General features: G+C 70.3%; 102 protein-coding genes (1 of these 102 cut by a window edge). 39 read left to right on the forward strand and 63 right to left on the reverse strand.

Translation table 11 applies throughout. From position 1 onward, the window contains the following. A partial coding sequence (locus tag C4T78_RS31935) for an Hsp70 family protein (protein WP_177247807.1) occupies positions 1-542 on the reverse strand: 542 nt, incomplete at its 3' end. A 142-nt stretch (positions 543-684) separates the two neighbouring features. Then, positions 685-1,254, reverse strand: coding sequence for a helix-turn-helix domain-containing protein (locus tag C4T78_RS31940; RefSeq protein ID WP_093358069.1), 570 nt, complete (start codon positions 1,252-1,254; stop codon positions 685-687). 87 nt (positions 1,255-1,341) lie between these two features. Between C4T78_RS31940 and C4T78_RS31945 the strand changes: the two genes are divergently transcribed. Continuing rightward, a complete protein-coding gene (locus tag C4T78_RS31945) occupies positions 1,342-2,172 on the forward strand; it encodes a class I SAM-dependent methyltransferase (protein ID WP_093358068.1) in 831 nt (276 codons plus the stop codon). A gap of 84 nt (positions 2,173-2,256) precedes the next feature. Here C4T78_RS31945 and C4T78_RS31950 read toward each other — a convergent pair whose 3' ends face one another. Beyond that, the gene (locus C4T78_RS31950; RefSeq protein ID WP_143186053.1) at positions 2,257-2,802 is read right to left on the reverse strand and encodes a DUF3060 domain-containing protein; all 546 of its coding nucleotides are present in this window, start codon (positions 2,800-2,802) and stop codon (positions 2,257-2,259) included. Positions 2,803-3,093: 291 nt separating this feature from the next. Here C4T78_RS31950 and C4T78_RS31955 point away from each other — a divergent pair, with 291 nt between their 5' ends. Together C4T78_RS31955 and C4T78_RS31960 are read left to right on the forward strand one after the other, a co-directional pair. After that, positions 3,094-3,510: a hypothetical protein gene (locus C4T78_RS31955; RefSeq protein ID WP_093358066.1), complete on the forward strand. Its 417-nt coding sequence runs from the start codon at positions 3,094-3,096 to the stop codon at positions 3,508-3,510. Next, a complete protein-coding gene (locus tag C4T78_RS31960; RefSeq protein WP_093358065.1) occupies positions 3,507-7,286 on the forward strand; it encodes an nSTAND1 domain-containing NTPase in 3,780 nt (1,259 codons plus the stop codon). Before C4T78_RS31955 ends, C4T78_RS31960 begins: the two co-directional genes overlap by 4 nt. On the opposite strand, the gene C4T78_RS31965 is transcribed toward C4T78_RS31960, so the two are convergent. The 11 genes from C4T78_RS31965 to C4T78_RS32015 all read right to left on the reverse strand — a co-directional run bounded on the left by C4T78_RS31965 (position 7,276) and on the right by C4T78_RS32015 (position 19,307). Next, positions 7,276-8,421, reverse strand: a complete 1,146-nt coding sequence (locus C4T78_RS31965) for an MCE family protein (protein WP_093358064.1) — start codon at positions 8,419-8,421, stop codon at positions 7,276-7,278. The genes C4T78_RS31960 and C4T78_RS31965 overlap by 11 nt on opposite strands. After that, the gene (locus C4T78_RS31970) at positions 8,421-9,569 is read right to left on the reverse strand and encodes an MCE family protein (RefSeq protein ID WP_093358063.1); all 1,149 of its coding nucleotides are present in this window, start codon (positions 9,567-9,569) and stop codon (positions 8,421-8,423) included. Before C4T78_RS31970 ends, C4T78_RS31965 begins: the two co-directional genes overlap by 1 nt. A 163-nt stretch (positions 9,570-9,732) precedes the next feature. Continuing rightward, entirely contained in the window at positions 9,733-10,932 is a 1,200-nt protein-coding gene (locus tag C4T78_RS31975) for an MCE family protein (protein WP_093358062.1), read from the reverse strand. Continuing rightward, positions 10,932-11,948, reverse strand: a complete 1,017-nt coding sequence (locus C4T78_RS31980) for an MCE family protein (protein WP_093358061.1) — start codon at positions 11,946-11,948, stop codon at positions 10,932-10,934. Before C4T78_RS31980 ends, C4T78_RS31975 begins: the two co-directional genes overlap by 1 nt. Next, a complete protein-coding gene (locus tag C4T78_RS31985; protein WP_093358060.1) occupies positions 11,945-12,979 on the reverse strand; it encodes an MCE family protein in 1,035 nt (344 codons plus the stop codon). The genes C4T78_RS31980 and C4T78_RS31985 overlap by 4 nt, the downstream gene beginning before the upstream one ends. After that, a complete protein-coding gene (locus tag C4T78_RS31990; RefSeq protein WP_093358059.1) occupies positions 12,976-14,298 on the reverse strand; it encodes an MCE family protein in 1,323 nt (440 codons plus the stop codon). The genes C4T78_RS31985 and C4T78_RS31990 overlap by 4 nt, the downstream gene beginning before the upstream one ends. Then, positions 14,295-15,149: an MlaE family ABC transporter permease gene (locus tag C4T78_RS31995; protein WP_093358058.1), complete on the reverse strand. Its 855-nt coding sequence runs from the start codon at positions 15,147-15,149 to the stop codon at positions 14,295-14,297. Before C4T78_RS31995 ends, C4T78_RS31990 begins: the two co-directional genes overlap by 4 nt. A 4-nt stretch (positions 15,150-15,153) precedes the next feature. Next, on the reverse strand, positions 15,154-15,933 hold the full coding sequence (locus C4T78_RS32000) for an MlaE family ABC transporter permease (protein ID WP_093358057.1): 780 nt from the start codon (positions 15,931-15,933) through the stop codon (positions 15,154-15,156). A 168-nt stretch (positions 15,934-16,101) separates the two neighbouring features. Further along, on the reverse strand, positions 16,102-16,848 hold the full coding sequence (locus C4T78_RS32005; RefSeq protein WP_093358056.1) for a glucose 1-dehydrogenase: 747 nt from the start codon (positions 16,846-16,848) through the stop codon (positions 16,102-16,104). A 1-nt stretch (position 16,849) separates the two neighbouring features. After that, positions 16,850-18,358, reverse strand: coding sequence for an aldehyde dehydrogenase family protein (locus C4T78_RS32010; protein ID WP_093358055.1), 1,509 nt, complete (start codon positions 18,356-18,358; stop codon positions 16,850-16,852). A gap of 61 nt (positions 18,359-18,419) precedes the next feature. Beyond that, positions 18,420-19,307, reverse strand: a complete 888-nt coding sequence (locus C4T78_RS32015) for a 3-oxoacyl-ACP reductase (protein WP_218161748.1) — start codon at positions 19,305-19,307, stop codon at positions 18,420-18,422. A gap of 449 nt (positions 19,308-19,756) precedes the next feature. On the opposite strand from C4T78_RS32015, the gene C4T78_RS32020 reads away from it, so the two are divergent. The 3 genes from C4T78_RS32020 to C4T78_RS32030 all read left to right on the forward strand — a co-directional run bounded on the left by C4T78_RS32020 (position 19,757) and on the right by C4T78_RS32030 (position 23,699). Next, positions 19,757-20,935, forward strand: a complete 1,179-nt coding sequence (locus tag C4T78_RS32020; RefSeq protein ID WP_093358054.1) for an acyl-CoA dehydrogenase family protein — start codon at positions 19,757-19,759, stop codon at positions 20,933-20,935. A gap of 109 nt (positions 20,936-21,044) precedes the next feature. Next, positions 21,045-22,139 carry an acyl-CoA dehydrogenase family protein gene (locus C4T78_RS32025; RefSeq protein ID WP_093358053.1) on the forward strand — a complete coding sequence of 365 codons (1,095 nt, stop codon included), beginning with the start codon at positions 21,045-21,047 and terminating at the stop codon, positions 22,137-22,139. A 3-nt stretch (positions 22,140-22,142) separates the two neighbouring features. Next, the gene (locus C4T78_RS32030; RefSeq protein ID WP_093358052.1) at positions 22,143-23,699 is read left to right on the forward strand and encodes a long-chain-fatty-acid--CoA ligase; all 1,557 of its coding nucleotides are present in this window, start codon (positions 22,143-22,145) and stop codon (positions 23,697-23,699) included. 348 nt (positions 23,700-24,047) lie between these two features. Here C4T78_RS32030 and C4T78_RS32035 read toward each other — a convergent pair whose 3' ends face one another. Both C4T78_RS32035 and C4T78_RS32040 read right to left on the reverse strand, forming a co-directional pair. Further along, complete coding sequence (locus C4T78_RS32035) at positions 24,048-25,151, reverse strand: NAD(P)H-dependent flavin oxidoreductase (RefSeq protein ID WP_093358051.1); 1,104 nt, start codon at positions 25,149-25,151, stop codon at positions 24,048-24,050. Positions 25,152-25,243: 92 nt separating this feature from the next. Continuing rightward, a complete protein-coding gene (locus tag C4T78_RS32040; RefSeq protein WP_093358050.1) occupies positions 25,244-26,863 on the reverse strand; it encodes an acyl-CoA synthetase in 1,620 nt (539 codons plus the stop codon). A 145-nt stretch (positions 26,864-27,008) separates the two neighbouring features. On the opposite strand from C4T78_RS32040, the gene C4T78_RS32045 reads away from it, so the two are divergent. Then, positions 27,009-27,803: a crotonase/enoyl-CoA hydratase family protein gene (locus tag C4T78_RS32045; RefSeq protein ID WP_093358049.1), complete on the forward strand. Its 795-nt coding sequence runs from the start codon at positions 27,009-27,011 to the stop codon at positions 27,801-27,803. Between the two features lie 47 nt (positions 27,804-27,850). Here the strand turns inward: C4T78_RS32045 and C4T78_RS32050 are convergent, their stop codons facing one another. Continuing rightward, a complete protein-coding gene (locus tag C4T78_RS32050; RefSeq protein ID WP_093358048.1) occupies positions 27,851-29,401 on the reverse strand; it encodes an acyl-CoA synthetase in 1,551 nt (516 codons plus the stop codon). A gap of 284 nt (positions 29,402-29,685) precedes the next feature. Beyond that, on the reverse strand, positions 29,686-30,732 hold the full coding sequence (locus C4T78_RS32055) for an LLM class F420-dependent oxidoreductase (RefSeq protein ID WP_093358047.1): 1,047 nt from the start codon (positions 30,730-30,732) through the stop codon (positions 29,686-29,688). Positions 30,733-30,781: 49 nt separating this feature from the next. Here C4T78_RS32055 and C4T78_RS32060 point away from each other — a divergent pair, with 49 nt between their 5' ends. The 5 genes from C4T78_RS32060 to C4T78_RS32080 all read left to right on the forward strand — a co-directional run bounded on the left by C4T78_RS32060 (position 30,782) and on the right by C4T78_RS32080 (position 35,471). Then, entirely contained in the window at positions 30,782-31,777 is a 996-nt protein-coding gene (locus tag C4T78_RS32060) for a Zn-ribbon domain-containing OB-fold protein (protein WP_093358046.1), read from the forward strand. 95 nt (positions 31,778-31,872) lie between these two features. Next, positions 31,873-32,922, forward strand: coding sequence for a thiolase family protein (locus C4T78_RS32065; RefSeq protein WP_093358045.1), 1,050 nt, complete (start codon positions 31,873-31,875; stop codon positions 32,920-32,922). Further along, positions 32,922-34,082 (forward strand): thiolase family protein, encoded by a 1,161-nt coding sequence (locus C4T78_RS32070; RefSeq protein WP_093358044.1) that lies wholly within the window; start codon positions 32,922-32,924, stop codon positions 34,080-34,082. Before C4T78_RS32065 ends, C4T78_RS32070 begins: the two co-directional genes overlap by 1 nt. Continuing rightward, positions 34,079-34,948: a TIGR03619 family F420-dependent LLM class oxidoreductase gene (locus C4T78_RS32075; protein WP_093358043.1), complete on the forward strand. Its 870-nt coding sequence runs from the start codon at positions 34,079-34,081 to the stop codon at positions 34,946-34,948. The genes C4T78_RS32070 and C4T78_RS32075 overlap by 4 nt, the downstream gene beginning before the upstream one ends. Positions 34,949-35,027: 79 nt before the next feature. Continuing rightward, entirely contained in the window at positions 35,028-35,471 is a 444-nt protein-coding gene (locus C4T78_RS32080; RefSeq protein WP_093358082.1) for a nuclear transport factor 2 family protein, read from the forward strand. Between the two features lie 177 nt (positions 35,472-35,648). Here C4T78_RS32080 and C4T78_RS32085 read toward each other — a convergent pair whose 3' ends face one another. After that, positions 35,649-36,875, reverse strand: coding sequence for a cytochrome P450 (locus C4T78_RS32085; protein ID WP_093358042.1), 1,227 nt, complete (start codon positions 36,873-36,875; stop codon positions 35,649-35,651). Between the two features lie 207 nt (positions 36,876-37,082). Between C4T78_RS32085 and C4T78_RS32090 the strand changes: the two genes are divergently transcribed. Further along, entirely contained in the window at positions 37,083-38,219 is a 1,137-nt protein-coding gene (locus C4T78_RS32090; RefSeq protein ID WP_093358081.1) for a steroid 3-ketoacyl-CoA thiolase, read from the forward strand. Between the two features lie 42 nt (positions 38,220-38,261). Here C4T78_RS32090 and C4T78_RS32095 read toward each other — a convergent pair whose 3' ends face one another. From C4T78_RS32095 to C4T78_RS32105, 3 genes are read right to left on the reverse strand one after another with little or no spacing between them, the layout of a single operon-like run. Further along, complete coding sequence (locus tag C4T78_RS32095) at positions 38,262-38,909, reverse strand: formylglycine-generating enzyme family protein (RefSeq protein ID WP_093358041.1); 648 nt, start codon at positions 38,907-38,909, stop codon at positions 38,262-38,264. Further along, on the reverse strand, positions 38,906-39,265 hold the full coding sequence (locus C4T78_RS32100; RefSeq protein WP_093358040.1) for a DUF4180 domain-containing protein: 360 nt from the start codon (positions 39,263-39,265) through the stop codon (positions 38,906-38,908). The genes C4T78_RS32095 and C4T78_RS32100 overlap by 4 nt, the downstream gene beginning before the upstream one ends. Continuing rightward, entirely contained in the window at positions 39,258-39,704 is a 447-nt protein-coding gene (locus C4T78_RS32105) for a helix-turn-helix domain-containing protein (RefSeq protein ID WP_235863864.1), read from the reverse strand. Before C4T78_RS32105 ends, C4T78_RS32100 begins: the two co-directional genes overlap by 8 nt. Before the next feature lie 186 nt (positions 39,705-39,890). Between C4T78_RS32105 and C4T78_RS36210 the strand changes: the two genes are divergently transcribed. Beyond that, on the forward strand, positions 39,891-41,948 hold the full coding sequence (locus C4T78_RS36210; protein ID WP_177247806.1) for an NACHT domain-containing protein: 2,058 nt from the start codon (positions 39,891-39,893) through the stop codon (positions 41,946-41,948). A gap of 96 nt (positions 41,949-42,044) precedes the next feature. Here C4T78_RS36210 and hsaB read toward each other — a convergent pair whose 3' ends face one another. The 8 genes from hsaB to C4T78_RS32150 form a co-directional block, all read right to left on the reverse strand. Then, positions 42,045-42,602 (reverse strand): 3-hydroxy-9,10-secoandrosta-1,3,5(10)-triene-9,17-dione monooxygenase reductase subunit, encoded by a 558-nt coding sequence (hsaB, locus tag C4T78_RS32115; protein WP_093358037.1) that lies wholly within the window; start codon positions 42,600-42,602, stop codon positions 42,045-42,047. Continuing rightward, entirely contained in the window at positions 42,599-43,498 is a 900-nt protein-coding gene (hsaC, locus tag C4T78_RS32120; protein WP_093358036.1) for an iron-dependent extradiol dioxygenase HsaC, read from the reverse strand. Before hsaC ends, hsaB begins: the two co-directional genes overlap by 4 nt. Positions 43,499-43,525: 27 nt before the next feature. Continuing rightward, entirely contained in the window at positions 43,526-44,383 is an 858-nt protein-coding gene (hsaD, locus tag C4T78_RS32125) for a 4,5:9,10-diseco-3-hydroxy-5,9,17-trioxoandrosta-1(10),2-diene-4-oate hydrolase (protein ID WP_093358035.1), read from the reverse strand. After that, positions 44,380-45,552, reverse strand: coding sequence for a 3-hydroxy-9,10-secoandrosta-1,3,5(10)-triene-9,17-dione monooxygenase oxygenase subunit (gene hsaA, locus C4T78_RS32130; protein ID WP_093358034.1), 1,173 nt, complete (start codon positions 45,550-45,552; stop codon positions 44,380-44,382). Before hsaA ends, hsaD begins: the two co-directional genes overlap by 4 nt. 143 nt (positions 45,553-45,695) lie before the next feature. Then, positions 45,696-46,724, reverse strand: coding sequence for a 4-hydroxy-2-oxovalerate aldolase (dmpG, locus tag C4T78_RS32135; RefSeq protein WP_093358033.1), 1,029 nt, complete (start codon positions 46,722-46,724; stop codon positions 45,696-45,698). Next, positions 46,721-47,614, reverse strand: coding sequence for an acetaldehyde dehydrogenase (acetylating) (locus C4T78_RS32140; protein ID WP_093358032.1), 894 nt, complete (start codon positions 47,612-47,614; stop codon positions 46,721-46,723). The genes dmpG and C4T78_RS32140 overlap by 4 nt, the downstream gene beginning before the upstream one ends. Before the next feature lie 140 nt (positions 47,615-47,754). After that, positions 47,755-48,543, reverse strand: a complete 789-nt coding sequence (locus tag C4T78_RS32145; RefSeq protein WP_093358080.1) for a 2-keto-4-pentenoate hydratase — start codon at positions 48,541-48,543, stop codon at positions 47,755-47,757. Beyond that, on the reverse strand, positions 48,530-50,125 hold the full coding sequence (locus C4T78_RS32150) for an FAD-binding protein (RefSeq protein ID WP_093358031.1): 1,596 nt from the start codon (positions 50,123-50,125) through the stop codon (positions 48,530-48,532). The genes C4T78_RS32145 and C4T78_RS32150 overlap by 14 nt, the downstream gene beginning before the upstream one ends. A 144-nt stretch (positions 50,126-50,269) precedes the next feature. Here C4T78_RS32150 and kstD point away from each other — a divergent pair, with 144 nt between their 5' ends. From kstD to C4T78_RS32170, 4 genes are all read left to right on the forward strand, one after another. Next, positions 50,270-51,946, forward strand: a complete 1,677-nt coding sequence (gene kstD, locus C4T78_RS32155; protein WP_093358030.1) for a 3-oxosteroid 1-dehydrogenase — start codon at positions 50,270-50,272, stop codon at positions 51,944-51,946. Next, the gene (locus C4T78_RS32160) at positions 51,943-53,079 is read left to right on the forward strand and encodes a 3-ketosteroid-9-alpha-monooxygenase, oxygenase component (protein ID WP_093358029.1); all 1,137 of its coding nucleotides are present in this window, start codon (positions 51,943-51,945) and stop codon (positions 53,077-53,079) included. Before kstD ends, C4T78_RS32160 begins: the two co-directional genes overlap by 4 nt. After that, entirely contained in the window at positions 53,079-53,393 is a 315-nt protein-coding gene (locus C4T78_RS32165; RefSeq protein ID WP_093358028.1) for a hypothetical protein, read from the forward strand. Before C4T78_RS32160 ends, C4T78_RS32165 begins: the two co-directional genes overlap by 1 nt. A 93-nt stretch (positions 53,394-53,486) precedes the next feature. Further along, complete coding sequence (locus tag C4T78_RS32170; RefSeq protein WP_093358027.1) at positions 53,487-54,515, forward strand: ferredoxin--NADP reductase; 1,029 nt, start codon at positions 53,487-53,489, stop codon at positions 54,513-54,515. A gap of 68 nt (positions 54,516-54,583) precedes the next feature. On the opposite strand, the gene C4T78_RS32175 is transcribed toward C4T78_RS32170, so the two are convergent. After that, entirely contained in the window at positions 54,584-55,927 is a 1,344-nt protein-coding gene (locus C4T78_RS32175; RefSeq protein ID WP_093358026.1) for an FAD-binding oxidoreductase, read from the reverse strand. Positions 55,928-56,032: 105 nt separating this feature from the next. Between C4T78_RS32175 and C4T78_RS32180 the strand changes: the two genes are divergently transcribed. Next, entirely contained in the window at positions 56,033-57,070 is a 1,038-nt protein-coding gene (locus C4T78_RS32180; protein WP_093358025.1) for a helix-turn-helix transcriptional regulator, read from the forward strand. A 549-nt stretch (positions 57,071-57,619) separates the two neighbouring features. On the opposite strand, the gene C4T78_RS32185 is transcribed toward C4T78_RS32180, so the two are convergent. The 5 genes from C4T78_RS32185 to C4T78_RS32205 form a co-directional block, all read right to left on the reverse strand. After that, on the reverse strand, positions 57,620-58,792 hold the full coding sequence (locus C4T78_RS32185; RefSeq protein ID WP_093358024.1) for a lipid-transfer protein: 1,173 nt from the start codon (positions 58,790-58,792) through the stop codon (positions 57,620-57,622). A gap of 139 nt (positions 58,793-58,931) precedes the next feature. After that, positions 58,932-59,357, reverse strand: coding sequence for a MaoC family dehydratase (locus C4T78_RS32190; protein ID WP_235863863.1), 426 nt, complete (start codon positions 59,355-59,357; stop codon positions 58,932-58,934). Continuing rightward, positions 59,354-60,301, reverse strand: a complete 948-nt coding sequence (locus C4T78_RS32195) for a bifunctional MaoC family dehydratase N-terminal/OB-fold nucleic acid binding domain-containing protein (protein WP_093358023.1) — start codon at positions 60,299-60,301, stop codon at positions 59,354-59,356. The genes C4T78_RS32190 and C4T78_RS32195 overlap by 4 nt, the downstream gene beginning before the upstream one ends. 12 nt (positions 60,302-60,313) lie before the next feature. Beyond that, on the reverse strand, positions 60,314-61,486 hold the full coding sequence (locus C4T78_RS32200) for an acyl-CoA dehydrogenase family protein (RefSeq protein WP_093358022.1): 1,173 nt from the start codon (positions 61,484-61,486) through the stop codon (positions 60,314-60,316). Positions 61,487-61,670: 184 nt separating this feature from the next. After that, positions 61,671-62,705, reverse strand: coding sequence for an acyl-CoA dehydrogenase family protein (locus tag C4T78_RS32205; protein WP_093358021.1), 1,035 nt, complete (start codon positions 62,703-62,705; stop codon positions 61,671-61,673). A gap of 287 nt (positions 62,706-62,992) precedes the next feature. On the opposite strand from C4T78_RS32205, the gene C4T78_RS32210 reads away from it, so the two are divergent. After that, positions 62,993-63,676 (forward strand): class I SAM-dependent methyltransferase, encoded by a 684-nt coding sequence (locus tag C4T78_RS32210; RefSeq protein ID WP_218161747.1) that lies wholly within the window; start codon positions 62,993-62,995, stop codon positions 63,674-63,676. A gap of 238 nt (positions 63,677-63,914) precedes the next feature. Here C4T78_RS32210 and C4T78_RS32215 read toward each other — a convergent pair whose 3' ends face one another. The 3 genes from C4T78_RS32215 to C4T78_RS32225 are packed head-to-tail and all read right to left on the reverse strand — an operon-like array spanning position 63,915 to position 66,950. Beyond that, positions 63,915-64,982: a glucosidase family protein gene (locus C4T78_RS32215; protein WP_093358020.1), complete on the reverse strand. Its 1,068-nt coding sequence runs from the start codon at positions 64,980-64,982 to the stop codon at positions 63,915-63,917. Continuing rightward, positions 64,969-65,691 (reverse strand): class I SAM-dependent methyltransferase, encoded by a 723-nt coding sequence (locus tag C4T78_RS32220; protein ID WP_235863866.1) that lies wholly within the window; start codon positions 65,689-65,691, stop codon positions 64,969-64,971. Before C4T78_RS32220 ends, C4T78_RS32215 begins: the two co-directional genes overlap by 14 nt. A 2-nt stretch (positions 65,692-65,693) precedes the next feature. Beyond that, on the reverse strand, positions 65,694-66,950 hold the full coding sequence (locus C4T78_RS32225) for a glycosyltransferase family 4 protein (protein ID WP_093158655.1): 1,257 nt from the start codon (positions 66,948-66,950) through the stop codon (positions 65,694-65,696). Between the two features lie 161 nt (positions 66,951-67,111). On the opposite strand from C4T78_RS32225, the gene kstR reads away from it, so the two are divergent. Continuing rightward, positions 67,112-67,720, forward strand: a complete 609-nt coding sequence (kstR, locus tag C4T78_RS32230; protein WP_093158657.1) for a cholesterol catabolism transcriptional regulator KstR — start codon at positions 67,112-67,114, stop codon at positions 67,718-67,720. Positions 67,721-67,775: 55 nt separating this feature from the next. Here the strand turns inward: kstR and C4T78_RS32235 are convergent, their stop codons facing one another. Beyond that, the gene (locus tag C4T78_RS32235) at positions 67,776-68,813 is read right to left on the reverse strand and encodes an MBL fold metallo-hydrolase (protein WP_093358019.1); all 1,038 of its coding nucleotides are present in this window, start codon (positions 68,811-68,813) and stop codon (positions 67,776-67,778) included. Positions 68,814-69,047: 234 nt separating this feature from the next. Continuing rightward, a complete protein-coding gene (locus C4T78_RS32240; protein WP_235863862.1) occupies positions 69,048-69,965 on the reverse strand; it encodes an SDR family oxidoreductase in 918 nt (305 codons plus the stop codon). A gap of 106 nt (positions 69,966-70,071) precedes the next feature. On the opposite strand from C4T78_RS32240, the gene C4T78_RS32245 reads away from it, so the two are divergent. The 4 genes from C4T78_RS32245 to C4T78_RS32260 all read left to right on the forward strand — a co-directional run bounded on the left by C4T78_RS32245 (position 70,072) and on the right by C4T78_RS32260 (position 73,684). Further along, positions 70,072-70,830 carry an enoyl-CoA hydratase family protein gene (locus C4T78_RS32245; protein ID WP_093358018.1) on the forward strand — a complete coding sequence of 253 codons (759 nt, stop codon included), beginning with the start codon at positions 70,072-70,074 and terminating at the stop codon, positions 70,828-70,830. Beyond that, positions 70,830-71,699, forward strand: coding sequence for a CoA transferase subunit A (locus C4T78_RS32250; protein ID WP_093358017.1), 870 nt, complete (start codon positions 70,830-70,832; stop codon positions 71,697-71,699). The genes C4T78_RS32245 and C4T78_RS32250 overlap by 1 nt, the downstream gene beginning before the upstream one ends. Positions 71,700-71,885: 186 nt before the next feature. Next, on the forward strand, positions 71,886-72,626 hold the full coding sequence (locus tag C4T78_RS32255; RefSeq protein WP_093358016.1) for a CoA-transferase subunit beta: 741 nt from the start codon (positions 71,886-71,888) through the stop codon (positions 72,624-72,626). An 11-nt stretch (positions 72,627-72,637) separates the two neighbouring features. Next, the gene (locus C4T78_RS32260; protein WP_218161749.1) at positions 72,638-73,684 is read left to right on the forward strand and encodes an NAD(P)H-dependent flavin oxidoreductase; all 1,047 of its coding nucleotides are present in this window, start codon (positions 72,638-72,640) and stop codon (positions 73,682-73,684) included. A 185-nt stretch (positions 73,685-73,869) separates the two neighbouring features. On the opposite strand, the gene C4T78_RS32265 is transcribed toward C4T78_RS32260, so the two are convergent. The 3 genes from C4T78_RS32265 to C4T78_RS32275 all read right to left on the reverse strand — a co-directional run bounded on the left by C4T78_RS32265 (position 73,870) and on the right by C4T78_RS32275 (position 76,759). Continuing rightward, complete coding sequence (locus tag C4T78_RS32265) at positions 73,870-74,505, reverse strand: TetR/AcrR family transcriptional regulator (protein ID WP_235863861.1); 636 nt, start codon at positions 74,503-74,505, stop codon at positions 73,870-73,872. A 144-nt stretch (positions 74,506-74,649) separates the two neighbouring features. Further along, on the reverse strand, positions 74,650-75,423 hold the full coding sequence (locus tag C4T78_RS32270) for an SDR family oxidoreductase (RefSeq protein ID WP_093158672.1): 774 nt from the start codon (positions 75,421-75,423) through the stop codon (positions 74,650-74,652). Between the two features lie 160 nt (positions 75,424-75,583). Beyond that, positions 75,584-76,759, reverse strand: a complete 1,176-nt coding sequence (locus C4T78_RS32275) for an acyl-CoA dehydrogenase family protein (RefSeq protein ID WP_093358015.1) — start codon at positions 76,757-76,759, stop codon at positions 75,584-75,586. A gap of 241 nt (positions 76,760-77,000) precedes the next feature. Here C4T78_RS32275 and C4T78_RS32280 point away from each other — a divergent pair, with 241 nt between their 5' ends. The 4 genes from C4T78_RS32280 (at position 77,001) to C4T78_RS32295 (ending at position 81,094) form a co-directional block, all read left to right on the forward strand. Continuing rightward, on the forward strand, positions 77,001-77,855 hold the full coding sequence (locus C4T78_RS32280) for an enoyl-CoA hydratase (RefSeq protein ID WP_093358014.1): 855 nt from the start codon (positions 77,001-77,003) through the stop codon (positions 77,853-77,855). A 5-nt stretch (positions 77,856-77,860) separates the two neighbouring features. Then, the gene (locus tag C4T78_RS32285) at positions 77,861-78,976 is read left to right on the forward strand and encodes an acyl-CoA dehydrogenase family protein (RefSeq protein WP_093358013.1); all 1,116 of its coding nucleotides are present in this window, start codon (positions 77,861-77,863) and stop codon (positions 78,974-78,976) included. After that, the gene (locus C4T78_RS32290) at positions 78,973-79,956 is read left to right on the forward strand and encodes an acyl-CoA dehydrogenase family protein (protein ID WP_093358012.1); all 984 of its coding nucleotides are present in this window, start codon (positions 78,973-78,975) and stop codon (positions 79,954-79,956) included. Before C4T78_RS32285 ends, C4T78_RS32290 begins: the two co-directional genes overlap by 4 nt. Positions 79,957-80,020: 64 nt before the next feature. Next, complete coding sequence (locus C4T78_RS32295; protein ID WP_093358011.1) at positions 80,021-81,094, forward strand: acyl-CoA dehydrogenase family protein; 1,074 nt, start codon at positions 80,021-80,023, stop codon at positions 81,092-81,094. A 76-nt stretch (positions 81,095-81,170) separates the two neighbouring features. On the opposite strand, the gene C4T78_RS32300 is transcribed toward C4T78_RS32295, so the two are convergent. After that, entirely contained in the window at positions 81,171-84,035 is a 2,865-nt protein-coding gene (locus tag C4T78_RS32300) for an ATP-binding protein (RefSeq protein WP_235863860.1), read from the reverse strand. A 145-nt stretch (positions 84,036-84,180) separates the two neighbouring features. Here C4T78_RS32300 and C4T78_RS32305 point away from each other — a divergent pair, with 145 nt between their 5' ends. Next, positions 84,181-85,380, forward strand: a complete 1,200-nt coding sequence (locus tag C4T78_RS32305) for a S8 family peptidase (protein WP_093358010.1) — start codon at positions 84,181-84,183, stop codon at positions 85,378-85,380. A 116-nt stretch (positions 85,381-85,496) separates the two neighbouring features. Here the strand turns inward: C4T78_RS32305 and C4T78_RS32310 are convergent, their stop codons facing one another. The 4 genes from C4T78_RS32310 to C4T78_RS32325 all read right to left on the reverse strand — a co-directional run bounded on the left by C4T78_RS32310 (position 85,497) and on the right by C4T78_RS32325 (position 88,547). Next, a complete protein-coding gene (locus tag C4T78_RS32310; RefSeq protein ID WP_093358009.1) occupies positions 85,497-85,922 on the reverse strand; it encodes a MaoC family dehydratase in 426 nt (141 codons plus the stop codon). Positions 85,923-85,924: 2 nt separating this feature from the next. Continuing rightward, positions 85,925-86,389, reverse strand: a complete 465-nt coding sequence (locus C4T78_RS32315) for a MaoC family dehydratase N-terminal domain-containing protein (RefSeq protein WP_093358008.1) — start codon at positions 86,387-86,389, stop codon at positions 85,925-85,927. Positions 86,390-86,411: 22 nt separating this feature from the next. After that, positions 86,412-87,572: an acetyl-CoA C-acetyltransferase gene (locus tag C4T78_RS32320; RefSeq protein WP_093358007.1), complete on the reverse strand. Its 1,161-nt coding sequence runs from the start codon at positions 87,570-87,572 to the stop codon at positions 86,412-86,414. Positions 87,573-87,812: 240 nt separating this feature from the next. Then, the gene (locus tag C4T78_RS32325; protein ID WP_093358006.1) at positions 87,813-88,547 is read right to left on the reverse strand and encodes a hypothetical protein; all 735 of its coding nucleotides are present in this window, start codon (positions 88,545-88,547) and stop codon (positions 87,813-87,815) included. A 156-nt stretch (positions 88,548-88,703) separates the two neighbouring features. Here C4T78_RS32325 and C4T78_RS32330 point away from each other — a divergent pair, with 156 nt between their 5' ends. After that, positions 88,704-89,168 (forward strand): MarR family winged helix-turn-helix transcriptional regulator, encoded by a 465-nt coding sequence (locus tag C4T78_RS32330; RefSeq protein ID WP_177247805.1) that lies wholly within the window; start codon positions 88,704-88,706, stop codon positions 89,166-89,168. Between the two features lie 15 nt (positions 89,169-89,183). Here C4T78_RS32330 and C4T78_RS32335 read toward each other — a convergent pair whose 3' ends face one another. Beyond that, positions 89,184-90,020, reverse strand: coding sequence for an SAM-dependent methyltransferase (locus C4T78_RS32335; protein WP_093358004.1), 837 nt, complete (start codon positions 90,018-90,020; stop codon positions 89,184-89,186). A gap of 104 nt (positions 90,021-90,124) precedes the next feature. Between C4T78_RS32335 and C4T78_RS32340 the strand changes: the two genes are divergently transcribed. The 3 genes from C4T78_RS32340 (at position 90,125) to C4T78_RS32350 (ending at position 91,663) form a co-directional block, all read left to right on the forward strand. Then, positions 90,125-91,021, forward strand: coding sequence for a Sco1979 family transcriptional regulator (locus tag C4T78_RS32340; RefSeq protein WP_258958391.1), 897 nt, complete (start codon positions 90,125-90,127; stop codon positions 91,019-91,021). A 110-nt stretch (positions 91,022-91,131) separates the two neighbouring features. After that, on the forward strand, positions 91,132-91,365 hold the full coding sequence (locus tag C4T78_RS32345) for a DUF397 domain-containing protein (RefSeq protein WP_093358073.1): 234 nt from the start codon (positions 91,132-91,134) through the stop codon (positions 91,363-91,365). After that, positions 91,349-91,663: a hypothetical protein gene (locus C4T78_RS32350; protein ID WP_093358002.1), complete on the forward strand. Its 315-nt coding sequence runs from the start codon at positions 91,349-91,351 to the stop codon at positions 91,661-91,663. Before C4T78_RS32345 ends, C4T78_RS32350 begins: the two co-directional genes overlap by 17 nt. 2 nt (positions 91,664-91,665) lie before the next feature. Here the strand turns inward: C4T78_RS32350 and C4T78_RS32355 are convergent, their stop codons facing one another. Next, positions 91,666-96,675, reverse strand: a complete 5,010-nt coding sequence (locus C4T78_RS32355; protein ID WP_093358001.1) for a tetratricopeptide repeat protein — start codon at positions 96,673-96,675, stop codon at positions 91,666-91,668. Positions 96,676-96,996: 321 nt separating this feature from the next. Further along, positions 96,997-98,178, reverse strand: coding sequence for a GH25 family lysozyme (locus tag C4T78_RS32360; protein ID WP_093358000.1), 1,182 nt, complete (start codon positions 98,176-98,178; stop codon positions 96,997-96,999). 186 nt (positions 98,179-98,364) lie between these two features. Here C4T78_RS32360 and C4T78_RS36660 point away from each other — a divergent pair, with 186 nt between their 5' ends. The 3 genes from C4T78_RS36660 to C4T78_RS32375 all read left to right on the forward strand — a co-directional run bounded on the left by C4T78_RS36660 (position 98,365) and on the right by C4T78_RS32375 (position 101,599). After that, positions 98,365-98,781 carry a hypothetical protein gene (locus C4T78_RS36660; RefSeq protein WP_093357999.1) on the forward strand — a complete coding sequence of 139 codons (417 nt, stop codon included), beginning with the start codon at positions 98,365-98,367 and terminating at the stop codon, positions 98,779-98,781. After that, positions 98,778-99,062, forward strand: a complete 285-nt coding sequence (locus tag C4T78_RS32370) for a hypothetical protein (RefSeq protein ID WP_093357998.1) — start codon at positions 98,778-98,780, stop codon at positions 99,060-99,062. The genes C4T78_RS36660 and C4T78_RS32370 overlap by 4 nt, the downstream gene beginning before the upstream one ends. Positions 99,063-99,220: 158 nt before the next feature. Beyond that, on the forward strand, positions 99,221-101,599 hold the full coding sequence (locus C4T78_RS32375) for a Tex family protein (RefSeq protein ID WP_093357997.1): 2,379 nt from the start codon (positions 99,221-99,223) through the stop codon (positions 101,597-101,599). Positions 101,600-101,677: 78 nt separating this feature from the next. On the opposite strand, the gene C4T78_RS32380 is transcribed toward C4T78_RS32375, so the two are convergent. The 8 genes from C4T78_RS32380 to C4T78_RS32415 form a co-directional block, all read right to left on the reverse strand. Next, the gene (locus tag C4T78_RS32380; protein ID WP_093357996.1) at positions 101,678-102,007 is read right to left on the reverse strand and encodes a hypothetical protein; all 330 of its coding nucleotides are present in this window, start codon (positions 102,005-102,007) and stop codon (positions 101,678-101,680) included. A 6-nt stretch (positions 102,008-102,013) separates the two neighbouring features. Then, entirely contained in the window at positions 102,014-105,820 is a 3,807-nt protein-coding gene (locus tag C4T78_RS32385) for an RHS repeat-associated core domain-containing protein (RefSeq protein WP_093357995.1), read from the reverse strand. Between the two features lie 10 nt (positions 105,821-105,830). Further along, the gene (locus tag C4T78_RS32390) at positions 105,831-106,532 is read right to left on the reverse strand and encodes a WXG100 family type VII secretion target (RefSeq protein ID WP_093357994.1); all 702 of its coding nucleotides are present in this window, start codon (positions 106,530-106,532) and stop codon (positions 105,831-105,833) included. Then, positions 106,529-106,846: a type VII secretion target gene (locus tag C4T78_RS32395; protein ID WP_093357993.1), complete on the reverse strand. Its 318-nt coding sequence runs from the start codon at positions 106,844-106,846 to the stop codon at positions 106,529-106,531. The genes C4T78_RS32390 and C4T78_RS32395 overlap by 4 nt, the downstream gene beginning before the upstream one ends. Positions 106,847-106,848: 2 nt before the next feature. Beyond that, positions 106,849-107,298, reverse strand: coding sequence for a YbaB/EbfC family nucleoid-associated protein (locus C4T78_RS32400; protein WP_093357992.1), 450 nt, complete (start codon positions 107,296-107,298; stop codon positions 106,849-106,851). Between the two features lie 132 nt (positions 107,299-107,430). Continuing rightward, entirely contained in the window at positions 107,431-108,474 is a 1,044-nt protein-coding gene (locus C4T78_RS32405; RefSeq protein WP_143186051.1) for a hypothetical protein, read from the reverse strand. Between the two features lie 6 nt (positions 108,475-108,480). Beyond that, a complete protein-coding gene (locus C4T78_RS32410) occupies positions 108,481-108,675 on the reverse strand; it encodes a DUF397 domain-containing protein (protein ID WP_093357990.1) in 195 nt (64 codons plus the stop codon). Beyond that, the gene (locus tag C4T78_RS32415; protein ID WP_093357989.1) at positions 108,672-109,523 is read right to left on the reverse strand and encodes a helix-turn-helix domain-containing protein; all 852 of its coding nucleotides are present in this window, start codon (positions 109,521-109,523) and stop codon (positions 108,672-108,674) included. Before C4T78_RS32415 ends, C4T78_RS32410 begins: the two co-directional genes overlap by 4 nt. A 123-nt stretch (positions 109,524-109,646) precedes the next feature. Between C4T78_RS32415 and C4T78_RS32420 the strand changes: the two genes are divergently transcribed. Both C4T78_RS32420 and C4T78_RS32425 read left to right on the forward strand, forming a co-directional pair. After that, the gene (locus tag C4T78_RS32420; RefSeq protein ID WP_218161745.1) at positions 109,647-109,856 is read left to right on the forward strand and encodes an HC3 family zinc finger protein; all 210 of its coding nucleotides are present in this window, start codon (positions 109,647-109,649) and stop codon (positions 109,854-109,856) included. Positions 109,857-109,913: 57 nt separating this feature from the next. Next, positions 109,914-110,207: a hypothetical protein gene (locus C4T78_RS32425; RefSeq protein WP_093357987.1), complete on the forward strand. Its 294-nt coding sequence runs from the start codon at positions 109,914-109,916 to the stop codon at positions 110,205-110,207. A 142-nt stretch (positions 110,208-110,349) separates the two neighbouring features. On the opposite strand, the gene C4T78_RS32430 is transcribed toward C4T78_RS32425, so the two are convergent. The 3 genes from C4T78_RS32430 to ybiA all read right to left on the reverse strand — a co-directional run. After that, complete coding sequence (locus C4T78_RS32430; RefSeq protein WP_093357986.1) at positions 110,350-111,909, reverse strand: SMI1/KNR4 family protein; 1,560 nt, start codon at positions 111,907-111,909, stop codon at positions 110,350-110,352. 134 nt (positions 111,910-112,043) lie between these two features. Beyond that, on the reverse strand, positions 112,044-112,691 hold the full coding sequence (locus tag C4T78_RS32435; RefSeq protein WP_093357985.1) for a hypothetical protein: 648 nt from the start codon (positions 112,689-112,691) through the stop codon (positions 112,044-112,046). A gap of 45 nt (positions 112,692-112,736) precedes the next feature. After that, positions 112,737-113,080, reverse strand: the 3' portion of a protein-coding gene (ybiA, locus tag C4T78_RS32440) for a riboflavin biosynthesis intermediates N-glycosidase (RefSeq protein WP_218161744.1). 232 nt of this gene lie beyond the right edge of the window; 344 of the gene's 576 nt are visible here — the last part of the coding sequence; its start codon lies off the right edge, out of view — the gene reads right to left on this strand; it ends in the stop codon at positions 112,737-112,739.

Here is a 113,080-nt window from a genome sequence, read left to right on the forward strand (position 1 = left end):
AGCAGCGAGACGTCGAAGGTGCCGCCACCGAGGTCGAAGACCAGGATGGTCTGTTCCTTCTCGCCCTTCTCCAGGCCGTAGGCCAGCGCAGCCGCGGTCGGCTCGTTGATGATCCGCAGCACGTTCAGACCGGCGATCTGACCGGCTTCCTTCGTCGTCTGCCGCTGCGAGTCGTCGAAGTAGGCCGGGACGGTGATCACCGCGTCGGTGACCTCCTCGCCCAGGTACGACTCCGCGTCCCGCTTGAGCTTCATCAGCACGCGGGCGCTGATCTCCTGCGGCGTGTAGGCCTTGTCGTCGATCTGCACCGACCAGTCGGTGCCCATATGCCGCTTGACCGACCGAATGGTGCGGTCCACGTTGGTGACGGCCTGGTTCTTCGCCGGTTGCCCGGTGAGCAGATCGCCGTTCTTGGCGAAGGCCACCACCGAGGGCGTGGTCCGCGAGCCCTCGGAGTTGGCGATCACCGTCGCTTCACCGCCCTCCAGGACCGCCACCACGGAGTTCGTCGTCCCCAGATCAATGCCGACCGCACGCCCCATCACGCACCCCTCTCCGACTCGCTTCCGTCGAGCTCTTCGAGGTCGATGTCCTCAGTATGGGAATGCCCCACGAGCACGTCCACCTGGGCAAACGGTGCTGGAGCGACCGGAGGTGCGCACGTTGCGCATGTGCCGCCAGTGCTCAGGCGGACCGCGGCCTGGCGCGGACGTGCATCTTCTCCCCCTGCGGTCCGAAGAGGCTGAGAACCTCCACCGGCGCCTCGCCGGTGCTGCCGAACCAGTGCGGGACGCGGGTGTCGAACTCGGCCGCTTCGCCCACCTTGAGCACCACGTCGTGCTGGGCGAGCACGAGCCGCAGCTTGCCGCTGAGCACGTAGAGCCACTCGTAGCCCTCGTGGGTGCGCTGATCGGGTTCGCTGCGCTCCGGACCGATGATCATCTTGAACGCCTGCAGCCCGCCCGGCTGCTGGGTGAGCGGCACGATCGTGGTGGCGTCGCCCTGCTTGAAAGGCTTCATCCGCACCCGCGGGTCGCCGACCGGCGGCGCGCCGACCAGTTCGTCCAGCGGCACCTGGTGGGCCTGCGCGATCGGCAGCAGCAGTTCCAGGCTCGGCTTGCGCTGCCCCGACTCCAGGCGGGAGAGCGTGCTGACCGAGATCCCGGTCTTCTCCGACAGCGCGGCCAGCGTGCAGTGGCGCTGCTGGCGGATGCTCTTGAGGCGCGGCCCGACCGCGGCGAGCACTTCATCCATGCCCTTATTGCAGAAACGGCAACAGGATTTGTCAAGTCGGCGCGGCCGCGCGCATCGTGACCCCAGGACATCCGGATTGGAGTGCAGATGACCGACCTCGACTGGGCCGCGATGGCTGACGTGCTCGAACTCGAAGGTGAGGCGTACCAGCCCTACGTGCAGCTGGCGCTGGCCGAGCTGGCGCAGCTGGAGCCGCAGCGGATCACGGACGTGGGCAGCGGCCCGGGCGTGGCCGCCTGCCAGCTGGCCGCCGCGTTCCCGAAGGCCGAGGTGACCGCCGCCGACGGCACGCCGGAACTGCTGGCGCGCGCTGAGCAGCGGGCGAAGCGGCTCGGCGTCGAACTGCGCACCCGGGTCGCCGAGTTCCCGGCCGGGCTGGACGACCTCGGCACCGCGGACCTGATCTGGACGGCGCAGACGGTGCACCACGTCGGCGACCAGCAGGACGCGCTGAACCGGCTGGCGCGGCTGCTGACGCCGGGTGGCGTGCTGGCGGTCGTGGAGGGCGGGCTGCCGACCCGCTGGCTCCCGCACGACCTCGGCTTCGGCCGCCCCGGCCTGCAATCCCGCATCGACGCGGCGATGTCCGAGCGGTTCAACCAGATGCGCGCCGAACTTCCCGGGTCGGTCGCGACGGTGGAGACCTGGGCCGACATGCTGCGCACGGCAGGTCTCGAAGGGACCTGGAGCAAGACGTTCCTGGTCGACCGCCCGGCCCCGCTGGACGACGGCACCCGGCGGTGGCTGCGCGGAACGGTCGAGCGCTATCGCCACGGCCTCCAGGACCACCTCGACGCCGAGGACCTCGCGACGCTGGACCGCCTGCTGGACCCGGCCGAGCCGATGGGCCTCGACCAGCGCCCCGACCTCTTCCTGCTCACCGCGAAGACGGTCCACTTCGGACACAACCCCGCCTGAGCGATCGGTGCCGGTAGAGCCCGTGAGCGTTTTGGGGCGCTATGGCACCCCAAAACGCTCACGGGCCTTGGCCTGCGGATCCGGTCAGGGGGTTGCGGCGCCGCCCTGGGCGACGGTGCCACCCTTGTTGATCACGTGCGGCTGGCCGGAGGCGTAGTGCACCGCGCTGCCGGAGCCGATCGCGATGACCTTCTGCGCGGAGCCCACGTCGACGGTGGAGTTGCTGCCCTGGACCTTGACCAGCGAGCAGGCGCCGTTGAGGGTCAGGTGGGCGTCGTTGGCCAGCACGATGACCTTGCGGGCCGCGCAGTCCTCGGTCAGCGAGGTGCCGTTGGCCCGGACGATCAGCGGAGCCCCGCCACCGCTCTGGAAGTCGCCACCCTCGAAGTCGCCGGATCCGCCCTGCCCGGTGCTCTCGCCGGTGGCGCCGACGGACTCGTCCACGTCGTCCACGACCGGCAGCGGCGCGGCCTGCGCGTCCGAAGACGCCGAGACCTCACCGGGCTCGGACGCCGCCTGGCCGCCCGTGCCGCATCCCGCCACCAGCAGCGCGGTCAGCCCGGCACCGGCCAGGACCACCGCAGCGCGCCGAACCCCGGACAAGCCGTCTCTCAGAGGATCTACCTGCATGTTCAACAAAATATCAACCTTGAGGCCCGCATCGGCCGCCCGGCCGCGCACCTCGCCCGTGATCTCCATCTCCAGGCCCCAGCGGTGCGGTGAACATTCGGCCGAAAGAACCGGAAATCATTTCACATTCACGAGCCGACCAGGGCTCACCCATTCGTGGCATATTCCGCGAATTCCGGAATCCTTTCGAAACCGGCGTGAACATCTTTGATTCGTCTCCGCCCGGCCAACGCGGTGGTCTATGGTCACCGACCAAAGCTGAGCGGCAAATAACCCTTCACTGGGGGACGAATGGATCCCGAACTCGCGGCTTTGGCGTCATCCGCGGCGAACACGCTGGTGGAATCGCTGACGACCAGTGCGTGGCAGCAGGCGAAGAACGGCCTCGGAGCGCTGTGGCGCCGAGTGCACCCCGACCGGGCCGAAACCGTGGAAGCGGAGTTCGACGACGCACGCGAGGAAGCGCTGGCGGCCATCCGCACCGGCGATGAGGAGACCGGGCAGGCGCTCACCGCGGAATGGCGGTCACGGCTGCGCCGCTTGCTGAACGACGATCCCGAGATCGCCACCGAGCTGATCCGGTTGATCGAGGATCTGCGCGCCGCACCGCTGGAGGGCAACACCCAGGTGGGCACGATGTACGGCAGGGCCTCCGAGCACGGCAAGGTGTACCAGGCCGGCCGCGACATGCACTTCAACGAGCGGTGAAGCCCGACGAGAAGGCCGAAGCGCACCGCCTTTCGGCCACGGCCTCCGACTACGCGAAGATCTTCCAGGCCCTCCGGGACCAGCACTTCCACTTCTACGACGGCGACGGCAGCGGGACGCATCGCACGTTCCCGGCCGCGACCGACGGCGTCTGCCCGTACCCGACCGACATGGCGGCGTTCAGCTCGGCGGACAGGCACTGGTTCTTCGGCCGGGACGAGCTGGTCGCCGACCTCGTGCAGCGCCTCGACCAGCGGTGGCAGGACGGCGGCGGCCCGCTGGTCGTCGTCGCTCCCTCCGGAGCGGGGAAGTCGTCCCTGCTCCAGGCCGGGTTGCTCCCCATGCTCGAAACAGGTGCGCTGCCCGGCGAGAACTCGGCGCGTTGGCCGCGACTGCTGTTCACCCCCACCGACGACCCGGTCCGCGCCTTCGCAACCGAGCTCGTCGGTCTCATCGGTGACGACCCGGACGAGGTCCAGCAGCAGTTGACCGATCCCGTTCGGTTCGGCGAGCACCTGCGCGAGGCGCTGCAAGAGCGGGTGGGCGTCGGGGTGGAGTCGGGGGCACGCCTGGTGGTCATCGTCGACCAGCTCGAAGAGCTGTTCACGCTGTGCACCGACGCGGCGGAACGGCAGCGCTTCCTCGCGCTGCTCTCGCACCTCGCCGAACCGGGCCCGGACGGCGGAACACCGACCGCGCTGGTGGTCTACTCCCTGCGAGCGGACTTCTACGCGCAGTGCACCGATCACCCCCAGCTGCGCGATGCGCTGCAGAACGGTCAGGTCGTGGTCGGGCCGATGAGCCGGAAGGAACTGCGCCAAGCGATCATCTTCCCGGCGCGGCGGGCGAAGCTGCGAGTCGAGGACGGTCTGGTCGACCTCCTGCTGCGCGATCTCGGCATCCCCGATCCCGACGACGACACCGCGGCCGGGTACGAGGCCGGACGACTGCCGCTGCTGGCCCATGCGCTGCGGGTCACCTGGCAGGTGCGCGCCGGCGATCAGCTCACCGTCGCCGGATACCGCAGGACGGGCGGGATCCAGCACGCGGTGGCGACCACCGCCGACGGCGTGTACGACGCGCTCCTGTCCACCGAGCAGCAGGTCGCGCGGACTCTGCTCCTGCGGCTGGTCAAGATCGGCGACGGCACCGAGGACACCCGCAGGCGGACGTCCCGGCCCGAGCTGCTGGCCGATCTGCCCGATCAGCAGCTCGCGCGGGACGTGCTGGAGAAGTTCACCCGCGCCCGCCTGCTGACCCAGCAGCAGGACACCGTCGAGATCACCCACGAAGTCCTGCTCCGCGCCTGGCCCCGGCTGCGCCGCTGGATCGACGACGACCGGTCCGGCAACCTCATCCGCCAGGCGCTCGACGAGGACGCCGCCGCCTGGGACCGCGGCGGACGCAGCCCTGCCCTGCTGTACCGGGGAAAGCGGCTGGACGACGCCCGCGCGTGGGCCAAGGCGAACCGGGCCGAGTCGAACTCGCTGGCCTCGGCGTTCCTCTCCGCATCCGCCCGACGGAAGCGCTTGCTCACCGGTGCGGGCTACACCGCGGTCGCGCTGGTCGGCGTGCTCGCCCTGGTGGCGACGCTCGCGGCGGCGACCGCCATCGGGCAGCGCGACACCGCCATCTTCAACCAGGTCACCGCGCAGGCCGACCGCCTGCAGGACCTCGACATGTCCCTGTCGGCCAAGCTGAGCCTGGCTGCCAACCACATGCGCCCGGAGGACCGCGACGTCCGGACGGACCTCGTCGCCACCGAGAACACCCCGCTCTCGTCGCTGCTGACGGGCCACACCGGCCGGGTGGTCTCGGCAACGCCCAGCCCGGACGGGCGCACCCTGGCCAGCACCGGCGAGGACAAGACCGTGCGGCTGTGGAACTTCTCCGATCCCGCGCGCCCCGTGCCGCTCGGAGCACCTCTGACCGGGCACACCGATGTGTCGACGCAGACGGCGTTCAGTCCAGACGGCCGCGTCCTCGCCTCCGGGAGCAATGACGGCTCGGTCCGGTTGTGGAACGTCGCAGACCCGGTGCACCCCGTTCTTCTCGGCCAGCCCCTCGAGGACCAGATCGGCCAGATCGCGGACGTGGCGTACAGCCCGGACGGACGCATGCTGGCCACTGCCGGGGAGAACGGCACGGTGCGGTTGTGGAACGTCGCGGACCCGGCGCGGCCAGTGGCGTTGAACCGTCTCCTCAGCGGCTACTCCGGCGACATCTTCTCCGTCTCGTTCAGTCCCGACAGCCGTACGCTCGCCAGTTCCGGAAAAGACGGGCTGCTGTTGCTGTGGAACGTCGCCGACCCCGCCGATCCGGCGCCGCTGGGCACGAATCTCGACGGTCACAACGGCAACGTCCACTCCGCGGTGTTCAGCCCGGACGGTCGGCTCCTGGCCGCTTCCAGCGACGACGAGAAGATCCTGCTGTGGAACGTCACCGATCCCGCGCAGCCCGTGCTGCTGGACCGAGCCATGACAGGCCACACCGGTCCGGTGTTCTCGGTGGCGTTCAGCCCCGACGGGCGCTTGCTGGCCAGCGCTAGCGTCGACCGGACGATCCGGTTGTGGAACATCGCAGATCCCGCCTATCCAGTGGCCTTGGGCCGACCGCTGGCCGGACACAGCGACTACGTGCTCTCGGTGGCGTTCAGTCCCGACGGGGAGACTTTGACGAGCAGCAGCAATGACAGCACGATTCGGGTGTGGAACCTGCCGCGCACGATCGTGACCGGCCACACCCACGTCGTCAACGCCGTGGCGTTCAGCCCGGACGGACGCACGCTGGCCAGCGGCGGCGACGACCGGACCGTTCGGTTGTGGGACGCTTCCAGCCCCACCCGCCCGGTCCCGCTGGGTGAACCCCTCACCGGCCACGCGGACGCCGTGTTCTCGGTGGCGTTCAGCCCCGACGGGCGCACGCTGGCCAGCGCGGGCAGCGGTGGCACCCTGCGGTTGTGGGACGTTTCCGAGCCGGCGCAACCGGTGGCCCGTCAGACCTTGACCGGCGATCCCACTCCACTGTGGTCGGTCGAGTTCAGCCCGAGCGGTGAGTTCCTGGCCGCCGCGAGGGAGAACGGGACGATCCAGCTCTGGAACGTCTCCGACCCCGCTCGACCGGAGCAGCTGGGCAGCACCTTCTCCATCGGCACCGAAGGAGCGAGTTCGGTCGCGTTCAGCTCGGACAACCGCATCCTGGCCGTTGGAGGCACCAACGCGACCCGGCTCTTCGACATCACCGCCCCGGAACGGCCGGTCGCCATGCCGCTGATGACCGGCCACAACGGCACCGTGCGGTCGGTGGCCTTCGGTCCCACCGATGCTCTCCTGGCCACCGCCGGTTACGACCTGACGGTTCGCCTGTGGGATGTTTCCGATCCCGCGAAGCCGACACAGCTGGGAGAGCCCCTGACCGGCCACACGAACTTCGTGACGGCAGCGGTGTTCAGCCCGGACGGCCGCACCTTGGCGAGCTCTGACGACGACGGCTCAGTGCGGTTCTGGGACGTCTCCGACCCGGCTCGCCCAGGGCCGATCGGCCAACCCGTCACCGGCCACACCGATGCGGTGTGGGGCCTGGCCTTCAGCTCCAACACCACGCTCGCGACCGCCAGCCACGACCAGTCGATCCAGCTGTGGAACCTGGACCCGGGCTCCGCGGCGAAACGCATCTGCGCCACCACCAACGACAACGTCCTCACCGAGGATGAGTGGCGCGAGTACGTCTCCGACGAGCTCGCGTTCGACCCGCCCTGCCAGCACCTCACCGGTTGAACGGCGGCGGAGCCGGTACCGGGTCCGGGATCGGCTGGCGCGGGGCGTTCTGGGAACCCCGGACGCTGATCACGCTGCCCGGCGGTTCGGCGCAGCGCAGGTCCTCGTTGATCGGGCCGGGTGCCGTTTCGCTGCCCGGGCGGCGTGGCGTGCCCTCGTAGCCGCGGGTGCAGGCGATCGGGTTGAAGAAGTTCAGGACCAGGCCGAGGTGCCCGGTGCCGTCCGGGGACAGCGTGTGGGAGAACGCCGAGATCACCGGCAGGGCCACCAGCAGCTGCTCCATGCCCTCGGTGCGCACCTCGGTGATCTTCATCGTGGTCAGCATGTTCGCCGCGACCACGCCGAAGTCGGTGCCCGCGCTGTCGAGCAGCGCCTGCACCTCCTGGCCCGCCGCGGGCGCGTCGCGGATGATCCCGCGCAGGTCCGGGTCGGATTCCTTGAGCTGCCCGGAGATCTCGCGCAGGCCCTCGCTGAACGACACGATCTCCTCGGCCTGCTGCTGCTGGGTGCGCAGCACGACGTCGCTGTTGGCCAGCAACGACGTGGTCTGCGGGAGGTGCTGCTCGGCCGCGGCGGTCACCGAGCTCGTCGCGTCCAGCAGCCGCTGCAGGTGCGCGCCGGAGCCCTCGAACGCGGTGCCGACCTCGTCGACGACCGTGCGCAGGTCGTCGACCGGAACGCTGCCCACCAGCCGGTCGAGGTCGACCAGCAGCGATTCCGGCGGCAGCGGCACGGCGGTGCGGTCCTGGGCGACCACGGCACCGCTCGCCAGGTACGGCCCGCCGTCGTGCTCCGGACGCAGGTCCAGGTACTGCTCGCCGACCGCGGACCGGTTGGCCACCACCGCGCGGGTGTCGGCGGGGATCTGCGGGGCGGAGTCCTCGATGTGCAGTTCGGCTTCGAGGCCGGTCTCGGTGAGCCGCATCGCGGTCACCCGGCCGACCGCCACGCCCCGGTAAGTGACCTCGGAGTTGGTGAACAGCCCGCCGGAGTCGGCCAGCTGCACGGTGACCGAGTACCCGCTGCCGCCGAAGAGCCGGTCCAGCCCGGCGTAGCGGCCGCCGGTGTAGCCGATCCCGACCACGGCCAGGACCAGGAACAGCGCCAGGTGCACCTTGGTCTTGCGGCTGAACATCACTGGCCTCCCAGCAGCGGCGGGACGGAGGGCGTCGGCGCGGAGCCGGGCACCGGCAGCGGGAGCGGTGGCAGCGGCGGGGCCGGTGGTGGCGGCCGCAGGCCCGACTGGCCGGCGTCGCTGAGGCCGGGGATCGGGATCAGCGGGCCGGAGGAGCGCGAGAGGTTCTCCACGATGCTGCTCAGGTCCAGGTCGAAGCGCACGTCGGCGTTGACGAAGTCGCCCTTGAGCGGCTTCATCGCGTACTCCGGGAACGGGTAGGTGGCCAGGAAGCCGATCGCGTCCGGCAGCGCGTCACCGGTGTCGGCGAGCTTCTGCAGCGTGGGCGCGAGCGCGTGCAGGTCGGCGAGCATGTCGTCCCTGCTGCGGTTGACGGTGTCGACCGCGACACCGGAGAGCCGGTCCAGCGACTCCAGCATCGACACCAGCTGACCGCGCTGCTCGTTGAGCACCTGCAGCCCCGGCCCGATGTCGTCGAGCGCGGCCGAGACGGTGCCGGTCTGCTCGCGCAACGTCGTGGACAACCGGCCGAGTCCGTCGATGGCGCGGGTGATGTCCTCCCGCTGACCGTCCAACCTGGACACCGTCTCGTCCAGGTTCGCCAGCAGCGAGCGGATTTCCGCCTCGTTGCCGGTGAAGACCTTGTTCATCTCCCGCACGATGTCCTGCAGCTGCGCCACTCCGCCGCCGTTGAGCAGCATCGACAGCGCGCCGAGCACCTCCTCGATCTGCGGGTTGCGGTTGGTGCGCTCGATCGGGATCACCGCGCCGTCGGCGAGCTCGTCGGACGCGGGCTGCGCGGGGGCGGCCAGCTCGATGAACTTCTCCCCCAGCAGGCTGGACTGCCGCAGCCGGGCGTCGGCGTTGGCGGGCAGCCGGACGTCACCGTTGACCGACATCGACACCAGCGCCGTGGTGTTGTCCGGGCCGAGCTCGATGCGCTCGACCCGGCCGACCGGCACGTCGTTGACCTTCACGCTGGACTGCGGCACGAGGTCGAGCACGTCGGCGAACTGCGCGCTGACCCGGTAGGGCCGGTCGCCCAGCTCGGCGCCGCCGGGCAGCGGCGCGTTGTAGAGCCCGGTGAACCCGCCCGCCGAGCAGCCGGACACCAGCAGCAGGATCACCACCAACGCACACCGCTTCATCGGGAGCCCTTTTCGCATTGGTCGGCCGCGGCCGCGACGACCGACTGGCCGCGTCTCGGGAGAACATCGCATGCGTCGCAGGCGCATAGCCCGCCCTCGCAGCTCGCACCGCCGCTGAGGTTGCGCCACCCGCACCGCCACGCTGAACGAGCCTGGAAAATCCTCATTGGGAGCCCCCTTCGCGCGAGGCGTCGACGAGCGGCAGCGGCAAGGGCGGGAGTTCACCTTGCTGGAGGTAGTGCATGGCCTCGCCGATCGACGGCAGGCCGAGCTTGCCGTCGAGCACCGGGGCCAGCTCGTCGCAGGTCTTCTTCAGGTCCTCGGGCACCGGTTCCGGCAGGCTGTGCTGGATCAGCTTGCACACCATCAGCACCGGCGGGTGGGTGAGCTCGTTGAGGTGCCCGCGCACGGTCACGGTGCCGGAGGCCGCGTCGTAGGCGTTGATGAAGTTCGTCGCGCCCAGCGGCGCCACGTCGAGCACCTCGCCCAGCGCCTCGCGCTGGTCCACCAAGGCCTGCGTCACGCCGGTCAGGTTCTCCACGTTGGACGAGAACTGCTCGCGGTTGTCCCGGATGAACGCCGAGACATCGCCCAGCGCCGCCGCCAGCGAGCTCAGCGAGGCGCCCATCTGGTCCTGCTCGCTCGCCAGGAACCCGGCGACGTCGGCGAGCCTGCCGTTGAACTCCCGGATCTGCCCGTCGCTGGCGGCCAGCGCGGCGGTGAACTCGTTGAGGTTGTCCACCGTGGCGAACAGGTCGCCCTGGTTGTCCTGCAGGGTTCCGGCCAGGTCGCCGAGCCGCTTGATGGTCGCGTTGAGGTTCTCGCCCTTGCCGTCCAGCGCCGCGGCCGTGGTGTTGAGCACGTCGGTCAGCGCGCCGGTGCGGTTGGCGCCGTCCGGCCCGAGCGCCTCCGCCAGCGACTTGGCGCTGTTGTAGAGCTCGTCGAGCTCGGCCGGGGTGGCCGTGCGGTCCTTGTCCAGCACCGCTCCGGTGGCGAGCTCCGGGCCACCGGAGTAGGCCGGGGTGAGCTGCACGTACCGGTCGCTGACCAGGCTCGGCGCCACCACCACGGCCTTGACGTCGGCGGGGATCTGCACCTCCCGGTCGACGTGCAGGTCGACGCGGACCACCTCGCCCTGCGGCACCACCGCGTCGATGCGCCCCACCTCGACGCCGAGCACGCGCACGCTCGACCCGGCGTAGACGCCGACGGCCTTGTCGAAGTAGGCGGTCAGCTGCTTGCCCGGTTCGCTGAACGCCCACCACAGGCCGGCGCTGACCAGCAGCACCAGCGCGCTGCCGGTGCCGAGCAGCTTGATCAGCGGCGACTTCCGGCGCGGTTCTTCCTCGTCCGGTCTGGACATCAGTCACCTCCGACTGGTCGGCTCGGCACCGGGAGCTCGCAGGAGGTCGTGTTCGTCTGCAGCGGCCCGGCGTTGATCGGGGGCGGGAACAGCCCGCAGATGTAGCCGTCGAACCAGCGCCCGTTTCCGACGGTGTTGTTGAAACCGCGCACGTAAGGCGCCATCGCCTCGATGGTGCGGCCCAGGTTGTCCTGGTTGCGCTGCAGCATCTCGGTCAGCTGATTCAGCTGGTCCAGCGTCGGCCCCAGCTGTGCCTGGTTGTCGGCGACCAGGCCGCGCAGCTCGTCGGAGAGCTTCTGCGTGCCGCTCAGCAGCGAGGAGATCGCGCTGCGGCGCTGCTGCAGCTCGGTCAGCAGGAGGTTGCCGTCGGCGATCAGCCGCTGCACCTGCTCGTCGCGGTCGGCGACGATCCGGCTGACTCCGCTGGTGTTGCGCAGCAGTTCGCTGAGCTGCTGGTCGCGCGAGGAGATCGTCTGCGACAGCGCGGAGAGCCCGTCGACGGCCTCCCCGAAGTGCTCCGGCGCACCGCGGAAGGTGTCGGCCAGCACCCGGAAGCTCTGCGCGAGCTGCTCGCCGTCGACCTCCTCGGCGGTGCGGGTGAGCTGGTCGAGCGCGTCGGGGATGTCGAACGGCGCGGCGGTGCGCTCCACCGGGATCGGCTCGGACAGCTCCTGCTCGCCCTCCGGTTGCAGCGCCAGGAACTTCTCGCCGAGCAGCGTCTTGATCTCGATCCCGGCTCGGCTGCGATCGCCCACCTCGGCTTCGTCGACGCGGAAGGACACCAGCACCCGGTTGCCCTCCAGCGACACGTCGGTGACCTCGCCGCTGCGGATGCCCGCGATGCGCACGTCGTTCCCGGCGGCCAGCCCGGCCGATTCGGTGAAGTAGGCCTGGTAGGTGCTGCCGCCGAGCACCGGCAGGTCCTTGGCGAAGAACGCGCCGCTCGTGACGAGCACCAGCAGCACGATCGTCACCACCCCGACGACCGCCTGGTTCCGCTCCCGCAACGGTTTCACGACTGGCACCTCTCCGGCATCTCCGACGGCGGCGCGGGCAGGATCGGGATCTTGATGTTGAGGTCGGAGATCCCGACGGTGCCCGACATCCGGCACAGGTAGAAGTTGAACCAGCTCCCGTAGCTCACCGTCCGCGTCAGCGCGTTCAGCCGCTCGGGCACGGTCTGCAGGTCGTGCTCCAGCTTGGGCATCTCGGCGTTGAGCACGGTGGTGAACCGCTGGAGCTCGGCGATGTTGCGCTGCAGCGGTTCCCGGCCCTCGGCGAGCAGATCGCCGGTGGTGCCGGCCAGCTCGTCGAGCGCCGCGACCGCCTCGCCGACCGGCTTGCGCTGCTCGGCGAGCCCGCTGGTGAGCTGCTGCAGCGAGGTGATCAGCTCGCCCAGCTGCGGGCCGCGCGCGTTGACCGCGCCGACCGCGGTGTTGAGGTTGTCGATCACCTGGCCGATCACCTCGTCCTTGCGGGCGAGCGTGGTGGTCAGCGACGCGGTGTGCGCGAGCAGGCTGTCCACGGTGCCCGCTTCGCCCTGCAGCACCTGGACGAGTTCGCCGGAGAGCTGGTTGACGTCCTCCGGCGAGAGCGCTTGGAACAGCGGCTTGAAGCCGTTGAACAGCGCGGTGAGGTTCAGCGCCGGGTGGGTGCGCTCCAGCGGGATCTCGCCGCCCGGCGGCAGCACCTCGTCGCCCTCCCCGATGGGCGCGTCCAGCGCGAGGTAGCGCTGCCCGGCGAGGTTGCGGTACTTCACCGTCGCCGAGGCGTCCACCGGCAGCCGGCGGTGCGCGTCGACGTCGAAGCTCACCAGCGCGTGCTTGCCGTCGACGACCTCCAGCCCGGTGATCCGCCCGACCTTGACGCCGGCCATCCGCACGTCGTCACCGAGGTTGAGCCCGGAGGCGTCGGCGAACCGCGCGGTGTAGTCGCTGGACGTGCTGGACGTCGACGCCCCGATGGTCATCGCCAGCACGCCGGTCAGCACCACCGTGACCAGCGCGAACAGCGACAGCTTGAGCAGCGGCGCAGTGATCGACCTCATCTCACCTCCACCTCGGCCCCGCGGTAGACCGGCCCGACCAGCAGCCCGCTCCACCCCGGCACGTCCTCGCGGGCGACGCCGAGCTGCGGGGCGAGCAGCGTCGAGAGCAGCTCGCGCTCGGCCGGTGCGTTGGCCACCGACTGCGGTGCGGTCGACGCCGGGGCCGCCCACGGGAACACCTCATCGCGGTCGCGCGGCGGTTCCGGGAACGTCGAGCCGTCCTCCACCGGCCCGCCCGGCGGGTACTGCGGGAAGGTGTCCGGCGGTTCGACCCACGGGTAGCAGCGCGGCCCCCGCTGGTCCAGGTACTTCGGGTCGTCGACCCCGGGCAGGTACTTGCCGCGGCTGCCGGTGATCTCGATGGTGAACTTGGCGATCTCCGGGTTCTCGGTGCCCTTGCCGAAGGACGCCTCGGCCGTCGGGATGGAGTCGGCGAACTGCTTGAGCATGCACGGGTACTGCGGCGAGTACTCGGCCAGCAGCTCCAACGTGGACCGCGAGCTGCTGGTCAGGTTGATCAGGTTGTCCTTGTTCAGCGCCAGGAACCGGTCGAGGCTCTCGGCGCTGGTGGTGACGCTGCCGATCATGTGCTGCAGCTGGGTGCGCTGCTCGGCCAGCGTCCGGCTGGTGGTGGTCAGGTCGCCCAGCGCCTGCGCCAGATCCGGCACCGCCTCGTGGTAGGTGTCGGCCACGTCGTCGATGCGGGCGATGACCGACTCCAGCTTCGGCAGCGACGGGTTGAGCTGCTCCAGGTAGCTGTCCAGCTGCACCAGCGTGTCGCCCAGCTGCTCGCCGCGACCGTCCAGCGCCTGCGACACCGCGGTCAGCGTCGTGGACAGCTTCTCCGGCTGCACCGCCTGCAGCACCGGCATCAGCTCGTCGAGCACCTTCTCGACCTCGATGGCCGAGCTGCTGCGGTCCTGCGGGATCACATCGCCGTCGGCCAGCGCCTGCGAACCGCCGCCTGCCGGGATCTGCAGCGCGACGTAGCGCTCGCCGAACAGCGTCTTGGGCAGCAGCCGCGCCGAGGAGCCCGCCGGGATCAGCTCGGCCTGGTCGGGTTTCAGCGCCAGCTCCAGCACGGCGTGGTCGCCGACCGCGCGCACGTCGCGGACCTCGCCGACCACCACACCGCGCGCCTTGACGTCGGCGCCGACGCGCATCTGGTTGCCGATCCGGTCGGTCTCCAGGCTCACCGCCACCACCGGCGTGAACGCCTTGCGGTAGACCGCGATGGTGCCCGCGAAGAACATCCCGGCCGCGATCAGGAACGCCACTCCGAGCGCCTGGTAGCGGCGCCTCTTCTCGTCGCCCCTCATCCGGAGATCCGAACCGTCGTGGTGGAGCCCCAGATGGCCAGGCTGAGGAAGAAGTCCAGCACCGAGATCAGCACGATCGAGGTGCGCACCGCGCGGCCCACGGCCATCCCGACCCCGGCTGGCCCGCCGCGCGCGGTGTAGCCGTAGTAGCAGTGCGTCAGGATCACCGCGATGCTGAACACGATCACCTTCCCGAAGGACCACAGCACGTCCTCGGGCGGCAGGAACAGGTGGAAGTAGTGGTCGTAGGTGCCCGCGGACTGGCCGTAGAACCACACGGTGATCTGCCGGGAGGCGAAGTAGGAGCCCAGCAGCCCCACCACGTACAGCGGGATCACCGCGGTCACCCCGGCGATCACCCGGCTGGTCACCAGGTACGGCACGGTCCGCACGCCCATCACCTCCAGCGCGTCGATCTCGTCGGAGATCCGCATCGCGCCCAGCTGCGCGGTGAACCCGCAGCCCACGGTCGCCGACAGCGCCAGGCCCGCGGCCAGCGGCGCCACCTCGCGGGTGTCGAAGTAGGCGGCGATGAAGCCGGTCAGGGCCGAGGTGCCCAGCTGGTCCAGCGAGGAGTAGCCCTGCAGACCGACCACCGCGCCGGTGGCCACGGTCATGCCGATCATCACGCCGAGCGTGCCGCCGATGACGGCCAGCGCCCCGCTGCCGAACACCACCTCGGTCAGCAGCCGCGCGGTCTCCCGCGAGTAGCGGCGCAGCGTGACCGGGGCCAGCGCGAGGGCGCGCAGGTAGAACGAGAGCTGCCAGCCCAGGCCCGCGAGTGCGTCCCCGGGCCCGCGCAGGAACCGGTGGCGCGCCGGGGAGGCGGCGACCGGATCGACGACGGCCATCGGCTCACAACCCCTTCGGTGGCACGAGTTGCAGGTAGATCCCGGTGAGCACCAGGTTGATCAGGAACAGCAGCAGGAAGGTGATCACCACCGCCTGGTTGACCGCGTCGCCCACGCCCTTGGGACCGCCCGCCGGATTGAGCCCCCGGTAGGCGGCGACGACCCCGGCCACGAACCCGTACAGCAGCGCCTTGAACTCGCTGATCCACAGGTCCGGCAGCTGCGCGAGTGCGTTGAAGCTGGCCAGGTAGGCGCCCGGGGTGCCGCCCTGCAGGACCACGTTGAAGAAGTAGCCGCCCATCACGCCGACGACGCTGACCATCCCGTTGAGCAGCAGCGCGACCAGCATCGCGCCGACCACCCTGGGCACGATCAGCCGGTGGATCGGCGAGACGCCGAGCACCTGCATCGCGTCGATCTCCTCGCGGATGGTGCGGGCCCCGATGTCCGCGCACACCGCCGAGCCGCCGGCCCCGGCCACCAGCAGCGCGGTGATCAGCGGGCTGGCCTGCTGGAGGATGGCCAGCGCGCTGGCCGCGCCGGTGAACGACTGCGCCCCGATCTGCTGGGTCAGCGAGCCGAGCTGCATCGCGATGACCGCGCCGAACGGGATGGCCACCAGCGCGGTCGGCAGGATCGTCACGCTGGCGAAGAACCACGCCTGCTGGATGCACTCCCGGACCTGGAAGGGCCGCCGCGGCATGGCCCGCAGCACCTCCCATGCCAGCGTGGCCATCCGCCCGACCTGGACGAACGCGCCCGCGCCAGCGCTGCGCACCGCCATCTGGTCACCTCCCGATCCGCGTTGATCCGGGACCCGCACGCCGCCCCGGACCAGCTCCGGCGCGCTGTTCTCCGCAATTTCAATGGAAATCAGAGGTCTGATTTCCATTGAAATTGCGTCCGGAGATCACCCGGCCGGGCTCCCGGCGGGGTCACTCCCGTGCACCGCTCAGGCGAGCGAGTGCGTTGCCGTCGCACCGCCGTCGGCGACGAACTCCGCGCCGGTGCAGTAGGAACTCTCGTCGCTGGCCAGGAACACCACCAGGTCCGCGATCTCCGACGGTTGCCCGACCCGGCCGAGCGCGACCCGCTCGCCGACGTGCTCCATCGGCACCGGCCCGCCGACGGCGTCGGGGATCATCTGGGTGTCGATCGCGCCCGGGTGCACCGAGTTGACCCGGATCCCGCGCTTGCCCAGCTCCATCGCCGCCACCTTCGTCATGCCGCGGATGGCGAACTTGCTCGCCGAGTAGGCCACCAGCAGCGGCATCCCGCCCAGTCCCTCCACGGAGGACACGTTGATGATGGAGCCGCCGCCGTCGGACATCGCCGGGATCACCTCCCGCATGCCCAGGAAGGTGCCGATCTGGTTGACCCGGATCACCCGCTCGTAGTCGGCCAGGCTGGTGTCGGCCAGCTCGGAGAAGTGCAGCACCCCGGCGTTGTTGACCAGCACGTCGATCCGGCCCAGCTCGCCCGCCGCGCGCACCGCGTCGACCCAGTCGTCCTCGGAGCTGACGTCCAGGTGCTGGTAGGCGGCGTCCGGGCCGAGCTCGTCGGCCAGCGCCTTGCCCGCTTCGTCGGCCACATCGGCGATCAGCACCCGCGCGCCCTCTTCGACGAAGCGCCGCGCGGCGGCCGCGCCCTGCCCGCGTGCCGCGCCGGTGATGATCGCGACCTTTCCCGTCAACCGCATGTCACATCAACTCATCCGTCAGCGGCAGCAGCACTGTCTTGAGCTCGGTGAAGGACTCGTAGGCCGACCGGCCGCCCTCCCGGCCGAGCCCGGACTGCTTGTACCCGCCGAAGGGCAGGTGCGGCTCGACCTGGAAGCCGTTGATCCCGACCGTGCCCGCGCGGATCCGCTTGGCCACCCGGAACGCCCGCTGCACGTCCTTGGTGTACACCCCGGCGCCGAGGCCGTACTCGGTGTCGTTGGCCAGCCGCACCGCCTCGTCCTCGTCGTCGAAGGGCACCACGGTCAGCACCGGCCCGAAGATCTCCTGCTGCGCGACGGCCATCGAGTTGGCCGCGTCGGCGAAGATGGTCGGCTGCACGAAGTTCCCGGCGCTGAGCTCGCCGTCGCCGCGCCCGCCACCGGTGACCAGCCGCGCGCCCTCCTGCCGGCCCTGCTCGATGAAGCCGAGCACCCGCTCCAGCTGCCGCTGGTTGATCAGCGGGCTGGACAGCACGCCCGGGTCGAACGGGTCGCCGTAGGTCACCGAACCGGCGATCAGCTCGGCGGCGCCGATGAACTCGTCGTAGGCGTCGCGGTGCACCAGCGCCCGGGTCGTCGCCACGCAGGCCTGCCCGGACAGGCCGAGGGTGACCATGCCCATCGCGGTCATGCCGGCCAGACCGACGTCACCGTCCGGGAACACGATCGCCGGGCTCTTGCCGCCGAGCTCCAGCGACACCCGCTTCATGGTGCCCGCGGCGGCCTCGACGACGCGGCGGCCGACCTCGCGGCTGCCGGTGAAGCTGACCTTGTCCACCTGCGGGTGGGTGATCAGCGCTTCGCCGGTCGGATCGCCGGGGCCGGTGACGACGTTGAGCACGCCGTCCGGGATTCCGGCCTCCTGCAGCAGTTCCACCATCCGCAGCACGCTGAACGTGGCGTACTCGGAGGGTTTGAGGACGACGGTGCAACCGGCCGCCAGCGCGGGCGCGACCTTCTGCGCGAACAGCAGGAACGGCGCGTTCCACGGCAGCACGGCGGCCACCACGCCGACCGGTTCGCGCAGCGTCATCGCGAGGTGGTCACCGCCCTGGTACGGCGGGAACGTCTCGCCACCGGCCTTGTCGATCCACCCGGCGTGGTGGTCGAAGACGTCGGCGGCCACGTCGACCGAACCGGCGTAGACGGTGGCGAACGACAGCGGCACGCTGTTGTCCAGCGCCTGCCGCGCCCGCAGGTCGTCGGCGTTCTCCCGGAGCAGGTCGGAGCACCGGCGCAGCAGCCGGGAACGCTCGCCCACCCGCGTCGTCGGCCACGGGCCCTCGTCGAACGCGCGACGCGCGGCCCGCACCGCTTCATCGACGTCTTCGGCACCGGCGACGGCGATGTCGCCGATGACCTCACCGGTCGCCGGGTGGTGGTGGGTCCAGGTGCGGCCCGCGCGGGCCTGCCGCCACTGGCCGTCGACCAGCAGCAATCCGTCCTTGAGCCCAGCAGCGTCGCGGTGCTGCTGCACGGTCAGCGCCATTCGGAAGTCCTCCCTGCGCGGCGGTTTCAGCTGGTTTCGGGGAGCTCCTGGCTCCGTTCCCCTAGGGGAGGGAGAGAAGTTCGGCTGCGGAGAAGTTGCGCTCCGGGTCGCGGTCGGCGAAGTAGGCGCCGACGGTGCCCGCCAGCTCGTCCTCCGTCCACAGCGGACCGCTGGTGTCGAAGCGCTGCTCGACCACCGGCGCGGCCATGAGCGCGATCATCCCGCTGTGCACGACGAAGACCTGCCCGCTGATCCGCTCGGCGGCGGGCGAGGCGAGGTAGGCGACCAGCGGTGCGACGTGATCCGTCGACAGCGGGTCGACGCCGTCCTGCGGCGCCGGACCGAAGACCTCCTCGGTCATCGCCGTGCGGGCCCGCGGGCAGATCGCGTTGGCCCGCACGCCCATTCGCGCGAGTGCGCGCGCGGTGGACACGGTGAGCGCGGCGATCCCGGCTTTGGCCGCGGCGTAGTTCGGCTGCGCCGCGGCACCGAGCAGGAAGGCCTCCGAGGCGGTGTTGATCACGCTGCCGTAGGTGCTGCCGTCCTGCTTGTACTGGTCGCGCCAGAACGCGGCGGCGTTGCGGGACAGCAGGAAGTGGCCGCGCAAGTGGACGCGGATGACGTCGTCCCACTCCTGGTCGGCCATCTTGAACAGCATCCGGTCGCGCAGCACGCCGGCGTTGTTCACCACCACGTGCAGACCGCCGAAGCGCTGCACCGCGGTGGACACCAGCTCCTCCGCGGTCGCGCTGGACGAGACGTCCCCGAGCACCGCGACGGCCTTGCCGCCGGTCTCCTCGATCTCGGCCACCACGTCCGCGGCGCGCTCGGTGACGTCGTTGACCACCACCTCGGCACCGGCACCGGCCAGTGCGAGCGCTTCCGCCCGCCCCAGCCCGGCGCCCGCCCCGGTGACGACAGCGACCTTGCCCTCCAGACTCCGCACCACCACTCCTAGCTTCAGTCGAAGTTCACGATCCGGCGGACGCGCAGCTGCCGTGCCCGGCCTGCTCCAGAACCGCCGTGTTCACCGGTTGATCACCTCACCGAGGGAGCCGGGACTGTAACTCGCACCACACTAGAACGTGTTCTTTCACAGTGGCAAGACCAGCGGGAAAAACCTTGCTGATTTCCGATCGTTCCACGTCGTGGATCGTGCAACCAGTTCTATCCGATCCCGTTCGGGCGATCCACTCGGCTGCTCAACGAGCCGTTCGTGCGAACGTCACTGCTCCGTTCGGTGCGATCTCACCCCTCCGTCGCAGCTTAGAACTCGTTCCGCACCGCCAAGACGAACGCCGCCAGCCATCCCACTAGCGGCTTGTCGACCTGAGCACCCCGCCGGGCTTATGGTTGTTGAAACATGTTTCAGAACACTGCCGATCGCAGGAGGGGTGCATGCGCATCGCCTACACGTCCGAGCAGGAGGAGCTGCGCGAGGAGCTGCGGCGCTACTTCGACGAGCTCATGACGCCCGAGATCCGCGAGGAACTGGCCGCGCACGGCGACTACGGCGACGGCGAGGCCTACCGGCAGGTCGTGCGGCAGATGGGCGCCGACGGATGGCTCGCGCTGGGCTGGCCGACCGAGTACGGCGGGCAGAACCGCAGCACCCTCGACCAGCTGATCTTCACCGACGAGGCGGCCGTCGCGGGCGCCCCGGTGCCCTTCCTGACGCTCAACAGCATCGCGCCGACGATCATGCGCTACGGCACGCCGGAGCAGAAGGCCCACTACCTGCCCAAGATCGCCGCGGGCGAGATCCACTTCGCGATCGGCTACTCCGAACCGGAAGCGGGCACCGACCTGGCCTCGCTGCGCACCACCGCCGATCGCGACGGCGAGGACTACGTGATCAACGGGCAGAAGATGTGGACCAGCCTGATCCAGTACGCCGACTACGTCTGGCTGGCCTGCCGCACCGATCGCGAGGCCAAGAAGCACCGCGGGCTGAGCATCCTGATCGTGCCCACCGACTCCCCCGGCTTCTCCTGGACGCCGGTGCACACCGTCGCCGGGCCGACCACCAGCGCGACCTACTACCAGGACGTGCGGGTGCCCGCGTCGGCGCTGGTCGGCGCCGAGAACGAGGGCTGGCCGCTGATCACCAACCAGCTCAACCACGAACGCGTGGCGCTCACCTCGGCCGCCCCGCTGCGCTCCGCGCTGGACGAGGTCGTGGAGTGGGCGCGGGAAACGCGGCTCACCGACGGACGGCGCGTGATCGACCAGGAGTGGGTGCGCCACCACCTGGCCCGCGCGCACGCCGGGGCGGAATTCCTCAAGCTGGTCAACTGGAAGATCGCCACCACCATCGAGCGACACCCGGCGCCCGCCACGGCATCGGCCACGAAGGTGTTCGGCACCGAGTTCGCCACCGAGGCCTACCGGCTGCTGATGGAGGTCCTCGGCAGCGCGGCCCACATCCGCCGCGGCTCGCCCGGCGCGGCCCTGCGCGGCCGCATCGAACGCATGCACCGCTCCTCGCTGATCCTGACCTTCGGCGGCGGGACCAACGAGGTGCAGCGCGACATCGTGGCCGCGGTCGGCCTCGGTCTCCCCCCGGCCAAGCGCTGAATCACCCGGCACCGCCTGATTTCGCGAGAAATTGACGGCCACCCGGGCGAACGGTCGACTTCGCAGGAGGTCGACACCACGCCGGGTGACCGGACTTCGAAGGAGAGGCATGGACTTCACCCTGACCGAGGCGCAGGACGACCTCGCCGAGCTCACCCGCAAGATCCTCGACGACCAGGTGACCAACGAGCGGCTGCGCGAGGTGGAGCGCGGCGACGACCGGTTCGACCGAGCACTGTGGACGCAGCTGGCCACCGCCGACGTGCTCGGCGCCGGGCTGCCGGAGTCGGTTGGCGGCGGCGGTTTCGGGCTGCTGGAGCAGTGCAGCGTGCTCATCGAGCTCGGCCGCGCCGTCGCTCCGGTGCCGTACCTGAGCTCGATCACCACCGCTGCGGCCGCGATCGCCCGCTTCGGCACGGAGCAGCAGCAGCGCCGCTGGGCCGCACCAGCCGCTCGCGGCGAGCTGGTGCTCACCGCGGCGCTGACCGAGGAGCACAACCCGACCCCGGCGGTTCCGTCCTGCCAGGCCGAGCGCCAGGGCGGTGAATGGGTGCTCACCGGAAGCAAGACCGGCGTTCCAGCGGGCGCGATGGCCGACCTGGTGCTCATCCCGGCGTCCACGTCGGAGGGGCCGCGGGTGTTCGCGGTCGAGTCGGACCGGCTGACCGTGCAGCGCCAGCGCGTCGTCGATTCCGACAGCGAGGCCTGGCTGGACCTGGACGGCGTCCGGGTCGGCGACGACCGGGTGCTCGGCGGCGATCCGGTGCTCGGCTGGCTGCTGGCCCGCGCCACCGTCGGCAGCTGCGCGCACCAGGTCGGCGTGGTGTCCAGGGCCCTGGAGATGACCAGCGAGTACGCCCGCGAGCGGGTGCAGTTCGGACGGCCGATCGGCAGCTTCCAGGCGGTCGCCCAGCGGCTCGCCGATGCCTTCATCGACGTGGAGGCGGCGCGGCTGACGCTGTGGCAGGCCGCCTGGCGCCTCGACGAGGGCCTGCCCTGCGCGGCGGAGCTGGCGACCGCGAAGTTCTGGGCGGCCGAGGCCGGGCACCGCGTCGCGCACACGGCGGTCCACGTGCACGGCGGCGTCGGCATCGACCTCGACCACCCGCTGCACCGCTACTTCGTCGCGGCCAAGCGGAACGAGTTCAGCCTCGGTGCCGCGGCGGTGCAGCTGGGCCGGCTCGGCGACGCCCTGGCGGGCTGACGCATGACGCCCACCGTGACCGGACTCCTGCTCGCCCGCGCCGAGGACGAGCGCTGCGGCCTGCTCTTCGAAGACCGCTCGTGGTCGTGGGCGGAAGTGGTGCGCACCTGCTCGCAGTATGCGTCGCTGCTGCGTTCCCTGCGCCGCCCGGGCCCGTTCCACGTCGGCGTGCTGCTCGGCAACGTCCCGGAGTTCCTCTTCCTGCTCGGCGGCGCGGCGTTCTCCGGCGCGGTGCTGGTCGGGCTGAACCCGACGCGGCGCGGCGAAGCGCTGGCCCGCGACGTGCGGCTGACCGACTGCCAGCTGATCATCACCGACACCGCGCACGCCGACCTGCTCGCGGGCGTGGACGTCCCGATGCTGCTGGTCGACACGCCGCCGTGGCGGGCGCTGCTCGACGAGCACTCCGGTGCTGAACACGCCCCCGTCGAGGCAGACCCGGACGACCTGCTGGTGCTGGTGTTCACCTCCGGCACCGGCGGCGATCCGAAGGCGGTCCGCTGCACGCACGGCAAGATCGCGTTCCCCGGCCGGATGCTGGCCGATCGCTTCGGGCTCACCGGCGAGGACGTGGCCTACGTGTCGATGCCGCTGTTCCACTCCAACGCCCTGATGGCCGGGTGGGCGGTCGGCGCCGCCGCCGGTGCGGCCATCGCGCTGCGCCGCCGGTTTTCTGCCTCCGGTTTCCTGCCCGACGTGCGCCGGTTCGGCGTCACCTACGCCAACTACGTCGGCAAACCGCTCGCGCACGTGCTGGCCACCCCGCCGCGGCCCGACGACGCGGACAACCCGCTGCGGCTGGTGTACGGCAACGAGGCCAACGAGCGGGACGTGCTGCGCTTCGCCGAGCGGTTCGGCTGCCGGGTGGTCGACGGCTTCGGCTCCACCGAGGGCGGCATCGCCATCGCCCGCACCCCGGACACCCCGCCTGGCGCGCTCGGCAAGCTGCCCGAGGGCGTGGCCGTGCTGAACCCGGACACCGGAAAGCCCTGCGCCACCGCGCAGTTCTCGCCCGACGGCAGGCTGCTCAACCCGGAGGAGGCCATCGGCGAGCTGGTCAACACCACCGGTTCGGGCTGGTTCGCCGGCTACTACAACGCGCCGGAGGCCGATGCGGAGCGGATGCGCGACGGCATGTACTGGAGCGGCGACCTGGCCTACCTGGACGCCGAGGGCTTCTGCCGCTTCGCCGGCCGAACCGCCGACTGGCTGCGGGTCGACGGCGAGAACCTGGCGACGGCGCCGATCGAGCGAATCCTGCTGCGCCACCCGGACATCCGCGAAGCGGCGGTCTACGCGATCCCGGACCCGACCACCGGCGACCAGGTAATGGCCGCCCTCATCACCACGGCCGACTTCGCCCCGGAGACCCTCGCGGACTTCCTGACCGCTCAACCGGATCTGGGCCCGAAGCAGTGGCCCCGCTACATCCGCCTCACCACCGAACTGCCCCGCACGGCGACGCACAAGATCCTCAAACGCCACCTGATGTCCGAAGCCCTCGACACCGCAGACCCGATCTACCACCGATCAGACACCACCTACGCCCCCGCCCCGTAACCGGGACCCGCGCAATTTCAATGGAAATCGCACGTCCAATTTCCATTGAAATTGCGCGCAACCCGACGCACCACCGGCATGTCGGCACCCAACACGCCGACACCCCGCAAGTTCCATTGAAATCGCACGTCCAAATTCAATTGAAATTGCGGAGGTTCTGCGCAGGGCGGGCGCACGTCGGGTGTCCGAAGGCCCCGAGGAGCCGGGCACGGCCGGTCACTCGGGTCCTGGTGGTCTTCTCAGCTGAGGCCTGGTGGTGTACTCAGCCGGGCACTGGTGGCCTTCTCAGCCGGGTCCTGGTGCGCCTGGTGGTCTTCTCAGCCGGGCCCTGGCGCGCCTGGTGTCTTCTCAGCGGAGGCCGGTGAGCCGGTCGATCGTCTCGTCGAGTTCGGCCAGCAGGTCGGCCATCACGTCGGCGACCGGGCGGACCTGGTTCATCCGGCCCACGATCTGGCCCACCGGCATCGACACCACCGACGGGTCCGCGGCCCGCATGATGCGCTGGTGCGCCTCGCTGACCAGGATGTTCTGCAACGGCATCGGCAGCGGATCGGGCGCGCCGGGCACCGTCCACGCCTCGGTCCACCGGGTTTTGAGCAGCCGCGCGGGTTTTCCGGTGTAGATTCGCGAGCGGACCGTGTCGCTGGAACCGGCCGCCAGCAGCGCCTGCTGCGTCACGGCGTTGCCCGGCAGCTGCTGGTACTCGGTGGTGGCCAGCCAGTACGAGCCCATCCACGCGCCGCTGGCCCCGAGCGCGAGCGCCGCCGCGGCCTGCCGCCCGGATCCGATGCCGCCCGCGGCCAGCACCGGCGCCCGCGCGCCGACCGCGTCGACGACCTCCGGTACCAGCACCATGGTGGCGATCTCGCCGGTGTGCCCACCGGCTTCGTGGCCCTGCGCCACGACGATGTCCACCCCGTTGTCGACGTGCCGCACCGCGTGCTCCGCCTTGCCCGCCAGCGCCGCCACCAGGACGTCGTGCTCGTGCGCCTGCTCGATGACGTCCACCGGCGGCGAGCCCAGCGCGTTGGCGATCAACCGCACCGGGTGCCGTAGCGCGACGTCCACGTGCGACCGGGCCACCGAGTGCAGCCAGCCCAGCACGCCGTCGCGCTGCTCCTCCTCGGCGGGCAGCTTCGGCACGCCGAGCTCGTCGAGCGTGCGGTGGACGAAATCGCGGTGCTCCGGCGGGATGAGCTCGGCGAGGTCCACCGCGGCGCCCTCGGTGGGGATCTTCGCCGGCATCACCACGTCCACCCCGTAGGGCTTGCCGTCGGTGTTGGCGTCCATCCAGTCCAGCGCCGCGTCCAGGTCATCGGCGTCGTTGAACCGCACGCAGCCCAGCACTCCGAGCCCGCCCGCACGGCTGATCGCCGCCGCGACGTGCTCGGAGGGCGTGAACCCGACGATCGGGTGCTCGATGCCCAGGGTGTCGCACAGTGTCGTTCGCATCTGGTCCTCATCGGTCGTCTCGGAACGCCGGGCTCCCGAAACCCGCGGCTTCCGCCGAGAGCGGCGTGCGTTCCCGGTGGAAGCCGCGGGATCTACTGAGCCGCGCGCTTGGGCTCGCGCACCTCGGCGGGCGGGTGCGCTTCGGTGTGCTGCTTCGCCCAGGTGTAGTCGGGTTTTCCGCTGGGCGAGCGGGTGATCTCGTCGACCAGCCACAGGCTGCGCGGCACCTTGTAGCCGGCGATCGACTCCCGGACGTGCGCGTCGAGGTCGGCCAGCCCGGGCTTAGCACCGGGTCTCGCCTGCACCACGGCCGCGACCCGCTGGCCCAGCCGCTCGTCGGGCACTCCGACGACCAGCACGTCGAAGACGTCCGGGTGGGACTTCAGCGCCGCCTCCACCTCTTCCGGGAAGACCTTCTCCCCACCGGTGTTGATGGACACCGAGCCGCGGCCCAGCATGGTCACCGTGCCGTCGTCCTCGATCCGGGCGTAGTCGCCGGGCACCACGTAGCGCGTGCCGTCGATCTCGACGAACACCTTCCGCGACTTCTCCTCGTCCTTGTAGTAGCCGAGCGGCACGTGCCCGCGGCGCGCCAGCCACCCCACCTCACCGGGCTCGGCGAAGGTGTTGTCGTCGCGGATGACGGTGGTGGAGGCGTCGGCGTTGACCCGCGGGCCGCCGGACTGCCCGCTGTCGCGGGTGACCACGCCGATGCCGCTGAACCCGGTCTCGGAGGAGCCGATGGAATCGGTGATGACCACGTTCGGCAGCTCGTCGAGGTACTGGCGCTGCACCGCGGGCGAGAACAGCGCCGCGCTGCTGGAGATGGCCAGCAGCGAGGAGGCGTCGTAGCCGCCGTCGCGGTAGGCCTCGATGAGCGGCCGGGCCATCGCGTCGCCGACGATCGCCAGCACGTTGACCTTCTCCCGCTCGATGGCCCGCCACACCTCGTGGGCGTCGAACTGCGGCACGAACACCACGGAGCTGCACGCGAAGAGGTTGCCGAAGCTGGCCCACTGCGCGGCGCCGTGGATGAACGGAGCCGCCGGAAGCCTCGTGAGGCCACCGCTTTCGGCACCGGCGCGCGCCTGCTGCCACTCGTCGCGCATCGCTTCACCGGTCATGAAGTCGATGCCGCCGCCCAGCACCCGCCACACGTCCTCGTGCCGCCACATCACGCCTTTCGGCATGCCGGTGGTGCCGCCGGTGTAGAGCAGGTACAGGTCGTCGGAGCTGCGCGCCGGGAAGTCCCGCTCACCGGAATGGCCGGACAGCGCGGATTCGTACTCGGTCCCGCCGTGCTCGAGGTCCGTGCCGTCCTCGATCACCAGGACCTCGCGCAATCCCGGGAACTCCGGGCGGATCTGCGCGACGTTGTCGCTGTAGCGGCGCTCGTGCACCAGCGCCGCCAGGTCGGCGTTGTCGAAGATGTACCGCAGTTCCGCCGGCACGTAGCGGAAGTTGATGTTGATCGGTACGGCGCGGATCTTGTAGGCCGCCAGCATGGCCTCCAGCGCCTCGATCCCGTTGCGGGAGTAGATCCCGATGTGCGAGCCGCGCCCGAGTCCACGAGCGGTGTAGTGGTGCGCCAGCTGGTTGACCCGCCGGTCCAGCTGCCCGAAGGTGAGCCGTTGCTCGCCGCAGACCACGGCGGCGCGATCTGGCGTCAGATCGACGGCGTGCTCGAAAAGATCTGCGATGTTGTACGCCACCCTGAAGAAAGTAGAACGTGTTATCGTCCCGGGCAAGAACCCGTTCGAGCCCAACCGGATTTCGACTCCGATGCCGGGCTCCTTGGACGATCCAGAACCGCTTTCCCCTTGACAGCAAGGCCATCCGCCGAGTGGAGGGTTTCCCATGACGTCGAGCGCCGAAGCACCCCACTGCCTGGTCGAGCGCCGCGGGCCGGTGCTCGTGGTGACGATGAACCGGCCCGAAGCGCGAAATGCGCTGTCCGGCCCGATGTTGCAGATCATGCGAGAAGCGTGGGACGAAGTGGACCGCGACGACGAGATCCGCGCCTGCATCCTGACCGGCGCCGGAGGCGCGTTCTGCGCGGGCGCGGACCTCAAGGCGATGACGCAGTCCCACCCCGGCGACACCACGCGCGGCATGGACATGTCGGTGATCGAGCCGCTGCTCAAGGGCCGCAGGCTGACCAAACCGCTGATCGCGGCGGTGGAAGGCCCGGCGATCGCGGGCGGCACCGAGATCCTGCAGGCCACCGACATCCGGGTGGCCGGCGAGAGCGCCCGCTTCGGCGTCTCCGAAGCACGCTGGGGCCTGTTCCCGCTCGGCGGCTCGGCCGTCCGCCTGCCGCGCCAGATCCCGTACACCGTCGCCGCGGACATCCTGCTGACCGGCAGGCACATCCGCGCCGCGGAGGCCAAGGAGATCGGCTTGATCGGTCACGTCGTCCCCGACGGCCAAGCGCTCACCAAGGCCCTCGAACTGGCCGGGCTGATCGCCGCCAACGGCCCGCTGGCCGTGCAGGCGATCCTCCGCACCATGCGTGAAACGGAAGGCATGCCGGAGAACGACGCGTTCAAAGTGGACGCACGGCTCGGCATGGAGGTGTTCACCAGCGAGGACGCCAAAGAAGGCCCCAGGGCCTTCGCCGAGAAGCGCACCCCGAACTTCCGCGCTCGCTGAAACCCAGCGGTGAAGGGCACCTTCCAGCAAGGTGCCCTTCACCGCGTTCAGATCGCGCGTTCCCGATCGGCCCAGTACGGGGCGCGGAGCTTGCGCTTGTAGAGCTTGCCGTTGGGGTCCCTGGGGAGTTCATCGATGAAGTCGATGGTGCGGGGCGTCTTGAACTTCGCCAGTCGATCCCGGGCGTAGGCGAGGAGTTCGGCCGCCAGCTCGTCGCCGGGCGAGGTGCCTTCGGCGGGTTGCACGACGGCCTTGACCTCCTCGCCCCAGTCCTCGTTCGGGACGCCGAACACCGCCACGTCGGCGACCTTCGGGTGCACCGACAGGGCGTTCTCGATCTCCGCCGGGTAGATGTTCACGCCACCGGAGATGATCATGTCGCTCTTGCGGTCGCACAGGTACAGGTAGCCGTCGGAGTCGAGGTAGCCGACGTCACCGAGGGTGAACAGGTCGCCGACGCGCGCCTGCTCGGTCTTGCGCGAATCCCGGTGGTACTCGAAGGTCGAGGCGCCCATCCGCATGTACACCGTGCCGATCTCGTCCGGCGGCAGCTCCGCACCGTCGTCGCCGAGCACCTTGACGGTCGAGCCCGGCCACGGCTTGCCCACCGATCCCGGCTTCCGCAGCCACTCCTCGGCGCCGATCGCGGTGCCACCGCCCTCGGTCGCGGCGTAGTACTCGATCACCACCGGGCCCCACCACTCCAGCATCGCCCGCTTGACCTCCAGCGGGCACGGCGCGGCACCGTGGATCGCCGCGCGCATCGACGAGACGTCGTAGCGCTGCCGCACCTCCGGCGGCAGCGCCAGGAGCCGGTGGAACTGGGTGGGCACCATGTGCGTGTGCGTCACCCGGTGCCGCTCGATCAGCCGGAGCATCTCGGCCGGTTCCCAGCGGTCCATCAGCACCGCGGTGTGCCCCAGCTGGATGGAGTGGGTGACGAAGTTGAGCACCGCCGTGTGGTAGAGCGGCGAGCAGCACAGGTGCACGTGCCCGTCGAAGGGTTCGAGCCCGAAGATGCCGAAGAACCAGGTCGCGGCGGCGGGCACCACGTCGGGATCGGCACCGGTCAGCGGTCGCCGGACGCCCTTGGGGCGCCCGGTGGTGCCGGAGGTGTAGAGCATCGGCGAGCCCGCGGTGCGCACGTCCGGCCGCTTCGCCGGCTCCTGCGCGCCGAGCTGCGACAACTGCTGGAACCCGGGAACCTCGCCCACTGCGAAGCGCGCCGATGCGGGCAGCCCGCTGCGCGCGGCGGCGTCGGAGGCGGCTCCGGCGAATCGCTCGTGCGCGATGAACGCCTTCGCGCCGCTGTCCTCGATCAGGTAGGCGACCTCGGGGCCCACCAGGTGCCAGTTCACGGTCACCGCGTACAGGCCGCACTGCAGCGCGGCGAAGTAGGCGGCCAGCAGGTCCGGGCCGTTCGGCAGCATCAGCACCACGCTGTCGCCGACGTCGAGCCCCATGCCCTGCAACCCGCGGCCGTAGCGGTCCGCCGCGGCGGCGAGCTCTGCGTAGGAGACCGAACTGCCGTCGGGGGCGATCACGGCGGTGCGGTCCGGTTCTTGCTCTGCGATCTTCCACAGCCCGATGTCGGACACGGCGGACTCCTGTCAACGGCGGGAATCGGAAAGCTCCCGCGAATCTAGAACCTGTTCCACCACATCGGCAAGGCCCGGCCGCAATCACCGTTCAGTCCACTGAGGACTCCGAGTGCGGCGAAACCGGTCGGCGTCGGGGTGAAACCGCAGGCGTCGGAGCAGAACGGCTCCAGGCCACCGTCGAAGTCGAGCGGGCGGTGGTCGAACACCTCGGCCTGCAGTGCGCTGACAGCTTCGTCGGCGAACTCACCGCGCCACTCGCAGCTGATCGCGGTGCGAGGCCATCAGCCACCACCGAGGCCCAGCGCGGTCGACACGCGCCGGATGTGGTCGACGGAGCGGCAGCCGACCAGCAGCGTGTCCACCCCGGACTTCTCCCACTCCGCCACTCGCGCCCGCACGGTCTCCGCGTCGCCGATGACCGCCACGTCGTCGACCATCTCGTCCGGCACCGCGGCCACCGCCTCCTCGCGCCGGCCATCGCCGTACAGCCGCAGCACGTCGTCGACGACCTCGCCGTAGTCCATCCGGCGGAACAGCTCGGCGTGGAAGTTCATCCCGGGCGCGCCCATCCCGCCGATGTAGAGCGCGAGCGAGGGCTTCAGCTTCGCCCGCTCGGCGGCCGGATCGTCGGTGACGACCACCTGGCAGCTGGCGGCGACCTCGAAGTCCGCGCGACCGCGCCGCGCTCCCGGCCGGGCGAAGCCCTCCGCCAGCCAGTCCTCGTACATCCCGGCGACGCGCGGCGAGTAGTACACCGCGATCCACCCGTCGGCGATCTCGGCCGTCTGCGCCACGTTGCGCGGGCCTTCGGCGCCCAGCCAGATCGGCAGGTCGGCGCGCAGCGGGTGGGTGATCGGGCGCAGCGACTTGCCCAGCCCGATCGATCCCGGCCCGTCGTAGGGCAACCGGTAGTGCGCGCCCTCGTTGCGCACCGGCGCCTCGCGAGCCAGCACCTGCCGCACGATCGAGACGTATTCCCTGGTCCGCGCAAGGGGTTTCGCGAACGGCGTGCCGTACCAGCCCTCCACCACCTGCGGCCCGGACACGCCGAGCCCGAGCACGCAGCGGCCGCCCGAGAGGTGGTCCAGCGTCAGCGCGTGCATCGCGCACGACGCCGGGGTACGCGCGGCGACCTGCGCCACCGAAGTGCCCAGCCGCACGCGGCTGGTCCGCGAGCCCCACCAGGCCAGCGGGGTGAAGGCGTCCGATCCCCAGGATTCCGCGGCGAAGACCGAGTCGAACCCGGCACTCTCGGCACCGAGAACGAGTTCCTCCGCGTTCGGCGGCGGCGCCGCTCCCCAGTAGCCGAGCTGAAGTCCGATCCTCATCAGCGATCCTCCTCCTCGCGACGGAACCACCGGCGCCCATCCTGCCCGCATGTTGCCCCAAAATCGAGAACATGTTTCACTGCGAAACGTGACTGGGCTCTCCGAACCACTCAGCGCACCGCTCGAAGTCGGCTTCGACTACACCCGCTCCCTCGGACCGGTTCACCGCCGGTTCGCCACCGAACTGCGCGGCCGCCGCATCGTCGGCGTGCGCGGCAGCGACGGCCGGGTGCACGTGCCACCGGTCGAGTACGACCCGGACACCGCCGCCGCGCTCGACGAGTTCGTCCCGGTCGGCACCCGGGGCACCGTGCTCAGCTGGTCGTGGATGCCGCGCCCGCTGGAAGGCCAGCCGCTGGCGCACCCGTTCGCCTGGGCGCTGGTGCAGCTCGACGGCGCGGACACCCCGATGCTGCACGCGCTCGACGCCGGTTCGCCCGACGCCGTGCGCACCGGAATGCGGGTGCAGGTCCGGTGGGCTGCCGAGCTGGGCAACGGCATCCGCGACATCGCCTGCTTCGAGCCGGTCGGCCAATCCCCCGCCGCGCCGCTGGAGGATCCCGAACCGGTCTCCATGATCACCGCGCCGGTCCACCTGCACTACCAGCACTCGGCCTCCCCGGAGGAGAGCCGCTACCTGCGCGGGCTCGCCGAAGGACGGCTGCTCGGCCAGCGCTGCCCGCAGTGCCGGAAGGTCTACATCCCGCCGCGCGGCGCCTGCCCCACCGACGGCGTGCCCACCGAGGAGGAGGTGGAGCTGCCCGACACCGGCATCGTGACCACCTTCTGCATCGTCAACGTGCCGTTCCTGGGCCAGCGGATCCCGCCGCCGTACGTGTCGGCCTACGTCCTGCTCGACGGCGCCGACATCGCCTTCCTGCACCTGGTGCTGGGCTGCGACGCGGCGGACGTGCGGATGGGCATGCGGGTGCGCGCGGAGTGGAAGCCCCGCGAGGAGTGGGGCTACACGCTGCAGAACATCGACCACTTCCGCCCCACCGGCGAGCCCGACGCCTCCTTCGAGACCTACGCCCAACACCTCTAGGCCGACCATCACCCGGGTGAACGCCGGTTTCCCGCGAAATCGACGCCCCGCCCGGGTCGGCCCGCTGCGACAACCGAAACGCCGAGGAGTGCACCGTGGCAGACGTAGCGGTCGTCGGGTTCGCGCAGGCACCGAACGTGCGCGCCACCCACGGCACCACCAACGGGGTCGAGATGCTGGTCCCGATCTTCCGTGAAGTGCTCGACAGCACCCGGTTGCGCACCGAGGACATCGGCTTCTGGTGCTCGGGGTCGTCGGACTACCTGGCGGGGCGGGCGTTCTCGTTCATCGCCGCGGTGGACGCCATCGGCGCCTTCCCGCCGATCAACGAGTCGCACGTGGAGATGGACGCCGCGTGGGCGCTGTACGAGGCCTGGGTGAAGATCCGCACCGGCGAGGTCGACACCGCGCTGGTCTACGGCTTCGGCAAGTCCTCGGCCGGCGACCTGCGCCGCACCCTCGCCCTGCAGCTCGACCCGTACACCGCGGCCCCGCTGTGGCCGGACTCGGTGAGCATCGCCGGGCTCCAGGCCCGGCTCGGCCTGGACGCCGGCGAGTGGACCGAGCAGGACATGGCCGAGGTCGCCGCCCGCAGCCGCGCCGCCGCCGGGCCCGGCGCCCAGATCTCGGGCCAGGTGGCAGCGGCCGACCTGCTCGCCGAGCCCTACCTCGCCGACCCGCTGCGCAAGCACGACTGCGCGCCGATCACCGACGGCGCCGCCGTGGTCGTGCTCGCGAGCGCCGACCGGGCGCGCGAACTGCACGAACGTCCGGCGTGGATCACCGGCCTGGAGCACCGGATCGAATCCGGCAGCATCGGCGCCCGCGACCTGCTCCGGTCGCCGTCGACCACCGCCGCCGCCGAGGCCGCCGGGGCCGGCGACGTCGAGGTGGCCGAGCTGCACGCGCCGTTCACCCACCAGGAGATCGTGCTGCGCCGGGCGATCGGGCTCGGCGAGGACGTGGCGATCAACCCCTCGGGCGGCCCGCTGTGCGGCAACCCGATGTTCTCCGCCGGGCTCTCGCGCATCGGTGAAGCCGCTTCCCGCGTGATGTCCGGTGCGGCGCGGCGGGTGCTGGCGCACGCCACCAGCGGGCCCGCGCTGCAGCAGAACCTGGTCTGCGTGATGGAGGGAAGGTCCTGATGGGCAAGCGGTTGGCGGCGGTCATCGGGACCGGCCAGACGCACCACACCAGCAAGCGCCTCGACGTCTCGATCGCCGGGCTGTGCCGGGAAGCCGCCGAGCGCGCGCTGGCCGACGCCGGGCTGGACTGGCCGGACGTCGACGCCGTCGTGGTCGGCAAGGCGCCCGATCTGTTCGAAGGCGTCATGATGCCCGAGCTGCACCTGGCGGATGCCCTGGGCGCGACGGGAAAGCCGATGATCCGGGTGCACACCGCCGGATCGGTCGGCGGCTCCACGGCCAACGTCGCGGCGAGCCTGGTGCAGGGCGGCGTGCACCGGCGGGTGCTGGCGGTGGCCTTCGAGAAGCAGTCCGAGTCCAACGCGATGTGGGCGCTGTCGATCCTGCCGCCGTTCAGCATGCCGGTCGGCGCGGGCGCGGGCGGCTACTTCGCGCCGCACGTGCGCTCCTACATCCGCCGCTCCGGCGCGCCCGAGCACATCGGCGCGATGGTGGCGGTGAAGGACCGCCGCAACGGCGCGCGGAACCCGTACGCGCACCTCAAGCAGCCCGACATCACGCTGGAGTCGGTGCTGGCCTCGCAGGTGCTGTGGGACCCGATCCGCTACGACGAGACGTGCCCGTCCTCCGACGGCGCGTGCGCGGTGGTCATCGGCGACGAGAGCGCGGCGGGTGGTTCCGCGGCCTGGATCCACGCGACCGCGATGCGCACCGAGCCGACCACCTTCGCCGGGCGCGACCAGGTGAACCCGCAGGCCGGGCGGGACGCCGCGGCGGCGCTGTGGCGGGAGGCGGGCATCACCGATCCGCTGTCCGAAGTGGACGCCGCCGAGATCTACGTGCCGTTCTCCTGGTTCGAGCCGATGTGGCTGGAGAACCTCGGCTTCGCCGCCGAGGGCGAGGGCTGGAAGATCACCGAATCCGGTGACACCGCGCTCGGCGGGCGGCTGCCGGTGAACCCCTCCGGCGGCGTGCTGTCCTCCAACCCGATCGGCGCTTCCGGCATGCTGCGCTTCGCCGAGGCCGCGATGCAGGTCACCGGCAAGGCGGGCGAGCACCAGGTGGACGGTGCGCGCACCGCGCTGGGCCACGCCTACGGCGGCGGCTCCCAGTACTTCTCGATGTGGGTGGTCGGCACCCGGAAACCGGGGGAACGATGAAGTTCACGTTATCGGTGGCGATGAGCCCGCTGGACCAGCTCGCCGGGCTGGCCCGCACCGCGGAGGAGTGCGGCTTCGCCGCCATCGCGCTGCCCGATTCGCTGTTCTACTCCGAGCAGGTTTCCGCGGCCTACCCGTACACGCCGGACGGCTCGCGGATGTGGAACGCCGAAACGCCTTGGGCCGACCCGCTGATCGCCGCCGCGGCGATGGGCGCGGTCACCTCGAAGCTGCGCTTCTACACCTCGGTGCTCAAGCTCGGCCCGCGCAACCCGGTGCTGCTGGCTCGTCAGCTGGCGTCGGTCGCGGTGCTCACCGGCGATCGCTTCGGGCTCGGCATCGGGCTCGGCTGGGCGCCGGAGGAGTTCGAGTGGTGCGGCGCGCCCTACGCCAAGCGCGGCGCGCGCGTGGACGAGGCCATCGAAGTGCTGCGGCTGATCCTCGGCGGCGGGATGGTCGAGCACCACGGCGAGTTCTTCGACTTCGACCGCCTGCAGATGAGCCCGGCACCGGCCGCTCCGGTGCCGATCTACATCGGCGGGCACACCGAGCCCGCGCTGCGGCGAGCGGCCCGGGTCGGCGACGGCTGGGCCTCGGCGATGATGACGCTGGAGGAGCTGCGCACCACCATCGACCGGCTCGCCGAGCTGCGCGCCGAGCACGGCCGCTCCGAAGTGCCGTTCGAGATCCAGGCGGTGTGCGTGGACCGCTTCGGCGCGTCCGGCTACCGCGAGCAGGCCGAGGTCGGCGTGACGGACGCGATCGTGGTCCCGTGGCTGTTCGACGGGCACGGCTTCGACGCCGATCTGCGCGTCAAGCAGGACTCCATCCGCAAGTTCGCCGACGAGGTCATCGGGCAGTTCTGAGCGTCCACGAGGTCGCAGACCGCCGCGCGGCGGTCGTCCCATGAGCGTGAGAATCACCGCACCGGACTCGGAGGAAACCATGGTCGAGGGCGTGCACTGGTCCGCCAGCACGGAACCGCACCCGGCGCGCGACGCGGCGCTGAGGTCGATGAGCGCGGTGACCCGCGGCGAGAAGGACGAATGGGTGGCGCTGTTCGCCCCCGACGGCTTCGTCGAGGACCCGGTCGGGCCGTCGGTCTTCGACCCGGAGGGCCGCGGTCACCACGGCCACGAGGGCATCGCGGCGTTCTGGGACCTGGCCATCGCCCAGGCCGACCGGATCGAGTTCCACATCCAGGACTCGTTCGCGGCGGGCCGGGAGGTCGCCAACACCGGGCACATCACGACGTTCCTCCCGGACGGCAGCACGATGGACGCCGAGGGCGTCTTCGTCTACCACGTCGACGAATCGGGCCTGATCCGCTCGATGCGCGCCTTCTGGGAGTTCGACCGAGCGCTGAAGACCCTCCGCGCAGCGGAGTGATCCGAACCAGGAGAAGGGCGCCTCGACCAGGCCGTTGGTCGAGGCGCCCTTCACCCACCCGGTCGGGTGCACCGATGTGCAATTTCAATTGAAATCAGAGGGTAGATTTCCATTGAAATTGCGGAAGTGCACGACCGCCGGCGCGCCGGTTTCCCGGTACGCCGGCGGTTCAGCGGGTCAGCTGTACTGGACCTGGACCTCCTTGATGCCGTTGAGCCAGCCGGAGCGCAGGCGGCGGGGGTCGCCGACGCGCTTGATGTCCGGCATCTGATCGGCGATCGCGTTGAAGATCAGGTCGATCTCCAGGCGAGCCAGGTTGGCACCGAGGCAGAAGTGCGCGCCGGTACCGCCGAACCCGACGTGCGGGTTCGGGTCGCGGGTGATGTCGAAGCGCTCCGGCTCGTCGAAGACCTCCGGGTCGAAGTTCGCCGAGCTGTAGAACAGCCCCACCCGCTGGCCCTGCTTGATCGGCACCCCGCCGAGCTCGGTGTCGGCGAGGGCGGTGCGCTGGAACGACACCACCGGAGTCGCCCACCGGACGATCTCATCGGCCGTCGTCTTCGGCCGCTGCTCCTTGTACAGCTCCCACTGGTCGGGGTTGTCCAGGAAGGCCAGCATGCCGTGGGTGATCGCGTTGCGGGTGGTCTCGTTGCCCGCCACCGCCAGCAGGATCGCGAAGAAGCCGAACTCGTCGGAGGTCAGCGCGGTGCCGTCGATGTCGGCGTGCACGAGCTTGGTCACGATGTCGTCCATCGGGCAACCGCGCCGCTCTTCGGCCATGTTGCTGAAGTAGCCGAGGATCTCGGCCGCGGCGACGTCGGGCTGCACGCCGTACTCGGGGTCGTCGTAGCCGATCATCTGGTTGGACCAGTCGAAGATCTCCTTGCGGTGCTCCTGGGGCACGCCGAGCAGCTCGGCGATCGCCTGCAGCGGCAGTTCGCAGGCCACGTCCGTGACGAAGTCGCCGCTGCCGTTCTCGCGGGCCTCGGCGACGATGCGCTGCGCCCGTGCCTGCAGCGTCGCTTCCAGGGTCTTGATGGCGCGCGGCGTGAACCCGCGCTGCACGATCTGGCGCAGCTTGGTGTGCTGCGGCGGATCCATGTTGATCATGATGAACCGCTGCAGCTCGATCTGCTCGCGGGTCATGCTGTCGTTGAACCGGATGATCGCGGTGTTCTCCCTGGTCGAGAACACGTCGGAACGCCGGGAGACCTCCTTGACGTCGGCGTGCTTGCTGACCACCCAGAAACCACCGTCGTCGAAGCCACCGCACCGGTCGGGCTGTTCGTTCCACCACACCGGCGCGGTGCTGCGGAGCTCGGCGAACTCGGCCAGCGGTAGCCGTTCGGCGAGCAGATCGGGATCGGTGAAGTCGAAGCCCTCCGGAATGCGCGGCGCGACCACGGCTACCTCCTACGCGGGAATCCGATCAAGAAATGAAACGAGTTCTACGCTAGAGAGAAGCACATTCGGCGGGTTCAGTAAACCCCTGTAACTCGGCCCGAATCGAGCAAGGTTCAGGTTTTTCGAACAAGTCCACCCGGACGCCTTGTCGGCCAACAGGAACGTGTTCTAATTTTGATCGACGATGCCGTCCGAAGGGAGTACCTGGTGGGCAACCCGGTGATCGTGGACGCGGTCCGCACCCCGATCGGCAAGCGCCGCGGCCGGCTCTCCGGCCTGCACGCGGCCGAGATCCTCGGCGCGGCCCAACGCGGCCTGCTCGACCGCGCCGGTATCGACGCCGCCGAAGTCGACCAGGCGATCGGCGGCTGCGTGACCCAGGCGGGCGAGCAGTCGAACAACATCACCCGCACCGCCTGGCTGCACTCCGGCCTGCCGCACCAGGTCGGCTGCACCACCGTCGACGCCCAGTGCGGCTCGGCGCAGCAGGCCACGCACCTGATCGCCGGGCTGATCGCCACCGACGCCGTGCGCGTCGGGATCTCCTGCGGCGTCGAGGCGATGAGCCGGGTGCCGCTGCGCAGCAACCTCGGCACGGACGTCGGCACGCCGCGCCCGGACTCCTGGGACATCGACCTGCCGAACCAGTACCTGGCAGCGGACCGGATCGCGGCCAACCGCGGCCTGAGCCGCGAGGACATCGACGCCTTCGGCCTGCGCTCACAAGAGCGCGCCCAGACCGCGTGGCGGGAGGGCCGCTTCGACCGCGAGATCGTCCCGGTGCAGGTGCCCGACGGTGAACCGGTCACTCGCGACGAAGGCCTGCGCGAGACCAGCATGCAGGCCCTCGGCGGGCTGAAACCCGTTCTGGAGGACGGGTTGCACACGGCGGGCACGTCCTCGCAGATCTCCGACGGAGCGGCCGCGGTGCTGCTGGCCGACGCCGACCGCGCGGCCGAGCTGGGCCTGCGCCCCCGCGCCCGCATCGTCGCGCAGTGCCTGGTGGGCGGCGAGCCCTACTACCACCTGGACGGGCCGGTGCAGGCCACGCAGCGGGTGCTGGAGCTCAGCGGGATGAAGATCGGCGACATCGACCTTTTCGAGGTCAACGAGGCGTTCGCCTCGGTGGTGCTCTCGTGGGCGGCGGTGCACGAGCCGGACCTGGACCGGGTCAACGTCAACGGCGGCGCGATCGCGCTCGGCCACCCGGTCGGCAGCACCGGAGCGCGCCTGATCACCACGGCCCTGCACGAACTCGAACGCAGCGACGCCAGCACGGCCCTGATCACCATGTGCGCAGGCGGAGCACTCGCCACCGCGACCATCATCGAACGCCTCCGCTGAACCTCCGTGAGTGTTTTGGGGTGTCCTAGCGCCCCAAAACACTCACGGAAGCCGACGTGCCAGGCGGAACCCGAGGTCCTCGACGCGGAACGTCGGGTGGCTCTTGCGGCGGCAGGACGCCCGGCAAGCGCGCGGCGGGTCGAACGCGCCTCCACCGCGGAACACCCGGTACGGGCCGTAGCGGCGCGGGTCGTAGCGGTCCCAGCACCACTCCCAGACGTTGCCGATCATGTCGTGGAAGCCCCACGCATTCGGCGCCCTGGTCGCGACGTCGTGGACCCGCTCCCCCGAGTTCCCGCGATACCAGGCGATTTCGTCCAGCTCGCCGTAGCGGACGCCGGAGCTCCCGGCCCGGCACGCGTGCTCCCACTCCGCCTCGGACGGCAGGCGGAAGCCGTCGGCCGCCCAGTCGCAGAGCACGCCCACTCCGTCGGCATCGTCGCTGGTCGAGTAGCACGGTGCGAGGCCCGAGTCCCGCGAGAGCCGGTTGCAGAACTCGATCGCGTCGAGCCACGACACCTCGGTCATCGGTGTGCGCGGTGAATTCGTTTCTGCTGCGCGGAGAACAGCGTGGTAATCCGCGCGGGTCACCGGTTGCGGGGCCAGCTGGAAGGCCTCGACATCGACCTGCCAGCTGGTCTTCGCACCTTCGTCCCGCAGCGCGATCCGGCCCGCCGGGACGTCGATCACGCGTTCAGGCGGGCGTCGAGCGCGGGCAGGTCGGGCAGGAACCAGACGTGCTTGGCCCGGTTCGACTCGCGGACCAGCGCGCGCAGCGCCGAGCTGGACTCCAGGTGCTCCGAGATGTCGCCGATGATCGCCAGCTTCACGTGGTAGTTGACGAACTTCTGCATCACTTCACCGGCGAAACCGCTGCTCAGCTTGAAGAACCGCGCGTCGAGCCGGGAGACGGGCAGCGCGACCAGATCACCGCCGTAGGACGCGCCGATGAGGTCCAGCGCGTCCTGAACGGTCGCGACCTCCGGCCCGTCGGCGTCGCACACCAGCACCTGCACGCCGGCCCGTTCCTGCATCACGTCAGCCATTCCCACCCTCCCCTGAGTGCATTCCGCCCTCGATCACGGCCTCCAACAGCCGCAACACCTCGGCGGTGTCCCCGGCACTGCCGAGCACCACGACCTTCAACCGGTGCCGCTCCTCGTCGTAGACGGTCTGAACGCGCAACGGCCGCGACGCCTCGCGCGCGGAGTTGACCCCGGCCAGCACGAGAGTGCCCAGCCGGTCCGCCGACCTCCGGTCGACACCGTCGACCTGCACGATGCTCGACACCTCCACCGAGACAGCGGCCGTCGGAACCGGCGCCTGCTGCCCGGTGAACGCCTCCAGATCGGACCGCGAGATCCGGTACTGCTTCCCGATCCGAACAGCGTTGAGCCGCCCACCGCGGATGTATCCCCGCACCGTGCGCACATGCAGACCGAGCAGGTCAGCAACCTGCTCCACCGAGTACATTTCTTCCTCCATCGTTCCCTAAACGTACCTCATAAGGGGCCGATAGGGTACGTTAAGTGCTGTAAATCGTCGCGACGAGTGAGAGTGACCCGCAGGGGTGATCGATCTAGTCGGCTCGCGAGCCACCCAGGGCACGCCGCAGCGGACGAATCTCATGCAGTCGCACACCGCGCGGGCCACTACGGCACACTGTGCGGGGTGGCGGAAGGCGATGGGGTCCGTACAACGATCGACAAGTCCGTGATCAGGACCAACCTGCAAATCGGCACCATGCATGGCGACATCTCGATGTTGTCCGTTGCTGCCGGTGAGCTGGCGTCGACGGTCCGGCATCTTGCCGGTGAAGTGCGTGCGCTGAGCGCGAAGGAGCTGCGGAGCTGGGGAATTCGCGGCCAGGACGCGCTACCGGTGCGCTGGGATGCCGCTGCGCCGGAACTTGTCGACGACGGGGAGAGTGCGCAGGATGGCGCTGAGCCGGTGTCTCTGGCCGGGCAGTTCGGCTCCATCCTGACGACCTTCGAGGCTGTCGGATCGAGGCGGTTGATCATCCTGGGGCGGGCAGGTGCCGGCAAGACGGTGCTGGCCCATCGCTTGATCCTCGACTTGATCGAGGACAGCGGTGCGCCGCACACCGGCCCGGTACCGGTGCTGTTCAGCCTCAGCGACTGGGATCCCGAGACCGATCTGGCGAGCTGGTTGACCGGGCGCCTGGTCCGCGACTTCCCGTTCCTCGACACCAAGGATTCCACCACCGGAAAGCGGCTGGCCGAAGTGTTCGTCGACCGAGGCCTGGTGCTACCCGTGCTGGACGGCTTCGACGAACTCCCCGAAATGCGCTACCGGGATGCGGTCAAGCAGATCAGCGCACTCGACCTTCCATTGGTCGTCACCAGCCGGCCGGAGCAGTACGCCGAGGCTGCCCGCCGAGTCAGGCCCATCGGCGGCGCCGCGGCCGTTCAACTCGAAGACCTCACCCTCGACCAAGCCCAGCGCTACTTGCGCCAGAACACCAGCAAGCTCCGCGCTCCGGCGTGGGATGCGGTGTTCCGTCAGCTCCGGACCGCTCCCGAGGAACCCACGAGCCGGAGCGTGGCGTCGGTGTTGACCACGCCGTTGATGGTGATGCTGACTCGCACCGTCTACAACGACGACGGCCCGAACCGCGACCCTCGCGAACTCCTCGACATCGCGCGCTTTCCCACCACCACGGTTTTGCAGGACCACCTGCTGGATGCCTACTTGGCGAGCGTCTACACCCGCCAGGCTCCAGGGCCGCGCAACGGACGACGTCCAAACTGGACTCCTGATCAAGCCCGCCGCTGGCTCGGCCACCTCGCCACCCACCTTCAGAACCGCAAAACCCACGATCTCACCTGGTGGCAAGTACCCAGCACCCTGAACCGTCAGACCAGAATTCTCTTCACCACAGCCATCGTCACCAGCGCGGTCGGGTTCGTGACCGGGCTCGTGGCCGGGCTCCTGACCGGAATGGTGGACGGGATCGTGCACGGGTTTTGGGACGGACTCAGGGACGGGATCCTGACCGGGATCGCGCTCGGGCCCGCGACCGGGCTGGCAAGCGGACTCATTAACGAAAGACAATTTTCGCAATGGCATTCGCGACGTCAACCCGAACGACTCCACCTCAGAGCTCCCCGCCAGGATCGACGACCACGCTCTCGATCGGCACCTCTGAGAAAGTTGGCATCCGAGTTCAACAACGGACTGCTGTTCGGGCTCGCGCTCGGGCTCGTGTTCGGGTCGGTGTTCGGGCCCGGGTACGGGCTCGCGCTTGGCAGCGCGCTTGGGATCGTGCTTGGTACCGCGAACTTCGTCGTGTCAGCACTCGGAGACACCTATGATCCGCACGCCACTGACCCGTGGACGCTCTTGAATCTGGATCGGAAGATCACACTCATCCGAATGGCCATCGCGGTGATACTCATAGGCACTGTTTTCGCAGTCATGACCTTGTACAGATTCGGGCCCGAGCTCGAAAGGAACTTCGCCTTGTACGTGCCGGCTCTCCTGCCGTTCGCGCTACTCGCCGGAGTAGTTCGGTTGACGTTCTCGGCGTGGGGGACATGGGTGATGTTCGTGCGCCTGTGGCTGCCGCTGACGCGCCGATTGCCGTGGCGGCCGAAGCTCTTCATCGAGGACGCCCACGAGCGGGGCGTCCTGCGCACAGCAGGCTCGGCCTACCAGTTCCGCCACGCCCGGCTACGCGACCGTCTCGCTCAGTGGCACCGAAACTAGCTCGACGCACCGCCTCGCGGTCCAGCAGCCCAAAGCCCCCGTGAGTGCTTTGTGGGGTTATAGAACCACAAAGCACTCACGGGGCCTGGGCGGTCGTTACATCCAGTCGTCCGGGTGGAGGCCGGTCAGGAAGGCTTCGAGGTCTGGCGGCGGTGGCTGGGACGTCGGGCCGAGGCCTGCGTAGGCGCCCTTGTAGAACAGGAGCGGGCGTTCCGGGCTTGTCTCACCCAGTGTTTCGACTCGGCCGATCACGATGTAGTGGTCGCCCGCTTCGTGCACGGTCTCGATGGTGCAGTCGATCCAGGTCAGGGCGCCCGTCAGCACCGGCGCACCCGACGGGGCCGGGGTCCAGGACACCTCGGCGAACTTGTTCTCGCCGCTTCGGCCGAACACGGTGCTCACCGGCAGCTGGGATTCCGACAGCACGTTCGCGCAGAAGCGGCCCGCTCGCTCCAGCGCCGGCCAGGCCCGGGAGGTTCGGGCCGGGCAGAACAGGACCAGGGGCGGGTCCAGGGACAGCGCGGCGAAGGACTGGCAGGCGAAGCCCACCGGTCGGTCGCCGTCCATCCCGGTGATCACCGCGACTCCGGTGCCGAAGTGCCCGAGGACGCGCCGGAACGCCGCCTGGTCCACCGCCAGCTGTCCGACGCTCATCGGGAGCCGACGCTGAAGTCGTGGCCCCAGAGGCTGACCGCCGTGCTCTCGCGGGCGATCCAGTCCTCGTCGTCGACCTGGCGGCCTTCGCAGCCGAACTCCACGTCGAAGCCGCCGGGGGTCTTCATGTAGAACGACAGCATCAGGTCGTTGACGTGCCTGCCCAGCGTCGCCGCCAGCGGGACCTTCCGCCGCTGCGCGCGGTCCAGGGTCAGGCCCACGTCGTCGACGTCGGCCACCTCGACCATCAGGTGCACGATGCCGCTGGGCGTGGGCATCGGCAGGAACGCCAGGCTGTGGTGGCGCGGGTTGCAGCCGAAGAAGCGCAGCCAGGCCGGGTCGCCGTCGGCCGGGCGGCCGACCAGCTCCGGGGCCAAGCGCATCGAGTCGCGCAGCCGGAAGCCCAGCACGTCGCGGTAGAAGTGCAGCGCGGCCTCGTCGTCGTGCGTGGACAGCACCACGTGGCCGAGGCCCTGCTCCTCGGTGACGAACCGGTGCCCGTACGGGCTGACCACCCGGCGGTGCTGCAGCGCCACCCCGTGGAAGACCTCCAGGCCGTTGCCGGACGGGTCGGCGAAGCGGATCAGGCCGTTGACCCGGCGGTCCGCGAGCTCTTCGGCGGTGCCTTCCTTGTACGGGACGCCTGCCGATTCCAGTCGCTGCCTGACCTCGTCGAGTTCGGCCTCGGTGGCGACCTCCCAGCCGGAGGACTCCAGCCGGTCCTGCTCGCCCGGCAGGATCACCAGCCGGGCCGGGAAGTCGTCCATCCGCAGGTAGAGCGCGTCCGGGTTCGAGCCGCTGCCCTCGACCATGCCGAGCACTTTCAAGCCGTACACGCGCCACGCCTCGACGTCGGTTGCTTCGATGCGCAGGTAGCCGAGCGAACGAATGCCCACGGCGGTCCTCCTCCCACGGCCAAGGCTTCAGTCGAGCAGGAAGTCCTTGGCGATCCGGTTGAATTCGGCGAACTTCTCCAGCTGCGCCCAGTGCCCGCAGCGGCCGAACACGTGCAGCTGCGCGCGCGGGATCAGCTTCAGCGCGAGCAACGCGCCGTCCAGCGGGTTGACGCGGTCCTCGCGCCCCCAGACCAGCAGCACCCGCTGCCGCAGCCGGTGCACCTCGCGCCACAGCAAGCCTTCTTCGTAGGTGTCCGGCTGCATGAACGACGCGCCCATGGCGCGCATCGCGGCCAGCGACTCCGGCGAGGCCGCGGCGGCGTAGCGCTCCTCGATCAGCTCCTCGGTGATCAGCGACTGGTCGTAGACCATCGTGCGCAGGAACTCGGCGAGCTTCTCCTTGCTCGGCCCCGGCGGCGCGGCGAAAGCGCTGAGCTTGCGCACGCCTTCGGTGGGATCGGGCGCGAACACGTTCAGGCTCAGCCCACCCGGGCCCATCAGCACCAGCCGCCCGGCGCGATCGGGGTTGTTCAGCGCGAAGCGGACCGCGGTGCCGCCGCCGAGCGAGTTGCCGAGCAGGTGCGCCCGCTCCACTCCGAGCTCGTCGAGCAGTTCGAGCAGCGCCGAGGCGCTGTGGGTGAAGTACTGGCCGTGCTCGGTGGGCTTGTCGGAGCGGCCGAAACCGGGCTGGTCCACGGCGATGGCGCGGAACTCCTCGGCGAACACCGGGATGTTGCGCGCGAAGTTGCTCCACGACGAGGCCCCGGGCCCGCCGCCGTGCAGCATGACCACAGTGGACTGCTGCGGATCGCCCGCCTCGTGGTAGTGCAGCGTCAGCCCGGACGGCAGCTTCGCGGTCCGGCTCGTGCTCTCGAAGGTCGTCATACCATCATGTCCTTGACTGGCTGGCCGAATTCGCCGGAACCGAACATCAGGTAGGCGCGCTCCAGGTCGTTGGCCGCGTGCACGCGGCCGGCGTGGGCGTCGCGCCAGAAGCGCTGGATCGGCGTTCCCGACCACAGCGCGCGGCCACCGGAGTTCTCGAAGAGCCGGTCGACCGCCGAGATCGCCCGCGCCGTTCCGCGCACCTGGTCGCGGCGGGCGCGCAGCCGCAGCGAGAACGGGATCTCCTCACCGGCCTTGGCCAGCTCGTACTCCTCGGCCAGGTTGTTGGTGAGCTGCAGCCAGGCCGCGTCGATCTCGCTGGCCGCCTCGGCGATGCGCACCTTGGCGAACGGGTCCTCCTTGACCTTCTCCCCCGCGAACGCCGCGCGGACCCGCTTGACCTGGTGGTCGACGTGCGCGTCGTAGGCGCCCTGGGCCATGCCGATGATCGGCGCGGTGATCGTCGACGGGTGCACCGTGCCCCACGGCATGCGGTAGAGCGGCGCGGTGTTGATCTCGTGGCCGGGGCACTTGTTCTGCGACATCGCGATGAAGCTCAGCGCCCGGTGCTGCGGGATGAACGCGTTCTCCACCACCACGTCGTTGCTGCCGGTGCCGCGCAGGCCGACGGTGTCCCAGACGTCGTCGATCCGGTAGTCGCCGCGCGGCAGCAGGTAGGTGCAGAAGTCCACCGGCTTGCCGTCGGCGTCCTCGGCCGGGCCGCCGACGAACACCCACGAGGCGTGGTCGCTGCCCGAGGAGAAGCTCCAGCGCCCGTTGAGCAGGTAGCCGCCGTCGACGACCTTCGCCTTGCCCATCGGCGCGTAGGAGGAGGAGATGCGGGTGTTCGGGTCCTCGCCCCAGACGTCCTCCTGCGCCTGCTGCGGGAACAGCGCCAGGTGCCACGGGTGCACGCCGAGGATCGAGGCCACCCAGCCGGTCGACCCGCAGGCGCTGCCCAGGAGTTTGACCGCGGTGTAGAAGTCCAGCGGGTCGGCTTCGCAGCCGCCGTAGCGCTTCGGCTGCAGCAGGCCGAAGAAGCCGATCTCCTGCAGGTCGGCGATGGTCTCGTCCGGGATCCGGCGCAGGTCCTCGGCGCGCTGCGCCCGCTCCCGCAGGTCCGGCAGCAGTCCCCGCACCCGTTCCACGACTGCTCGACTGTCGTTCATCGGCGCTCCCGTTTCCGCACAGGCTAGAACATGTTCTCGTTGGTTGTCGATGGGTCCGTCTTGTTCTTTGTCTTGAAACGCCGGAGGCGTTCAGCCCGCCCTCGGCGCTTGCACCGCCACCGGCACCGCGCAGAACGAGTTCGTCAGACTTTTCTCCGCAGCTCCAGAGCGATGTCGATGAGCTGGTCCTCCTGGCCGCCCACGAGCTTCCGCTCGCCCGCCTTGACCAGCAGCTCCGCTTCGCTGACGCCGTAGCGCTCGGCTTGCCGGGCGGCGTGCTTGAGGAAGCTGGAGTACACCCCGGCGTAGCCCATCATCAGCGCCGAGCGGTCCAGCAGGCACTCCTCCGGCATCGCCGGGCGCACCACGTCCTCGGCGGCGTCGGCGATGGCGAAGAAGTCGATCCCGGTGCGGATGCCGAGCTTGTCGCACACCCCGACGAACGCCTCGACGGGCGTGTTGCCCGCACCGGCGCCGAAACGCCTCGCGCTGCCGTCGATCTGCACCGCACCGGCCCGTGCCGCGGCGACCGAGTTGGCCACCGCGACACCGAGGTTCTCGTGCCCGTGGAAGCCGATCTGCGCCTCGTCGCCCACTTCCGCGACCAGCGCCGCGACCCGGTCGGCGACCTGCTCCAGCACCAGCGCTCCCGCCGAATCCACGACGTAGACGCACTGGCAGCCGGCGTCGACCATGATCCGCGCCTGGGATGCCAGCACCTCCGGAGGCTGGGAGTGCGCCATCATCAGGAACCCGACGGTCTCCAGGCCGAGCTCGCGGGCCAGCCCGAAGTGCTGCTCGGAAACGTCGGCCTCGGTGCAGTGGGTGGCGATCCGGCACACCGAGGCGCCGTTGTCGCGGGCCACCGCGATGTCGTCCTTGACGCCGACGCCGGGCAGCATCAGCACCGCGATCTTGGCCCGTTGCGCGGTTTCCGCGGCGATGGTGATGAGTTCCTGCTCCGGTGTGCGGGAGAAGCCGTAGTTGAACGACGAACCACCGAGTCCGTCGCCGTGGGTCACCTCGATCACCGGCACGCCCGCGCCGTCCAGCGCGGTGACGATGTCGCGCACCTCGGTCGCGGTGAACTGGTGGCGCTTGTGGTGCGATCCGTCGCGCAGCGAGGTGTCGGTGATGCGCAGGTCCAGCGCGTCCGAGAAGGTCCTGTTCATCGCACTGCCTCCTGCTGCACGAGCTGCTCGCCGACCCGCACCGCGGCGGCGGTCATGATGTCGAGGTTCCCGGAGTACGGCGGCAGGAAGTCGCCCGCGCCCTCGACCTCCACGAAGATCGCCACCCGCGCCATGCCGCCGGTGGCCGTCGACGGCGGGTCGAACTGCGGCTCCACCAGCAGCCGGTAGCCGGGGACGTACTCGGCGATCTCGGCGGCCATCCTGGTGATGGAGTCGGCGATCGCGTCGGTGTCGGCATCGGCCGGGATCGCGCAGAAGATGGTGTCGCGCATGATCACCGGCGGGTCGGCCGGGTTGAGCACGATGATCGCCTTGCCGCGCCGCGCGCCGCCCAGCACCTCGATCCCGGCACTGGTGGTGCGGGTGAACTCGTCGATGTTCGCCCTGGTGCCGGGGCCTGCCGACACCGACGCCACCGAGGCGACGATCTCGGCGTACTCGACGGGCACCACCCGCGAAACGGCGTGCACCATCGGGATGGTGGCCTGCCCGCCGCAGGTGATCAGGTTCAGGTTGGGCGCGTCGAGGTGCTGGTCGAGGTTCACCGGCGGCACCACGTACGGCCCGACCGCGGCCGGGGTGAGGTCGACGGCGCGGATGCCGGCCTCGGCGTAGCGGGGCGCGTTGGCCCGGTGCACGCCCGCCGAGGTGGCCTCGAAGACGATGTCGGGCCGGTGGTTCTCCAGCAGCCAGTCCACGCCCTCGGCGCTGGCTTCCACACCGAGATCGACGGCCCGCTTGAGCCCAGCGCTGCCCGGGTCGATGCCGATCATCCACCTGGGCTCGATGTGCGCGGACCTGGCCAGCTTGTGCAGCAGATCGGTCCCGATGTTACCGGACCCGACGATCGCCGCCGTAGCCTTGCTCATCCCGCCTCCTTCCGAGAAGTTGCTGCTCCGTCACCCGAGGTGGTGTCAATTTCGTACGAGATCGACACCCCTCCCACTTCCGGCGGACCCACGGCCACGCCTGCGCTGGTCAATTTCGTACGGAATTGACGCGGCCCCGCTCACGGGCGGAAATCCAGGGAGACCGAGCCGAGGTCGGTGCCTGCTGTTCGGAAGTCGGCGCGGAAGGTGTCTCCCGGGGTCACGTCGATCGCTCTGGTGCAGGAGCCCGGGAGGACGACGTTGCCCGCTCGGAGGCGGACGCCGTAGGCCGCTACCTTGCGGGCCAGCCAGGCCACCGCCGTCGCCGGGTTCCCCAGCACCGCGTCGGATCGGCCGCGCTCGATCGGCTCGCCGTTGCACAGCAGGGTCGCGTCGATCGCGCGGGGGTCCACGTCGGCCGGGTCGATGCGCTCGGCACCGAGCGCGAAGCCCGCCGACGAGGCGTTGTCGGCGATGGTGTCGACCAGGCTGATCCGCCAGTCGGCGATCCGGCTGTCGATCAGCTCGATCGCGGGCACCAGCGCCTCGGTGCCCGCCAGCACGTCCGCCTCGGTGCACTCGGCGGGCAGGTCGGCGCCGAGCAGGAAGCCGACCTCCACCTCCACCCGCGGCACGCAGTAGCGGCTGATCGAGACGGGTTCGCCCGCGGGCAGCCGCATGCTCGCCAGCAGGTGGCCGTAGTCGGGTTCGGAGACGCCCATCATCTGCTGCATGACCGGCGAGGTCAGGCCGACCTTGTGCCCCACCACGGCTTCGTCGCGGCGCTGCACGTTGATCAGCTGGATCTGGTAGGCGTCCACCGCGTCGAGCTGCGGGTGGGTCTCCACCAGCGGCGGGATCGGGGCGCGGTGCACCTCGGCGTCCCAGAGCCGCTGCGCGATCTCGGTGCGCGCTTCAACGGTCAGCATCGGTCAGCTCCTTCACCGAGTGGAGTCCGGCGCGGCGGCCGGAGAAGACGCAGTCGGCCAGCGACAGGCCGCTGATGTAGGAGTTCGAGCAGATCCCGACCGCCGACCGCCCGGCCGCGAACAGCCCGGCGACCGGGCCGCCGCGCTCGTCGAGCACCTGCCCGGTGTCCTCGTCCACGAGCAGGCCGCCGAGGGTCAGCACCGGGCACGGGTAGGCCGTGCTGGGTCGCACCGAGACGTCCAGCAGCGCGTACGGCGGCTGGTCGAGGACCTGCACGAAGTCCGCCGGTTTGCCCGCGGGATCGGGCTTCCCGTCGCGCGCGGCTTCGTTGTGGGCGTCCACTGTGGCCTTGAGCGCTTCCGGGTCGACGCCCGCCTTGCGCGCCGCGGCTTCGAGCGTGCCACCGGTGGCCGCGGTGGCGAACAGGTATTCCGCCTGCATCCGCTGGAACCACACGGTCTGGGTGCGGATCTGGCGTTTGGCCGCGCTGCGCAGCCGGCTGTCGACCAGCAGCCAGGCACGTCCGCCGTGCTCGTCCACGATCGCCTGACCGTGCGCGGCGCCGTAGCGGGATTCGTCGCCGATGCGCGTGCCGTGCCGGTCGACGAGGAGCCCGGAAAGCAGTGCGCTCGGCGGCGTGATGAACCGCCATGCCGAGACGTGGTCGAGCTTCGCCGCGACACCGCCGACGCTCTCGCCCAGCCGGATGCCGCTGCCGTCGTCGCCCTGCGTTCCCAGCGGGAGCCCGGCCCGGTAGGCCGGTGCGTGCCGCCGCATCATCTCGCGGTTGGACACGAAGCCACCGGCCGCGATCACCACCGCGCGATCGGCGTGGATCCGCAGCGGTTCCGCGCGGCGTTCGAGGCGTTCAGCGCGCCGGTGCAGGCGACGGGCCAGCTTCGGCACGTACAGCCCGGGCTTGGCCGCCACCCGGCTCACCGCGCGGTGCGCGCGAGCTGCTGATCCGGTCAGCCGCTCGCAGTCGACGGCGCAGACCCGGCCGTCGGCGTCGACGACGAGTTCCTTCGCCCGCGTCTGGGTCAGCACCTGCACGCCCGCCCGGCGCACCGCCGCTTCCAGCGCTGCGAAGAGCACCTTGCCCGAGGTACCGCGGCCTTTGGCGCGGTGGCCGCGCGGCGCGGGAGGTGCGGCGTCGCGGAAGCCGCCTGCGGCTTCGCTGCCCGAGTAGTAGAGGTAGTGCCGGTTGCTCGGGTAGGAGGTCTTGTACGGGCACAGGCTGCCTTCGAACGGCACGCCGTGCTGCGCCAACCAGGTGATCATCTCGGTGCTGCCCTCGCAGAAGCGGCGCAGCGTGTCCGCGGAGACCGCGTCGCCGACCTCCTGCCGCAGGTAGGCGAACATCGCCTCGGGCGAATCGGGCACACCGGCGGCGCGCTGCTCCCGCGTCCCGCCCCCGGCGTAGACCACGCCGCCGGACAGCGCGCTCGCGCCGCCACCGCCGAACCGGTCGAGCACCACCACCCGGGCTCCGGCGTGCGCCGCTTCCAGCGCCGCGCAGGCGCCGGCGGCACCGAACCCGATGATCACCACGTCGGCGTGCAACGTGCTGCGCTGGGCCATCGCAACCTCACCAGTTTGGAACAGGTTCTCTTTACGGCTTCGAGCGAACAAGTGCCTGATTTCTGGCTACACCATAGCGCCACTGGCGCAGAAATCTATAACATGTTTCAGTATGGATCGCGAGGTTGGTCGCGAGGAGGTGCGATGACCGCAGACAGGTTCGACGTCGTGGTGGTCGGCAGTGGCGCCGCAGGCATGGCGGCGGCGCTGACCGCAGCGCTGCACGGGCTGGACGCGGTGGTCGTGGACAAGGCCGCCAAGTTCGGCGGTTCCACGGCCAGGTCCGGCGGCGGCGTCTGGATACCCAACAACCACGTCCTGGCCCGGGCGGGCATCACCGACACCCCCGAGGCGGCTCGCAGCTACCTCGCCCACATCGTCGGCGACACCGTGAGCGCCGAGCGGCAGGAGGCGTTCCTGGACGCCGGGCCGCGGATGCTGGCCGAACTGCTGCCGCGCACCCCGCTGCGCATGCGCTGGGTGCCGGGCTACTCCGACTACTACCCGGAAGCGCCCGGTGGCCGGCTCGGCGGGCGGTCCATCGAACCGGCGCCGCTCGACGGCAGGCTGCTCGGCGACCTGCTCGCCGACCTGGAGCCCGACTACGGCAAGGCACCGGCGAACCTGGTGGTCACCCAGGCCGACTTCCGCTGGCTGAACCTGCTCGTCCGCCACCCGCGCGGCCCCGTGCGCGCGGTGCGCGTCGGGCTGCGCTGGCTGCTCGCTCGCGCGCTCCGACGCCGCATGCTCGGCCGCGGCCAGGCGCTGGCCGCCGGGCTGCGGGCCGGGCTGCGCGACGCCGGGGTCCCGGTGTGGCTGAACACGCCGCTGCTCGACCTCCAGCAGGAGGGCGACCGGGTGACCGGCGTGGTCGTGGAACGCGACGGCGAGCGCCGGACGCTGACCGCGCGGCGCGGGATCGTGCTGGCGGCAGGCGGTTTCGAGCACAACGAGGTGATGCGCAAGCAGCACCAGCGCGATCCGATCGGCACCGAGTGGACCGTCGGCGCCAAGGCCAACACCGGCGATGCGATCCTCGCCGCCCAGCGGCTCGGCGCGGCCGTCGAGCTGATGGACGACGCGTGGTGGGGCCCGTCGGTCCCGCTGCCCGGCGGGCCGTGGTTCTGCCTGGCCGAACGCACGCTGCCGGGCTGCATCATGGTCAACGGCCACGGCGAGCGGTTCGCCAACGAGGCCGCGCCCTACGTCGACGCGGTGCACGCGATGTACGGGCCGGGCGACGGGCCGGCGCGCAACATGCCGACCTGGCTGATCGCCGACCAGCGGTACCGGAACCGGTACGTGTTCGCCGGGCTCGGCCCGCGGCAGCCGTTCCCGGGCCGCTGGTACAAGCACGGCGCGATCCAGCGCGCCTCGACCCTGGAGAAGCTGGCCGAGCGCATCGAGGTTCCGGCCGCCGCGCTGCGCCGCACCGTCGAGCGGTTCAACGGGTTCGCGCGCGACGGCGTCGATGCCGACTTCCAGCGCGGCACCAGCGGCTACGACCACTACTACGGAGATCCGCGCAACAAACCCAACCCCAGCCTGGGCGCTCTGGAGGTCGCACCGTTCTACGCGGTGAAGATCGTGCCGGGTGATCTGGGCACCAAGGGCGGGCTGGCCACCGACGTGCACGCACGCGTGCTGCGCGAGGACGGCACGCCCATCGAAGGCCTCTACGCGGCGGGCAACACCAGCGCCGCCGTGATGGGCCACACCTACGCGGGTCCGGGCGCGACGCTCGGCCCGGCGATGACGTTCGGATACCTCGCCGCGCGGCACCTGGCGACCGGCGCGGAACGAGCGGGAGGGACGAGATGACCGCGGCAAGCAACGACGAAGTGCGCACCATCGACGTCGGCACACCACCCACCAGGTTCGCGCGCGGCTGGCACTGCTTCGGCCTCGCCGAGCGGTTCAAGGACGGGCAGCCGCACGCGGTGGAGGCGTTCGGCACGAAACTCGTGGTGTTCCAGGGCGAGGACGGCGCGCTCAACGTGCTCGACGCCTACTGCAGGCACATGGGCGGCGACCTCAGCCAGGGCTCGGTGAAGGGCAACGCGATCGCCTGCCCGTTCCACGACTGGCGCTGGTCGGGCAACGGCCGCTGCGCCGGAATCCCCTACGCCAAGCGGATCCCGCTGCGCGCCCGCACCCGCGCGTGGCTGGCGATGGAGCGCAACAAGCAGCTGTTCGTCTGGAACGACCCGCAGGGCAACCCGCCGCCGGAGCACGTGACCATCCCGGAGCTGCCCGAGGTCGACTCCGGCGAGTGGAGCAACTGGACCTGGGACACCGTGCGCATCGAGGGCTCCCACTGCCGCGAGATCGTGGACAACGTGGTGGACATGGCGCACTTCTTCTACATCCACTTCGCGTTCCCGACGTACTTCAAGAACGTCTTCGAGGGTCACGTCGCCACCCAGTACCTGAACACCAAGGGCAGGCCGGACATCGGCGCGGGCAGCTACTCCGGCGAGGAGAACCAGGTCCGCTCGGAAGCCTCCTACTACGGGCCGTCGTACATGATCGACCGGCTCTGGAACGAGTACAAGGGCTTCACCATCGAGACGATCCTGATCAACTGCCACTACCCGATCACCGCGGACTCCTTCGTGCTGCAGTGGGGCGTGCTGGTCAAGAAGCTGCCCGGGCTCTCCGACGCCGACGCCGACAAGCTGGCCGCCAAGATCGCCAAGAACACCGGCGTCGGGTTCCTGCAGGACGTGGAGATCTGGAAGAACAAGACCCGCATCGACAACCCGCTGCTGTGCGAGGAGGACGGCCCGGTCTACCAGCTGCGCCGCTGGTACGACCAGTTCTACGTGGACGTCGAGGAGGTCACCGAGGACATGGTGGCGCGCTTCGAGTTCGAGGTGGACACCTCGCGCGCCAACGAGGTGTGGGAGCGCGAGGTCGCCGAGAACCTGGCGCGCAAGGAGGCGCAGAGCTGATGTCCGGCTGGGCCAAGGCACCCGACCTCGCCGACCGGCCGCACCAGCGCGCCGCGGTGCGCGAGGGCACGGTCGCCGACCGGGACGCCTACCTGCGCGAGGGTCTGCGCCCGGTCGAGTGCGAGCGGTGCGCGGCTCGGGTGCTGGCGAAGAAGAACAGCCCGCAGCACACCAGCGTGCAGTGGAGCGCCGAGAGCACCCGCCGGTGCGCGGTGTTCGCCTCCCGCGCTCCCGGCGAGGTCGTGGAATCCTGCCCCGACCTGCAGCGCAGCATCGCCGCAGCGGCCGGCGACGGCCGGCTGCCACCGTCCTGACGCAACTTCAACGGAAATCAGGTCCCCGATTTCAATTGAAATCTCCTGGTCGATTTCAATTGAAATCGCGGTGTTCACCCGGAGGAGCCAGTGATGCCTGAACCTGCTCGGTTGCGGGTCGTCGCGGTAGTCGAGGAGACGAGCGAGAGCCGCTCGTTGGTGTTCGAGGCGCCGGAGGACTGGTCCTACCGGCCCGGCCAGTTCCTCACGCTGCGGGTTCCCAGCGACCGCACCGGATCCGTCGCGCGCAGCTACTCGCTGTCCAGCTCGCCGCACGTGGACGACGCGCTGCAGGTCACGGTGAAGCGCGCCGGGTACGCGTCGAACTGGTTGTGCGACAACGTGACCGCGGGGACCGAAGTGGACGTGCTGCCGCCCTCGGGCGCGTTCGTCCCGAGCTCGCTGGACGCCGATGTGCTGCTGCTGGCCGCGGGCAGCGGCATCACACCGGTGATGTCCATCGCGAAGTCCGTGCTGGCGGCGGGCAGCGGGCGGATCGCGCTGATCTACGCCAACCAGCACCAGGACGCGGTCATCTTCGACGCCGAGCTGCGGGAGCTGGTGGCGCGGCACCCGGAGCGCCTGCTGGTCGTGCACTGGCTGGAGTCGGTCCAGGGCCTGCCGACGGCCTCGGCCCTGCGCGAGCTGGCCCGGCCGTTCGCCGATCGCGAGTGCTTCGTGTGCGGGCCGGGCGGCTTCATGGACACCGCCGAGGAAGCGCTGCGCGACCTGGAGATCCCCCGCGCGAGAACCCACATCGAGCGCTTCGTCTCCCTCAAGCGCAACCCGTTCGAGCGCAAGAAGCGCACCGAGCGGATCGCCCCGGAGCAACCAACCGCTGCGGGCACCGAAGCGACGGTCGAGCTCGACCTCGACGGCAAGCACCACAAGCTCCGCTGGCCCCGCCAGCAGCGCCTGCTCGACGTCCTCCTGGACAACGGCGTGGCAGCCCCGTTCTCCTGCCGGGAAGGAGCCTGCAGCGCCTGCGCCTGCCGGATCGACCGGGGCGAGGTCAAGATGCTGCAGAACTCCGTCCTGGAGCAGGAGGACCTGGACGAGGGGATCATCCTCGCCTGCCAAGCCCTCCCCATCACCGACGAGATCCACATCTCCTACGAGTGACCCGGTGAAGGCATCTCCCAGCAACTTGCCTGCCCGGAGGAGCCCTTCACCGGGGTGAGCTCACCCGATCAGGCCGGCGGGACGTTGTGGTTGAGGCGGAAGGTGTTGGCCGGGTCGTGAACCGACTTGAGGGCTCGCAGGCGGGCGTAGTCGGGTGCGTCGTAGGCGGCCCGGACGTCTTCGGGGTTGGCGCTTCCACCGGCCAGGAAGTTGAGGCAGCGGCCTCCGGTGGACCACCGCCGCAGCTCACCCATGACGTTGTCCTGCAGGGTGTTGGCCTCGTCGACCGTGTTCTCGTCGACCTTCGAGTTCAGCCCGAGGACGTAGGCCGCGTCCCGGTTGCCGACGCAGTTGGCGGCGGGCCGGGACAGGGCGCCGCCGAGGTGGCGCACCTCGACCACGCACCGCTGCGGCGCTCCGGGGCCCACCAGGTCCAGCAGGGTCTTGATCGCCGCGTCGTCGAAGTCCCGCAGCATCGCGTTGGTCGACACGTACGGCATCGGCTGCGTCGGGTCGTTGCAGATCGTGCCGGCCTCGCGGTACGGCATCACCCGCACCGAATCGATCAGTCGCGGCCCGACCGCGCGCAGCGGCTCGACCAGCCGCTCCCCCTCCGCCGGGTCACCGGCGTGGGCGATGCGCACGTGCGCGACGTGGCGTCCGCGCAGCGGCTCCGGGAGCACCGGGACGTCCGGGAACGGCACCAGCGCGACCGAGGAGGTCATCTCCTCGGGCAGCTCGCGGGTCCACCGCTGCCAGGTCGTCAGCACGTCCTCGACCTGGTGCGCATCGAAGTACAGCGCCCCGCCGAAGAGCTCCGGCACCGGGAACAGGCCGACCTCCATCCCGGTCACCACCCCGAAGTTGCCGCCCGCACCGCACAGCGCCCAGTGCAGTTCCGGATCGGATTCGGCGGTGACGCGGCGCAGCTGCCCGTCGGCGGTGACGATCTCGACGGCCCGCACGTGGTCGGCCGCGTAGCCGTAGCGCCGGGCGAGGTGGCCCAGCCCGCCGCCGAGCGTGTAGGACACCGCGCCGACGTGCGGCGCACTCCCGGACAGCGGAGCCAACCCGAACTCCGCCGCCGCCTCGACGACGGAGCCCCACTGCACGCCCGCCTCGAACCACGCCGTGCGCCGTTCGGCGTCGATCCGCACCCCGCGCATCCGGCCGGTGGTGATCAGCACTCCGCCCGCCACCTCGGCGGGCACGCCGTGCCCCTGGCTCTGCACAGCGACGGCCAGACCACGACTCGCGGCGAACTCGACGGCGGCCCGCACGTCCTCCGCACCGGTCGCCGCCACGACCACGTCCGGACGGCGCCCCCGGAAGGTCTGGAACCCGGAGACCTCGGCGGCGAAGCGGTCGTCGGTGGGCAGGATGGCGGTGCTCAGCGCGGAGAACTCGTTCATGCCGACGACCCTATTACGCTTTCCGGACAGTTCCTGTCCTAAAAGCAGGGATAATGGTCGCGCCCTCGTACCGAGTCCTGCTCAACCGCACACCAGGGGACCGCGATGCAACCCAGCCGCAAGAAACCGCACGCGAGATCGATCCGGAACGCCGAAGAACGCGGAGAGGCGGCGCAGCACACCTTGCCCGCGCGGTTGTTCCGGTTGTTGTCGTTGCTGCAGAGCAGGCGCGAGTGGTCCGGCGCCGAGCTCGCCGACCGGCTGGAGGTCACCGGGCGGACCGTGCGGCGGGATGTCGAGCGGTTGCGGGAGCTCGGCTACCCGGTGTCCTCGACGACGGGGACCGCGGGCGGGTACCGGCTGGCCTCCGGCAAGAACCTGCCGCCGCTGCTGCTCGACGACGACGAGGCCGTGGCGGTGGCCGCCGGGCTGCTCACCGCCGCCAGCGGGAGCGTCACCGGCATCGAGGAGAGCTCGATCCGCGCGCTGGCCAAGCTGGAGCAGGTGCTCCCGTCCCGGCTGCGCAGCCGGGTGGCGGCGGTTTCCGGGGCGACCGTGCCGATGGTGGTGCGCGACGGTCCGCAGGTCGACGCCGCGACGCTGGCCACCGCCGCAGCCGCCTGCCGGGACCGCGAAGTCCTGTCCTTCGACTACGTCAAGCGCGACGGCACGGCGCAACCCCGCCGGGTGGAGCCGCACAGCCTGGTCGCCGTGGTCGGCCGGTGGTACCTGATCGCCTTCGATTCGGGGCGCGACGACTGGCGAACCTTCCGCGTCGACCGCATGCACGGCCTGCTGGCCACCGGCCGCCGCTTCGAGCCGCGCGAGCTGCCCGCCGCCGACGCCGCGGACTACCTCCGCCGCTCCATCGCCGACGCGCCTTACCGCTACACCGCGCGGGTTGCGGTGCGAGCACCCGCGGAGTCGGTGCGCGAACACCTGCACCCGCTGCTGCCGGCGCGGGTGTCCGCGACCGGCGTCGACAGTTGCGCAGTCGAGCTCGGCGAGGACTCGTTGTCCGAGTTCACCCGGCACATCACCGCGCTGGCCACGCTCGGCGCCGAGTTCACCGTCGAGGCCTCCGACGAGCTGCGGGAGCAGGTGCGCGCCGCCCTGCGCCGAGGGCTCGACGCGCTGGCCTGACGCCCGGCGGCTCCGCCATCCGCGCAGAATTCGCCCAAGAGGCCGACCGTTTGCACCTTTTCTTCGAGCCCATCTCAGCCGACGTGAAGTCCTGAGAGCACGATGATCAGGAGCGAAACAATGGGTGTCAGCGGCGTACTCCAGGGCCACCACGCAGTAACCCGAACCTGGACCACACCGCCCCGCAAGTGGACCACCGTCCCGCGCATGGACGAATGCCCGCAGGGCGGCGGCCACGCCCCGATCCCGAAGCAGGGCGGTGGTCTGGTCTGCATCAAGTGCGGCCGGCCCTGCTAGCCGGGCCGGTGCAGCAGCGCACCGAGCACCCGATGCTGCGCGGAACGGGCTTCGTGTTCGAGGAACCCGGTGCCGGGTGCTGGACGTCGTCCGGCGCACCGCCCGCGGTCTGGAGGCCCTGACCGGCATGTCGAACGCGGAGCTGGTGGTCAGCGCGCGCGGTGAAGAGCCACGTCAGCAACGCGCAGGCCGAGATCGGCCTGCGGGGCCGGATCCACGCGGTCTGTGGATCCGGTCTCGTCCAGCCCGTCGTCAGGCGGCGGACAGCACCAGCCCGCTGGTGGGCACCCCGGTGCCCGCGGTGACCAGGACGTGACCGACGTCGGCGACCTGGTTGACCGAGGTGCCGCGGATCTGGCGGACCGCTTCGGCGATGCCGTTCATGCCGTGGATGTAGGCCTCGCCCAGCTGGCCGCCGTGGGTGTTCAGCGGCAGCCGACCGCCGAGCTCGATCGCGCCCTCGGCTATGAAGTCCTTGGCCTCGCCGCGCCCGCAGAAGCCCAGCTCCTCCAGCTGCACCAGCACGAACGGGGTGAAGTGGTCGTAGAGGATGCCGACCTGCACCTCCTGCGGCCCGATCCCGGCCTGCTGCCACAGCTGCCGGGCCACCACGCCGAGCTCCGGCAGCGCGGTGAGGTCGTCGCGGTAGTAGCTGGTCATGGTGAACTGATCGCTGCCGCTGCCCTGCGCCGCGGCGGCCACCAGGGCGGGCGGGTGCGGCAGGTCGCGCGCCCGCTGCGGGCCGGTCACCACGATCGCCACGCCGCCGTCGCTCTCCTGGCAGCAGTCCAGCAGACGCAGCGGTTCGGTGATCCAGCGCGAGGCCTGGTGGTCGGCCAGCGTGATCGGCCGCTGGTAGAACCAGGCGTTCGGGTTGGTCGCCGCGTGCTTGCGGTCGGCCACCGCCACCCGGCCGAAGTCCTCGCTGGTCGCACCGTAGGCGTGCATGTAGCGGCGGGCGAACATGGCGACCTGCGCGCCGGGAGTGGCCACGCCCATCGGGTAGGTCCAGCTGTTGTCCAGGCCCGTCGAGGTCGGTGCGCCGGCGAGCGCGGACTGCACCTGGCCGAAGCGGTTGCCGGAGCGCTCGTTGAACGCCCGGTAGCAGACCACCACCTCGGCCATGCCGGTGGCGACCGCCATCGCCGCTTGCTGCACCGTCGCGCACGCCGCGCCGCCACCGTAGTGGATCCGGCTGAAGAAGCTCAGCTCCGGGATGCCCAGCTCGCGCGCCACCGCGACCTCGGTGTTGGTGTCCATGGTGAAGGTGACCAGACCATCCACATCGGACGGTTCCAGTCCCGCGTCGGCGAGCGCGGCGCGCACCGCCTCGGCGGCCAGCTGCAGCTCGCTGCGCCCGGAGTCCTTGGAGAACTCGGTGGCGCCGATGCCCACGACCGCCGCACTGCCGGAGAACCCGCTCATGCTGTTCCGCCTCTCCGCGATTCACAGTGGTGGTTGCGTGTGGGGTTGTTCTTGCGTTTCGGGGTTTCTAGTGGCTGGTTCGCGTCACGTTCCCCTGATGAGGTGCGGTTGTGCGAGGCTGGGGTTGACACAGGGCCACTCATCCCGTCACCTCCGGCAGTTCGACCCGGACGGTGCCGCTGACGTGGGTGCCCAGGCTGTTGCGCCCCAGCACCTCCACGACCAGCACCGCACCGTCGCGCTCCAGCACCTGGCCGTGCAGCGCCAGTTCCTCGTAGGCGTAGCAGGGCACGCCGAGCTTGATCGCCACGCCGCGCACCAGCGCCTCCGGCCCCGCCCAGTCGGTCACATAGCGCTGCACCAGGCCGGTCGTGGTGAGGATGTTGATGAAGATGTCCTTCGAGCCCTTGGCCACCGCCAGGTCCCGGTCGTGGTGGACGTCCTGGAAGTCCCGCGTGGCGATGGCCGTGCTGACCACGAACGTCGGCGTGATCTCGATGCGCTCCTCCGGCAGGGCGTCGCCGATGCTCACTTCTGCCAGCGATCTCGTGCGCGCCAGCGTCATTGCCCCTCCGTCGGCTCGGGCCGCCAGATGGGCAGCGTCAGCTCTTCGTCCACGCGTTGGAAGTCGACCACCACCCGCCGGCCGACCGCGACTTCTTCCGGCTGCACGCCGTGGAGCTCGCCGAGCACCCGCACTCCCTCGTCCAGTTCGACGAGGGCCACCACCAGCGGCAGCTCCTTGCCGGGCACCGGTGGGTGGTGGTGCACGACGTAGCTGTAGATCTCGCCTCGCCCCTCGGAGACGAGGTGAATTCGCTTGGTCGCACCGCATTCCGGGCACATCGGGCCCGGCGGGTGCCGCAGCAGCCCGCACTGGCCGCAGCGCTGGATGCGCAGCTCACCGGCCGCGGTGCCCGCCCAGAAGTACGCGGTGTCGGCGCCGATGGCGGGGCGGATCACCGCGGTGCCCACCTCGGGCTTCGGCGCTTCGGGCTGCTGCTCCGGAGGGCGGAACTTCAGCACCCGGAACAGCATCTCGGCGACCGGTTCGCCGTCGACGAACCAGGTGTTGCGGGTGGTGACGAACCAGCCCTCGCCGAGCGCCGTGGTCTTCGGCCCGACCACGCTGTCCAACCTGGTCGAGACGGTGACCTGCTCGCCGTGGCGCAGGTACCGGTGGTAGGTCTGCTCGCAGTTGGTGGCCACCACCGAGGTGAACCCGGCCTCGTCGAGCTCGGCCATCATGGCGTACAGCGGATCGGCCGGATCGCGCTGCGGGTGCAGCCCGCCCATCGTCCAGACCTGCGCCATCGCCGGTGGCGCCACCAGTCCACCGTGGACTGATGCGGCCGCGGCGGATTCGTCGGTGTAGACCGGGTTCCGGTCGCCGATCGCCTCCACCCAGTTGTTGATCATCGGCAGGTTCACCGGGTCGCGGGCGGCCCGCGGCTCGCTGGGGCCGCGCTCCTGGATGCGGTGCGCGGCGTCGGTGATCGAGCTGGTCATGTTCCCTCCGGCTCAGCGGGGCACTCGGGGCAGGTCGAGTCCGGCGGTGGCGATCAGTTCGCGCTGCACCTCGTTGACCCCGCCACCGAAGGTCAGCACCAGGTTCCGCTTGTTGTGCACGTCCAGCCAGGACAGCAGTTCCGCGGTGTCCGGATCGGATGGATCGCCGTGCCGTCCCACCACCTCGGCCAGCAGCCGCCCCAGCTCCTGGATGCGCTCGGAGGAGAACACCTTGGTCGCCGAGGCGTCGGCGATGGCGACCGGGCCGTGCGCGGCGGCCGCGGCGACCTGCCAGTTCAGCAGCTCGTTGACCCGCTCGTCGGCCCGCGCCCTGGCCAGCGCGCGGCGCACGTCGGGCAGGTCGAGCAGCGGAGTGCCGTCCGGCGCGGTCCGGGAACCGGCCCAGGCGCGCACCCGCTCGCGCAGGCCCGCCAGCCGGCCGGCCGGGCCGAGCATGACGCGCTCGTGGTTGAGCTGCGTGGTGATCAGCCGCCAGCCGCGGTCCAGCTCGCCGACCAGCATCGACTCCGGCACCCGCACGTCCTGGTAGTAGCTCGCGTTGACGTGGTGCGCGCCGTCGCAGGTGATGATCGGCGTCCACGAGTAGCCCGGATCGGTCGTGTCGACGATCAGGATCGAGATGCCCTTGTGCTTGGGCGCGTCCGGGTTCGTGCGGCAGGCCAGCCAGATGTAGTCCGCGTCGTGCGCACCGGTGGTGAAGATCTTCTGGCCGTTGACCACGAACTCCCCGCCGTCCCGCACGGCGCTGGTGCGCAGCGAGGCCAGGTCGGTGCCGGCGTCCGGTTCGCTGTAGCCGATCGCGAAGTGGATCTCCCCGGCCAGGATCTTCGGCAGGAAGAACGCCTTCTGCTCCGGCGTGCCGTAGGCCTGCAGCGTCGGCCCCACCGTCTGCAGCGTCACCGACGGCAGCTGCACGTCCGCGCGGGCTGCCTCGTTGGCGAAGATGAGCTGCTCGACGTCGCCGAAGCCGCGCCCGCCGTACTCCACCGGCCAGCCCACGCCCATCCAGCCGTCCCGGCCCATCCGGCGCACCACGTCGCGGTGCGCTCGGCAGTGCCGGTCGACGGCCAGCTGCGCGCGCTCCTCCGGCGTGACGAGCTCGCTGAAGTACTCCCGCAGCTCGGCTTCCAGCGCGCGCTGCTCGGCGGTGAGTTCGATGAACATCGGCACCTCGTTTCAGAGCCCGTCTTCCGCACTGGCTCTTGCTCTTCTGCTCTGCTGCGCCGCGGCGCTGCGGGTTCTCAGCGTTCGCCCGGCGCGGACAACGCGTGCACCGGACGGGATCCCGGATCTGGACGGGCGCCGAGGTTCCGCCACCGCCGCGCAGAACGAGTTCATGTCCGGGCTTTCAGGCTCGCGCCGCGAGCGCGTCCAGGCGGTGGTGCGCACCGCCGGCGAGCCGGGCCAGATCGGTGATCAGCGACGAGTAGCGGTGCAGCGGGTAGGTGATGTCGAGTCCGAGACCGCCGTGCAGGTGGTGGCAGGTGCGCAGCAGCGCCGGGGCCTCTTCGGTCAGCCACCAGGCGGCGATGTCGAGGTCTTCGGCGGCGTCGAGCCCGGTGCTCAGCCGCCAGCACGCGGAGAGCGTGGCGAGGTGCAGGGTGCGGGCGGCGATGTAGGCGTCGGCGATCTGCTGGGCCACCGCTTGGAACGCGGCCAGCGGCTTGCCGAACTGGTGCCGGGTCCGCAGGTGCTCGGCGGTGAGGGCCAGCGCGCCGGCGACCGCGCCGTCACCGACCGCGCAGATGCCGGCCAGCGCGCAGGCGTGCAGATCGGCCAGTGCGGCGGCGCCGCCGAGGCGTTCGGCAGGAGCTCCGTCGAACCGGACCGTCCACTCGAATCCCGCCGAGTTCCGGTTCCGGTGCAGCTCGACGCCCGGCCCCTGCGGGTCGACCAGCACCACGGCAGGCCCGTCCGGAGTCGTCGCCGAGACCAGCAGCCGTTGCGCCCGATCGGCGTGCAGCACCGCGGTCTTGGTGCCGGACACCTTCCCGTCGGCCACCGTCGTCCGAGGCCGGTCGGGCAGCGGCGACGACGGCTCGTTGATCGCCGCGGTCGACTGCCGACCGCTGAGCAGAGCCTCCTGCTGCTGCGGCGAGCCGTGCCTGACGACCGGGAGGACGCCGAAGGCCAGCGCGCTCAGCGCGGGCACATCGACAGCTGCGCGACCGACCTCGGTGAGCACGATCACCGTCTCCAGCACACCGAGCCCGGCACCGCCGAAGCGCTCCGGAACCGCCAGCGTCAGCAGCCCGGCGTCGTCCAGCGCCTTCCAGACCGCTTCGCCGGAACTCGTTGCATCGTCGTGGCCGGATTCGCGGCGCAGCACCTCGGCAGCCAGATCACGGACGTCCTGCTGAGTTTCCTCGAACGCGAAGTCCATGCAGCCCGCCCCACCTAGTGACAAAACTGAAACTTGTTCTAGTGATACCTCTCGCCGCCCCCACGCGCAACCCCCACCACCGCCACCCGGACAGGTGCCAATTCCGCGAGAAATCGAGGTTCGCCCGCGTGGCTGCCGATTTCGCACGAAATCGACCACGTCCCGGCTGGCGGCGACCGCCGGGCGGACGGAGCTGCGGTGCGATTTATAGAACAGCTTCTACCGGAACTGGGCTGTTCAGCAGGTAGTCTCGGAACGCACGGACACGCCATTGCGAAGGAGCCCCAGTGACGCAGGGATCGGACACCGAACGCCCGCACCACCCCCCGATCCCGGCCGAGCTGCGCGAGCTCGCCGAGCAGGCCACCGGGTTCATGCCCGCCGACGAGGGCCAAGCGCTCTACGAGACGGCGCTGGAGCACCTGGGCACCGGGCTGGCGGTGGAGATCGGCACCTACTGCGGCAAGTCCGCCGTCTACCTCGGCGCGGCGGCGCGCAGCACCGGCGGCCGGATCGTCACCGTCGACCACCACCGCGGTTCCGAGGAGCACCAGCCCGGCTGGGAGTACCACGACCCGGACCTGGTCGATCCGCTGGTGGGCAAGCTGGACACGCTGGGCGAGTTCCGCCGCACCATCGCCAGGGCGGGGCTGGAGGACGAGGTCACCGCGATCGTCGGCCGCTCCGGCGACGTGGCCGGTTTCTGGCGCACCCCGCTGTCGCTGCTGTTCATCGACGGTGGGCACACCGACGCGGCGGCCACCACCGACTACGAGGGCTGGGCGCACTGGGTCGCCCCGGGCGGTGTCCTGGTGATCCACGACGTCTTCCCGAATCCCGAGGACGGCGGCCAGGCCCCGTACCGCATCTACTGCCGGGCCCTGGAAACCGGATCGTTCGAGGAGATCCGCGTCGTCGGCTCCCTCCGCGTCCTCCAGCGCACCGCCGGAGAACCAGGCTCCCTCCCCTGACCTGCACGAACCCAACCGCCAGACTCCGCAATTTCAATTGAAATCGGAACATCGATTTCAATTGAACTTGCGCCCACCGTCGGCGTGTCGGCGCACGACACACCGACGGCGGGTCGGGATCCACGCAATTTCAATTGAAATCAGACGTGCGATTTCAATTGAAATTGCGGAACGCGAGTGGCCGGAGGCCACGAGCACCAGCCGGGCGCGAGCGCTCGGAGGGGCGCATCGCGGCAGGTCAGGCGCCGGTGACCTGCTCGCAGCAGGTGGCGTTGTCGAGCGGGAGGCCGGTCGGCAGCTTCTCGCCGCGGAAGATGCCGTTGCCCGGTGTGGTGCGGGACAGCGCATCGGCCGCCAGGATCACCGCGCCCGCCGTCCAGGTCGAACGCTCCTCCGGCCAGCGCTTGCCGTCGGCGAAGACCAGGCCCGTCCAGTACGAACCGTCCGGATCGCGCAGGTGCTGCATCGCCGCCAGCAGCTCGCGCGCCCGGTCGTACTCGTCGACCGCCTCTAGGCTCAGCACCAGCTCGCACGTCTCCGCGCCGGTGACCCACGGGTGGTCGTCGACGCAGCGCACGCCGAGGCCGTCGACCACGAAGTCCGACCAGCGCTCGAACAGCCGCTGCCGCCCGGCCTCGCCGCGCAGTGCTCCGCCGAGCACCGGGTAGTACCAGTCCATCGAGTAGCGGGTCTTCGGCGTGAAGGCCTCCGGGTGGTGCCGGATGACGTGGCCGAGCCGGCCCAGCGCCACCTCCCAGCCCGGCTGCGGCTGGTCCAGGTGCTCGGCCAGCGCCAGCGCGCAGCGCAGGCTGTGGTGGATGCTGGAGCAGCCGGACAGCAGCGCCTCACCGGTCGGCGTCCCGGACTCGCCGATCGCCCAGTCGATCTCGCCGCGCTCGCGCTGCGCGGTCAGCACGAAGTCGATCGCCGAGCGCACCACCGGCCACATCCGCTCGGCGAACCCGTCATCACCGCTGATCAGCAGGTGGTGCCACACGCCGACGGCCGGGTAGGCGCAGAAGTTGGTGTCCGCACCGGCGTCCTCGACGCGGCCGTCGCGCACCTGCAGCGGCCACGACCCGTCCGCGCGCTGCGTGGCGCGCAACCACTCGTAGGCGCGCTCGGCCTCGGCCAGCAGGCCGGTCGCCGACAGCGCCATCGCCGATTCGACGTGGTCCCACGGGTCCACGTGCCCACCGGTGAACCACGGGATCGCACCCGAGGCCAGCTGCGTCGCCGCGATCGCCCGTCCGGTCTGGACGGCCTGGTCCGCGGCGAGCACACCGGGGACATCAGGCCGCAGCACTGGCCGCTCCCGGCTTGCCCAGGTAGACCGCGATGCTCTTGCCCATGACCGGGTCCAGCAGCCGCTCGGCGGTGCGGGTCAGCCACGGGCCCTTCATCAGGTCCCACACCAGCATCCGGTGGTAGAGCTTGGGCAGCGGGTGGTCGTCGTTGTCGGTGCCCACCGCGCACTTGAGCCACCAGTACGGCGAGTGCAGCGCGTGCGCGTAGTGGTGGAAGGCCGGGCGCAGGCCCGCGGCGCGGAGCTTGCCGATCAGCTCGTCGGCGCTGTAGATGCGCACGTGCCCGCCTTCGACCTGGTGGTACTCGTCGGACAGCGCCCAGCAGATCTTCTCCGGCCAGGCCCGCGGCACGGTGACCACCACGCGGCCGCCGGGCTTGACCACGCGCACCAGCTCGCGCATGGCCTTCTCGTCCTCGGGGATGTGCTCCATGATCTCCGAGGCGATCACCACGTCGAAGTGCTCGTCCGGGAACGGCAGGTCGAGCGCGTCGCCGGAGACGGTCTGCGCGTTGGCGCCGTCGGGCACCTGGTTCTCGGCCTTCATGGCGCCGAACATCGCCGCCACGTTCTCCAGCTCCTCGACGTCCTGGTCGAAGGCGATCACGTCCGCCCCGCGGCGGTAGAGCTCGAAGGCGTGCCGCCCCGCGCCGCAACCCAGGTCCAGCACCCGCTGGCCCGCCTGCACGCCGAGCCTGTCGAAGTCCACCGTCAGCAAAGCGTTGCTCCCTTCCCTGCGCGCGGCGTGCGCGCGATCGCTTCCGCGTAGCAGTCGACCGTCGCCGCTGCCACCGACTTCCAGTCGTACTTCGCCAGCACCCGCGCCCGGCCGGCCGCGCCGAGCCGCTGCCGGCGCTCCGGCGAGTCGAGCAGCCCGGCCAGCGCGGTGGCCAGCGCTTCGGCATCGCCCGGCGGCACCAGGTCGGCGCACTCGCCGTCGGGCCCGGCGACCTCGGGGATGGCCCCGGCGCGGCTGGCCACCAGCGGTGTCGCGCAGGCCATCATCTCCACGGTGGGCAGCGAGAAGCCCTCGTACAGCGAAGGCACGCAGGCGACCTCGGCCGATCCCAGCAGCTCGGCGAGCTCGGCGTCGCTGATCCCGCTCACGGTGCGGACGACGTCGCCGATGGCCAGCTCCTCGATCAGCTGCTCGGTCGGGCCGCCGGGCACGGGCTTGGCGACCAGGACCAGCTCCACCGAGCGCTCGGTGCGCAGCTTGGCGACCGCCTCCAGCAGCGTGCCGATGCCCTTCATCGGGGTGTCCGCGCTGGCCATCGCCACGATGCGGCCGGGAACGCGCGGCGCGACCGGCGGCCGGAAGACCTCCGAGTCCACTCCCAGCGGCACCACTCGCAGCTGGTGCGGGGCGACGCGGAAGTCGCGCTGGATGTCGGTGGCCGAGGACTCCGAAACGGTCAGCAGGTGCGGGATCCGCCGCGCCACCCGGCCCTGCATCCGGGTGAAGCCGTACCAGCGGCGCAGCCCGATGCGGCGCCAGCCGGTGGTCCCGGCCAGGTCCACGCGGCGGTCGTGGGTGATCGGGTGGTGCACCGTCGCCACCAGCGGGATGCCGGCGGCCTTCAGGTCCAGCAGCCCGTAGCCGAGGCACTGGTTGTCGTGCACCACGTCGAACTCGTGGGAGCGGGCGCGCAGCAGCCGGGCCGCGCGCAGGCTGAAGGTCAGCGGTTCGGGGAAGCCCGCGGTCCACATGGTGCCGACCTCCAGCAGGTCGACGAGGTCGCGGAGCTCGCGCCAGTTCGGGGTGCGGAAGGGATCAGCGTCGTTGTAGAGGTCGAGGCTGTCCACCGCGGTCAGGTCCACGCCGGGATCCAGCTCGGGGTACGGCTGCCCGGAGAACACCTCGACGTGGTGCCCGAGCTCGACCAGCCCCCGGCTGAGGTGCCGGACGTAAACGCCCTGCCCGCCGCAGTGCGGCTTGCTCCGGTAGGACAGCAACGCGATCCGCACGGCTCACCTCACACAGCCCGCGCCGGGCGGACTGGGTAGACTGGAACATGTTCTGATCGAACCACGTCGATCACCTTAACCCGTCAGGGTGGTGGGGCGACGAGCCGCGTGGCGACGAACACGCGGTTTTCGGCAACAGTCTTCGAGGGGGCCCACGCCGCATGGAAAGCACCTCGCGAAACGTCCTGCAGGCACTGCGGGACGACGAGTCCGGTTCCACGGCCCAGCACGAGCGCCGCAAGCGGATCATCGACGCCACCATCGCGCTGGCCACCAAGGGCGGCTACGACGCGGTGCAGATGCGGACGGTGGCGGAGAAGGCCGACGTGGCGCTCGGCACGCTCTACCGGTACTTCCCGTCCAAGGTGCACCTGCTGGTCACCGGCCTGGCCAGGGAGTTCGAGCGGGCGCAGGACAAGCTGGACCGCACCAAGATCCCGGGCACCACGCCGTACGAGCGGGTCATGTTCGTGCTTAACCGCACCACCCGCTCGCTGCAGCGCAACCCGCAGCTGACCGAGGCGATGACGCGCGCGTTCATGTTCGCCGACACTTCGGCGGCGGCGGAGGTGGACACGGTCGCCGCGCTGGTCGAGCGGTTCTTCACCAACGCCATGACCGAGGGCGATCCGACCGAGGAGGAGAAGGCGATCGCCCGGGTGATCGGCGACGTGTGGCTGTCCAACCTGGTCGCCTGGGTCACCCGCCGCGCCTCGGCCTCCGACGTCTCCAACCGCCTCGAGCTCACCGTCCGCCTGCTGCTCGCCTGAGCCGGTACCGCGTCGATTTCTCGCGAAATCGACGCGGTACCAGGACGGCGACCGGTCAGGTGGCGAGGGCGTACTCGCGGATGCCGTCTTCGTCGACGGTGGCCGTGAGGACGCCTCGGGTGACGAGGACGTCGAGGTGGGCGTTGGTCTCGCCGACCGCCAGGACCTGGTTGAACAGGTCCATGTCCAGCAGCGCGCGGTTGCGGCGGGTCCAGCCCAGCTTCAGGGCCGCTTCGTAGGCGGTGCCCGCGCCGTCGCGGATCGCGCCCGCCGTCTGCTCCAGGCGTTCTTCGTGGTGCTGGAGGAGTTCGGCGATCCGGCCGTGCGAGCTGCCGCCGACCGGGCCGTGCGCGGGCAGCAGCCGCATGTCCGGGTAGGACTGCATCAGGCGCAGCGAATCCAGGTAGTCGCGCAGCGGGAGTTCGGGCCGCGCCGGTTCGACGCCGATGGACGGCGTGATGTGCGGCAGGATGTGGTCGCCCGAGAACAGCAGCGACGACGCCGAATCCAGGAACACCACGTGCCCCGCGGTGTGCCCGGGCGTGGGCACCGCCAGCAGCGTGCGGGTCTTCAGCGGAACCTCGACCTTGCCGTCCAGCCACTCATCGGGCAGTTCGTAGGGACTGCGGCTCTTCGGCGCCTTCCCTCCGTAGGCCTCGGCGAGCTTGGCCAGCAGATCGCCCGCGCCCCAGCGCCGCAGCCGTTCGGCCTCCATCTCCTGGTTGTCGTCCAGGATCGCCTCCAGCGACGGCTGCTCACCGGCGCCGAGGCTGATCTGCGAGCCGAAGGTGCGGCGCAGCGTCACCGCCAGCGTGTAGTGGTCGCGGTGGACGTGGGTGACCAGGAAGCGCCGGATGTTCTCGAAGCCGTAGCCGATCTCGCCCAGCGCGGATTCGAGCTGGTCGCGCGCTTCGTCCAGCGCCCAGCCGGAATCGACGAGCACCAGTCCGTCGCCGTCCTCGATGGCGTAGACGTTGACCGCGCGCAGGCCGTCGTTGGGCAGCGGCAGCGGAATCCGGTGCACCCCCGGCGCCACCTCGAACACCCCCGGCTCGATCCAGGCGTGCCTGGCTTCCACCGCACCGTCGCTCACCGCATGCCTCCCGCTGCTCTCCGTGCCTCCCCGCGAGCGTAACCCGCAGCCCCGCCTTCCCGTCCCACCACTCGGAAATCCGGACCCCAGGGCGCAACTTCAATTGAAATCTCACGTCCAACTTCAATGGAACTTGCGCCTCCCGCGGTCCGTCGCGGGTCAAGATGCAACTTCAATTGAAATCTGCTGTGAGATTTCAATTGAAGTTGCGGATCCGTCGTCACAGCGGGCGGTTCAGCTGCCGTAGACCGGTTGCGGGGCGGGCGCTTCGGCGAGGAGCTCGCGGACGGCCGGACCGAGCTCCTCCGGTCGCCAGCGGCGTCCCGCGTCGCGGGAGGGCCCGCGGCCCCAGCCCGTCGCCACCGTCAGCTCGCCGCCCTGGACCTCGAACACCCGGCCCGTCACGTCGCCCGACTCCTCGCTGCCCAGCCAGGCCACCAGCGGTGACACGTTCTCCGGTGCCATGCCGTCGAATCCACCGTCCGGGCGGGCCATCATGTCGGCGAATACGTCCTCGGTCATCCGGGTGCGCGCCGACGGGGCGATGGCGTTCACCGTCACCCCGTAGCGGGCGAGCTCGGCCGCGGTGTTGATGGTGAGCGCGGCGATCCCGGCCTTGGCCGCGGCGTAGTTGGTCTGCCCGATGCTGCCGAGCAGACCGGCGCCGGAGGTCGTGTTGACGACCCGGCCCCGCACCTGCTCCCCCGCCTTCGAGCGGTCGCGCCAGTGCTGGGCGGCGTGGCGCAGCGTCGCGGCGTGGCCCTTGAGGTGGACGCGGATCACCTGGTCCCACTCGGCTTCGGAGAGGTTGACGAACATCCGGTCCCGGACCACTCCGGCGTTGTTCACCAGCACGTCCAGGCGGCCGAAGCGCTCCACCGCGAAGGCCACCAGCTCGCGCGCCTGCTCCCAGTCCGACACGTCGGCGCCGTGCACCTCCGCCTGCCCGCCGAGCGCGCGGATCTCCGCCGCGACCTCCTGGGCCGGCTGGTCACCACCGCCGCTGCCGTCGAGCTGGACGCCGAGGTCGTTGACCACGACGTGCGCGCCCTGCCTGGCGAACTCCAGCGCGTGCGCGCGCCCGAGCCCGCGTCCCGCACCGGTGATGATGACGACCCTGTCCGCGCAGATCACCTGCTGCCTCCCGTCCACACCAGACACCCGGACCGAGGCGTCCCGATTCCGGTGCTGGCGGGGCGTCCTCGGATGTTGCTACGGTAACAACCCAACCAAACAAGTGCTAGGTTTGGCAGGTGTCATGGGCACGCACATCGAACACCGACCCCGCGGGGTCGTCGTCCTGACCGTCGACCATCCCCCGGTGAACGCGCTCCCGGTGCGGGGTTGGCACGAACTCGCCGAGGCGCTGAACACCGCGGGCGCCGATCCGCAGACCCGCGCCGTGGTGCTGCAGGCCGCCGGGCGCGGCTTCAACGCGGGTGTGGACATCAAGGAGATCGCGGCAGATCCCGGCCACACCAAGCTCGTCGAGGTCAACCACGGCTGCTACGCGGCGTTCAAGGCCGTCTACGAGTGCCCGGTGCCGGTGATCAGCGCGGTGCACGGGTTCTGCCTGGGCGGCGGGATCGGCCTGGTCGGCAACTCCGACGTCATCATCGCCTCCGAGGACGCCACCTTCGGCCTGCCCGAGGTGGACCGCGGTGCGCTCGGCGCGGCCACCCACCTGTCCCGGCTGGTGCCGCAGCACATGATGCGCGCCATGTTCTACACGGGCCGCTCGGTGACCGCGCAGCAGCTGCTGCACTTCGGCTCGGTGTGGCAGGTCGTGCCGCGCGAGGAGCTGACCGCCGCGGCGATCGCGCTGGCCGAGGAGATCGCCGACAAGGACCCGCTGGTGGTCCGCAAGGCCAAGGAATCGCTCAACGGCATCGACCCGGTCGACGTCAACCGCAGCTACCGGTTCGAGCAGGGCTTCACCTTCGAGCTCAACCTCTCCGGCGTCAGCGACCGGGCCAGGGACGATTTCGTCCACAACGGACCGAAGAAGGAGTCGTAGTGCAGGACAAGGTGCTCACCGCCGACGAGGTGGTCGCCGGGCTGTCCGATGGCATGACCATCGGCATCGGCGGCTGGGGCTCGCGCCGCAAGCCGATGGCGCTGGTCCGCGCGATCCTGCGGTCTCCACTGCGCGACCTGACGCTGGTCTCCTACGGCGGCCCGGACGTCGGCCTGCTCTGCGCCGCGGGCAAGCTCCGCAAGCTGGTGCACGGGTTCGTCTCGCTCGACTCCGTCCCGCTCGACCCGCACTTCCGCGCCGCCAGGCAGCGCGGTGAGCTGGAGGTCGCCGAGTACGACGAGGGCATGGTGCTCGCGGGGCTGCGCGCCGCAGCCTCCCGGCTGCCGTTCCTGCCGACCCGAGCGGGCCTCGGATCGGACGTGATGGCGCTGAACCCCGACCTGCGCACGGTGACCTCGCCATATGCCGACGGCGAGGAGCTCGTCGCGATGCCCGCGCTGCGGCTCGACGTCGCGCTGGTGCACCTCAACCGCGCCGACCGCTACGGCAACGCCCAGTACCTCGGCCCGGACCCGTACTTCGACGACCTGATGTGCGCGGCGGCGCAGCGCAGCTACGTCAGCTGCGAGGAGATCGTGCCGACCGAGCGCCTGCTGGAGAACGGCCCGCCGCAGTCCTTGCTGCTCAACCGCACGCACACCGACGGCGTCGTCGAAACCCCCAACGGCGCGCACTTCACCAGCTGCGCGCCGGACTACGGCCGCGACGAGGCGTTCCAGCGGCACTACGCGGCCAGCGCGAAGCCCGAGGCGTGGGAGGCGTTCCGCGCCCAGTTCCTCGACGGCGACGAGCAGGCCTACCAGAAGGCCGTCGCCGCGTTCCACGAAACGGCGGGCAGCCGTGGGTAGCGCGGGAAGTCACCGCCTCACCCGCGCGCAGCGCACCGGCGTCGCGCTCGGCTTCCGCTGGTCAGGCCCCGTGAGTGGTTTGCGGGGCTATAGCACCTCGAACCACTCACGGGCCACCACCAGCGGAAACGGGGCCAACGAAGACGATTTCGCGCGAAATCGCCCAGAGACCGAGGGGATCTCCGCATGATCACCAGAGCTGAAGTGTGCGCCGTCGCCTGCGCCGACACCTGGCAGGACGCCGGGGCCGCGCTCGCCTCGCCGTTCGGGACGATCCCGTCGATCGGCGCCCGGCTGGCGCGCCTGACCACCGCACCGGACCTGCTGCTCACCGACGGCGAGGCGATGCTGCTGGCGGAAACCACCGCGCTGGGCGAGGAATCCAGCAGCCCGGTGGAGGGCTGGATGCCCTACGGCCGAGTCCTGGACATGCTGACCGGCGGGCGGCGGCGGGTCATGATGGGCGCCTCCCAGGTGGACCGCTACGGCAACCAGAACATCTCCCGCATCGGCCCGTGGGACCGGCCGAAGGTCCAGCTGATCGGGGTGCGCGGCGCTCCCGGCAACTCGGTCAACCACACCACGAACTACTGGGTCGCCAAGCACAGCGAGCGGGTGTTCGTGGAGTCGGTCGACCTGGTGTCGGGCATCGGGCACGACCGGGCGCGGCAGGTCGGCGCGAAGTTCCACGACGTGCGGGTGGTGGTGACCGATCTGGCGGTGCTGGACTTCACCGGCCCGGACGGCAGCATGCGGCTGCGCTCGGTGCACCCGGGCGTCGACGTCGCCGACGTGCGATCGCGGACCGGCTTCGAGCTCGCGGTGGACGACGTCGCCGAGACCCGGCTGCCGACCGACGAGGAGCTGGCGCTGATCCGCGAGACCATCGACCCGCGGAACCTGCGCGACCAGGAGGTCCCGGCGTGATCGAGCAGGTCCTGCGCACGCCGCTGTGCGACCTCACCGGCGTCCGCCACCCCGTGGTGCAGACGGGGATGGGCTGGGTCGCCGGCCCCAGCCTGGTCTCGGCCACCGCGCGGGCGGGCGGGCTGGGCGTCCTCGCCTCGGCGACGATGACGCTGCCGCAGCTGGCCGACGCGGTGCGGGAGGTCAAGGAGCGCACGGACAACCCCTTCGGCGTGAACCTGCGCGCCGATGCCTCCGACGCCGAGGAGCGCGTGGACCTGCTCATCCGCGAGCAGGTGCGCGTCGCGTCCTTCGCGCTGGCGCCGAGCCAGCGGTTGATCGGCAAGCTCAAGGACGCCGGGATCGTGGTGATCCCGTCCATCGGCGCGCGGCGGCACGCCGAGAAGGTCGCGGCCTGGGGCGCGGACGCGGTGCTGGTGCAGGGCGGCGAGGGCGGCGGGCACACCGGTGCGGTGGCCACGACGCTGCTGCTGCCGCAGGTGGTCGACGCGGTGGACATCCCGGTGATCGCCGCGGGCGGGTTCTTCGACGGGCGCGGTCTGGCCGCCGCGCTGTGCTACGGCGCGGCGGGCGTCGCGATGGGCACCCGGTTCCTGCTCACCTCCGACAGCCGCGTGCCGCGCGAGGTGCAGCAGTCCTACTTGGACGCTTCGGTGTCCGACACGGTGGTGACCTCGCGGGTCGACGGGATGCCGCACCGGATGCTGCGGACCGGGCTGACCGAGGCGGCCGAGTCGCGGAGCCTGCTGCGCAGGCTGCCCGACGCGCTGCGGCAGGCGGTGGCGTTCAAATCGATGACCGGCATGAGCTGGCGGCAGCTCGTCACCGACGGCCTGGCCATGCGCCGCAGCCAGAAGCTGCCGCTGAGCCGCGTGCTGCTGGCCGCCAACACCCCGATGCTGATCAAATCGGCGCTGGTGGACGGCCGCCCCGACGCCGGCGTGCTGCCGGCAGGCCAGGTGGTCGGGATGATCGACGAGCTGCCCAGCTGCGAGGAGCTGATCGCCCGCATCGTCACCGAAGCCGCCAGCACGCTCTCCGGACTCAGCAGTACCTGAAGGTCTTCCTGCAGTTCTTTGTCTTGAAACGCCGGAGGCGTTCAGCCCATTCTCGGCGCTTGCACCGTCGCGGGTTCTCAGCGTTCGCCTGGCGAGGACAGCCCGTTCGCCGTGCATTGGCCATGCACGAGAACGGGATCCCGCAGCCAGGCGGGCGCTGAGGTTCCGCCGCGCAAGCCCGGGGACTACGGCTTCTCCGGCTCCGCGATCCCCTCGCACAGGATCTTGACGTACTGGTCCGCGATGGCCGAGGCGGTGAGCTTGCCGCGCGGGTTGTACCAGTGCACCGTCGTCCACACCATGTCGCGGATGAACCGGTAGGCCAGCTTGACGTTGAGGTCGGCGCGGAAGGCTCCGGCGCGCTGGCCGTCCTGCAGCACTCGGGTCCAGGTGCGCTCGAAGTCGTTGGCCGCCTGCGTCAGGTAGTCGAACCGGTCCAGCTGTTCGAGGTACTTCGACTCGTTCTGGAAGATCGCGATGGCCGCGCGGTGCTTCTGCATCGCGGCGAAGGACTGCCGGACCAGCTCGGTGATCGCGGTGCGCGGGTCGGCGGCCTCCCGCAGCACCTGCTCGTTGGTGCGGCGCTGGTCGTCCAGGAAGGCGCGCAGGATCTCGTCGACCATCGACTCCTTGGAGTCGAAGTGGTGGTACAGGCTGCCGGAGAGGATGCCCGCGGCGTCGGCGATGTCGCGCACCGTGGTGGCGAGGAAGCCGCGGGTGGCGAACAGCTCGGCGGCGATGGCCAGCAGCTCGGCACGCCGTTCGGAACCGGACTCCCGCGCGGGGCGGTTCCGGCTGGACAAGCGCTTGGTCGATACCACGGCACAATCCTCTCAAAGCCTGGTGCTCCCCACCTCCGCAGGCCCTGGTGGGGGCTCCGCCGACCGGGGTCCCACGCGATTTCAATGGAAATTTGACGTCCGATTTCCATTGAAATCGCATCGGTGCCTGCGGGCGGCGGTGGGTCAGGGGTGCTGGTTGCTGACCGAGATGACCTCGCCGGTCAGATACGTTGAGTAGTCGCTGGCCAGGAAGACGATCACGTTGGCCACCTCCCACGGCTGCGCGGAGCGGCCGAAGGCCTCGCGGCCGGTGAGCTCGGTGAGCAGCTCGTCCGAGGTCACCTTGGCCAGGTTCTCGTGCATCACCAGGCTCGGCGCCACGGCGTTGATGCGCACGCCCAGCGACGCCGCGTCCAGCGCCGCGCAGCGGGTCAGCGCCATCACGCCCGCTTTCGCCGCCGCGTAGTGCGCCTGGCCGGCCTGCGCGCGCCAGCCGACCACCGAAGCGTTGTTGACCACCACCCCGGCGTTGCCCTGGTCGCGGAAGAGCCGCACCGCTGCGCGGGTGCAGCGGAACGTGCCGTTCAGCGTGACGTCCAGGACCTTGTCCCACTGCTCATCGGTCATCTCCAGGATGGACGCGGTGCCGCCGAGGCCTGCGTTGTTGACCACCACGTCGACCTGCCCGAACGCGCTGGTCGCGGCGTCGAACATGCGCTGCACCTGCGATTCGTCGGTGACGTCGCAGGGCACCGCGGCGACCTTCGCGCCGGGCAGCTGCGCGAGTTCGGCGCGGGTGGCCTCCAGTCGGCGCTCGTGCCGGTCGCTGATCAGCACCTGCGCGCCCTCCTCCAGCATCCGGCGGGCCACGGCGGAGCCGATCCCGGTGCCTGCGGCGGCGGTGACCACCGCGGTCTTGCCGGTGAGCAGCCCGTGCGCGGGCGGCGGTGCGGTCATGCTGTCCACCTCTCCGTGATTGTCAGTGGTGTCGCGCCCGAGGTCGATCTCGCGCTTCGCGGTTTCTTGTGGCTGGGTCGCATCACGGTCCCCTGAAGGTGCGGTCGAGCAGGACCGGGTTGGTCCAAGGGGTGTTGTGCCAGGCCTCGTCCTGGTGCGGTCACGGCCGGCTCTCCCGCGGGAGGCCGAGGACGCGCTCGGCGATGATGTTGCGCTGGATCTCGTTTGAACCGCCGTAGATCGTGTCGGCCCGGGTGAACAGGAACAGGCGCTGCCAGGCGTCGAGCTCGTAGGGTCCGCGCTCGGCCAGGAGGCCACCGGCGCCCGCCACGTCCATCGCCAGCTCGCCGAGTTCGCGGTGCAACGTCGACCACAGCAGCTTCACCACCGAGGACTCCGCGCCCGGCGGGCCGTCGGAGCCCAGGGTGCGCAACACCGTGCAGCGCAGCGCTTCCAGGTCGACCTGAGCCCTGGCGATGCGATCGCGCAGCACCGGATCGTCGATGGCGCCGTTCTCCCTGGCGAGCTCGACGATCCCGGCCAGCTCCCGGCGGAAGGTGACCTGCTGGTCGACGGTGCCGATGCCGCGCTCGAAGCCGAGGGTGCCCATCGCGACCTGCCAGCCGGCGCCCACCTCGCCGACCACGTTGGCGGCATCGGTGCGGGCGTCGTCGAAGAAGACCTCGTTGAACTCCGAGGTCCCGGTCAGCTGCACGATCGGCCGCACCCGCACGCCGGGCTGGTCCATCGGCACCAGCAGGTAGGACAGGCCGCGGTGGCGCTGCTGCTCGGGGTCGGTGCGCGCCAGCACGAAGCACCAGTCCGCCAGGTGCGCCATCGAGGTCCACACCTTCTGCCCGTTGAGCACCCACTGATCGCCGTCGAGGTGCGCGGTCGTGGCGACCCCGGCCAGGTCCGAACCGGCGCCGGGCTCGGAATAGCCCTGGCACCACAGCTCGCGGACGCCGACGATCCCGGGCAGGAACCGGCGCTGCTGCTCCGGGCTGCCGAAGGCCATCAGCGTGGGGCCGAGCAGCTCCTCGCCGATGTGGCCGACCCGCACCGGCGCGTTGGCCCGCGCGTACTCCTCGTGGAAGATCACCTGCTGCTGCACGGTGGCCTCGCGGCCGCCGAACTCGCGGGGCCAGCCGAGGCAGGTCCAGCCGTGCTCGGCCAGCAGCCGGTCCCAGGCCAGCCGCACGTCGAAGCCCTCGTGCTCGCTGCCGGGTCCGCCGAGCCCGCGGGCCGCGGCGAACTCGCCCGTCAGGTGCTCGCCGAGCCAGTCCCGCACTTCGCGGCGGAAGGCCGCTTCCGCGGCGTTGTCGGTGAGGTCCACGCACCCTCCTCGCTCGACGCGGCTCTGCTCGGTTTCCGCTGGTCAGGGCCCGTGAGTGCTTTGAGGGGCTATAGCACCCCAAAGCACTCACGGGCCGTCACCAGCGGAAACCGAGCCGCGCAGGTCGGTTTGACCGCCTCCCGCACCACCGCGGTCGCGGCGCCGCGGTCGGGACTCTACCAAGCACTTGCTTGTTCGGCTATCTTCGAGCTGCCGCAGCAACGCCGAGCGAGGAGCGCCGATGGCAGCAGAGCAACCGGTCGTGACCTACGAGCGCCGGGACCAGGTCGCCGTGGTGACGATGAACCGCCCGGACTACCGCAACGCGCAGAACTCCGTGATGACCTACGCCCTCGACGACGCCTTCTACCGGGCTTGCGAGGACGACGAGGTCAAGGTGATCGTGCTGGCCGGAGCGGGCAAGCACTTCTCCGCCGGCCACGACATCGGCTCACCGGAGCGCGACATCGACGTCAGCTACCCGCGCCGGGCCGGCCTGTGGTGGGACCACACCCGCCACACCGGGGGCGAGTCGCGCTTCGCCCGCGAGCAGGAGGTCTACCTGGGCATGTGCCGCCGGTGGCGGGAGATGCCCAAGCCCGCGATCGCCTCGGTGCAGGGCGCGTGCGTGGCGGGCGGGCTGATGCTGGCCTGGGTGTGCGACCTCATCGTGGCCAGCGAGGACGCCTTCTTCGCCGATCCGGTGGTGCGGATGGGCATTCCCGGCGTCGAGTACTTCGCGCACCCGTGGGTGCTCGGTCCGCGGGTGGCCAAGGAGTTCCTGTTCACCGGCGGGCGGATGCCCGCGCAGCGCGCCTACGAGGTCGGCATGGTCAACCGCGTGGTCCCGCGCGAGGAGCTGGAGAGCAGCACGCTGGAGCTGGCCGCGAACATCGCCCGGATGCCCGGTTTCGGCCTCTCGCTGACGAAGAAGGCGATCAACCAGGCCGAGGACCTGATGGGCCTGCAGAGCGGGATGGACTCGGCCTTCGGGCTGCACCACTTCGCGCACGCCCACAACGCCGAGGTCGGCGAGGACTCGCTCGGCGGCATGAACGCGCGCAGCATGAAGCAGGCCGCGCAGAAGCCGGAGTGAGCACAGTGGACCTCGATCTTTCCGCCGCAGACCTGGAATTCCGCGACGAGGTGCGCGACTGGCTGCGCGAGCACGTTCCCCGCGAACCGCTGCCCTCGCTGGAGACCGAAGCGGGCTTCGCCGCGCACCGGCGCTGGGAGCAGGAGCTGCACGAGGCCCGGCTGTCGGTGGTGTCGTGGCCGGAGGAGTTCGGCGGGCGGGGCGCGTCGCTGCTGCAGTGGGTGCTGTTCGAGGAGGAGTACTACGCCGCGGGTGCGCCCGGCCGGGTCAGCCAGAACGGCATCTTCCTGCTGGCTCCGACGCTGTTCGAGCACGGCACGCCGGAGCAGCAACAGCGCTACCTGCCGCGGATGGCGGCCGGGACCGACATCTGGGCGCAGGCGTGGTCGGAGCCGGAAGCGGGCAGCGACCTCGCCGGGATCCGCTCCACCGCGCGGCGCGTGGACGGCGGCTGGTTGCTGTCCGGGCAGAAGACGTGGAGCTCCCGCGCGGCGTTCGCCGACATCGCCTTCGGGTTGTTCCGCAGCGATCCCGAAGCGCAGCGGCACCGAGGGCTGACGTACTTCCTGTTCCCGCTGAACGCCGACGGCGTCACCGTCCGGCCGATCGGCCGCATCGACGGCAAGCCCGCGTTCGCCGAGCTGTTCCTGGACGAGGTTTTCGTACCGGATCAGGACGTGCTCGGCGAGGTCGGCGCCGGTTGGCGGGTGGCGATGAGCACCGCGAGCAACGAGCGCGGCCTGACGCTGCGCAGCCCCGGCCGGTTCCTCGCCACCGCGCAACGGCTCAGCGAGATCCCGGGCGCGCTGGACGACGACCGGGTGGTGGACGCCTGGATCGCGGCGCAGGCCTATCGGCTGGCCACCTTCGAGACCGTCACCAAGGTCTCCGGTGGTGGTGAGCTCGGCGCGGAGGCCAGCCTGAACAAGCTGTTCTGGTCCGAGCTGGACATCGCCATGCACGAGACGGCGTGGGACCTGCTGGGGCCCGCGGCCGAGGTGTCGCCCTGGGTCGAGGGCCACCTGTTCTCGCTTGCCGGGCCGATCTACGCCGGGACCAACGAAATCCAGCGCAACGTGGCGGCCGAGCGCCTGCTCGGGCTGCCGAGGGGGTCGCGATGAGGTTCGCACCGGACCGCGAGCAGCAGGACATGGCCGACACGCTGCGAGATCTGCTCGCCGACGCCGACACGGCGAAGATCGCCCGCGCGTGGGCGGGCGGTGAGACCGCGGCGTGGTGGCAGGTGTGGCGGGAGCTCGCCGAGGTCGGGGTCACCGGGCTCACCGTGCCGCAGGAGCACGGCGGGCTGGAGCTCGGCGCGGTCGAGCTGGCGCTGTGCCTGGAGCAGTTCGGGTACGCGGCGCTGCCCGGACCGCTCGTCGAGTCGCTGGCGTTCCTGCCGCGCTTGCTGCCGGGTTCACCGTGGTCGGCGGAGCTGGCCGGGGGCCGAGCCGTCGGGACGGCGATCGTGGCCGGGCACCTCCCCCACGCGCTCGACGCCGACCAGGCGGGCGCGGTGTTCCGCTGCGACGGCGACGGTGTGCGCAGGCTGGGCGGAATCCGGTTGCAGCAGCACGAGTCCTTCGACCCGGCCCGCCGGCTGTTCTCCGTCGAGCACACCACGGCCGAGCCCGTCGAAGCCGACTTCGAAGCCGCTTTCGACCACGGCGTGCTGGGCTGCGCCGCCTACCTGTTCGGCCTCGGGCGTCGGCTGCTGGACATCTCCACCGAGTACGTCAAGCAGCGGCACCAGTTCGGCCGCCCGGTCGGCGAGTTCCAGGCCGTCAAGCACCACCTGGCGAACGTGCTGCTCAAGCTGGAGTTCGTCCGCCCGCTGATCCGCGGCGCCTGCCTGTCGATCGACGGCCCGCGCGGCTCCCGCGACGTCTCCGCGGCCAAGATCGCCGCGGGCGAGGCGGCCCATGCCGCCGCGCGAACCGCGCTGCAGGTGCACGGCGCGATCGGCTACACCGCCGAGCACGACCTGCACCTGTGGCTCACCAAGGCGACGGCCCTGCGCACGTCCTGGGGCACCCCGGCCTGGCACCGCCGCCGCGTCGCCACCGCCCTGTCCACCGATCCCACCCCCATCGGCACCTGACCCTTCACCCGGGGCGGTGTCGATTTCGCGGGAAATCGACCGTCCTCGCTCGGCAGGAGGAACTGTGCGCTTCGCGTTCACCGAAGAGCAGGAGGAGCTGCGCCGCACCGTGCGCAAACTGCTCGACCGCCACGGCGGCCCGGTCATACCCGCTCCGGAGCAGCCTGATCCGGGATACGACCCGGCGTTGTGGAAGCAGCTCGGCGAGATCGGGGCGCACGGTCTGGCCGTGCCCGAGGAGCACGGCGGCGTCGGCGCCACCCTGCTGGAAACGCTGATCGTCGTCGAGGAGCTCGGACGCCGCCTGGTGTCCAATCCGTTCCTCGGCAGCACCGTGCTCAGCGCGCAAGCTCTGCTGGTGACCGGCAACACCGACGCCTGCGCCCGGCTGCTCCCGGCGATCGCCGATGGCGAGCGGATCGCCGCCCTGGCCTGGGCGGAGCCGGATTCACCTTGGCACGCCACCACTTTCGCCACCACGGCGCAGGTGCAAGGCACCGACTGGCTGCTGACCGGGCACAAGACGCTGGTGCTCGACGCGGCTCAGGCGGACGTGCTGCTGGTCGTCGCGATGGCGGATGGCGAAGCCTCGCTGTTCGAGGCGCTCCCGGAGTCCACTGTGACCCCGTCGGTGCCCGTGGACCTCACCCGGCGGATGGGCGAGGTCCACCTCGCCGACACGCCGGCGAGGCTCATCGGGCGGGCGCCGCTGCGGCGGCTGAACGACGTGGCGGCGGCCGCGATCGCCGCCGAGCAGATCGGCGCGGCGCAGCGCTGGCTGCAGGAGACCGTGGAGTACACCAAGATCCGCAAGCAGTTCGGCCGCCCGATCGGCTCGTTCCAAGCCATCAAGCACCGCCTCGCCGACTGCTACACGGCGATCGAGTCGGCCCGCTCGCTGTCGTACGCGGCGAGCTGGGCGGTGTCCACTCAGGACGACCGAGCGAGCGAACTGGCCTCGATGGCCAAATCCGCTTGCGGCGAGGCGTACTCGCTGATCGCGGCGGAAGGCGTCCAGCTCCACGGCGGCATCGGCATCACCTGGGAGCACGAAGCACACCTCCACCTGAAACGGGCTCACGCCGCCAAACACCTCTTCGGCACCCCGCAACACCACCGCGCCACGCTCCTGCCGTGAGCGCTTCGGGGTGCCATAGCGCCCCAAAGCACTCACGGTCCCCACCCCGAAACCGCGATCGCGAACCGCGCGGGCCCTAGAGCCGCAGCTGGGTCCGGGAGCGGACGCCGAGCTTTCGGAGGACTCTGGCCGCGTGCTGTTCCACCGTGCGCGGGGACAGGAAGAGGATCTCGGCGATCTCGCGGTTCGTGTGGCCGCTGGCGAGCAGGCGCGCCACTTCCTCCTCGCGCGGTGAGAGCTCGTCGCCGTAGCCGCGGCGGCCTCGGCGGGACGGTTTGCCGCCGCCCGCGCCGCGCAGCAGGTGTCGGCACCTCGCCGCGTCGCGCGTCGCGCCCAGCTGGTCGAACACGTCGACCAGGTGGGACAGTTCTCCCGTCGCCGCCGCGTGGTCGGTGGTGAGCAAGCATGTCGCCGCGCGTTCGGCGACCGTGGCCGCGTAGTAGGGCGCGGGCAGTTCTTCGTAGCGCTCGGTCGCGGCCCGGTAGTGCGCCACCGCTTCGGCGAGGTCACCGCGGTGTTCGGCCAGGCGGCCGCGGCACTGGGTCAGCGCCGCCACCGCGATCGGCACGTCCAGCCCGGCGATCCGGTCGGCCATCTCCGCCACCAGCCGTTCCGCGTCCGCCTCGCGGCCCGCCGCGAGGTACACCGCGACCGCCACCGGCCCCAGCTCGCCGATCCACGCCCAGACGCCCTTGCGCCGCAGGAAGTCCAGGCCGCGGTCCACGTCGGCGCAGGCGCGGGCCGGTTCGTCCTGCGACAGCAGGTTCCAGGCCAGTCCCGCGCAGCCGGCGATGCCGACCGGGCTGATCGCCTCCTCCAGCGCGAACGCCCCGGTCTCGGTGAAGTGGCTGGTCGCGGCCGCCCATTCGCCGCGCGTCACGGCCAGCGATCCCAGCACCAGGCTCAGCTCGCTGGTCACCGGGAACAGGTCGCGGTACTCGTCGAGCATCCGGGCCGAGCGTTCCGCCAGCCCGCTCCACTCGCCGGTGAACCAGTCCAGCCGCGCCTGCGTCGATCGGGCCGTGCTGACCACGAACGTCGCGCCGCAGGCGGTGGCCAGCCGCACGCCCTCCCGCAGCAGCTCACCGGCCAGCCGCAGGTGCCCGGTCCACGCGCACGCATCGCCGAGGTTGGAGCGCAGCCGGGCCAGGTGGTGCTGCTCGCCGACGGTGGTCACCTCGTCCGGAAGCTCGTCGAGCGAGCTGAGCACGGTGGGATCGCCGACGTGCATGCGCGAGCAGAACTCGTTGGCCAGCAAGGACAACCGGAGCTCACCGCTGGCGCCCTGCCGGTACTCGGTGAGCCGCGCCTGCCAGGGCCGGAGCTCGGCCAGCGAGGTCTGACCCACGTAAGCCAGCGCGAGCACCGAAGCGCCCCGGGCCGCCAGGTCCGGGCGCGCGGACAGGTCGTTGAGCGCCCGTTCGATCTCCGCGCGCGCCGTCGCCAGCCCACCGGCCTGCCGCAGCAGCAGCAATCCCAGGTAGAGGCGGACTTCTCCGCGCGCGGAGGTGGACAGGCGCTGGTCGTTGAGCAGGCCTTCGAGGGTTTCGCTGGGATCGCGCTGATCCAGCCCGGTGTGCGCGATCTTGCCCAGCTTGATCGCCAGCCGGTCCACGTGCTCGGCGGGCAGGCTCTGCTCCTTCAGCAACCGCTGGAGCAGTGCGGTGGTGGTGGCCGCATCGCCCAGCGCCGCAGCGCGGTCGGCGGCCGCTTCGCCGTAGGAGAGCCAGTCGGCCACCCGCCCGGCGCGTTCGCTGTGGTCGGCGAGCTGGTGCAGCGGCTTGGGCTCGACTCGGTCCAGCACGTCGATCGCGCGGGTGTGCAGGTAGACCCGGTCCGGCCCGCCGATGGTGTCGTACACCGCCTGCATGGCCAGCGAATGGCGGAATCCGTATGTGCCGCCGTCCTGCTCGTGCAGCACGTGGCCGCTCAGCGCGTGCGTCAGCGCGGTGCGCAGCCGCGGCTCGGGCACGCCGGCAACCGCGCCCAGCAGCTCCGCGGTGACCGGTACGCCCAGCACCGCAGCCGCTTTGACGAGCCTGGTCGCCGCGGTCGGCAGCGCCGCGAGGCGTTCGGCCATCGCATCCCGCAGCAGCACGGGGACTTCCACCGTGTCGAGCAGCCTTCGCGCGGCGGCGCCGTCGGTGCGCACCGCACCACCGCGGTTGCGCAGCGCCCGCAGGGTTTCCTCGACGACGAAGGGAATTCCGGCGGTCCGCTCGTGCAGCCGCGCGGCGAACTGCGCGGACACCCGGTCCTCGCCGAGGATCGCCGCCGTCAGCGCGCGAACGTCGTCCACACCCAGCGGATCCAACGGCAGCACCACGCTGACCACGCCGTTGGGCGGCCGGTAGGCGACGCCCAGCGGCAGCCCGCCCGGCACGTCCTCGCGCCGGTAGGTGACCGCGGTGGTCAGGTTCGCGGGCGGATCGCCCATCAGGAACCGCAGCAGCTGCCGGGTCCCGTCGTCGGCCCACTGCAGGTCCTCGATCACCAGCAGCAGCGGGCCCAGCGAGCTCAGCAGTTCGCGCACCGCGCGGAACAGCCGGTGGCGTTCGGCGCGCGGGTCGCCGAGCGGTTCCGGTGGCGCGGGCAGGTGTTCGGCGATTTCCGGCAGCAGCGGCCCGAGCACGCCGGTCACCGGACTCAGCGCGGTCGGCCCCGGGCGCGCGCTGCGCAGCGCTTCGAGCACCGCGCCGTACGGGAAAGGTTCACCCACTTGGCGGCAGTGCCCGACCAGCGGTGTGGTCGGCCCCAGGTCACCGGCGAGCACCTCCCTGATCAGCCTGCTCTTGCCCACCCCGGCCTCGCCCTCGATCAGCGCCACCGCGGGGTGCAGCGCGGCCAGCGCTTGCAACGACGCGAGCTGTTCAGCACGTCCTACGAGCACCGGCGAACTGGTGCGGATCTGCGTGCGGGCAGGTCTCGGGGTGCGCGCCACGGACTCTCCCTTCACCGAAAGACTGGTATCCCTACGTACTGAAACACGGATTGATCACCGTGTGGTCACCAACCGATCGTGTTTGCAGTGGCTGTGCGTCACCAACTTCTGTCGACAGCCGCACAACTTGCAAGGGAGCAAGCAGATGCGACACGACCGCAAGATCCGGCTGACCACCGCGCTGGGCGCGGGTGCGCTGGCCGCGGCGATGATCGCCGCACCGGCCGCCGCGGCGGAGCCCACCGGGGAGATCCGCCCCACCTCCGAACCGGTCGCCGACAGCTACATCGTGGTGCTCAAGGACGGGGTGGCGAGCGCGTCCGCCACCACCAGCACCGCGAACCGTCTCGCCGACTCCTACGGCGGGAAAGTGACCGCGACCTACACCTCGACGATCCGCGGCTTCGCGGTGCGGCTCGACGAGTCGGCCGCCGAGCGGTTGGCAGCCGACAGGTCGGTCGCGTACGTGCAGCAGGACGGCATCGCCCGGATCACCGGCACCCAGCAGAACGCGACCTGGGGCCTGGACCGGATCGACCAGCGCAACCTCCCGCTGGACCGCACCTACACCTACCCCAACACCGGTTCCGGGGCGACCGCCTACATCCTCGACACCGGTGTGGACAAGCGCCACCCCGACTTCGAGGGCCGGGTCTCCGACGGCTACGACTTCATCGACAACGACGGCGACGCCTCGGACTGCCAGGGCCACGGCACCCACGTGGCGGGCACCGTCGGCTCGAAGACCTGGGGCGTGGCCAAGCAGGTGAAGCTGGTCAGCGTGCGGGTGCTCAACTGCCAGGGCTCCGGCCAGTACTCGCAGATCATCGCCGGCGTGGACTGGGTGGCGCGCAACGCGGCCAAGCCCGCGGTGGCGAACATGAGCCTCGGCGGCGGGGCCAACAGCTCGCTCGACAGCGCGGTGCAGCGGGCGATCCAGGCCGGTGTCACCTTCGCGGTCGCGTCGGGAAACGACAACACCAATGCCTGCAACACCTCGCCGGCACGAGTGCCCTCGGCGATCACCGTCAATGCGACCGACAGCAGGGACAGCCGCTCCACGTTCTCGAACTACGGCTCCTGCACGGACATCTTCGCGCCTGGTACGAACATCACCTCGACCACCAACGGCGGTGGCTCGGGAGGCATGAGCGGAACCTCGATGGCCACCCCGCACGTGGCGGGCGCGACGGCGCTGTACCTGACCGCGAACCCGTCGGCCACGCCGGCCCAGGTCGCCCAGGCGCTGGTGAGCAACGGAACCCAGAGCAAGGTGACCAACCCGGGGTCGGGGTCGAAGAACAGCCTGCTCTACGTCGGTTTCATCGGCTCGGGTCGGCAGTGACCTACTGACGGCTCGTCAGCCCCCTGAGCCCGGGACCCCGAACCCGGCACCGTGACGATGGGCAGGCTCTCCCCGAAGCCTGCCCATCGTCGTCCGTTCTCCTGCACAGTGGACGGTCAGGTCAGCTGGACGACCGCGCGGGCCTTGGCCAGCACCTCGACGTCGCCGCAGGTGGCCGTGAGGTCCACCGCGACCCGCCGGTCCGGCAGCTTCTCCGCCACCCGGCCGGAGACCAGGACCTCCACCCCGGTGTCGTCGTCGGGCACCACCACCGGTTTGGCGAAGCGGACGCCGTACTCGCGCACCGCGCCGGGATCGCCCGCCCAGTCGGTCACCAGCCGGGCCGCCTCGGCCATGGTGAGCATGCCGTGCGCGATCACGTCCGGCAGGCCCGCCTGCCGGGCGATCCGCTCGTTCCAGTGGATCACGTTGAAGTCCCCGGAAGCACCGCAGTACTTCACCAGCGTCAGCCGCTGGATCGGGTACCGCTCGGGGCCGATCTCGGTGCCGACCGCCACCTCGTCGTAGTTCGGGATCGCCATCCTCACTCCCCCGCCCCGGCCGCGGTCCCCCGCGACACGATCACGTTGACCGCGGTGCACACCAGATCGCCGCCGGCATCGCGGATCTCGGTCTCCACCCGCACCAGCTCGTTGCTCCCGGCGTCGCGGATCTCCGCGATCCGGCCGGTCGCGGTGAGCACGTCTCCCGCGCGGATCGGCCGCTCGTAGCGGAAGTGCTGTTCGCCGTGCACCACCAGCCGCATGTTCAGCCCGAACTCGGGCCGCCGGATCGGGTTGCTCTCCGCCGCGGCCCCGGCCGCCACGATCCCGAAGGTGGGCGGCGCGATCACGTCCGGATGTCCCAGCTCCCGGGCGGCTTCGACGCTGCGGTAGGCGGGATGGGGATCGCCGATCGCCTCGGCGAACTCCCGGATCTTGCCGCGCGTCACCTCGTAGGCCGCGCCCGCGCTGAACTCGTGCCCGACGAATTCCCTGTTGATCGCCACGCCACTCCTCTCGCTCGACGGTTCAGAGGCGTTCGACGATGGTCACGTTGGCCGTGCCGCCGCCTTCGCACATCGTCTGCAGGCCGTAGCGGCCGCCCGTGCGCTCCAGTTCGGACAGCAGGGTCGTCATCAGCTTCGCGCCGGTGGCTCCCAGCGGGTGGCCGAGCGCGATCGCGCCACCGTTGGGGTTGACCACGGCCGGATCGATGTCGATCTCCTTCAGCCAGGCCAGGACCACGCTGGCGAACGCCTCGTTGATCTCGACCACGTCGATGTCCGACGCGCTCAGCCCCGTCTTGGACAGCGCGTGCTTGGTCGCCGGAATCGGTGCCGACAGCATGAAAACCGGGTCGTCGCCGCGCACGCTCATGTGGTGCACGCGCGCCCGCGGCCGCAATCCGTGCTCGGCCACCGCGCGCTCCGAAGCGATCAGCAGCGCTGCCGCGCCGTCGGAGATCTGACTGGCCACACCGGCGGTGAGCCGGCCTCCTTCGCGCAGCAGCTTGAGCCCTTCGAGCTTCTCCTTGCTGGTGTCGCGGCGCGGCCCCTCGTCGTGCTCGACACCTGCCAGCGGAGCCAGCTCCGCGGCGAAGCGGCCCGCGTCGATCGCCTCCACCGCGCGGCGGTGGCTGCGCAGCGCGAACTCCTCCATGTCATCGCGCGAGATCTGCCACTTCTCGGCCATCAGCTCCGCGCCGCGGAACTGCGTGACCTCCTCGTCGCCGTAGCGCTCCTGCCAGCCGGTCGACCCGCTGCCCGGCCCGTAGGCGATGGGGAATCCCAGTTCCGCCGCGCCCCGCAGCGCGCTGCCGATCGGGATCGCGCTCATGTTCTGCACGCCGCCTGCGATCACCAGGTCCGAGGTGCCGCTGAGCACGGCCTGCGCGGCGAAGTGCACCGCCTGCTGCGAAGAACCGCACTGCCGGTCGACGGTCACCCCGGGCACGTGCTCGGGGAATCCCGCCGCCAGCCAACCGGTTCGCCCGATGTTGCCCGCTTGCGCGCCGACCGAGTCGACGCAGCCCCACACGACGTCGTCCACGGCCGCCGGATCGACCCCGGTGCGCCCCAGCAGGCTGCGCAGCACGTGCGCGGAGAGGTCGGCGGGATGGATCCCGCTGAGCCCGCCGCCGCGCTTGCCCACCGGGGTCCGCACCGCGTCGATGATGTACGCCTCGGCCATGACCGTCCTCTCCGCCGCACCGGCCGATCCACCCGGAACTCCCGGCGGCGCGGTCTGATCCACTCCGACACCAGCACCCGCGAGCCTAACGAAACAAGCAAGCGTTTGGTAGACCTCCACCTCGCGCCACCCACTCCCATCAGCGCTCGATGACGCAATTTCAATGGAATTTCCCCCGCGAATTTCCATTGAAATTGCCGCGTCCTGGTCGGTGCGGGGCCGAGGTTCGGAGTTCGCGGGCTACTGAGCCGGCATCGACCAGCGCGCGGCGTCGCGCCACAGGTTCCGGGCGACGGCGAGCATCCAGAGGTCCAGGAGGAACACCGAGACGACGAACGCGTTCATCGGCAGCACGTCGAACCCGGTGAAGTTCGCGACGCCCACCGCGAACGCGATGGCGCCCGCCGCCGCACCGGTCCAGCCCAGCCAGGACGGGTGCCCCTCGCTCTTGACCAGGGCGAGGCCGAACAGCAGGAACGGCAGGCCGAGCAGGAGGGCGACGTAGAGCGGGAACATCCCGCTGGTCGCCGCCACGAGGATCGTCGCGCGTTCGAGCAGGACGGCCTTCTCCGCACCTTCAGCGCGAATCCACGCATCGGCGAGGCCCTCCAGCGCCGGGCCGTCGATGTTGTAGTGCCAGAGCAGCACCGCCATCCCCAGCATCGCCACGCCCTGCCCCATCCGGCCGAGCACCCACGCGATGCCTCCGCTGAGCGAATGCGCCAGCCCGGCGAGGGCGGCGACCCACAGCAGCAAGCAGAAGACGATCGCCAGGTGGTGCAGCGCCCACGGGCGGTCCGCGATGAAGGTCAGCAGCGACTCGGTGGTCTGGTCGGGCAAATCGCCGTGCAGCAAGAAGGCGACGAGGTAGCCGAGCGTCCCCACCAGCCCGCACACCGCCCCGGCGCGCGAGAAGGCCACCCGCCTGGACCGCAGGTTCAGCAGCAGGTCCTGGACCGCTATCGGTTCTGCCATGTCGATCGTGACTCCCGTCGTGAGCTACCGCGGGCCGTAGCGCCCGCAGCAACTATCTTTATGGCAAAACTATTTGATCGTCAAGATTCTTTTGGGCCGTAACTTACCGGCATCGAGAAGTTCGACGGGCGAGATACCGGGGCTATGATCGATCGCATGCCGGACACCCGAGAGCAGCTGATCGCCGACATCGGCCGTGCGGTCAGCGAGTTCCAGGACGCCACCGACGAGGTCGACGAAGCGGGCGCGGCACGGCTGGGCGTGAACCGCACGGATCTGCGGTGCCTCAACGCGCTCAACAGGCACGGAGCGCTGACGGCCGGTGCGCTGGCCACGGCGGTCGGCCTCAGCACCGGCGCCACGACGATCGCCGTCGACCGCCTCGTCCGCCAGGGCTACGTCGAGCGGGTGCGCGCCGACCAGGACCGCCGCCGGATCACGATCACGATCACGCCTGCGGCGACGGCGCTCATCGAGGAGTTGTGGGGGCCGATCGAGGAGGAGTCCCACGAGCTCCTGCGGCGGCGGAGCCAGGCCGAGCTCAAGGCCATCCGCGAATTCCTCCGCGAAGGCGCGGAGTTCCAGACCGACCACGCCGCAAGGATCCGGCGCGAGACTTGAGCCGCGCCTTCGAGGTCAGGGCTTGCGGGCCACCGCTCCGGCGATGCAGTGCTGGACCGGGTAGAGCGGCTTCAGGCGCGGGCCGGTCGGCCACCAGTCGGCGCAGAGCACCAGGCCGGGCTCCACGAACTCCAGGCCCGGGAACATGCCCTCGATCTCGGCGCGGGTGCGGAAGACGCCGGTGCCCATCGGGCTGTGCAGGAACGTCTGCTCCATGCGCCGGGCCAGGTCGCTGAACTCCTCGGTCTCCGGGTCCATGAAGTGGCTGATGCCGACGTAGGAACCCGACGGCAGCGCTTCGATGTACTCGCGCATGATGTCCTGCGGCGGGCGCTCGCCGTCGTAGTGGTGCAGGGTGCCCATCTGGAACAGCGCGATCGGCTCGGAGAAGTCCAGGCGGCTGCGCACCACGTCGTCCTGCAGGATCTGCGCCGGTTCGAAGATGTCGGCCGGGCTGAAGTGGGTCTGCGGGTTCTCCTCCAGCAGCGCGCGTCCGTGCGCGAGCACCACCGGGTCGTTGTCGACGTAGACGACTCGCGCCTCGGGGGCGATCCGCTGCGCGACCTGGTGGGTGTTCTCCGCGGTCGGCAGCCCGGATCCGCAGTCCAGGAACTGGGTGACACCGGTCTCGGCGGCGATGAAGCGGGTGGCCCGGATCAGGAACTGCCGGTTGTCCCAGGCGAGTTGCGCCGCTTCCGGGGTGACCTCGCGGACCCGGTGGAACACCTCGCGGTCCACCTCGTAGTTGTCCTTGCCGCCCAGGAAGGCGTCGTAGACGCGAGCGATGCTGGCTTTGCTCGTGTCGATGTGGATCGGGGTCTCGTCGCCGGAGGCGCTGAGATCGGCAGTCATCGGTGTCCTCGCAATGGGCGTTCGTCGTCGGGGCTTGCCGCTGAGGGTTGCATAGCGTACGAGCTTCATCGCACCGCGTAAACGGCCGATGTGCTATCACTTCGATGAGCAGGCAACGAGGAGGTTCGGCCATGGCGCGGGACGGCGCGGCCCGCGACGGGAGCCCAACGGCACGTCGCATCATCCTGGGCGCCCAGCTGCGCCGGCTGCGCGAGGCCGCCGAGATCCTGCCCTCGGAGGCGGCGCGGGCGATCCGCGGTTCGGAGTCCAAGATCAGCCGCATGGAGCTGGGGCGGGTTTCGCTGAAGGAACGCGACATCGAGGACCTGCTCACCCTCTACCAGGTGCACGACCTCGCCGAGCGCGCGCACTTCCTGGCGCTGGTCACCGAATCCCGGCAGCCGGGCTGGTGGAACCGGTACGCGGATTCGATGCCGCCGTGGTTCCAGGACTACGTCGGCCTGGAAGGCGTCGCCGCCCGGATCCAGACCTACGAGCTGCAGTTCATCCCGGGCCTGCTGCAGACCGAGGCCTACGCGATGGCGCTGGCCTCCTCCGGGCATCCCTCGCTGGCCGATGAGGACGCGCGGCGGCGGGTGTCGCTGCGGATGAAGCGCCAGAAGCTGCTCGCCCGCCCGGACGCCCCGCGCCTGTGGGCGGTCATCGACGAATCCGTGCTGCACCGCCCCATCGGCGGCAGCGCGGTCATGCGCGCGCAGATCGATCATCTGCTGGAGATGTCCAAGCAGCCCAACATCGCGCTGCAGGTGGTGCCCTTCGCGCTGAGCGGGTACGCGGCGGAGGGTTCGTTCACGCTGCTGCGCTTCGCCGAGCCCGAGCTGCCGGACGTCGTCTACCTGGAGCACCTCAGCGGCGCGCTGTACCTGGACAAGCGGGACGAGATCGAGCGCTACAGCCGTACACTCGATCGGCTGATGGTCGATGCGCGCACTCCGGACCGAACCCGGCAGATGCTGCGAAAAGTCCGCGACGCGCACTGAATCACCCGCTCTTCGGACACGCAGGGTGATCGTCTTGTTGCGGAACGCTGTGGTACCGTCTCGCGCAATGGCGAATGCAATTGCATGTGCAGCCGATCCAGGGAGACCTGATGAACGGTAGGTTCGAAGCCCCCGTCACCGCCCTGCAGGGCGTGACCTGGCGAAAGTCCCGGCACAGCGGCAAGTGGGGCAACTGCCTCGAACTCGCGGCGCTGGCCGATGGAACCATCGCGTTGCGCCAATCGCGCGAACCGAACGGCACCGCGCTGATCTACACCAGAGCCGAGCTGGCCGCTTTCCTCAGCGGCGCCAAGGACGGTGAGTTCGATGACCTCGTCAGCTGACGACGAGTCCAGCATCCGGCTGCGCAAGCTGGTGGCGCGGGGCTTCCGCCTGATGCCACCGGTCCGCGATGCCGCCGGCGAGCTCATGGCGCTGATCTACGTGCGCCCGCACGGCGACATCGTCGACGTCGTCGAGCTGCGCGGCGAGGACGACGTGCGCGCCGCCCGCGTCTCGCAGGACAAGGGCGGCCTGACGGCGAACCCGGCCACCGCGGAGTGGCACGTGGCAGGCGCGGCCTGCGACGTCCTGGACCAGGTCCTGGCGCTGCCGGACCGCTTGATCGTCGCCCGCGCCTGATCTCAGCCGAGGCGGGCCAGCAGCGTGTTCGCCTGCGCGGCGAAGGCTTCGTCCTCGGTGCGCACCGCCCGGTCGAGGAACTCGCGGGCGGCGGCGTGATCACCGCGCTGGTAGTGGAATTCGCCGACCCGGTAGGCCGCTTCGGCGATGAGCTCGCTGTCCTCGGTGTTGGCGAGGGTGTACCCGTAGTGGCGGGCCGCTTCGGCGTGCTCCTCCCGCCAGTAGTGCAGTTCCGCCAGGTGCGCCGCGGCCAGCGCGGCCGACGGGTGGCCGAGGTCGATCAGGGCCTGGAACCACGGTGTCGCCGCATCGACGTCGCGCCGCCGCTTGGCGATCAGGCCGAGGTTCATCGCCGCTTTCGCCGATAAGTCCGGGTCATCGGACTCCCACGCGCGCACGTTCCACGCGCGCGCCTCTTCGTCGTCCTCGGCGTGGTAGGCGATCGCGGCCAGTTCCAGCAGCGCCTGGCCCGCGTAGTGGTCGTGCGGCGCGGCTTCGACGAGCTTCCGGTAGGTCTCCCGGGCCTGCTCCACCTCGCCTTCGCGGCGCAGCGACTGGGCCAGCGCGTAGACCGCCATCGGAGAGAACTGCTCGTCCGCGGTGTCGGCGGCTTCGCGGAACATCTCGATCGCCCCGCTCGCGTCGCCCTCGTCCTGGCGCTTCAACCCGAGCATCAGCTTCATCGCCGGGTTGAGCACTTCGTCCGGGCGCTGCATGAGTTCTTCGGCCGCCGCCGGGTCGTCCTCCCCCAGCAGCGCCACCAGCCGGTACTTCGCCAGCGCGGCCGAGCGTTCGTCGCCGGAGGCCAGCACCCGCTCGTAGGCCTGCCGCGCTCCCGCCAGGTCCTCGCGCCGCTGCAGGGTCTCGCCCAGCGCCAGCACCGCCGCCGGTTCCGGTTCCGGCGCGCCGATCTCCACCGCGCAGCGCAGGTAGACCAGCGCCGAATCGGTGTCCTCGGCGCCGAGGAACTCGGTTCCCGCCTCGTAGGCCCATTCCGCGACATCGCGCTCGGGAACCACCTCGGCGAGCCTGCGCAGCGTGTCCGCCGCCGAGCGGTGATCACCGCCCGAGTGCTGCTGCTCCAGCACGACCCGGGCACCGTGCACGGCGTCCTCGGCCAGGCCTTCGTGGACGGCGTGGCTCGCTGCCTTGACGTAGGCCGCGACCGCGCCGGGCAGGTCGCCCTCCTCGTGGCGGATCATGCCGATGCCCAGCTCTCCGCGCGCCGCGATGTCCGGGGTCGCGGAGCGGCTGACCCGCTCGTACTCGATCCGCGCGGCGTCGCGATCCCCTTGCGCCAGAAGCATGTTCGCGAGTCGGCTACGCGCCGCTTCGGACTGCTCCGGCACGTCCAGCTCCGCCGCGTCGCCGAACCAGCGGACGGCGGCGTCGAGGTCGTCGGCCTGCACCGCGCGCTCGCCGAGCCAGAGCATCGCGTTGATCGCCGTGCTCGGGTGCTCCGAGCGGGATGCGCGGTGCAGCAGCTCGTCCGACTCATCAGCGGTTTCGCCGATCTGCGCGATGCGGCGGTGCAGGGCGTCACCGAACTGCTCCGGCGATTCAGCGGCCGCTTCGGCCTGCTCCCAGACCCGACGGGCCTCGACGGGATCGCCGGACTCGTGGTGGAGCTGCCCGAGGAGCACTCCGGCGTCCAGCGCGGGGATGCTCGTGCCCGTGGCGAAGGCGCGCCGGGACGCGGCTTTCGCGCCCTCGACGTCGTTGAGCCGGGAGAGCAGCTGCGCCAGCAGCACACCGGCTTGCGCGCCGGGCTCCGAGTCGGCGACGGCGCGTCGGTACCAGGTCAGCGCGATCGCGTTCTCCCGCTGCTCTTCGGCGAGGTGGCCCAGCCGCAGCAGGCCCATCGGCGCGAGTTCGGGGTGGCCGCGGTCGGCGGCCATGCGGAAGAACGCCCGCGCTTCGGCCGGGTCCTCCACCGAGGTGCCGAAGTCCAGCGCCAGCTTCGTGCATGTCCACAGGTCGTCGCCGGTGACCTCGGTCAGCACCTGCGCCGCCGCGGCCAGGTCGCCCCACGCCGCGCACCAGAAGTCGGCCACCCGCTGCGAGCCGAAGTGCTCGGTGATCGCCTCGCGCGCGCCTTCGACGTCGTTGGCCGCCATCAGCCGGTAGGCGCGCAGCTCCGCGGTTTCGGCGCCCATCTCCTGGTAGACGCGGGGGCTGATCTCCGGGTCGTCGAACGCCAACGCCTGCTCGTAAGCCGCTTTCGCCCCGGCCTCGTCCCCGGTGTCGCGCAGCAGGTTGCCGAGCTCCAGCGCGGCGCGCGCCCGCACCTCCGCGACGCCGGAAGCGATCGCGCGCTCGTAGGCCTCCTTGGCGAGGTCGATTTCGCCGCGCTTGGCGAGCAGGGCTGCGGTGTGAGCGGTCGCCAGCGTCGCCTCGGCCTCGTTGCCCACCGACGCGGCCCGGTCGAAGGCCTCCAGCGCACCGTCGAAGTCCTCGCGCTCGTCGCGCAGCACACCCAACCGCAACGCGGCGTCGGCGGCGCTCGCGGTGTCGTCGTCCGCAGCGACTTCGGCGAGCTGCGCCTCAGCGCCGTCCAGGTCGCCGTCCTTCTGCAGCAGTTCCGCGATGCTGCACCGGGCGATCGCCACTTCGTCGGGCACGCCCTCGCGCGCCGCCTCCTCCCAAGCCTCGCGTGCTCCGGCAACGTCGCCGCTCTCGTTGCGCAGCGCGCCGAGGTAGAGCAGCACCTCCGGCCGCCGGTCGGGATCACCGGCTTCGGCCAGCAGCGATAACGTCCACTCGGCGAATTCGGCGTCGCCGTTGGCCTGGCTCTGGCGCGCCAGCTCCATGCACAGCTCCGTGGCGTTGTGCAGCAGGACCTCGTCCAGCTCGGTGAGGATCGCCCGCGAGCGGTCGAGATCGCGCCGGATGGCGTGCGCGCCGAAGGCCGCCAGCCCGGCGACTTCCGAATCCGTGCCCGCGGCGCGGTCGAAGCACTTCAGCGCCCCGTCCAGGTCGTAGGCGTACACCAGCTCCTCGCCGAGCAGGTAGGCCGCGCGCGGCGCGAGCTCCGGGTGGCCGCTGGCCATGGTGGTCCGGTAGAGCGCCTTGAGGTCCTCGTCGTGCCCGGCGATGCGGTAGAACATCGCGAGCTTGCCGAAGACCTCGCCCAGCAGCGACGGGTATCCCGCCGCCGCGGCCGTGGCGAACGCCGCGATCACGGCCTCCGGCTCGCCGTGCTCCACCAGCAGGTGGCCGAGCTGCGCGGCCGACCACGGGAGCAGCATCGGGTGCCCGTCGGCGACGATCCGCTCCAGCAGCCGCACCGCGTCGTCGGCCCGGTGCTCGCGGACCAGCCAAGCGGCCAGCAGCTGACCGGCCTTGGTCCGCACCAGCCGGTTCGGCGAGTCGGTCAGCGGGCCCAGCAGTTCCACCGCGGCGGTGACGTCCGAGGTCAGCAGCAACTCGGCCTGCACCATCAGCGCCAGGTCGCGCACCTGCGGATCCTCGCCCGCCACGAGCCGGTCCAGCCCGCCGTCCTCGTTGTGCTCCAACCGGAAGAGCGCCTCCAGCACCGGGCCGCCGGCCGGCTCGTCGACGAGCGCACGGCGGAAGACCGCGTCCTGCACCAGCGAGACGTCCTCGGCCGCCGAAGCGCGCTGAAGGGTGCGGCGGGCCTGCTCGATCTCCCCGGAGACGGCCTCCAGCAGGCCGAGCGAGTTGGCCGCCATCACCGACCACATCCGCGCGTCCATGTCGATGACCTGCTGGTAGGCCAGGCGGGCGGCCTCCACGTCACCCGCGCCCGCGGCCTGGTGCGCCCGCATCGCGAGCTGCTTGGCGTCCTCGCCCGCCGGATCCTGCTGCGCGTCCATGACGTCCACCATGGACAGTGCGAGTTCGGCCTGGTGCGCGACGCGCGGGTCCTCGGCCTGGGCGGCCCGGCGGAACGCCGCGATGGCCGCCTCCGCGTCACCGTGCTCGTACTGCAACGCACCCAGGTTGTAGGCGGCCAGCGGTGCCTTGCCGGAATGCCCGGAGGCCTCGACGCGACCGAAGGTCTCGATCGCCCCGGCGATGTCGCCCTCGTCGCGCTGCAGCTCGGCCAGCACGCCCAGCGCCTCGACCGAGAAGTGCGGGTGCCGGGTGTTGATCACGCGCTGGTAGATCTCGCGCGCCTGGTCCGGCCGGCCCAGGGCGCGCAGCTGCATGCCGAGGTGGATCAGCGCGTGCAGCCGGATGTTGGGGCGCGGATCGTCGGCTGCCGACCGGAACGCCTCGGCCGCTGCCGCCGCGTCGCCGGAATCCTCCAGCACGCCGCCCAGCAGCACGTGGCCCCAGCCGAGGTGTTCGGGGTGGCGGTAGGAGATGATCCGCTCGGCCATCTGCCGGGCGATCACCTGATCGTCAGCGTGCAGCGCGTATAGCTTCGCGGCGCCCAGCGATCCGTAGTTCGGGTGCCCGCTGTCCAGCAGCCGCCGCAGGATCGGCTCGGCGTCGCGGTCGCGCCCCTGCTCCAGCAGCGAGCACGCCTGCTCGTAGGCGACCTGGAGGTACTGGTCGGTGGAGCGCTCCCCCGGCGCGGGCAGCTCCAGCTCGCCGGCGATCTCGACCACGCCGGGATCGCTGCTGGTCATCGCTCGCTCGCGCGCTTCCCTGGCGCCCTCGACATCGCCGAGCATGTGCAGCACCTGGGCCAGCAGCGCGTCGGCGCGGCCCGCGGCGTCCGGGTCGGCGCCCTCGGCGGCGAAGCGCAGCACGGCCTGGGCGGCGATCAGGTCGTCGGCGTCGAACAGCAGCAGGCCGAGGGAGATCGCGGCGAGCTGCGCGTAGATCGGGTGGCCGGAATCGATGGTCCGCTGGTGCATCGCGCGGGCCTGCTCGTGGTCGCCGCGCTCGTCGAGCAGCCCGCCGAGCAGGCAGGCGGCGTGCGCTGCGGCGTCGAAGTCGCCGTCGTCGAGGACGGTGCGCAACTCCTGCTCCGCGGCGGCGAGGTCACCGTTGCTCCACAGCCGCCGAGCCATGGTGACCCGCTGTTCCCACAGTGACACGCCGTGCCTCCGATCAGGTGATCATCGATCGCGGCGAGGATATCGGTCCGCCACGTCAGGAACGGCCCGCTCCCCTGAATCGAAACCCCGGGGGAACAACATCCGGACAGCAGGCGACGGATACCCGCCGGAGACCACAGGAGTCCACAAAGGACACGAAGCACCTCGGGACGGCGCTTTGCGCTGGTGATCGCCCGTGAGCGGTTTGGGGCGCTATGGCACCCCAAAGCACTCACGGCATCTGACCAGCACAAAGGAGCAGGCCGCCCGCTTTCGCGGACGGCCTGCTCCCGTCGAAATTCCGCGGCGCGAACGCCGGGGTCAGCGAGCCAGCTTCTCCAGGCGGGCCATGCCCTCCTTGAACTGGTTCAGGTCGGTGCTGCCGTTGATCCCGGCAACACTGCCCTCGTCGGTGTACTGCCAGAAGTGCCAGTTGCTGAAGCCGTTGGGCACCGACGGGCTGTCCACACCGTAGGACGCCAGCCACAGCGGGTGTCCGTCGAAGGTGTTGGTGCCGCCCATGCACTCCCGCCAGAAGGACGGGTTCGCGTAGATGATCGGCTCCTTGCCGGTGCGCTCCTTGACCTTGTCGTTGAACGTCTTGGTCCACTGGTGCATCTGGTCGACCGACATCCCGTAGCAGCCGCCCGAGTTCGGGTCGACCTCCAGGTCCAGCACCGGCGGCAGGGTCTTGCCGTCGGACTGGTAGTCGGCCACGTCCAGGAACCGGTTGGCCTGCTCCTCGGCGGAGGAGGAGCTCGGCCGCGCGAAGTGGTAGGCGCCCGCGATCAGCCCGGCGTCCTTGGCGCCGTGGTACTGCTCGCTGTACCGGGGGTTGGTGAAGCTGGTGCCGTCGGTGGCCAGCACGAAGGTGAACTTCTTGCCGTCCGCGGCGACCTTGCTCCAGTCGATGGGCCCGTTGTGGTTGGACACGTCGATGCCTTCGACCGGCGGGCCGAGCGGGGCCTCCGGCTCGGGCGCCGCGGCCTGCGGCTCCACCGGCGGCGGGGGCGGCTGCTGCTGGAGCGTCGCGTGCTGCTCCAGCGCGGCCTGCTGCTCGGGGGCCGGAGCGGCCTGCTGCTCGGGGATCGAAGCGGCCATCGCGGCCTCCTCGACCTCGGGCTGGCTCGGGCCGGCGACGGCGGTGCCGATCACCAGGCCCACCACGCCGACGGCCGCGACCGCGGCACCGGCCTGCATCGAACGGGTCCGCGAGGCCCGCACGACGGGCTCGGGAAGCTTGTCCTGAACCGCGGCCACGTGCGGCGCAACCCTCTCCCGGAAGCGCCGCACCACCGGTGCGTCCTGGACCCGCCGCAGCAGCGGAGCCAGCCACCGCAGCACGCGCTCGACCAGCGGCGCCAGCCACGCGCGGACGCGGTCCGCGGCGGTGCGAAGCGCCTGGTCGGCCCGGTGGGCCGCAGAGGTGGACGCCTGCTTCGGGGTGGAAGCGTTGTCGTGGTTTTCGGGGGTTCTCGGTTGGTCGGGGGTTTCGGGGTTCACGAGACACCACACTCCAGCACGGAGCGTGTACGTGCATCGCGGTTTGTACGTGCCCGGGTACCTAGATTAACCCCATCGAGCTACAGCACCCGCATAATCCGTCACGATTAGTGACGCCAGCGGGTCACGGCCCGAAGCCAGAGCGGCCCGCGTCACAAGCGCCGCACCGAGGAGATGATCGAGCCCATGAACCTACCGGACCGGATCCGCGCACACGTCGAGGAGCTCCGCTCCGCACCCGACATCGTCGTGACCACCTGCGACATCGGGTCCGGCCCGCCCCGGGAGCTCTCGGCCGACGACGTCGACCTGATCAGCGACCGCTGGGGAGCCGACGCCGTCGACGGCACCCGCGACTACCTGCTCAACACCGATCGCATCCACCTCTCCTGGCACTCCGTCGCCCACTACGTCCACGGCGAGTTCGCGCTCACGGACCTCCGCAGCTGCATGACAGGCTGGATCGTGGAGGTCGAGGACGAGCGGCTCGCCCCGGAGAAGCAGGAGCTGCTGTGGGAGCTGAAGGGGCTGGAGGAGGGCCCGGCTCGGGCAAGCTCACCGCGCTGCGAGCGACCAACGACGAGCTGTGGTTCTACGACATGACCAAGGCCCGGCTGGAGCGGCTGGCCCTGGACTTCCAGTCGTACGTCGACAACCTGCTCCTGCTGAAGGGAGCACCGAACTGGCAGTACCTCTTCGCCGACGTCGACCTCTGCGACGACGAGTTCACGACCAGGGTCGCCCAGCTGGACCGCGCGCTCGAAGCGCTTCCCGTCCTGTTCCCCGACCACGACTACAGCCGCCTGCAGGCGCGCTACGAGGAGCGCTGCTCCGGCTCACCGGTCTTCCGCCGCCACAAGAGCCCCTGGACGCCCCAGCCGTGACCCATCGCCGTTGAACGGCGGCGGGCCGAGACCTGGAGCGATACCGCAGGCGAGCCGCATCCCGACACGCCGACGCGAGCGCCCACGTAGCCTGCGGGCGCGGTCCGGCAGAATGTCCGGTCGGATCTGGCGAAGATCGCAGAGAAGGCGGAATCAACATCGTGACGACTGTTCATCAGAAGATCGCCGAGGAGCTCGGCGTCCGCGAGCGCCAAGTGCAGTCGGCCGTCGAGCTGCTCGACGGCGGGTCGACTGTGCCGTTCATCGCCCGCTACCGGAAGGAAGCGACCGGCGCCCTCGACGACGCCCAGCTGCGCACGCTCGAAGAGCGGCTGCGCTACCTGCGCGAACTCGAAGAGCGGCGCAGCACGGTGTTGGAGTCGATCAGCTCCCAGGGCAAGCTGACCGACGAGCTGGCGGCGCAGATCAACGCGGCCGACTCCAAGGCCCGGTTGGAGGACATCTACCTCCCGTACAAGCCCAAGCGCCGCACCAAGGCCCAGATCGCCATCGAGGCGGGCCTGGAGCCGCTGGCCGACCAGCTGCTGAGCGACCCGAGCAACGACCCGCAGCAGACCGCGGCCGGTTTCGTCGACGCCGACAAGGGCGTCGCCGACGCGCAGGCCGCGCTGGACGGCGCCCGGTCGATCCTGGTGGAGCGCTTCTCCGAGGACGCCGACCTGATCGGCGAGCTGCGCGAGAAGGTCTGGACGCGCGGCCGCGTGGTCTCCAAGGTCCGCGAGGGCAAGGAGGAGGACGGCGCGAAGTTCGCCGACTACTTCGAGTTCTCCGAGTCCTTCACCGACCTGCCCTCGCACCGCATCCTGGCGCTGTTCCGCGGCGAGAACGAGGAGGCGCTGGAGCTGTCCCTGGAGCCCGACGACGGTTCCGAGCAGGTCGGCCCGACCGACTACGAGCTGCGCATCGCCCAGCAGTTCGGCATCGTCGACCAGGGCCGCCCGGCGGACAAGTGGCTGTCGGACGTGGTCCGCTGGGCGTGGCGGACCCGCATCCTGACGCGCCTGAGCGTGGACGTGCGGCTGCGGATGCGCCAGCACGCCGAGGACGAGGCGGTCCGGGTGTTCGCCGCCAACCTCCGCGACCTGCTGCTGGCCGCGCCCGCGGGCTCGCGCGCCACGATGGGCCTGGACCCGGGTTACCGGACCGGCGTGAAGGTCGCGGTCGTGGACGGCACCGGAAAGGTGGTGGCCACCGACACGATCTACCCGCACCAGCCGCAGCGGCAGTGGGACCAGTCGCTGGCCAAGCTGGCCGCGCTGGCCAAGGCGCACAGCGTGGACCTGATCGCGATCGGCAACGGCACGGCCTCCCGCGAGACCGACAAGCTGGCCGGCGAGCTGATCAGCCAGAACCCGGACCTGAAGCTCACCAAGATCTCGGTCTCCGAGGCGGGCGCGTCGGTGTACTCGGCCTCGGCCTACGCCTCGCGCGAGCTGCCGGACCTGGACGTCTCGCTGCGCGGTGCGGTGTCGATCGCCCGCCGCCTGCAGGACCCGCTGGCGGAGCTGGTGAAGATCGACCCGAAGTCGATCGGCGTCGGCCAGTACCAGCACGACGTGTCGGAGACGAAGCTGTCGCGCTCGCTGGACGCGGTGGTCGAGGACTGCGTGAACGCGGTCGGCGTGGACGTCAACACGGCCTCGGCTCCGCTGCTGACCCGCGTGTCGGGCATCAGCGAGTCGCTGGCGGCCAACATCGTCGCGCACCGCGACACCAACGGCCCGTTCCGCACCCGCCAGACCCTCAAGGACGTGGCCCGACTGGGCCCGAAGGCCTTCGAGCAGTGCGCGGGCTTCCTCCGCATCCCGGACGGTGACGACCCGCTGGACTCCTCGGCGGTGCACCCGGAGGCCTACCCGGTGGTGCAGCGGATCATGAGCAGCACCAGCACCGAGATCCGCGAGCTGATCGGCAACACCCGGGTGCTGAAGTCGTTGCAGCCCAAGGACTTCGTGGATGAGAACTTCGGTCTGCCGACGGTGACCGACATCCTCGCCGAGCTCGACAAGCCGGGCCGCGACCCGCGCCCGGAGTTCAAGACGGCGACCTTCGCCGACGGCGTGGAGAAGATCGTCGACCTCAAGCCGGGCATGACCTTGGAAGGCGTGGTCACCAACGTGGCGGCCTTCGGCGCCTTCGTGGACGTCGGCGTCCACCAGGACGGCCTGGTCCACGTCTCGGCGATGTCGAAGAACTTCGTCAACGACCCCCACGACGTGGTCAAGTCCGGCGACATCGTCCGAGTCAAGGTCCTCGACGTCGACATCCCCCGCAAGCGAATCTCCCTGACCCTCCGCCTCGACGACGAGCCGGGCGCGGGCGGCAAGCCGGAGCGAGACGCCAACCGCGGCGGCGGCCGAGCCCAGGGCGGCGGCAACCGCAACGGCGGAGGCCGAGGCGGCAAGGGCGGCCAGAACCGCAACGGAGGCCAGGGCCGCGGCGGTCAGCGCCAGCGCGACAACGCCCCGACCGGAGCAATGGCAGACGCCCTCCGCAAGGCAGGCTTCGGGAAGTGATCTGACCGAAGGGCGCCTTGACCAGCACAACCGGTCAAGGCGCCCTTCGTCTTGCGGGTGCCCAGTGGACTTCCGGGCTCAGCCCGGCTGAATGCGACCCCAGTTTTCGAGGATCTTCGTGACCCGAGGAGCCAGCTCAGGCCACCTCTCCGCAGCCGCTCCCAACTCTGTTTCCAGTTCCTCGCGGGTGTTGAAGAGAAACACCTCGGACACGCTCAACGCCGCATCGGCACGGCGAAAATCGCTACCTCGAACCCACTCGCGGCAGACCTCCAGCAGATCGCTGCCGTTGTCATCGGTCAAGTAGATCAGCTGGTCGAGAACGTCCCCGAGCGCTGATCCGGGCAGACCGGCGTGCAATCGGTCGGCCAAGCCGTTCATGATGTTTCGCATCGATTCGACAGACATGCCGTTCTAGAGCTTCCGGTAGATGTGGGTTCGATGATTCTCGGTCGTCTGCAGCGGAGTTCCATTGGTCAATCGCTGCGTGCCGAACTGGTGCTCGGCGATCATGGGGATGCCGTCCTTGGGGGTCTCCTGGACGAGACCGAAGGATTCCGGGTCATCCGGCGGCTTGATCCACTTGTTCTTGGGGCTACCCGTGACGTAGAGCTTCCCGTCAGTGTCCAGGACTCTGGCCGTTTCCGCAGATACCGGCTGGTACCCGAACGGGTTGACAGCGTGGACCTCTTTGAAGCTACCATCCCGGAACGGGAGCTGGTCCGCCGAGGCGACGACGTCGACACCTGCGTCCGGCTCCTTGTTGAGGTTGACCGCACCTTCCATCGGGTTCTGCCCCGAACCCAAGTTCAGCTTGTACGGCGCAAGCCCCAGCGGGTCCACGAATTCGGTCGGATTCGAAACGTAGCGGTGCGGATGTGGCCCTGGCACCAGACCCAGTGGGTCCGCACTCACGTAGTAGCCGGAGCTGGGGTCGTAGTGGCGGTGGAAGTTGTAGTTGAGTCCCGACTCCTGATCGTAGTACTGCCCTGGGAACCGCAACGGGGTATAACCACCCGCGCTGCTCTGAGCCGTCGGTTTGCCCCACAAAGTGGTGCGCTGGAACCAAGCGATGCCACCACGATCGTTGATCAACTCGGTGGGAGTGCCGACCAGGTCTGTGATGATGGAGAAGAACTGCTCATCGATCCACTGCTGAGGCGCGTTGCGCAGTGGAGCACGTTCGGTTTGCGTCAGCGGGCGGAAGGTACCGGGCTCGTATTCCCACACGGTGACGCGAGGAGGACCGAGGCCGGAACCACCCGAGATGCCGACGGTGTGTGCTTGCTCAGCGAGGACCGAACCGTCCCAGGTGAACTCGGTCTGCTCCAAGACCTGTGCCCCGTCAGGTGACAGGCGTTGTTTCGCAACACGACGCCCCAGGGCGTCGTAGCGGTATCGCCAGCGAGAACCATCCGGTGTGAGGACTTCGACCAGCCGATCGTCGTCATCCCAGTAGTAGCGCCAGGTGTCCGGCTTGTGGGATAGACGCTTTCGCTGCCGCAGCACCACGCGCCCCTGGGCGTCGTGCTCATACCGAACGTTGCCCACGCGGCGAACCAGGGTACCGCTGTACTCTCGCGCACCGAGCTCGTCGACGTCCGCCGATTCCGGAAGCACCGGCCATGCGGCATGGCTCGGGTTTCCAGCTTCGTCATAGGCGTAGCGCTCGTCCCAGCCTGATCCGCTGACTGCGGTGACCCGTCCAGCGGGGTCCAGTTCGAAATGGCGCGGTCCGGTGAGCTGGTCGTCGATCCCAGCCAGGTAACCATCAGCGCGGTAGCTGTACGAGCGCTCCTGCATACGCCGGCCCGACGCACCGACGACCGATTGCGAAAGCAGTCGGTGGTTGACGTCCCACGCCTGCGCCAGGACGGTATCCGCACCGATCTGGCGCTGGACTTCCCGGCCCGCAGCGTCATATCCGAAGGTCAGCGTCTGACCCGCCGTGTGCAACGCGGCGAGATTGCTGTTCGAGTCGTACTCCCACTTGCTCTCCGCTCCCGAAGGAGTACGTCGGTGGATCCGGCGACCTAACGCGTCATAAACCGAGCTGACGGTTCGTCCATTGACGGACTCGGAGATCACCCGGCCGATAGCATCACGACGGTAGGTGACCCGAGTGTCGCCATCCATCGCCTCGGTGAGCCGGCCCAGCAGGTCGTAGGTGAAGGTCGAGGTGGAGGTCCGTCCGCGACGTTCGATCACATTGCCTAGCGCATCCCGGACGAACTGGGCGGTTTCACCAGCGCCGTTGGTGCGCTCCACCAATTGCCCGGCCGCGTCGTACCGGTAGCTGACCGCGCGATCGTTGAAGTCGATCTCACGCACCAGGTTTCCGGCGACGTCGTACTCGTAGCGCCACACCAAGCCTTGTTCGTTGGTCACGCTGACCAAGCGGAGCTCGGTGTCGTAGCCGAACTCAAGGCGGGTTCCATCCGGCCGGACGACCGCTGATGGCAAGTCGAAGTGCGTTACCTCAGTAGCAGTGACCTGCCCCAACGCATCGACGCGCGCACGGAGGTTACCTTCGCCGTCATAGACCCAGCGTTCTATCGCACCGTCAGGCAGGTTTCGGTACGCAGGCTTGCCATCGACGGTCCAGCCGAACCGAGTCGTTCCGCCAAGCGGATCGGTTACAGCAGCAAGCCGACCGAACCCATCGCGTTCATAACGTGTTCTGTTGCCGAGCGGCTTCGAGATCGCGATCGTCAGGCCTGCCGCATCGGTCTCGACCTGCTGCACGTTGCCCAACGCGTCCGTGATGCTCGTCAGATGGCCGCGCTCGTCGTAGACGTACCTGGTGACAGCTCCGAGTGGATCGACCACTCGCACCAAGTTTCCCCGCTCGTCGTACTCGCGCCGCGACACAGTGCCGTCCGGTGCGATGACGGTGATCGGGAGCCGGAGGTCGTTGTACTCGAAGCGAGCTTGACTCCCGTCCGGGCGGGTGACAGCGATCAGGTTACCGGCATCGTCGTACTCGTAGCGAGTCGTGCGGCCGATCGGGTCGGTCCGGGAAAGCAGGCGGTCGTAGTCATCCCACTCGGATCGGGTCTCGTTGCCCAGCGGGTCGATCTCGCGGATCGTCTGACCTGATTCGTTCAGATGGTAGGCGGTGCGGGCGCCCTGGGAGTTGGTCCAGTAAGTGATCCGGTTCTCGCGGTCGTACTCCATGGTTCCGCTGAGTGAACGGCCGGAACCCTCCACCTCCACGACCCGGCCTTCGGAGTCGTAGGTGTAGCGGTACCACTTGCCGTTCCGGTCGGTCCAGCTGGTGATGCGCCCGGCGCGATCGTAGGTGAAGCGCATTGGCAGGCCCGAGGCGTTGATCACCTCGGTGAGCCGTTGGTCCTCGTAGACATAGCGCATCAGCAGGACGTCGTCGCCGTTGTCCGCTTCCCGGAGGTACAGCGCCGTGACCAGCCCGTCCTCGGAGTCGACGCGAATGCGGTAGCCGCCCGAGTGCCGCACCTCGACAGGGTTTCCAGCGGCGTCGTAGTCGAATTCGATGCGGTGACCGTTGCGGTCTACAACCGCAGTCAGCGGCAGAACATCCGTGCCCCGGGCGAACAAGAGCTTCCGACCAGTGCCGAACTCGGTCAGGGTGAAGCCGCCGTCTTCGTTGCGGGTGAGTTCGTGGAGCGAGCCGGCGAATCGCGCTGTGGCACCAACCGCCGGTGTCGGGGCGAGCAGCAGCTTGCCGTCTTCTGCTGCGAACGACACACCGGCACTGCCGATTTCCAGCCGCTGATCCAGCGTGGATGTCCAGGACGGCCCGAAACGCAGGCCCACGCGGTACGACGACAGGTGCGTCCGGTTCAGCACCAGGGGCAGAACCGACTGCAACTTCGCGTCGTTCTGCTGCAGGATCATCTCGCCGGTGGCGATGTCGATCGGGTCGCCCTCGGTGTTCCGCTTCTCCCCGTCCGTCGTCGGGTTCTGGGGGTCGTCGGACTTCTCGTTGAGCGGACCGTCGTCCTTGCCCGGCTTCGACGGGTTCGTGGGTGGCGGGTCGGTCTTCGGGGGCGTGTTGCTCGTCGGGTTAGTGGAGCTGTTGCCGTTGGAACCGGCGCGGCCCTTCGTGGCCAGTTCTTGGGTTGCGTCTTGGGCTTTGCCGACGCTTGAGCTGGCGTCTACCTTGCTGGTCTTCTGTGACGGGGGCGAGTCGGAATCCGTTTTGGTGTTCTTTCCGTTTCCCCCCTTGGGTTTCGGTGCCACGGATTCCCCCTCATCCGTTCATGAGCTTGCTCAGGTTCGTCAGGCTGTCGATCAGGCTCGTGACGTAGGTGAAGATGCGGCCGACCCACTTGACCACCGCTGCCACGATCTGGGCCGCGATCACCGGGATCGTCACCACGAAGATCGCCTCGACCGCCCACACGATCACTCGGGCCACCAGGTCGGCGATCAGGTCGCGGACGATCTCGCGGGTCATCTCCACCAGGCCGCCCGCGCCTTCGGTGGCCGAGGCCATCGCCGCCGAGATCGCGGCCAGGCCGCCGACGGCTTCGACGTTGTTGGCCATCATCGCCTGGTAGGCGTCGGCCGCGGCGCCCTGCCAGTCGGGCAGGTCGCTCTCCAGGCTCGACTTGAGGTCTTCGGCCATGGAGCCGAGTTCTTCGGCCATGTTGTTCCAGGTCGCGGCGTGGGATTTGACCACGTCCGGCATGCCGGTCAGCTCGTCGAGGATCTCGCGCAGCGGCTCGAAGTACTCCATCGCCCAGCCGATGCCGTTGGACAGCAGGGCGCTGAACGGGTCGAGCACGCTCGCCGCGACTTCGAGGCCCAGGCCGACGCCGGCCAGCGCGCCGGAGACCCAGTCCTCGCTCTGGATCGCGGTGACCAGGCCTTCGACGCCTTCGGCGAGGCCGGAGCCGGTCCACGCCTTGCGGGACGACTCGACCGGTGCGACCAGCGAATCGTCGCTCACGGCATCCCACCGCCCGAGGACTGGATCGCGTCCGCGTGCTCCTGGTCGATGCTCTCGTAGTCATCAGCCGTGGCGCGCAGCGATTCGGCCGCGAGCGAGAGGTTCTCCGCGACGAAGTCGATCAGCTCGTCCTGGCGGGTGTGCCTGCCTTCGAGCACTCCGGCGATCCAGCCGCAGAGCAGCCCGTAGGCCTGGTCGTCCTGCTGGATGTGCGAGCTGGCGGACTTCACCGCGTCGAAGCGTGCCTGGATCTCCTCGATCCTGCCCGCGTGCGCGCGGATCTGCTCGGCGCTGACAACGTAGCCGTCGCCCATGGTCACCACTTCTCCATGAACGACTGCGGCTCGGTGCCGTCGTCGACATCGGGTTCCGGCGCGGGTTTCGCGGGCTCATCGGTGCGCAGGTGGTTGCCGACGGACTCCGAGATCGCCCGGGCCGCAGCGGATTCGGTGCCGACCGTGTCGGCGATGATCTCCTGGGAGCGGTCGGCCAGCTGGTTCTTCGCCTGGGCCAGGGTTTCCATGATGGTCCGGGAGACCACGTCGGGCGCGGTGCGCTCCATCTTGCTGGTCAGCTTGATGTCCACCAGCGTGCCCGTGGAATCGATGGTGAGCTCGACCAGGCCCTTCGGGTCGGTCGCGGTGACCCGGACCTCCTGCAGCCGATCGCTCATCGTCTTGGTGTCAGCGGCGAGCTTCTCGATCCGGTCCTTCCACGCGGCCAACCGCTCGCGGGCACCATCCGGATCGAGGATGTTCCCGTCCATGCGCTCCCCCCAGAATCACGTGCGGACACGAAGCCTCGAAGCGGCAGGGTAGTCAGCCCGACGCACGCGCGGGAGGGAAAGCGATCAAATGGCACGATCGGCGGCACGGCTACCGCCGATCGCACCAGTCGATCAACGTGCCCGGTCGATCGGCTCGGGCGGGTTGCAGCCGTAGCGGGCCGCGGACTGCTGCGCGAAGCGCTGCAGGTCGGCCAATTCCGCGTCCGCCAGCGGTTTTTCACCGTACTTCCGCTCGCCGACGTAGAACGCGCCGCCGAGCAGATTCGCGCAGGTGGCCGAAGTCCAGAAGTACGTCGTGTCGGCACCCGACGATGCACTGACGTCGAGGCCGTTCGTGTAGTTCTTCTCGAAATGCCCGTACATCGCGGTGAGCTCCAGGCCACCGACCAGCTCGCACTTCTCGATCAACGCCGTCCCCGCGTCGGTTTCCCGAACCGTCTCGACCGATGACATCCCAGCACACGTCCCGGACGCCTCCGCGGCGGGTGTGGAGCGGGTCGTTCCTTCCGGAACCGCGAGGTCAGCATCCTCGCCGAGCCACGCATCGCACCCGGTCTGCTCGGCGGTGGATCGCGCTGTCTCGATGACGGCGCGAACCAGCTTGGGGCGCGGATCGGGAACGCTCGCCGGCGAGAGGAGCCTGGTCGTCACCACGAACCCGGCGCCCTCGTCGCTCCCCCAGTTGCGGCAGCCCACCATCACGGACGCGAACCTGTTGGCTTCCGAGACGAACCCGGACCACCCGGCCTCCAGCGGGACGGGGAAGTCATCGGATGCGTATGCGCGGTAGCGGAGCCCCGAGTGCTGCTCGTCCGCCCTGCTGATCACGACTTCCGCGATGCCGACCTCGCAATTCTGCCCCAGGACCCCCGGAGGCACCCCCACCGTGCGCTTCCTGACCTCGAAGTCGGAACCGATCAAGCTGAGCCTGCTCGCCCCGGACAGCTCGAGGAACGGATCAACCGAAAGCATCCCGCCACAAGCCCGCCCCACCATCGCGGCCGGGTACTGCTGCCAGAACCCGTACCCGCCGGCCCCCACCAGCAGCACGACCGCCGCGATGACGAACCACTTGCGGAACCGCCGCACCCTGCCCCGATCGTCCGAGTCACTCATTCGGAGCAGCGTAGATGATCTCGACGCCGCAACCGGCAAGTTCGGTCAAACCTCGAAGCGGCCCGCCTTGACGGCGGTGACGAATGACCGCCACTGGTCAGCGGTCGTCGTGAAGTACCCGGCAGCGCGGTCCTTCGAATCCCGCACCGCCGCGCCATAGGCGGTGGGCGCGACCTCGACACAGGCGCTCACCTGCTGGGAGCGAGAAGACTTCCGCCAGCTCGTGGGACTCACCGTCATGTGTTCGAGCCTTGCAGCTCTTCGATGACGTCCGCAATGAGCTCAGCAGACCGCTCCGAGTCCATCGCAACCTCTCGAAGCGTCGCGACAGCACTCTGGTAGGCAGACACTTCCTTGCTGTAAAGGAACGCACCCGAAGCGAAGTGTTCCAGGTGAACGATGGGCTGACTTTTCGGGAACTCGTACAGGATGAACGAGCCAGCGTGCGCCGGGTGCCACCGTTCAGCCACGGCAGGCAGCACAAGGATGGTGACGTTCGGGAACCCACCCATCTTCAGCAACTGCCGCAGCTGATCTGCCATGACCGATGCACCGCCGATCCGCTGCCAGAGCGCCACCTCCGAGATGATGGCCGTGAACTCCGGCGCACCTGGCCGCGAAAGAACATCCCGCCGCCCCACTCGCATGGCAACGCGAGCTTCGAGATCTGGCCCTGGAACTTCACCCATCATCGCTCGCGCGAAGTCAGCGGTCTGCAGCAAGCCCGGAACAATCGCGGTTGCGACTTCGACGATGTTGGTCGCCGTTCGTTCGAACTCGATGATCGTCGTCAGCTCACGACGAAGTCCGCTCTTCCCCGTCTCCAGCCAGTTCGGATGCTCCGCGCCCCGCGCCATGTCCACGAGTTCGGCGTACCGTTCGCCGTTCACGCCCAGGGTCGCCAGGATCTGCGCCACGTCTTCCGGCTTCGGTAAACGCGTGCCCGATTCGTAGCGCGACACCGAGACGTGGCTGACGCCGATCTGATCAGCGAGTTCTTGCTGCGTCAACCCAGCATCGCGGCGGCACTCGCGAAGTTCAGCACCGAGAGCCCGAGCCTTGGGTGTGTGTTCGGATTTTCCGACCATGAAAACAATGCTAGGCCTTTGACCTGCATAAACAACCCCCTATCGGGTAGTTGATCGATCGATTCACCAGCGGCAAACTTTTACCGGTAAGCGCGGTAAATCCCTCCGAGACAGGAGCCGCTGATGTATCCGTTTCACTGGGTGCCTGCTGCGGGGCAGCGGCATGCGAGCTTGGCCGACAAGCCCGTCGGGTGCGCTTATCCGACCGGGACCGTCGTGGAAACGCTGTGCCAGCAGGAGGTTTCCGCGGACGGCAGCGAGCTGGCGTGGTTGTGGGGCACCTGCGCCGAGTGCAACCAGGAGGCGCGGCGGATAGCCGGTGTCGACCCCTGAGCGCGAAAACCGCTGCCGTGACCGCTTTCCGCTCGACCGACCAGGAGGAACCACCCGATGTCCCCGCTGTGGACCGTGACCGCGTGCCTGCTCTCGATGTTCACCGGCATGACCGTGATGTACGCCTGCCACCGGCGCCCCCAGCACGCGGGCGCGGGTGAAGGCGCGACGAACGTCTGGCAGCTGATCGAGCACGTCGAGGCCGAAGCCCGCCGGGCGGAACCCACCGGCAGGCACCACCTCCGCGAGCCCGATGGGCCCGAGCCACCACCGCAGTGGCCCGCAACTCCGCCGGAAGCCCCACCGCTCGAACTCCACCACCGCGTCCTGGAATCCCTGCGACGCCTGTGAAGACCCGGCTCGATGCGCCCCCGACCCCCGAGCATCGAGCCGCGCGGCCGGGCGGGTCCGCCCCCTCCCCGACACCGCCCGGCCGCACCCTGGAAGGCGCCTTCGAGCGAGCTGCTCGGAGGCGCCTTTCAGCGCGCCGGGTTCACGTCGTGGTGCCGGAGGTGGTGCCGAGCTGGATCGGGGTGCCGGTGAGCCATTCGCACCAGTCCGCCGTTTCGCGCAGCGAGCAGGTCGCCGTTCGCTCCACCGCCGCCAGGTTCGGCGGGCGGAGATCCGCGCGGCGCAGAGCTGCCCACTGGGCGGCGTTGAGGATCAGCACGCGCAGCCGCGGCAGCTCCGCGATCGGCGTGATGTCCGCGAGCTCGACCGCCGACAGATCCAGCCTGGTCAGGGCCGGTAGCGTGCGCAGCACTGCGATGTCGAGGCGCTCGGCCGCTCCGGAGAGCTTCAGGTCCCAGAGCGTCGGCTGGCCCGCCAGGGCTTCGAGGTCGATGCGTTCGGCTTCGATCGCCAGGGATTCCAGCACGGGCAGGCCGCTCGAAGTCGGCGTGACCAGCTTCGCGCGGTGGATCCGCAGTTCGCGCAGGTGCCGCAGCGGCGCCAGCGCCGCCAGGTCCAGATCCACCGCGTCGTTGACGTGGATCAGCTGGGTTTCTCCGGCCCGCTCGACGATCTCGGCGAGATCGCGGTTGCCGAAGTCGTGGTAGACCAGCTCGTCCAGGCCCGCGCCGCCGAAACCGGCGTAGGTCTGCAGGTAGTCCGAATCGTCGTCCTCGTAGTCGCCCTCGCGCAGGGCCTCGACTACGCCGGCCAGCACCTCGGTCACCGATTCCGCGTAGTAGTCCGGCGGGCCGTGGATGTCGCGGCCGTACTCGAAGACCTGGCCGGGCCTGCCGCGCTCGGCCGGGTCGAGGTCGACCGCGAGGTTGTTCATCGCGAAGTCGGTGGCGAAGGTGATCCACCAGTCGTTGCGCGAGAGGCGCTTGATGGTGTGCGGCGGGTCCGACTCGAAGACCACGGCGTCGTCGAACGGCCCGTCGTTCCAGCCCAGCGAGCCCGGCTGGTGGTACTCGACGACGTGGTCCAGCGGGTAGGGCGAGAACTTGCCGAGCAGGCCGGTCTCCGCCGCGTCGTCCCTGGTCATCCGGTAGAGCGCGCGCAGGTCCTCCGGCAACCGGGCGCCCAGTTCGGCTTCGGCCGCGGCGATCTCCGGCTCGGAGTAGCCGGGCCGCAGCGCGGGCGGCCGGCCCTTGATCTGCTGGTAGCGCTCGACGAACTCGTGGAACAGGGCGGAGATCTCGGCCAGCACCGCCGGATCGGTGGGCGCTGCGGTGCGCTCGGCCGCCGCGGGCAGCGCCATCCCGGGCAGCGGGTGCCCGGGCAGCCGGAAGTCCTCGTCGAGCACCACGCGGGACTCCGACTCCAGCTCCGCGCTGAACGCCAGCTCGAACCGGCCGCATTCGCGCACCACCAGCTCCACGATCAGCGGGCGGCCGCGGCGAGGCACCGGGAGCAGCTCCACGAGCGCCGACTTCGCGTCGAAGAAGTCGGGATCGAGATCGACCTCGACGCCGACCGGGTGCGTGATCCGGGTGGCCCCGGCTTCCACGCGCAACCACACGACCGCGGGCCCGGTACGCCCGCCCCCGGTGCGCACGCCCAGCGCCAGCCGCCGGGCCGCCGCCTGAAGTCCCGTTGTCATGCGGGAATTCTCCACGTACCCACCACAAACGGCCGAACCGGGCTCACCGTCCAGGTGCCGGACAGCCGACGCCGCTGACCGGACCGCAGTCGAATGGTCCTTTCGCACTAGGAGAGCCCGCCGACGTGGAGCGGTCAGCGCCGCGCGAACAACGCGCTGAACCACCGGGGAGTTCCTTCCGGCATGCTGCGGCCTGCGACGCGCTCCAGCTCGGTGACCCGCTCGGCGCTCGCCCTGAGCACTGTGAGGCTCGCGCTCACCCGTTCCTCGGAATGGACCCACAGGTCGCAGAGCGCGTACCCGTAGGCGGCGGTGCGATCCGCGCGCAGGGCGCGCCTCGACCGCCGGTGGTCCAGGTAGGCGAGCAGGTACGCCGACAGGAATCCGAGCAGCAGGAACAGCCCGGTGCGCCAGAACAAGTCCGCCTGACCGCGCGGGGAGAAGCGCAGCACGCGTTCCGGCGGCTCAGCGGTCACCAGCTCGCGACGCCGCCCGGCGGGGGCGGCGCTGGCCGGGGATCGGCGAAGCCGGTGGAAGCGGTTCGCCGGTCGCAGCCGTTCGATGACGGGACGGTTGACGAGGAAGAGCCCGATCCACACCGCGAGGACCAGGACGAGCGCGATGAACGGGCCGACGATGACGACACCGACTCCGCCGTCCTCCACCATCATCGCGATGATCCACGCGCAGAGACCGGCGAACGCCAACGACGCCAGCTTCGCGGCGATGGCACCGAAGGCTTCGGCGGTGCAGAACCCCGAGCGTTCGGTCAGGTGGGCCACGAGCGCGACGCGCTGCGGATCCGCGCCGCTGCGGCTCGCATCCGGTCAGTCCTCGGCGTTCGGGGCTCGGCTGCCCGCCAGCTGCTCGCGGACCTCGCCGAGCGCGAAGCCGAGCAGGTTGAGGCCGCGCCACTGCTGCGGGGAATCGGCTCGCGGGTCGTCGGCGGCGAGGCCGATGCCCCAGACCGCGTCCACCGGGCTGGCCTCCACGAGGACTCGCTCGCCCGTGCTGCGGAGGAACTCCGCCAGCTCCGGGTGCTGCGCGAACTTCGCGGCGTTGCCGGTGCGGACGATCTCGCAGCGCGCCTCCTCCCAGCACTGCTGGTCGAAGCCGCGCACGCCGCGGCCGAGCGCCTTGGCGCGCTGCGGGTGGCCGGATTCCAGGATCC

It is taken from the genome of Saccharopolyspora kobensis (assembly GCF_900108315.1).
GTDB classification, from domain to species: domain Bacteria; phylum Actinomycetota; class Actinomycetes; order Mycobacteriales; family Pseudonocardiaceae; genus Saccharopolyspora; species Saccharopolyspora kobensis.

Coding starts and splice junctions, on each gene's coding strand:
- C4T78_RS31940 (WP_093358069.1), bottom strand. CDS start 1,254: ATGGATGAAGTGCTCGCCGCGGTCGGGCCGCGCCTCAAGAGCATCCGC.
- C4T78_RS31945 (WP_093358068.1), top strand. CDS start 1,342: ATGACCGACCTCGACTGGGCCGCGATGGCTGACGTGCTCGAACTCGAA.
- C4T78_RS31950 (WP_143186053.1), bottom strand. CDS start 2,802: ATGCAGGTAGATCCTCTGAGAGACGGCTTGTCCGGGGTTCGGCGCGCT.
- C4T78_RS31955 (WP_093358066.1), top strand. CDS start 3,094: ATGGATCCCGAACTCGCGGCTTTGGCGTCATCCGCGGCGAACACGCTG.
- C4T78_RS31965 (WP_093358064.1), bottom strand. CDS start 8,421: ATGTTCAGCCGCAAGACCAAGGTGCACCTGGCGCTGTTCCTGGTCCTG.
- C4T78_RS31970 (WP_093358063.1), bottom strand. CDS start 9,569: ATGAAGCGGTGTGCGTTGGTGGTGATCCTGCTGCTGGTGTCCGGCTGC.
- C4T78_RS31975 (WP_093358062.1), bottom strand. CDS start 10,932: ATGTCCAGACCGGACGAGGAAGAACCGCGCCGGAAGTCGCCGCTGATC.
- C4T78_RS31985 (WP_093358060.1), bottom strand. CDS start 12,979: ATGAGGTCGATCACTGCGCCGCTGCTCAAGCTGTCGCTGTTCGCGCTG.
- C4T78_RS31990 (WP_093358059.1), bottom strand. CDS start 14,298: ATGAGGGGCGACGAGAAGAGGCGCCGCTACCAGGCGCTCGGAGTGGCG.
- C4T78_RS31995 (WP_093358058.1), bottom strand. CDS start 15,149: ATGGCCGTCGTCGATCCGGTCGCCGCCTCCCCGGCGCGCCACCGGTTC.
- C4T78_RS32000 (WP_093358057.1), bottom strand. CDS start 15,933: ATGGCGGTGCGCAGCGCTGGCGCGGGCGCGTTCGTCCAGGTCGGGCGG.
- C4T78_RS32005 (WP_093358056.1), bottom strand. CDS start 16,848: ATGCGGTTGACGGGAAAGGTCGCGATCATCACCGGCGCGGCACGCGGG.
- C4T78_RS32010 (WP_093358055.1), bottom strand. CDS start 18,358: ATGGCGCTGACCGTGCAGCAGCACCGCGACGCTGCTGGGCTCAAGGAC.
- C4T78_RS32020 (WP_093358054.1), top strand. CDS start 19,757: ATGCGCATCGCCTACACGTCCGAGCAGGAGGAGCTGCGCGAGGAGCTG.
- C4T78_RS32025 (WP_093358053.1), top strand. CDS start 21,045: ATGGACTTCACCCTGACCGAGGCGCAGGACGACCTCGCCGAGCTCACC.
- C4T78_RS32030 (WP_093358052.1), top strand. CDS start 22,143: ATGACGCCCACCGTGACCGGACTCCTGCTCGCCCGCGCCGAGGACGAG.
- C4T78_RS32035 (WP_093358051.1), bottom strand. CDS start 25,151: ATGCGAACGACACTGTGCGACACCCTGGGCATCGAGCACCCGATCGTC.
- C4T78_RS32045 (WP_093358049.1), top strand. CDS start 27,009: ATGACGTCGAGCGCCGAAGCACCCCACTGCCTGGTCGAGCGCCGCGGG.
- C4T78_RS32055 (WP_093358047.1), bottom strand. CDS start 30,732: ATGAGGATCGGACTTCAGCTCGGCTACTGGGGAGCGGCGCCGCCGCCG.
- C4T78_RS32060 (WP_093358046.1), top strand. CDS start 30,782: ATGTTGCCCCAAAATCGAGAACATGTTTCACTGCGAAACGTGACTGGG.
- C4T78_RS32070 (WP_093358044.1), top strand. CDS start 32,922: ATGGGCAAGCGGTTGGCGGCGGTCATCGGGACCGGCCAGACGCACCAC.
- C4T78_RS32075 (WP_093358043.1), top strand. CDS start 34,079: ATGAAGTTCACGTTATCGGTGGCGATGAGCCCGCTGGACCAGCTCGCC.
- C4T78_RS32080 (WP_093358082.1), top strand. CDS start 35,028: ATGGTCGAGGGCGTGCACTGGTCCGCCAGCACGGAACCGCACCCGGCG.
- C4T78_RS32100 (WP_093358040.1), bottom strand. CDS start 39,265: ATGGCTGACGTGATGCAGGAACGGGCCGGCGTGCAGGTGCTGGTGTGC.
- C4T78_RS32105 (WP_235863864.1), bottom strand. CDS start 39,704: ATGGAGGAAGAAATGTACTCGGTGGAGCAGGTTGCTGACCTGCTCGGT.
- hsaB (WP_093358037.1), bottom strand. CDS start 42,602: ATGAGCGTCGGACAGCTGGCGGTGGACCAGGCGGCGTTCCGGCGCGTC.
- hsaD (WP_093358035.1), bottom strand. CDS start 44,383: ATGACGACCTTCGAGAGCACGAGCCGGACCGCGAAGCTGCCGTCCGGG.
- hsaA (WP_093358034.1), bottom strand. CDS start 45,552: ATGAACGACAGTCGAGCAGTCGTGGAACGGGTGCGGGGACTGCTGCCG.
- dmpG (WP_093358033.1), bottom strand. CDS start 46,724: ATGAACAGGACCTTCTCGGACGCGCTGGACCTGCGCATCACCGACACC.
- C4T78_RS32140 (WP_093358032.1), bottom strand. CDS start 47,614: ATGAGCAAGGCTACGGCGGCGATCGTCGGGTCCGGTAACATCGGGACC.
- C4T78_RS32145 (WP_093358080.1), bottom strand. CDS start 48,543: ATGCTGACCGTTGAAGCGCGCACCGAGATCGCGCAGCGGCTCTGGGAC.
- C4T78_RS32150 (WP_093358031.1), bottom strand. CDS start 50,125: ATGGCCCAGCGCAGCACGTTGCACGCCGACGTGGTGATCATCGGGTTC.
- kstD (WP_093358030.1), top strand. CDS start 50,270: ATGACCGCAGACAGGTTCGACGTCGTGGTGGTCGGCAGTGGCGCCGCA.
- C4T78_RS32160 (WP_093358029.1), top strand. CDS start 51,943: ATGACCGCGGCAAGCAACGACGAAGTGCGCACCATCGACGTCGGCACA.
- C4T78_RS32165 (WP_093358028.1), top strand. CDS start 53,079: ATGTCCGGCTGGGCCAAGGCACCCGACCTCGCCGACCGGCCGCACCAG.
- C4T78_RS32170 (WP_093358027.1), top strand. CDS start 53,487: ATGCCTGAACCTGCTCGGTTGCGGGTCGTCGCGGTAGTCGAGGAGACG.
- C4T78_RS32175 (WP_093358026.1), bottom strand. CDS start 55,927: ATGAACGAGTTCTCCGCGCTGAGCACCGCCATCCTGCCCACCGACGAC.
- C4T78_RS32180 (WP_093358025.1), top strand. CDS start 56,033: ATGCAACCCAGCCGCAAGAAACCGCACGCGAGATCGATCCGGAACGCC.
- C4T78_RS32185 (WP_093358024.1), bottom strand. CDS start 58,792: ATGAGCGGGTTCTCCGGCAGTGCGGCGGTCGTGGGCATCGGCGCCACC.
- C4T78_RS32190 (WP_235863863.1), bottom strand. CDS start 59,357: ATGACGCTGGCGCGCACGAGATCGCTGGCAGAAGTGAGCATCGGCGAC.
- C4T78_RS32195 (WP_093358023.1), bottom strand. CDS start 60,301: ATGACCAGCTCGATCACCGACGCCGCGCACCGCATCCAGGAGCGCGGC.
- C4T78_RS32200 (WP_093358022.1), bottom strand. CDS start 61,486: ATGTTCATCGAACTCACCGCCGAGCAGCGCGCGCTGGAAGCCGAGCTG.
- C4T78_RS32205 (WP_093358021.1), bottom strand. CDS start 62,705: ATGGACTTCGCGTTCGAGGAAACTCAGCAGGACGTCCGTGATCTGGCT.
- kstR (WP_093158657.1), top strand. CDS start 67,112: ATGGAAAGCACCTCGCGAAACGTCCTGCAGGCACTGCGGGACGACGAG.
- C4T78_RS32245 (WP_093358018.1), top strand. CDS start 70,072: ATGGGCACGCACATCGAACACCGACCCCGCGGGGTCGTCGTCCTGACC.
- C4T78_RS32255 (WP_093358016.1), top strand. CDS start 71,886: ATGATCACCAGAGCTGAAGTGTGCGCCGTCGCCTGCGCCGACACCTGG.
- C4T78_RS32270 (WP_093158672.1), bottom strand. CDS start 75,423: ATGACCGCACCGCCGCCCGCGCACGGGCTGCTCACCGGCAAGACCGCG.
- C4T78_RS32280 (WP_093358014.1), top strand. CDS start 77,001: ATGGCAGCAGAGCAACCGGTCGTGACCTACGAGCGCCGGGACCAGGTC.
- C4T78_RS32290 (WP_093358012.1), top strand. CDS start 78,973: ATGAGGTTCGCACCGGACCGCGAGCAGCAGGACATGGCCGACACGCTG.
- C4T78_RS32305 (WP_093358010.1), top strand. CDS start 84,181: ATGCGACACGACCGCAAGATCCGGCTGACCACCGCGCTGGGCGCGGGT.
- C4T78_RS32310 (WP_093358009.1), bottom strand. CDS start 85,922: ATGGCGATCCCGAACTACGACGAGGTGGCGGTCGGCACCGAGATCGGC.
- C4T78_RS32320 (WP_093358007.1), bottom strand. CDS start 87,572: ATGGCCGAGGCGTACATCATCGACGCGGTGCGGACCCCGGTGGGCAAG.
- C4T78_RS32325 (WP_093358006.1), bottom strand. CDS start 88,547: ATGGCAGAACCGATAGCGGTCCAGGACCTGCTGCTGAACCTGCGGTCC.
- C4T78_RS32330 (WP_177247805.1), top strand. CDS start 88,704: ATGCCGGACACCCGAGAGCAGCTGATCGCCGACATCGGCCGTGCGGTC.
- C4T78_RS32335 (WP_093358004.1), bottom strand. CDS start 90,020: ATGACTGCCGATCTCAGCGCCTCCGGCGACGAGACCCCGATCCACATC.
- C4T78_RS32340 (WP_258958391.1), top strand. CDS start 90,125: ATGAGCAGGCAACGAGGAGGTTCGGCCATGGCGCGGGACGGCGCGGCC.
- C4T78_RS32345 (WP_093358073.1), top strand. CDS start 91,132: ATGAACGGTAGGTTCGAAGCCCCCGTCACCGCCCTGCAGGGCGTGACC.
- C4T78_RS32350 (WP_093358002.1), top strand. CDS start 91,349: ATGACCTCGTCAGCTGACGACGAGTCCAGCATCCGGCTGCGCAAGCTG.
- C4T78_RS36660 (WP_093357999.1), top strand. CDS start 98,365: ATGAACCTACCGGACCGGATCCGCGCACACGTCGAGGAGCTCCGCTCC.
- C4T78_RS32370 (WP_093357998.1), top strand. CDS start 98,778: ATGACCAAGGCCCGGCTGGAGCGGCTGGCCCTGGACTTCCAGTCGTAC.
- C4T78_RS32380 (WP_093357996.1), bottom strand. CDS start 102,007: ATGTCTGTCGAATCGATGCGAAACATCATGAACGGCTTGGCCGACCGA.
- C4T78_RS32395 (WP_093357993.1), bottom strand. CDS start 106,846: ATGGGCGACGGCTACGTTGTCAGCGCCGAGCAGATCCGCGCGCACGCG.
- C4T78_RS32400 (WP_093357992.1), bottom strand. CDS start 107,298: ATGGACGGGAACATCCTCGATCCGGATGGTGCCCGCGAGCGGTTGGCC.
- C4T78_RS32410 (WP_093357990.1), bottom strand. CDS start 108,675: ATGACGGTGAGTCCCACGAGCTGGCGGAAGTCTTCTCGCTCCCAGCAG.
- C4T78_RS32415 (WP_093357989.1), bottom strand. CDS start 109,523: ATGGTCGGAAAATCCGAACACACACCCAAGGCTCGGGCTCTCGGTGCT.
- C4T78_RS32420 (WP_218161745.1), top strand. CDS start 109,647: ATGTATCCGTTTCACTGGGTGCCTGCTGCGGGGCAGCGGCATGCGAGC.
- C4T78_RS32425 (WP_093357987.1), top strand. CDS start 109,914: ATGTCCCCGCTGTGGACCGTGACCGCGTGCCTGCTCTCGATGTTCACC.
- C4T78_RS32430 (WP_093357986.1), bottom strand. CDS start 111,909: ATGACAACGGGACTTCAGGCGGCGGCCCGGCGGCTGGCGCTGGGCGTG.